This window comes from Viridibacillus sp. NPDC093762 (genome assembly GCF_050279675.1).
In the GTDB taxonomy this organism is placed as follows: Bacteria; Bacillota; Bacilli; order Bacillales_A; family Planococcaceae; genus Viridibacillus.
The window spans coordinates 115,344-230,686 of the sequence record NZ_JBNNUK010000004.1; the positions used below are offsets into that span (position 1 = coordinate 115,344).

Genomic DNA, 115,343 nt, shown 5'->3' on the forward strand with positions numbered 1-115,343 from the left:
GGTGCAAATTGCAAATAATCTTCATTGAAATAGCCAAGTGAGAATCCCTTTTCTTTTCGATTATCCAGCCATTCATCTGATAAGGTGCGCAATTCTTTCATCAGATCCTTTTGAAATGGCGGTTGTATAATTTCAAATGAATATCCTTCCTGCTCTAAACTATTTGTTAACTTACTAACGGACTTTGCATCATCGTTTGAATATACAAGTTTCTCTATATCAATATAGCCCTCTTCTCCTAATTTAAAGAAACTGTAGCCATAGCCATGTAGATAAGGAATAAACTGATCGCTTACCTCATAAAAGACTGGCGTGTAACCGTAATAATCCGCATGCGCAACAAACTCTTCAATTGCTTCAGCAAAGTCTGCCTTTTCTCCAACCAAGTCCCCAAGGACAACTAATTTATCGGCACTTTCCTGATAAGGGAATAAGACAGTTTTCTTCTTATTCCAAAAAATATATTTATCATGTAAAAAAATAAGGTGCGATAACTCTTTACCACCATATTTATTGAGATGTAAAAATATCTCTTTCTCATGCTGGAATGAAGATATTTTCTTAAATTGTGTCACTTTCCTTAACCAAACTTCTATTAATACAACAATGGTAACAACAATTAAAGCGATAAAAGCGCTCCGAAAAAGATCACCTGAATCCGTAATAAAGTATGGTCTCATGCTTTCCGGAATTGGATATCTTGCAGATGGCTTCGCCCAAATGCCAATACCAACATACAATGCTGTAATAATCAATATAATAGATATATTTATAATTGAACGACCCCACGTAACAATATAACTTTTACGATAGAAGCGGTCTCTAGATACAAAGAGTAGCCCAGCTACAAAAATCATAAATAGTGCCTGTTCGTATTGAATACCTTTTAAAATAAATAATGCCGCAGCAAACAATAATACAAATAATGTTAATTGATATGAACGTCGATCTTTGTATGAAATACCGTTCGATAACGCTAGCAATATAAATCCCGTCGCTACAGCTACCTGATGAGAAACATTGACTATCGGCAAAGATAAAACATCTTTTGCATACTTAATTCTTTCAATGGCTCCAGGAGCAGCGGAAGATAACAAAAGCAACAATCCTGACAAAAACACAAGAACAGTAGCGGTGATATGACTAGCACGTTCTAAAATAATATTAGGAACACTATTAAAACCGGCATTTAATTTACCCCATAGCTCTCGAAGGAACAAAGCAATCCCCGCAAAAAAAGGAATAATATAATAACCAACTCGGTAAAATAACAGCATTAATAATACAGACTCTTCAGGGACATTTAAACTTTGAGTTCCCCAGATGAACACTAAATCAAAAGATCCGAGACCACCAGGAATCATACTTACAATACCAGCACATGAAGCAACAATGAAAATCGGCAGTAAATTTTCAAATCCAATTGGAACTTCTAGCATATAACTGATTAAGTATATAAATGCAAATGCACCTAACCATTCTAAGACTGACACACATAGTAATCCCACATCACCTAATACATGGCGAGGTGTTGTTGTTTTTTTAGCTAATTGAACAATAGCTTTGATAATTAAAAATGGCACATATAAACCAATAATCGATACAGCAATAACCAAAATTTTCTTTTCACTAAATAATGGGAAATCCCAATAGAAGATTGGTAACACCCAAGCAAATAATGAAAGACCAGCTAAATAAAATAAAGTTACTGAAGCAATTGTTTTAAAAAATGCACCACTATCTACTTCTTTTTTCTTAAAATAATGGGTTCGTAACAACACACCAATTAAGCCGCCAAAACCAATTAGATTCGAGAAAGAGTTAATAATTAACGATTCTTTCATCAAACGTCTTAAAGGTCTTTTAAGCTTTAGTTTTTTCACAATAAAATAGTCATAAAAAAACATCGGAAATACAAGTACTAAAGGTACAGCTGCCATTAATACTAAAGTACGAACATCTAAATTCTCTAGCTCTCGAACAATTTCTTGCCCATTAACATTTCTAAGTATCTTACCTATTTCTTGGATAGCAAAAATCATTAATAGTACCGGCACAATGATTTTCAGCCATTGAAAAATGGTCGATCTGTTTAGTTTCATTCGCAACCACCCATTTACGTCAACTTCTTATACTACTACTATACAGTTGTGACGCAAAAAATGCTGAATTCGTTGCTTAAATTCTTATTTTTTTCACAAATCGACTATTTTTTAATAACTCCGCACCCTATTCTCTTACCAGAATTCCCTGATGGATCTGTTTTATAATCGTCTGATGATTCATGTATGACAAAAGCACTACCATCTCCATCTAGAATAGAACGACTATCTCCTTGCTTTAAAGTAAATGCTTTAGTCGAAAACTCCAAATCAACTGTACCATCTTTATCGATTTGTAAATTTGGCAAATCACCTAAATGGTACCCCTTTGGATTTAGATATCCATGTTGCTTATCTGTTGGATTAAAGTGCATACCTGCCGACTCGAATGTAGGTGCTTCACATTTTCCGACTGCATGAATATGAATCGCTTTTTCGCCAGGTTCTAACCCTTGTAAAGCAAGTCCGATGTTAACACCTTCTTCTGTTTCAGTTAAAACTGCTTCACCAATAGATTTACCTTCACTATTAATAAACATTGCATGTGCAGATTCAGCTGGAATTGCTGATACTTCTTTATAAGCTTCTTTATTAGACGAACAAGCACCAAGTAATAATGTCATGCTTAGTAACATCCATTGTGATTTTTTTACTCTCATTGAACACCACTCCTTTTATAAAAGGATGGCTAAAATGTTGAAAATTATGTATGAGGAATGCTAAAACACTCTCTTTTTAAAAAAGTAAATAAAAAATCCCTCCCACAACGAAATATTTTCGACATGAGAGGAACATTTTATATTGCAAATTAGTTTAATATTTTGATTGTGACATTACGTACGCCCCACTGATAAACTTTGTTATTATCTGGGATAAATACATCAATACGGTTCCCTTTAATAGCTCCACCCGTATCAGAAGCGATTGCTTCCCCATAACCTTCTACCCATACTCTTGAACCTAACGGAATAACAGAAGGGTCGACTGCAATAACTTTTGCTCCTGGATTTGCACGTAAATCATAACCAGTAGCTGTCACACCTGAACAGCCTGTACAATAGGCTGTATATGCTGTTGCACGGACAGTCATCGTTTTACCTTCTTGTTGAGGTGCTGATGTTGCTGTTTGTCCCGTTGTTGATTGGGCTTGTTTTGCTTGTGGCGCTTGTTTTTGAGCAGGTGTTTGTTGAACTTCTGTAATATCTGAAGCTGCCTTCGCGGATAATGCGAGTGTATCTCCTGCGAAGATTAGATCGCTTGATAAATTATTCCAACTCATCAAATCTGCTATAGTAACCTCATTTTCTTTGGCGATTTTTGTAAGTGTATCACCTTTTTTAATAGTATATGTGTCATCTGATTTTTCATCAGATTCAGATTCTAATTCTAGTTGTTGTGCTGGGAAGATTAAAGAAGAATCTAGCTCATTAGATGCTTGCAATTCTTCGACTGAAATTTTGTTGGCCTGTGCAATAGCCCAAAGTGTATCACCTTCTTCAACAGTATAGCTAACAGATGCAGCTTGCGCTGTCATAGTTGCAGATCCTAATATCAAAAAACCTGCTGCTAGTGCAATCAATTGTTTTCTCATCGTTAAAAACGACCTCCTTTTCACTAACATGGATAACTCTAACATCCCCATATGTCATGAATATTTCTAAATGATGTAGGGGGGGTATCAATCCTGTTACAATAGTTAGCAATATTCTGTCATTTTATACATTTTACTGTAAATTTTTTTAAAAAAGCGTTCGAGATGGTTGTCACGACTACTAAAACAGCCATTGGAATATAACTCCAATTCATTATTTCTAAAGCGCTTCATACTCAAAAAAAGCAATGGAATTGTCTCCATTCTTTTTATTTTCGTGATAAATGAGGTGATTTTGCTTAAATCGAGGTTAATAATAGAGGTTTTAGTGTTCAAATATTACAAAAATACACACTTATTTTTAGAAGAAACACACAATATAAGGATTATTTTTGATTTATTTTCAGGTAAAATATTCAATCAATTTGTACTTTATAAATAACAATTCATTTAAAATATATATTTTCTTAACAAAAAAAACACCTTCCATTATCATTTAGGAAGGTGTTGAGTATATTTAATCTGAATATAATAAATCACAAACATTTTATTATTTAAGAAGTAACTTCTTTTTGCATCGCCTTTAATTCAGCCAAAGTATAAAGTTCTAATAAGTCCTGTTTGTTCAGTTCAGGCAATAATAAATGAATATCTCTTAGTAATACTTTACGTTTTTTAAATTTGTCTTTATCTTCTTTTTGCTCAGCTGATTCATCCATTACATTCAATAGTAATTCATCGGCCGAAACTTGTAGTACCCCACTTAACTTCACAATCCAGCTTGCTGATGGAACACTCTCGCCCATCTCCCAACTTTTAATACGGCTTGCGGACGTGCCGATTTTTCTGCCTAATGACAACATTGAATAATCATTTAACTCTCGTAGTTCCTTCAATTTCATTCCAAAAGCTTGCGCGTCAAACATTTTTCTCACTCCTTTTAATGTATTTTCTTTTGTGGGTCTTGAGTTACTTCTATTATTACGTTTTCGTATTTGCACTATTGAAATTAAGTGTTGAAAACTAGCTCTGATGACTAATATTTATAGACATATAAAATTGTTATTTAACAAAACTAGCTGGCATATAAGCCGCTACTACTTCTCCATTAACTACATGCTCATCCCCAGCATATAATTTCACGTGAACTTTGTATTTCTTTGGGTGAATTTCTTCTACCTTGCCAACAGCTTTTAGCTGTACCCCTTGTGGCGTAGGTTTCAGGTAATCCACATGTAATGATGCAGTAACGAATCTTGGCGGTTCCACACTACCACCTGGCTCATGGCCATTTTTTCTATGGAGTGCCAATGCTGCTGATCCAGTACCATGACAATCAACAAGTGAAGCTAAAAAGCCACCATATACGAATCCTGGTATAGCAGTGAATTTATCTCCTGATTCATAATAAGTAACGGTTTCTTCACCTTCCCAAACCGTGCGAATATGATGACCTTCCGTGTTCAATCTTCCACAACCGTAGCACCAAGCAAATTCATCCGGATATTCATCTTGAATAGCTATTTTTTCTACCTTATTCATGCACATTCATCCCCCTTATTGCAAAATAATCCAACTACTATACAATTCGACACCCTCCTTCTTAAACCTTTTCTTTTTAACAACTTTTCCGCTTTAAAGAGAAAATTTTTATATTAATTAGAATATTAATTAGATTGCAATGTGGATTCACTTTAACTTAAAAACAAAAAAAGCCATTTCAACTACTCGATAAAATGGCGGCTTTTTAACCTAATATACTGTTACAAATATAACGCAAATAATAATTATGATAGTAATCCATTTGAAAAGCCAAAATAAATACATTGTAATACCTCTTCATTTCCTTCTATTATATTAATACGTTTAAACGGAAATTCTAAAAAAATTAAAAAGCTATCTATTCATCAAATTTGATGAATAAATAGCTTTCATATTTTTATTACCATAATGTCGGCTTTGCAACCATAAACCATAGCATAATTAACAACAGCACAATATAAATCCAAACAGATTTCACCAATTTATTGATAAACTGCTGCTGATCGAACTCTGGTGTATTAAATGTACGAATAGTTGGCTTAAAAGCACTAGCCAAAAAGACGATTGAGCTAATCATTATTGCAAATGTCATGACAATCCATGACGTCAGTAAATTCCAACCACCGAGCCACATAGCAAGTAATCCAGTAGTGACGAGAACATGGCCAGCATGCTTCACTATACGAATGGCTGTCGAAAATGTCCCCACATATGCCTCCAATGCATAGTGATTTTCCGTCGTACGCATCTTCTTCAGCATCGGTAACAATACAAAAAATGGTCCAATCGACAAAATAGCACTAATTACATGTATAAAAACGATTATTGAATATATCATTTGATCGAATCCTTTAAATGGAATTTATTTTTCGATATTCCTTCTATATTCACGATAATTGAAAAGGTAATAGAGTGCAATGTCTGAATTATGAACAAAAACTTATGATGTTTTTTCAACAGTCATAAGCAAAAAAGTAGCATTTCCACGGTTTAATCATATACACCTAAAGTAATGTTAACCTAATGTAAATTACTTATTAAAAAATCGTAAATTAGACTGGTTTATTAAATTTCTGTAGTACAATGCAGGTATAGGTGAAACCATCGCATAAAAGGTTGCACTTTAGCATATACTTAAAATAGAGGAGAGGATTTTTATAGGTATTCACAAATTTTTTACAAGCTTAAATGACTTAGAGCGAATTATTCGCTGTCCCGGACGCTTCAAATTCGAAGAGCACAATGTAGCAGCTCACTCTTGGAAAGTATCACAATACGCGATGTTCTTCGGTACCTTAGAGGAAATGAATGGCGCAACGATCGACTGGAAATCATTGTATGAAAAAACGATTAACCATGATTTCGCAGAAGTTTTCATTGGTGATATCAAGACACCAGTTAAACATGCATCTCCCGAGTTGAAACAAATGCTGGCTCATGTCGAAGAAAAAATGATGGAAAAATTCATCGTCTCAGAAATTCCAGAAGAATTCCAAGCCATCTTCTTTGACCGTATGAAAGAAGGAAAAGATACCACTACAGAAGGCCGTTTACTCGAATTTTCAGACAAACTCGACCAATTCTACGAAGCATTTGCAGAGCTAAAAAGAGGGAATACTGATTTAGAATTTGTTTATATGTATCAAACTGCTTTAGAAAAGTTGTTACGTATCCCATTGCCAACGAGTGTCGCATACTTCAAAGAAGTTATGTTAGCAGATGTCATAGCAGAAGAAACGCAAATCGATATTTACGAATTAACCCATGAAATTATCAATAAAGCCTAAGCCTTGGAAATAAAAAGGCGAAGAGCTTTTTTATTTTACTCTAATTTCATAAAAAAACTGCAAATCCCAAAACACTTTAGGAATTCACAGTTTGCCATTTACTTTGCTTCTATTTTATAAAACTCTTCAGGAATTGGCCCTACATTACGTCGATGATAGAGTAATGGCTCTTTCTCTGTATTTTTTATATTGATGACATGCCCGATTAAAATCGTATGATCACCCGCATCAACTTGCTGTACTGTTTCACACTCTAGCACGGATAATGTATCATTCAAAATAGGTAATTTTTGTACAGACTCTTGCCACTTACATTGACTAAAACGATTTTCAATTTTACTCGAAAATAGGTTACACAGTTCTTGTTGATCGCTTGCTAAAATATTGACGGCAAATTTTTTCGTTTTAATAAATTCATTATATGATTTTGATTTTTTATCGATTGACCATAAAATGAGTAACGGATCTAGAGAAACCGATGCAAATGAATTGACCGTTAATCCAAGAGGGTCATGGTTTTCATTGAATGTTGTCACCACTGTAACTCCTGTAGGATAGTTACCTAAAGCTTTTCTAAACGCTTGCTGTTGCTCTGACATATTATTCACTCCTATTTTTCAATTCCTTTTTTATTTTGATATCTCTATCATATGTTTATTTTTAACGAAAGGGTTCGGTCAAGAGTATGACGTAGAATTTCTTTGTTTATAGTTATTTTACAATAACAACTCTTTGATCGAGCGATTGTATTTCTTTCTCCTTTGGAGCAACAGTTGGCTTTCCAAATGGTAATTGTGCAATCAGTTTCCATCCTTTTTGAACTCCCCACTGCTTGCAGATTGCAGATGAAAACGTTGGAGTATAGTGCTGCAAACTAGCCCCAAACCCTTCGTACTCCAATGAAGCCCATACTAAGTATTGCAATATTCCTGACGCTTGATGCGACCATTCAGTAAATTGTTCATGAAATGATGGGAACTTATTCTGCATTGATGCAACTACTTCATAATCCTCAAAAAACAATACTGTCCCATAGCCACTTGCAAATGCGTTAAACTTTCTCTCGTTTTTTTCTATGTGTTCTTCCGCTAATCCTTCTTTGATTGATTCAAATACTACTTGCCAAAAGTCTTTATTGCTATTTCCAAGCAATACAACGAGTCGACCTGTTTGAGAATTAAAAGCCGTTGGAGTGTTTGCTACAGCTAATTGGACAATCTCCTCAATACGTTCGTCAGAAATAACAATTTCATCCGTAATGCCATAAATAGATCGTCTTTCTTCTATCGCTGAATAAAAATCACCTGACATTTTTAGAGCCTCCCTCCTACTCTGTTATATCAAATCTGTAACATTTCACTAATGTATCAAATTTATAAAACTCTTTGGTTTGATCTCTTTGAAAACCAAGCCATTCATACAATCTAATTGCATCTGACATTTTATCTGTAGTATGCAAATAAAGAGACTCAGCTCCTTTTTGTTTAGCATACTCTATACTTACTTTTAACAGTTCTTTTGCCACACCTTTTCCTCTAGCAGAAGGATGCACTGCCAACAAACGTACAATAGGAGTATCGATTTCTAACTCGGGCAAACCATATGCTTCTTTAGATGAAGAAAAAATTTGTAATGTTCCTAGAATTTCATCGTTGCTTTTCGCTACTAAAACGCGGTCTAAATTAGGGTTGTCTAATGAAGTTCTAATCTCCCCAATATACGTATTCCAAACTTCCTCATTTTCATAACTATCTTTATATTGTTCATAGCTTTTCACTAAAACTTCACGTGTTGCATCCTTTTCTTGTTCTAACAAGACATCTATCGCGATAATACTCCCCATCATTCCTGACCCCTTTCTAGTTACATTTAAATTGCACTATTAGTATAGGATTTCGCCTTTTTCTCCACAGCATAAGATACCCATTCTATAATTGCTGTAATAATCCAGTATAAAAGACCGGCTGCTATGAAAGCCTCCAAAAACTTTAGATTTTTGGAAGCGATTATATTTGCAGCACCTGTAATTTCTTTTTGAGATACTAGAAAAGCAATTGAAGTAGTATGTAAAAAGCCGATTATTAAGTTTGTAAAATTAGGAATAGACTGAGCTAATGCCTGAGGTAAAATAATTCTTTTCAGTACTTGAAATGTATTCATCCCTATTGCATACGCTGCCTCTATTTGCCCCTGAGATACACTAGATATCCCTGATCGAATAATCTCAGATAAGTAGGATCCCGCTGTTAAAGATAAAGCGGTTATGACAAACAAGACAATAGGAATAGAGTTAGATTGAATAGGTAAATGTAAATATTTAATTAATATATCCAGTAATAAAGGTACACCAAAATAAATTAACATAATGTGCATAATTGCAGGAGTTCCTCTAAAGAAAGAAACATAACCATTAGCTATTCGACCTAAAAACCTCAAATTATATGCTCTAATCATTGCAACAGATATTCCGATAAAAAACCCAATAATAATAGGTGTAAATGTAAGAATTAGAGTTAACGGGGCAGCTTTTAATAATTCTTTGAATGCAATCCAGATAAAAGGAAAGTCAATTGTCATATTACTTTACACCCCTTCTCAAATAGTAGCTGTTTCATGTGGTTGATAACGATTTAAATATCTCTCGGAAATTTTAAATACTTTCTCTAAAATCACCACAACAATGTAATAAACAATTGCTAACGAAATATACACTTCTAAAGCATGTGCAGTTGAAGCGATTAACGTCTCGCCCCTCCCCATCATATCCATTACACCAATTGTAAAAGCTAGAGAAGTATCCTTTAAAGAACCTATTATAGAATTTGAAATATTAGGAAATGCGATTCTAATTGCTTGTGGAAATATAATTCTATAGAAATTTTGAAAACGAGTCATTCCTATTGAATAGGCTGCTTCCGTTTGACCATAATTGATGGCTGAAATGGCACTGCGGAATATCTCTGCAAAAATTGCTCCATTGCTTAGTGAATAAGTAATAATAACGAAATAGAGTGCATCCATTCTTGTAATATCTATATTCCATATCATTAAAACTGCTGGTAGCCCATAGTAGACAAGGAATAACTGAATAAGTATAGGTGTACCTCTAATAAATGATATATATAAAGTAATCAATTGCTTTAATATTGGCATATGAAACAATTTTGGTATCGCCGCAACTATACCAATTAAAATGCCAAGTATTATAGAATAAATTAAAATTTCTAGAGTTATACCCAAGTATTTTATTAATGTAGGAATAAATTCAATAATTAATGCCGGATCAAATACTTTCCCCATCCACTCGCTTCCTTCCAAACTATTATTTAAAACTCAACAGAATAATCTGCTCCTAGCCATTTCTCGCTCAATTTGCTAACAACTCCCTCTTTCTTTAACTCTCTAAGTGCCTCATCCACTCTATTTGAAAGTGTTGTTTCATCCTTATTGAGTAAGAAATACACTTTAGAATTTAGTAATGTTTCCCCAACTACTTTTTGCTGTGCATCTGCTTGCTCATTATAAAATTCAGCTGCAAATGGTGTTGAAATAATAGCATCTATACGTTTTGTTTTAAGTTGATTGATAATATCAGTTGTGTTAGTTCCGTAATTGATCTTTGCTCCTAAATTATGTTTTTTATTGTATTCTTCAATGAAAACGGCTGAATTACTAGTTGGAGTAACACTAATTTTTTTTCCTGCTAAATCATTAATTGATTTAATATCATTATTGCCTTGATGAATAGTTACCTTTAACGGAAAAACATTATATGGTTCTTTATTAAACAAAAACTTTTCTTCTCTTTCTTTATTCACTTCCATTTGATGCGCGATAAGGTCAATTTTTTTAGTTTCTAAGCTTAATAACAGATTTGAAAACTCCATCGTCTTAAATTCGAATTCATATTCCGGTAACTTTTCATCTATCGCTTTTACAATTTCGATATCGTATCCCGTCAACTTTCCTTTATCATTTATAAAACAGATATTTGGAAACTGAGTACCCGTACCAACAATGATTTTCTGAACCTTTGTTGAACTTCCTTTATTATCATCCACTGACTCTGCCTTTGATGAGCAAGCACTCAATAAAGCTATTACAAATAATAGACCCCATAACCATAGTTTCTTCATAATTTTCCCTCCCACTTAAATAACTAAATGTCCATTTGTTTACTTGGTTTTAATCCAAAACTAATACTTCATCTAATGCTTCTTGTAAATGCTCTATTCCTACTTCCGTTACTCCACGATATACATTTCCTTGACCAATTTCTACAACAGGTACGTGACGTACACCATATTTTACATCTAAAATATCTCTTAATTGATCATTATTAGTGACATCCACTGTTTTATAAGCTAACTCTTTCTCAACTAAATATTTTTTTACATCATCACAATAGCTACAGCCTTGTTTTGACCAAATGATAATAGATATATTTTCAGTTTCAGACATGCTAACTCCCCCGGAATATAATATTTTTTTAATAGCTATTATATCGATACTTCTTTGCGTACCATTGTTGCTAAGGATTTTGGACTTAATAATTCAAAGGACTTTAAACGCTCTTCACTTTTAGGTATAGGTGTATGTAAAATAAACTCATCTATACTGTATAACTGATGCAGTTGGTCTAGCGCACTCTTTACTTCAGTAGCTGTGCCAGCAATGATATTCGCTGCATATTCCTTCACCTCATAATCCTGACCAGACTCTTGGCCGAATTTGTCTGCTGCTTCATACGAATTTAAAGTCAAACTACGTCCACTAGCTAAATGTACTTTTACAATCTTTTGGTTCTCAGCTAAAATTCTTGCTTCTTGTGAAGTAGGTGCTGCAATTGTTGCTACAGCTACAATGAATTTTCCATTCGTATTATTTTCCTTATAGACTTTTGATGCCTCAGCAATAATACTGTCGTCACTATTAATAAAGCGTGCAAATACAAATGTTATTCCTAATTCCCTAGCTAATTTTGCACTGTTTGAACTTGCACCTAACAAATATAATTCCTGTTTATTAGGTGGTATTGGAGTAGCTTGAATTCCTGCTAGTGGGTGCGTCGCGGGAATTTTGTTATCTATTAACTGCTGTAAGAATATTAAACGTTCCTCAAAATCTTCACCATTATTAACAGTGCCATATTGTAGAGCTTTCGTTGATAAAGGTAACCCACCTGGTGCTTTACCAATCCCTAAATCTACACGTCCCGGTTCTAGAGTAGATAATACATGAAAGTTTTCTACTACTTTATATGGACTATAATGCTGAAGCATCACACCTCCAGAACCAATTCTAATTCTTTTTGTTTTAGCTAATAAGTAAGATACCAATACTTCAGGGGATGAGCCTGCAACATCAACTGAATTATGATGTTCTGATACCCAAAATCGCTCATATCCCCAATCTTCTGCAAGTTGTGCTAGTTTTACTGACTGTTGCAAAACGTCATGATTAGAAGACCCTTCAATGACTGGACTTTGATCAAGAATTCCAATTTTATACGCCATCGTTCCAACTCTCCTCTTTTTTTCTCAAATGGAATAATCCAACTCTGGAGTCATCCTTTTTAAGAATTGTCTTGTACGTTCTTCTTTCTGCTCAACAAATATATTGTTTGGTGTCCCTTCTTCTACTACAACACCATTATCCATAAAAATAATTCTGTCAGATATTTCTCTAGCAAAATTCATTTCATGAGTCACGATAATCATCGTTTTTCCTTCTTTAGCAATTTTAGCGATTACTTCTAATACCTCTCCGACTAATTCTGGGTCTAAGGCCGATGTAGGCTCATCAAATAAAATAACATCGGGATTTAAAGCAAGTGCCCTAGCAATTCCCACACGTTGTTGCTGCCCTCCTGATAATTGACTAGGATAGGAATCTATTTTATTTTTTAGCCCTACTTTTTGTAGCACTTCTAATGCGATTTCTTTCGATTCCTTTGCGTTTCTTTTTTGTACTACAATTAAACCTTCCATTACATTTTGCAGTACTGTTTTATGTTGAAATAAGTTATAGCTTTGAAAAACCATCGCAGATTTTTTTCGCAAAGTATTAATTTCCTTTTTATTTACCTTACCAGAATTAATAGAAATATCACCGAGTGTTATAGTGCCGCCATCTGGCCTTTCTAAATAATTTAGACATCTTAAAAGTGTTGTCTTTCCAGATCCACTCGGTCCTAAAATCGAAATAATCTCTCCCTTATCGACCTTGATATTAATTCCTTTTAGCACTTCATTATGCCCAAAACTTTTACGTAACTCTTTAATATCAATCATCTAATACCTCCTCTCCATACTTTAATCAAAAATCATTATTATTCAAATTGAATAACTAGGTATTAATCTAAAAATTTTAAACAGTTTGCTTTATATAGCGGCTTTGTTTAAATGGCAATCCTAAATTCCCTCTTAAAGTATCAGCTTCATAGTCCTCTCGATAAATACCGCGTTGTTGTAAAATTGGTACAACTTTATCAACAAAATCATTCAATGCGTCTGGCAATGTAGCTGCTATAATAAAGCCATCTGCTCCGCGCTCCTCAAACCATAGCTGTACTAAATCCGCAATTTTGTCTGGTGTACCGATAAATTGTGTACGTGGTGTTGCTTCTCGTAACGCAATTTGACGTAAAGTTAATTTCTGCTCGATTGCTTCTTTTTTTATACGGTCTGTATGACTACGGAAGCTATTTGCACCTATATCTCCTAAATCAGGGAATGTTTTATCTAGTGGATATTGAGAAAAGTCGTGATGATCAAAGTAACGCCCCAAGTATGCTAGTGCTCGTTCAATAGACACTAAATTTGCTAATTCCTCATATTTTCTTTCTGCTTCCTCTTCAGTATCACCAATAATCGGAGAGATACCTGGCAAAATAACAACCTCATCAGGATTACGACCAAAAGTCTTAACTTGATCTTTAACGTCCTGGTAAAACCCTTGTGCTTCCTGCAAAGTTTTAGCCATTGTGAAAATCGCATCGGCATCTTTAGCTGCTAAACGTTTTCCTGCTTCCGAAGAACCTGCTTGGAAAATGACTGGCTGCCCTTGCTTTGTGCGACCTATATTCAATGGTCCTTGTACAGAGAAGAATTCTCCTTGATGATTAAGTTGGTGTAACTTAGATGGGTCAAAAAATTGGTCATTTTCTTTATCCCCAACAAATGCATCATCATCCCAAGAATCCCAAAGACCTGTTGTAACCTCTAAATACTCTTCCGCAATGCGATAACGTTTTGCATGGTCAGGGTGTTCATCGACAGTTTTATTGTAATTTAATGCTGTGTTCTCTAATGGGGTTGTTACGACATTCCAACCTGCACGACCATTGCTAATATGATCAAGTGAAGCAAATTGACGTGCAATAGTAAACGGTTCGCTATAAGAAGTCGAGACTGTACCAACAAGACCTATTTTTGAAGTAACCGCAGCTAACGCTGACAAAATAGTTATCGGCTCAAAACGATTCAAGAAATGTGGGATTGATTTCTCATTTATGAATAGACCATCTGCTATAAATACTAAATCAAATTTCCCTTTCTCTGCCTTCTGCGCCTGTTGCGTATAAAAATCCAAATTTATACTTGAATTTGTTAACACTTTTGGATGACGCCATCCTGAAATATTACCACCAACACCATGAATAATCGCACCGAATTTGATTTCTCGTTTTTCAGCCATACTAATACCTCCCATTTTCAATTCCGCATAATTTTTAATTACAAGTTAACTGATAAGAATTATACGTTTTCTAATTGTGGATAATACTAACATTTTTCTTATAGGGCTGACAAGAGTAATAATGATAGGAAAAATTAATAATTGATTAAAAATTTCTATCAATCTATTTTTCATTATAGAAATGCATTTATAGAGCGATTTATATCCTTACGCAGTAGTTCCACCGCTTCACTTTGAAAATATGTTAAATAGACATGTTGCTTAATCAACAACAAATGAGAAGTATCTATTTCTACTAATTCACCTCTTGCAAGCTCATCTTTCACACATAAATTAGGTAAGAACCCAATACAATGTTTATTTTTTATGAGTGATTTTGCTACTTCTAAGTGATCTACTTTAAATTCAATAAGAGGTTCTACCTGCTCTACCTCAAACAATTTATAAATCAAATTCCAATCAAAAGCACCACACTCAAAAAACACCATTGGTTCCTCTGCAAGTACTTTTGCGGTGATTATTTTCTTACCTAATAAAGCATGGCCAGGACTAACGATCAATCTCACTGAATTATCAAGCATACTATCTTGTTGAATACCTTCACTTGTTAACCGTTTCATAAAAGCCATATCAATTTGCTTATTCAACAACTTTTCTAATAGCACATCATTTGTAGCAGATACAAATTTAAAGCGTAACTCAGGATTTTGCGTTTTCCAAAAGGACAAAGCAAATGGAATAAAGTATTGAGAAGTTATAATATTTGCCCCAATTACAATTTCATGCTGATTCTCCCGATGTTTCATCTGCTGTTTTCCATCATTAAATGTTTGGATTATTTGCTGAGCATATGGAATAAAATCCTTCCCCTGCTGAGTTAGTATTACTCCTCTTCCTTGCCTTTCAAATAATTCAGTATTCAATTCACGTTCCAATGTTTTAATCCGTGCTGAAACTGTAGGCTGTGATAAGAATAACGCCTTCGATGCTTTATGAAAACTCTGCAAATGCACGACATACATAAAGGCTTCTAAATGATCAATATTCATCTATTTACCTCCCTTTATTATTCCATTTTTCAGTCTTAGTGTACTCGAAAAAGAAAGTAAATACTATGTAATCATCATTCTTGCAGTTACAGCAATTTTGCAGTATTATATGAATACAGGCTGCATTGTTCGTAATCATATTAAGTTTTAACCTTTAAGCTGTAAAAGGGAGTTTTAATTGAGGAAGGATTGGCATGCCGCATTCCATTGTTAATGCGGACAAACATGAAACCCTCTGCGAACACCCACTTTGAGGAGTGGTGGTTTAAAACTTTCAATATTAAAAAATTACGGCATACGCGGCTTATTAACTTTAAATTATCTAACCAGTTTCCTTTATGGAGGCTGGTTTTTTATATTTTATTACATCCTTCTAATACTTACTTTACGTCTAATTTTCATTAATAAAAAAACGTTCAAAAGTACCGTATCTGTACTTGTTTAAACGTTTTCATTGAATTTTTATTTAATTATATTATTCCTACGATGCTTTCCTTTTCGCATCAATCATATATTTATTACATATGCTGTTTTGCTTTGTCATACTTTTTCTTTTTTTATATTCCATCAAATAATTTCCGTGAAATTCTGCGCCTTTTCATCCAATGCTTCAGCAGAAGTTGATATTTCTGTAAAGTCTTGTATTGCTACATTGATTTGATCATGCGTCTGCTCCACACTTTGGGACACTCGATTTATACTTCCTGTTACTTTTTCAATTTCCAAAGTAATTCCTTCAACATTGTCTCTCACTTCGGAAATTGAATGAGCTACTTTTTCAGACAGTTTTCTTACTTCCTTTGCAACAACATCAAAACCTCGACCATGCTCTCCTGCCCTAGCAGCTTCAATTGCCGCATTTAATGCTAATAGATTTGTTTGGGAAGCAATTTCACGAATAGTTTTCACGATTCCTTTAATAGAATCAGCCTGACTTTGTAAACTCACTAAATTAACTGTATTTTCCTCTGATTCTCTTGCTATACGATTAATCGTCTCACGCAATTCATGACTTCTCATTATTCCGGCTTCGGATCGATTATGAAGCTGTTTGGACATGCCTTTTAAATCGTCGGCTACTTCCACAATCATGTTCTGACGTTCTGTTATATTAGTAGCTATTTTTGATACACCTACTATTTTATTACTATTTTCAGCAAATATAGGCATATACGTAGCTTCTAACCATATTCGATTACCCGATGCATCCATCCGCTCAATTTTATCTTGAAAGCTTCTCCCAGATAGTAGACTTTTCCAAAATCGTTCATAGGATCCACTGTTTACGAAGGATGGAAAGCAAAATTCTTTATGATTCTTTCCGTACATTTCTTCCACACTATAACCTAATGTTTGTGCAAAAAGATTATTTACGTATGCCACTTTTCGATTCAAATCAAAACGTATTATTGCTAAATTATTTTCAATGGCTTTCACTACAAGTTCGTCTGTCACCTGATTCTCCAACACATTCATATTATTCAACCCCTTATATTTGAATATTCATGTCATTATTACTCAATGTATTTCACTTTAATTTAACTATGAAAAGGCCATCTAAGTTGATTGAATATATTTTCCATCCTCGTTCCAACATACCAACTCTGCGATATATCTAACATTATTTAATGATTCTATTGCCTACTAAATAGTTCAATTATGTAAATCTTATATTCTATAAATATTTTAGAATTTCCCTTTCAAAACTATACGGCTTATCTTTTGAGCCAAAACGGTGAACAATTTCTCCATTTTGATTCACTAAAAATTTTGTAAAATTCCATTTTATGCTTTTCCCTAAGAAACCTTTTGAATGAGAAGTAACATGAATTGTGGACTAAATCCGCATTTTGTTGCTGTATTAACTATTAACATAACCTTTCCTTTATAACGATCCAAGCTATATTTCGTCCCATCATCCAATCTCACATCAATTTCTTAAATACTCACATTGATCCCTCATCTCATTTAATTGTGTTAATAACTCGTTTAATTCGTTTAACCGTGATTTCAATACCCCGTCTTGCACTATTAATGTTTCACATTCCGATACTTTATTGAGAATTTCTTCGGTTATTAAAGATTCTTGTATTTGTGCTTTTTCTGTAAGCGACACAATAATTGCTCGCTTATCTTGAGTAGAAATTTCCTTTGTCACCCATCCTTTATCAACTAACTTATTAATTATCGGATTTAGTGTCCCTATGCCTAAACACACCTTTTCACTAAGCTGTTTTACTAATAAGTGATCCTTCTCCCAAAGAGCTAAAAGTACCAAATATTGTGGATATGTTAAGTCAAAAGCCTCTAAAATTTGGCGATATAATTTTGTAAATTGATTTGCTGCTTTATAAACTTCAAAACAAAGCTGGTTGTCTAATTTAAATAATTTATTCACATTACTCTCTCCATAAATATATATCGTGTACGATATATATTTTATTTTATATTTGATGAAATGTAAATTTTTAGTCAAAACATCTTTTCCAATTCTATAATGAAGACTTTTTCTTTATGTAACTGTGGATGAAAACGGATGAGCAATAAAAACAATTTACCTTCGTCTAAATCCATCTGTTTCAAGTACAACAGAAACCCTTTGCCTCCACTTAGATTCTGGAAATAATGTATTAACCAATACCGTAGATTTAAACTAAACAATTGATAAGTTGGTCACCTTAGAAGCAATAAAATATTTATAGAACCAATTTGGGAGGGAAACCTTCACATAGGTTCTATTTATCTCTACTTTAATACTTGCAAATACTTTTCCATTCCTTCACTAAGCATGTAAAATAATTTATAGCATAATAATTCTATAGAGGAGGCCTTTCATGCTAAAACGTTTAGTCATTACTGGCTACAAGGCACATGAGCTAGGTATTTTTAATGATCAACACCCAGGTATACCGATTATAAAGAAGGCATTACATAATCAATTGATTTCCTTAATTAACGATGGATTGGAATGGGTTATTTTAAGCGGTCAACTTGGTGTAGAAATTTGGGCAGCAGAAGTTGTACAAGAACTGCAAATTGAATATCCAGATGTAAAATATGCAATTATCACACCATTTCTGGATCAACAAAAAAATTGGAATGAACAAAAACAAGAAAAATACGATATGATTGCTGCAAAAGCAAACTTTGTCACGAGTTTAACTAAGCGATCATATGAAGCCCCTTGGCAATTTATCGAGAAAAATAAATTTCTTATAAAAAATTCAGACGGTATTCTCATTATTTATGATGAAGAAAACGATGGTTCTCCTAAATATATAAAAAAGCTTGCCGAACTGTATGCCGAGAAGCATGATTACACGATTCTCAACATTAACGCCTATGATCTACAGGTTGTTGCAGAAGAAGAACAGATGAAAGAATGGGAGTAGTTTTTAGAGGAGAGTTTTTTAGTTCTCAATGAAATCGTAACTCCACACACAATCACAATTCCACCTAATAATTGAAATAATTCAATTGGCGTTCTCAGTACAATTAAACCAAAAATATTACTATAAAAAGTTATGACGCCAAGTGGCATCGATTTTGATAGTTGTTGAACAAAAATGAGGGAAATAGAAAAGGATAACATTATTACTGTTATTAATAGCTCACCTTTACCAAAATGGACTGTCACAAAGGAACCATTCGTTATGACTAACCAATCATCAAGTAGGGCAGCTAATGAGCCGAACCAAAATACTTTTTTCTTTCGCGCTAAAAAAAGGCTACAGATAAGATGGCCGTCAATATAGGGGATAACGATAAAATAAGAGCAGCTTTTACCGGTTCTGAATATTGTAAACTAGCATAAAAACTCCATTGATTGAGGGTAATACCAATAAGCCCTGCAATAGCTAATATTAGAAACCCCTTTTTAGATAGCCTAAAATTTCTTACTTCTCTAAAAGTAATGCTCCATAAAAATAGCACTATAAAAATTCCTCATAAATGCAATCACACTTGGAGCAAATACATTCACTAATATTGCACCAAAAATAAAATTACTGCCCCAAGCAATAACACAACAAAATAAAATGAAATACGTAACTAATTGATTTTTCATATAAATACATTTCTATAATTTTTCATCTTTTATGAAAAGCTAAGAGGATATCCTCTAGGAAAAGAAACAATCACCGTTTCCTTTCAGGCTATCCTCTCATTATTTATACAAATTGACCATTCACCATAACAGTTCGCTTAAGTGGCTTTCGAGCAACTACTTCTGCTGAAGAAGCGGCATCAAAGAAAACAAAGTCTGCATCATCCTGCACATTCGGCCAAACTTTTTGACCATTCTGATCTAAAGCTGTAATTCCTCCTGTAATCCATTTCAAAGCATTTCTAAGTGATTTCTCATCAATTTTACTCGTTAACTCACAAAAACGTGTAACTTTTTCTAGAACGTCCCCAGAGCCATAAGGACTCCAAGAATCAAAGAATCCATCACAACCAAAATTTACTTTTACTCCATATCGATCCAGTAAATCGATTGGTGGAATAACTCTCTTTAAGTTAATAGGAATGGTGGACATAATAGCAACATTATTTTCTGCTAAACGTGTTGCAATTTTCTCTTGTTCAGGAATAGATATATCACCTAAACAAAACGAATGGCTTAATGCTGTACGCCCATAATAATTTGCATCCTCAATAATGTCTACCCATTTATCCACTGTATAATAGCCTACATGTCCGCCATCATGAAGATGAATATCAACATCTGCATCAAATTCTGTAGCTATATTCATAGTTTCATATAAAGATTTTTCAATTGCATTATCAATTCCTGCTGGGTCTAATCCCCCAACCATTGTTGCTCCACTTCGCATCGCTTCTCTAATTAAAGCAGGAACATGATCTCGAAGTAAACCATGTTGTGGGAAAGCAATAATATCTGCAGTTACTTTACCTTTAAATGTATCAAGTGCTGCAATAACACCCTCTAAATTTTTTAGTCCTATATAAGGATCAATATTAACGTGTGTACGAATATGTGTCGCGCCATTTGCTAAGATTGTTTCAATCATTTTTGTCGCTCTCTGCTGTGTAGAATCAGCAAGTAAAGGTAGTTCGCTTGCCTCATGTGCTAATCGTTCTTTTAAGTTGGACACAGGTGTACAAGCTCTCCATCCTAAAGACATATATGTTTTATCAAGATGATTATGCATCTCTTTAAATGTTGGAACGGCTAGTTTTTCTTTCATATCGATACTACTTTCATTTAAAGGAATGTTCTCAGAAGTAGATATTAATTTTGCTATTTTACCCTCTGTTATTTGAATATGGAATAATGCTGTTTCAGTTTCAACTGTGCCATTTGGTAAGACTCTTTCTCCTACTTCTAATTTCACATTTGAAAGCCATTGTACGTTACTCATTATTACCCCTCCTGTCCTACTAGTTCTTCATTTGTGAAAATAAGTTGACCTTGTGAAATAACATGTGCAATTGGTCTTCTTCTTGCTACAGCCTGTGCTGAGCACTCTGCATCAAGTAATACTATATTCGCTAAATCTCCCACTTGTGGCCAAACTCTCATACCTACATCATTTAGTGGTGTAATTCCACCTGATGCATATTTCCAGCAACGACTAAGTGAGTATTCATCAATACATTTAAATCTTTCAGCAAATGTATTTAACTTTTCTACAGTATTCCCTGTCCCAAATGGTGACCAGTGATCTGTTAAACTATCGTGTCCAAGCGACACTTTCACCCCATTATCATATAAGTATGGAATTGGAATAGTTGTTCGACCAATTGGCACCGTTGAAGTTACATCGATTTGAGCATCTGCTAAAGTCGCCGTTAATGCTTCTAACTCTTTACCTTCTAGATCACCTAAAGCCATTGCATGACTAATTGTCACTTGTCCAACTTTGTTAGCTTCTTTCGTTAATTTCGCCAATTGATAGAATTCAAAAGCACCAAGTGTATTTGGATCATGAATATGCATATCGATACCAGTTCCTGCTTCCACTGCTATATCCATAGTTACTTGCAATGATTTATCTATATCACGGTCAATAACAGAAGGATCCAATCCACCAACTAATGTGGCACCCATTTTCATCGCTTCACGTATTAATGGTTCAACTCCCGAACGTAATAATCCATGCTGAGGAAACGCTACAATATCATAAGTAACTTGTCCTTCAAATTTTTGAAATGCTTCTTTCGTAATTTCTATATGCTTTGTACCAATTTGAGGATCAACATTGCAATGTGACCTTATGTGGGTATGACCTTGAGAGATGAGTAATTGAATCATATTTTCTGCACGATGAAGTGCAGTTGGAAGTTGAGCAGGAAGCAGTTCTTCCTCCTCTTCAATTCTCGTTAATATACCTTTAGTTATTGACTTGCATGCCTTCCATGGCCCGCTAAAATATGTTTTATCCACATGAATATGCATATCTCTAAATGCAGGCATTAATAAAGCTTCTTGTGCATCTAAAATTTCGATATTTGAAGCTTGTATATCTTTTCCTATTTCAATTACTTGTCCGTTCGTAATTAATACATCAAATAACTCTGTTTGTGTACTTACAATATGACCATTTATATAGCTAAAACCTGTTTCTAACTTAGCGTTTTTTATCAATAGATTCTGCATTACTTACTACCTCCTATATGAATAAAACCAAATTTGCTACAATGAGCAACGAATTGGACGCAAATTCCGCTCATTTTGTAAATCATATACTATTGTCGCTATATTCGCTATTTTCTGCAATTAATAGTTTCATAATTAATATAATATGGACGTAGGGCCTATCCTAATTTCAAAATTTTTTATAGGTTTTTATGATTTACAACTAGCTTGATACTAATATTAGTGATGGCAAAATTAAAAAGCTATTCCACAAGTGTTTAACACTTATGGAATAGCCTTAAATTGCTACTCTTTGTTTCCATCTAATACTTTTAACGTTTTTTTGTTAGCCTTCCAGCTCCAATACGTTGCGAGTAATGGACCCGAAATATTGTGCCATACACTGAAAATCGCACTCGGAACTGCAGCTAATGGACTGAAATGGGCAACTGCTGATGCTGCTCCTAGACCGGAATTTTGCATTCCTACTTCTATAGATATTGCTTTTTGATCTTCATAATTCAATTTCAGTGCTTTTGCAATTAAGAATCCAAATAGTAACCCTAAACCATTGTGTAAAATAACAACAGCGAATATTAATAGCCCTGTTTCTAAAATTTTATCACGACTACCACCTACAACAGCAGCTACAATCATTACTATCGCAATAACAGAAATGAAAGGCATAACACCAATTGCAGCATCTGTTTTATTTTTGAATATTAATTTTACAACAACGCCTAAAATAATTGGGATTAACACAATTTTAACAACAGAGATGAACATATCACTTGCTGATACTTTTAGCCACTCACTAGCTAGTAAAAATACAATAGTTGGTGTCAAAAGTGGCGCAAGTAGAGTCGTAATAGATGTGACAGTTACAGATAACGCTGTATTCCCTTTCGCTAAAAAAGTCATAACATTTGAAGCTGTCCCCCCTGGGCATGCTCCAACTAAGATGACGCCTATTGCGACTTCTGGAGATAAATTAAAACCTTTTGCTAGTATGTATGCTAATGATGGCATGACTATAAATTGCGATAAAACACCGACTATAACCCCTTTTGGCTGTTTCAATATCAATTTGAAGTCTCCTATAGATAATGTCATCCCCATACCAAACATGACAATCCCTAATAATAATGAGATATAAGGGCCAATCCACGTAAATTGCTCTGGAGCGTATAATGCTAGACCTGCAACTACCAAGACCCATATGGCGAAAGTATCGCCAACAAATTTCCCGGTCTTTTCTATCGTCTGTATGTTACTTACCTCCTTTACAATTTTATTAGATTATATGCTAGAGATTTTAATTTATCATACAAAATTAATGCTCTAGTTTATAATCCCTGTTTTTTAGTGATATATGAAAAAAAAAGATACACCACTATAAAGAAGTGATGTACCTTAAAATAATAGTAAACTTTCTAATCTACTAATTCTTCCTTTGATTCTTCTCTTCTCCATGGGATCATATTAAAAATAATATTTAATACGATAGCAGTTACACTTCCTGCAACAATACCGTTACTTGTTAGGATTTGAACGCTAGAAGGTAAGACTTTGAAGATATCTGGAACAACTGTAACACCAAGGCCCATGCCGATTGCACAAGCGATAATCATTGAATTACCTTCAGATTGATTGATCGTTGTACTTAACATTTTAATACCTTGAGCAATAACCATCCCGAACATTGCAATCATAGCTCCACCTAGTACAGGCGTTGGAATGATTGTCGTTAATGCTGCCACTTTAGGCAAAAAACCTAATGTCACTAAGAAACCACCTGTGACGAAAATAACATTACGTGTACGTACGCCTGTCATTTGTAGTAACCCAACATTTTGAGAAAATGCTGTGTATGGGAATGAGTTGAAAAGACCACCAATAATAGAAGCTAAACCTTCAGAACGATAACCACGAGCTAAATCCTTTTCTGTCACAGGTTGCTTACATATATCACTAAGTGCAAAGTAAGAACCTGTCGACTCTACTAAAGATACTAATGCTACAAGTGTCATCGTAACGATTGGTTCCCAATGGAATGTTGGTGTGCCAAAATAGAATGGCTGAACCATTTGCAAAAAGTCAGCTTCAATCACTGGAGTAAAGTCAACTTTACCCATGAAGATTGCTGCAATTGTTCCGAGTACTAATCCTATTAAAATAGAAATTGCACGAGCAAATCCCTTTGTGAATCGATAAATTAAAACAATAGTAATCAATGTTCCAAATGCTAACGCGATGTTAGGAGCAGAACCGAAATCCTTAGCTCCTTGGCCACCACCCATATTGTTAATAGCAACTGGTATTAAAGTGATTCCTATAATTGTTACAACTGAACCAGTGACAACTGGTGGGAAAAAACGTACTAACTTTCCAAAAAAACTTGCAATCAATACTACAATTAGTCCTGAAGCAATGACAGAACCATAAATTGCGGATAAGCCATATCCTTTACCAATTGCAATAATTGGCGCTACTGCCGTAAAGGTACAGCCTAGAACGATTGGTAAACCTATACCAAAAAACTTACCACGTACCACTTGTAATAGTGTTGCAATACCGCACATCATAATATCAATGGAAACTAAATACGTTAATTGCGTTGAATCAAACCCTAAAGATTTACCAATGATTAAAGGAACTAGAATAGCCCCTGCATACATTGCTAATAAATGCTGTATCCCAAGTGTCACTAATTTCAGGTTTTTCATCGAGCCAAGTCTCCTTCGGCAAATGTTACTTTACCGTCTTCCAAAGATGAAATGATTGCTAAAGAATCAATACGAATACCTTTTTCACGAAGTAGCTTACCACCATCTTGGAAACCTTTTTCTATGACAATACCTACGCCACTAGCAGTTGCACCTGCTTGTCCAACGATATCAAGTAAGCCTTTCACAGCTTCTCCATTCGCTAAGAAATCATCAATAATTAGTACAACATCATCTGATTTCAAGAAATCTTTTGATACAGAAATTTCATTTGTTTCATTCTTTGTAAATGAATGAACTTTTGAAGAATATAAATTTCCTGCTAAAGTTAAAGATTTACGTTTACGAGCAAAAACTACGGGTATACCTAAAATAAGACCGGCCATAGTAGCTGGTGCAATACCTGAAGATTCGATTGTAACGATTTTTGTTAAACCTGCATCTTTATAGCGATTCGCAAACTCTTGACCGATGTCTTGCATAAGTTTCGGATCAATTTGATGATTCAAGAAAGAATCAACTTTTAATACTGTGTCTGATAATACTTTACCGTCTTGTACAATTTTGTCCTGCAGTGCCTTCAAGTTTAGGCGCTCCCTTCTTTTCCTAGCGGTTTCTAAATTTTGTACTATATTAATCATTAATACTCGTTTGTATCAACTAGAATATAATAAAAAAACTCAGAAACCATGCATCCATTCTTACTACGAGTGGAGCAAAGTCCCTAGAGCTAAAAGTTCTTTGGGTATAGAAAAACAATATCATTAGATATTTGCTCTCTACATCAGTGCCTCTCATAGTCAGTTTGTTTACGGCAAACCGGTAGAAACTTGCGAGCCTTATTCTCGCTATTATATGAGTGAATGCTATTAAGATTTTCGTTATAGAATGTTCCTATTATAGCACTCAAATTTTGAATTTCAATCCTTACAAATAATGAAAGACTATTCAATCTTTTTCACGTTTTTAAAGCACTAAAACAAAAGGAACTATGTGGTATTTAACTAGTTCCATTTATTTAAATATTCTATTTATTACGGCTCAGTAAATTATAACTTATGCTATAATTCCATTTAAGATATTTTACAAAAAAATACAATTTCAAGGAGTTGGAGATGAGATATGGGCAAATGTCCTAAATGTGACGGAAACGAAATGAAAAAAGGGGTACTTCACAGTGGTGCTGTAATGCTTCAAATGGTACCAGCAAGCAATATTAGAGGCAAATCCTCACCTATATCTGCAGAATATTGTAGTGATTGTGGATACATTGAAACTCTTTATGTCACTGAACCTAAGAATTTGAAATAACTTTCCTTATTCCAATATTGATTTAAATGCCATTCAGATAATTTATTAATTTACTCCCCATAAACACATTCACGCTTGTTAATTATATTGTAAATGAGTGTGAATTAATAAAACAAAAAACTACGTAGCTTAGAGGCTACGTAGTTTTTTTAGGTTAACGGTGACTATCAAAGTCACAATCTTCTAGTTTGACGATTTTCGTTTTATGAACAATTTTATAGCCGAACCAAATGGCTAAGAAAATTGGTAACCCGATATATGAAACAAGGATACCGTACCAATCGATATGGTCGCCTGTAAATGCTGTATAGTTTTGGCCAACAACGACGATTGCACAAAGTACAAAGGCGAAGATCGGACCGAATGGGAACCATTTTGCTTTATAAGGTAATTCGTTCAAATCGCGACCTTGTACAATATAGGCTTTACGGAATCGGTAATGACTTACTGCAATCCCTAGCCAAGCTACAAACCCACACATACCTGATGCATTTAACAACCAAATGTAGACAACACCATCACCAAAGAATGATGCGATAAATGATACACAAGCAACTAAACAAGTTGCTACTAATGCAGCCATCGGAATACCGCGTTTGTTTAGTTTAGTAAACATTTTAGGTGCTTTACCATCTTTAGCAAGCTCCCAAAGCATACGTGATGACGCATATAAACCAGAGTTTCCTGAAGATAAAATAGCCGTTAAAATGATCGCATTCATAACTGAAGCTGCAAACGCGATACCTGCATTTTCAAATACTAATGTGAACGGACTTACTGTAATATCACTACTAGCTAAACGTTCATCAGTAAATGGAATTAATAAGCCAATTGCTAAAATCGCTAAAATGTAGAATAACAGAATACGCCAGAAAACTTGACGAACAGCTTTCGGAATACTTTTTCCTGGATCGTCTGTTTCTCCAGCAGTAATCCCTAGTAGTTCTGTTCCTTGAAATGAGAAACCTGCTGCTAAGAAAATACCAAACATTGCGAAGAAACCACCATGGAATGGACCATCTTCAATGAAGAAGTTTTTGAATCCAACTGGGTCTTGTCCACCCATTAAACCAAATACCATCAAGAAGCTGACGATGATAAAGACGACAATTGTAACGACTTTAATAAGTGAAAACCAATATTCACTTTCACCAAAGCTTTTAATCGACAAGACATTTAAAGTGAAGATGATTACTAAAAACCCTGCGGTCCAGACGAATGATGATACATCAGGGAACCAAAATTTCATAATTAATGATACAGCTGCAATTTCAGCTGCGATTGTAATTGCCCAGTTATACCAGTAGTTCCAACCAAGAGCAAAACCTAGTGCTGGGTCAACGAATTTAGATGCGTAAGTACTAAACGAACCAGATACAGGCATAAATGCTGCCATTTCCCCTAAGCTTGTCATTAAGAAGAACACCATAATACCAATTAAAGAATATGCTAATAACGCTCCACCTGGACCTGCTTCGTGGATAGCTGCACCACTTGCTAAGAACAACCCTGTACCGATTGTTCCTCCAAGTGAAATCATCGTCACATGACGACTTTTCAGTCCTCTATTAAGACCTTGCGTTTCTACGCTTTGGCCGTTATTTTTATTACTCATTAAGAATCCCCTCTTTCCATTTTTCATTGCAAAAAGGTTAACTTGATGTCATAAAAAATACCATCACAAGGAATATGCGATGGTATCTAAACATGCCCATCAACCTTGATAAAGATAGCTCAACACGCCCACTAAGACGTGACAGTTCTGCACCTTTCGGCAACAGCCCCAATGATTATAAGAAAAAGCTTATAAACACTTCGGCGATATTCCCTTTCAAATAGAATCACTGACGCTTTTCGCCTCATCCATTTTACTTTTTAATATCGCGACCTCTACCTCATCGAATGGATGAGGCATTGCAATATATTAATTTAATATGCCCCTATTATAATACAAGAGATTTCGATATTCAAGATGTAAGTTCTCTTGAATATTAAGGCAATTTAAGTTAATTTTTGTTAAGTCTTCAAAATATAACTTTTGCATCACTCGGTAGCGTTTGAATATGCTTTAAATAATTGAGCACTTTAACACCTTCTTCATAACTTTGGAATGAAAGCATGCTAGCAACATTTGTTGCTGTACTTTGAAATAAATCACACATAATAAATAGTACTTGCCCTGCTGAATCATAGCTAGCATTATTATATGTTGAGAGTAACTGCTCCCACACCTCTTTTGGTAATAAGTACTCTAGGTCCTTGCCGTTTTTTCCAACGCTTCTTGAAAAGTCTGTTTGCACTCCGACTTGCCAAGAAAGCATTTGAATCAGCATTTCACGCGTATTATGAAAATGTGCTTGTGCATAAAGCATTTCTTTTCTCCATAAACCTTTCGCAATATATGTAGCAACCCACCAAAACTCATTACAACAATCCTTATAATGTTCTTCTGTTGGGCATTGCACCCAGTAATTGACGTCCGTTGGTGGAGGGAGTTTAGGAAGTGAACCATTTTTATCTAACAAGATTGTAGTTAAACTATCTTCTTTACAATATATTTCTTGCTCTTCGACAGGGATAAGCATCAAATCAATCCGGTTCCCATCCGAAAATTGCATCAAGTATGTATAACGTCCACCAAGTTCAGGTGGAAACAACACCATGTCTTCTGGCGTTTGCATAATGACTCTCTCTCCAAAAATGTCTACCCAATGAGGATTATTAGTAAGTGATTTAATATCCGTCACAATATAAACGATATCAAAATCTTGAAAGGGATCCTTTTTCACATTATTATTTGTTCTTGAACCATTCATACAAACCGCGCGTACGCGTTCATCATTTTTCGCTACATCTAGGATTAAATCCATCATTTGCTGCGCTGTTCTCATCATCAATACCCCCGTATTAAATTGGTAATTATATTTTGAGCCATCTTATATAATTATCCATTTTCTTTGATATAATTAACCTTTGTCAATTAGTGGGTTAAAATATTATAAGATTCATAAATATATATAATAGGAGGCGTTACAATTGGCAACAAATCAAGCTGTTCAAAATGGCAACAAGCTAAAATGGAATCGTAATGTTTGGTTACTTGTAATTGGGATTATTTTCATCGCTTCTACATTACGTGCTCCTTTAACTTCTGTAGGTCCAATTATCTCATTCATTCGTGATGGTCTTCATATTTCAAATGTATTAGCAGGATTTATCACAACGTTTCCCTTACTTGCTTTTGCTGTTATTTCACCATTAGCGCCAAAATTTTCAAAGCGCTTTGGGGTAGAACGTACTTTACTATTCTCAACAGCAATACTTGCTGTAGGGATTCTCACTCGATCATTAGGTACGACCTTCACACTGTTATTAGGTACTACTCTAATCGGTGTAGCAATTGCTTTTGGCAATGTACTGTTACCAAGTTTGATTAAATTAAAATTCCCTTTACAAGTTGGGTTATTAACAGGAATTTTCACTGTTTCGATGAATCTATCTGCAAGCTTAGCAGCTGGGATTAGCTATCCGCTTGCTAGCGGAGATCTCGGTTGGAGAATTGCATTAGGCATCTGGTTTATTTTAGCAATAATCGCTATTATTGTTTGGCTTCCACAAATTCGTAAATCAAAGTCTGAATCCAATATTGGCTCGGAAACTAATAAAGAACACACCCCACTTTGGAAATCACCCCTAACTTGGACAATTACATTAGCAATGGGCTTCCAATCTCTAATTTTCTATACAACTGCAGCTTGGATTCCAGAAATGTTGCAGTCACAAGGAATGAGCGCTAATACTGCTGGTTGGATGTTCTCCTTTATGCAGTTTTCGCAATTACCTGCAACATTTATGATTCCCATTATTGCTGGCCGTAGAAAAGATCAACGCCCACTTGTTATTGTTTTCGGCGTTCTTTATCTAGTAGGATTCGGAGGTATTTTAGCTGGATGGACCTCTTTAACAGTGTTATGGATGATTTTACTTGGACTTGCAGGTGGTGCATCATTTAGTTTAGCTATGATGTATTTTTCGCTGCGCACACGTACCGCTCATGAAGCGGCAGAATTATCTGGTACTGCTCAATCACTTGGTTATCTATTAGCTGCTATCGGTCCTGTATTATTTGGCTATGTTCACGATATTACGAATAGCTGGACAACAGCTATCATTCTATTCATCATTACAGTTCTGCTATTAGTGACGGTTAGTATGCATGCTGCAAAAGAAGGCTATGTTACACCTGGAAAATAGAGTTGTATCCAAGCTTACAATGACTCGTATTTTTTGTATTACGAGAATCAAGTTATGCATATCCAACTTCACACTCCCAACAAAACAAGTCATAGAAAAAAGCTATTAAGTAGTTTTACCAATACTTAATAGCTTTTAATTTTTATTGTCTTTATACTTGCTAGCTTACTAATCCCCCTCCACTTTATGTCACACAAATACAATCTTTGCTATAAATTACTTCTCAAAATGATAGCGACCGTTAAACAATTCAAATGTAACAGGTTCTATAGCCCCTGAGAAATTAACTTGGAATGGACATTCTCCTCGTTCTGTTAATACTTTTGCAACAACTCCATCTCCAATAGGACTAGCAAAGTATAAGTCACCGCCAGCTAATGTCAGCACCTGTACAATAGCATTCAACTCCGGATCGACATACGCTTCCGCAACCTTTAACCCTAGATATCGAGACCATTCGTCAGCAGTTTTTTCAGCATCTATTACTGCAAAAGTAACTCCTGCAAAGTCCAACTTTTCTGGTTGCTTTCCAATGACTCCTTTTTCAACTTGCTCCTGTCTACGTTTATCATCATTGTCATCCCATTGAATAATAAATGGCAATTGAAGAGAGCCATTTTCTTCTCCAGCGTAAAGTAATTGCCAGCTAATAACGCTACCATCTGGTCGTTTTCTGTACATTGGTACTGGCCCATTTACTGATAGACCGTGCTTTTTTAAACTTCTTGCTACCTCTTCAATATCCGTTGTGCGAGCTGCAAATCTTACGAAACCTTCTTTGAATTTATTATTTACTACTGTTTCAATAAGGCTGTGATGTAAATGTTTTGCTCCTGCTACTAGCTCTCTGTCGTATGTACCAAGGTACTCTATATAACTTAAATCAAAGTAGCTAAGTGCATTGTACGTTCCGCGCCCTTCATGAACGCCACCATCAACAACGTGGATTCCTTGGTTTTGTAATGATTTTATTACTCCTTTTGGTTCATCTACAAAATGTACTAAGTGATCAAAAGATAATGTCATGTTCAAGTCCCCCTTATTTAAATAAATAATGTGAAACGATTTTCACAAATGCTTTCTCTATTGTTAATAACGCTCTTTCATCAAAATCGAATTTCGGATGATGATGTGCAAAATGAGTGCGTTCGTCGTCATTTCGTGAACCTGCTTTAAAATAAGTACCTGGTTTTTCATTTAAAAAATATGCAAAATCCTCTCCACCCATTGACGGTTCAAATTCAATCACCGATTCAGCACCAAATTCCCTTTCAAATAAACCTTTCACAAGAGCAGTCTCAGCCGGATGATTGTATAGAGCTGGATAGCCGTGTAAATAATCGATTTCATATGTGGCATGTGCTGATTTCGTTATGCCTTTGACGATTGAGTAGATTTCTTCTTTTACCTTATTGCGAACTTCATCCGTCATTGTGCGAACCGTTCCTTCAATAATTGCCGAATCAGCAATAATATTGAAAGCACTTCCTGCATGGAATACACCAACTGTCACTACCGCTGCATCAAATGGATTTAAGCGACGACTGACAATTTTCTGCAACGCTCCAACGATTTCACTACCCACAACAATTGAGTCAATGGATTGTTGTGGTTTCGCACCATGGCCACCTAGTCCTTGAATTTTAATCGTGAATTTATCAACTGCAGCCATTTTAAAACCATCCCCAACAGATACCTTTCCAACTGATGCACCTGCGTCTAAATGCGCACCAAATACATAATCGACATCTTTTAATATATCTTCAGCAATCATAAATTTCGCACCACCAGGAGGTTTTTCCTCCGCATGTTGGAAGATAAAAATGATGTTACCGTGTAGATGCTCTCTGTAATGGCTTAGTGTTTTCGCTGTCGCAAGTAATGCGGTCGTATGTCCATCATGACCACATGCATGCATGACACCATCTTTTTGAGATTTATATGCAACTTCTTTTAAATCTGTAATAGGTAATGCATCAAAATCGGCTCTCAAAGCGATTGTTTGACCAGCTTGATCTCCTTTCAAAATACCAATTAAACCATTTCCGCCTATCCCTTTTTTCACCTCTAAACCGAAGCTCTCAAGTTTTTCTGCAATAAATTTTGCAGTTTCATATTCTTCAAAAGATAACTCGGGATGCTCATGTAAATATCTCCTCCACCCAACAATTTCACCAAAACCTTGATCTATTTCTTCATAAATTGTAGTTAAAAGTTGTTTTTGCGTTATCGCACTCATTCAATACTCCTCCTTCAATTTATACTTTTAATTCAAATCGGTTTACTTTGAATTTGAGATAAATTTTTTTCTTAGGAAACTTTTCATTATATGCTCTGCAAATTTATTTCATGATAATAAAAAAGTCGATTTCTCTAAATGAAATAGAGAAATCGACTTGGTATGTAAGTCTCTCCTCATCTATCAAGTTTTTAATCAACTTGCTGGAAGTAGCACCTTGCTTTAATAGCGGTTGCTGAGATATCACAGGGCCAGTCCCTCCATCTCTCTCGATAAGAAAACCTATTGAATTAGTAGTAATTAAAATCATGTTACGCCAATCCATTGAAAATTGCAATAAATTTCCTGCAATTCTCTAAATCAATATGGCGCTTTCTGATAAAAATAATTTGGCGTTTTACGTTCATTGTCATATGGTTTATGGAATATATGCGTTGTAGCCGGTGATAATGGTGGAATAAGCCATGTCCAATTCCCCGTTACTTCACGCCCTGCAATTTGTTCATTGGATTCGAAGCGTTTGAATTGTTGTGCTGCTGTATGGTGATCAACAATGCTCACTTCATCTTCTTTATACGAGTATAAAACTGCCGCATTTAATTCAACTAATGCACGATCTTTCCATAAGGAAGAATTTGAAGCTGTATTTAAACCCATTTTTTCTGCGATTGTCGGTAACATATTATATCGATAGTCATCAGCTAAATTACGTGCACCAATTTCCGTACCCATATACCAACCATTAAAAGGAGCTGCTGCATATGTAATACCACCAACTTCTAATTTCATATTCGAAATCATCGGTACAGCATACCATTTCAAACCAAGGTCCTTAAACCATTCAAACTCAGGGTGTCGGATGGGGACTTCTAATATATACTCAGCTGGAATATCGAATAATTGCGGTTCTCTTTCTCCAACTTGAATAACTAGTGGCAAAATATCAAATCGACCACCTTGTCCTTGCCAGCCAAGTTGCTCACATTTCTTCGTAAACTCCACCGAATCTGGATCTCCCACAATGCCATCTGGCTTTTCATACCCAGCATAGCGGACTAATTGATGATTCCAAACACGTACATTACGTTGAGAGAAAATTGTAATGGTCGGGCGGATACGACCACCGTTTGTAGCGAAAGCAATATGCTCTAGAAGTCCTTGAAAAATATCTTGCTCACTTGTTAGTTCCCGCTTATCAAGCACTTGCAACGTTTGCCAAAACAAACGTCCAATACATTTATTGCTATTACGCCAACCTACTTGTGCCCCAAATTTCAGTTCATCTATTGTATGTTCATAAAATCCATTCTCTTGGATATCATGCTCTACTTCAGCTAAGCGTCTTACTAATTCCTCTTCAGATCGCTCTATTTCTGAATAATACAATTTTATAAAATCAATAGCCTCATTCAACATCGCCACAGTTCCTCCTGTCACCACTCGACTTCCTAACTACCATCATAGAAGAATTGATTTCCATTAGACAAGGCATAAGACTTAAATAATGTGGTGATTTTGTGGCAACTGTCAATTTTGGCATAAACTGATATTATTTATATTGTTATAAATTAACAGCTTATCCAAATATTTTATTATAGGTACTAAAAACCCTAACTTCTATAGAAGTTAGGGTTTTTAACAGTAGTTTACAGTGAATATTTTCATTTAGCAGTAAGAGCTAATTGGTGAATTTTCCCTGATTTATTTTCTTTATAATAAAGCACTTTACTTTTTACATACAAGTCTACGACATGGGTAGATTTTATTTTAGTTTTATTTTGACCATTTAGCTTCACTTTATATAAATAACCACTATCGGAATAATTACTATAGTAAATCCATTGGCCATATACGGCTAAGAAAGGTACTTTGTCGTTGACAACTTTTAATTGCTTATTACTTTTTTTATCCATCTTAAATAATTGATCATTTTTATTATTTGAAAAATAATATGTTCCACTTTTTTCAATCACGTTCCCCATATTGTGGAAATATCCGTATTTTTCACTATTTGCGTTTGGAAACTCTTTTTCTTTCCAGCTATGATCTTTTTTCAATTGTGCATCACATAGTAAAAAATAATGATAGTTAACAACTCCAGTTTTGTTTGGAATTGGATCATCCCAAGTCGTATCGATATGATAGTACTCACCATTAATCTTCACCATGTTCCAAGAGTGGCTCACGCCTTTACTACTTCCCGTAACAACTATCGTTTCCACTCCTACTTTATTTAAAAGTAGTTGCATTGACTTTGAATACCCATCACAAACGGCAACTTTATTCACTAAAGCACCATAAACTTCATAAGAATCTCGGGAAACCTTATCTTTTCCTTGGTTTTTGTAATCATATTTTACCGATAAAACTAGATAATCATGAATAGCCCTTATCTTTTCTATATCACTCATATTTTTTTTTATTTTTGCATTTATAATACGCTTTACTTCAGCATCAATTTTGTTCTTCTTTTTAAGAATACTTTGTTTACTGCCATCATATTTAAATTTGATTGTTCCAGTTGAGAATGTAGTTGCTCCATTATAATAAAAAATTTCCGGATGATCCTCAACTACCTTATTTACGATTGACCCAATTTTTTCAGGCCTTACTTCGCTAGAATTAAAATCTGTACTTGCTTCTACATTTTGCAAGCTTTTGAGAATATTATTATATGTCTTTTGTTCTTCGTTACTCAAAGATTTTGTTGAGATAGTGCTCCTTGCAAAGGTTTGCATAGGAAAGATGCTTGCTATTAAAATAATTCCTAGAATCACCTTCATTAACTGTTTCATCTATACCATTCCTAACCTTTTCTTTTCTCTAATTATATTAAATATAGTTCTAAATGAGTATCCGACATTAGTTATATTGACTATATCTGACGTAATTTGGCAGTGAATATATGTATCTATAATAGTAATATGAATGTTCAGGTTTTAGACTAAATACCTATATTAATTCCTTATTATCTATTTGTTTCCTAAAATAAAAAGAGGACTATTAGTGGCGAATTCCCACTAAATAGTCCTCTTTTTCTATGCCTTTGTACTTCTTCTGTTATATAAAACCCATAAACCAAACAGGATAGCTAAAATTCCTATAAATAGGGTACCTGCTGGATACTCTACACCTGTTTGTGGAAGTATTTTACTTTCTTTTACGCTACCCTGATTATTCGGCTTACCTGAATCACTCGGTTTTCCTGGTGTGTTAGGATTACCCGAATTGTTTGGTCCTCCCGGATTATTTGGATTTCCAGGTTTGCTTGGTTCACCCGGATTGCTCGGTTTTCCTGGTTCTCCTGGTTTACCTGGGTCAACTGGTTTTCCTGGTTCTCCTGGTTTACCTGGGTCAACTGGTTTGCCTGGGTCAACCGGTTTGCCTGGGTCAACTGGTTTGCCTGGGTCAACCGGTTTGCCTGGGTCAACCGGTTTGCCTGGATCAACCGGTTTGCCTGGATCAACTGGTTTGCCTGGATCAACTGGTTTGCCTGGATCAACTGGTTTGCCTGGATCAACTGGTTTGCCTGGATCAACTGGATGTTTGTATTCATTTGTTTTTGTTAAGTCCAGTATTTCAATTTGTTCTTTTTGGATAGCAAATTCTATCGGCTTGCTATCTAGTATATAACCAGCTGGAGCTTTTGTTTCAATAAGTTGATAGAATCCTTCATCAAGATTCTCTTCATAAATTTCACCATTTTTATCTGTTATTAGTTTCTCTTTCCCACTAACAACGGTATACTCATCTGTCTCTAGCTTTTTATACATCAATTTGAATTCTGCATCTTTTAATACGATTTTAGAATTATTTGCATCTACTTTTTTCAATTTAAATGCTCGGATAATTTTGTTGTTTTTAATTGTTATTTCTTTATCTGATTTGTCTAGAGTAACAACCACATTACTATCCTTCGAATCAATTGCGTAACCATTTGGAGCAGTGATTTCTTTTAATGTGTAATTATCATAAGGTAAGTTTTCAAATACTATCTTACCTTTTGCATTTGTTGTTTTTGTATCGACTAAAGAATTTTTACTGTCGTAAAGTTCAAAGATTGCACCTTCTAAAACTTTACTAGCATCTGCCGCGTCCACTTTAATGACTGATAGGTTTCCTTTGCCTCTAACATTTTCTTTTTTCACTACTTCTACTTTAGTTTGATCTTTTACAATCGTGAATTCAACTGGCTCTTCGTCTAGCAAATAATGTTCAGGTGCCTTTGTTTCAACAAATCGATACTCACCAGGTTCAAGATTATTTACAATAATTTTGCCATTTTCATCTGTTGTTAGTGCTGTTTTAATGGTCTTATATTCAGTACCTTGCTTTTGTTGAAGTTCAAATATCGCGCCTTGCAGTGTCGTAGCGGAATTTTCCTTATCAACTTTTATTAGCTCTACAGCTTGAATGATTCTATCATTGTAAATAATTTCTTCGTTAGCGCCACTAATCTTTATTTTTTTTGTATCATTAATACCTACAACATATCCTTTAGGGGCATGATCCTCTTTTAATAAATAGTTTCCGTAAAGCAATTTTTCAAACTTTACAGTACCATCTTCGCCTGTAGTCAACGTTTTGATGACCACACCACTTTCCTCATCGATTAGTGAGAATACAGCTCCTGGAAGAGGTTTTGTTTTATCATCAGCAGCAAATTTCTTTACTTCTAGACTTCCAACTTTACCTTCCCCTGTTCCTGAACCTGTTGTTTTTTTAACTTCAACAACGGCTTTAGATTCAGTTGTTTCCTCTGAAATTTGGTCGCCTGTCAATGTAATATCGTTATTAATCTTAGCTCCCACTTTATCTAAAATAAGTGACTGATATTCTAGAATATAAGGAGTGTCAATTGAATTCTTAAAGGTAAGCTCAAAGAAATCCTTATCGCCCTCTCCCTTTTTAAATTCAATTTTATATTGGTCGTGTTCTAATTCTTTTCCTTTTGTAACGTTCCCTTTTTCATCAACTGTAGTAGCGTATAGATGGAAGGAGTTTTCGAGTATAGATTGGTTACCACTTGGATTATCTGTTAATTTTACATTCGATACGCTTGATTGCCCGAAGTTAATATTAACTTTCCAATTAATAATCTTACCTTTCTGTACTCCTGATTTTTTAGTATATTCGCCTCCATGTTGTACGGATACACTTGCAGTAAGATCAGTTACTTTTTTCCCGTCATTATATAGTGTCGCAGTGTTACTATATTTATTTTTAATAAGTGAATCTTTCAAACTTGTTTTATATGAAATTAAATAAGGTTCATTAATTTCCTTATTAAAAATCACTTTAAAACCTGGTTTATCACCAGGATTCCACTCAACTGTATAATCTTTACCTTCTACTAACTCTTCTGTTTCTGTGCCGTTTGCTCCACCCGTTAAAGACATTTTATATACTTTTAATGAATCCTCAACAAGTTTTTGATTGTCTAAAATGAAATCTTCTACATAGGCATTTGATAGTGTTTTAAGGTTGTAATTTACACCGATATTCCATGTTATTTCTTTATCTACAGCATTGTACGAGCCGTTTTTAAAACCGTTAGATTGCGTATATTCATCTGGCGTAAATTTTGCCGTTGCTTCTTTTGATTTATCTTGACCATCTTTATCAGTCCATTTAAGACTGACGTTGTTTTCTAAATAATTTAAAGATTCTTTTTCACGATTTTCATAATTAAATTTTGTTTTATATTCAATTACATGTGGTGTATTAATTTCTTTTGTAAATTCAATTGTGAAGCCATTACCATCTGTATCTTCTTTTAATGTGTAATCTTCACCTTTTTCAAGTTCATTTCCAGGTGTTGTAATTTTAAGTGTGTCCGGAAGTAATGTTAGCCCTTTATTTGTAAATGAGTCTACAAGTTTAACGTTTTTCATTGAATGACTATCTTGGTTTATGGCAATCATCCATGTTGCTGTTTTGTCTTTATAATCTGAACTTACATAATATTTTTCTAGTATTTGTTGGTAAATGGTCTCTTTTCCTGTTCCTTGTCCACCATTACCAGATGTCACTTCATTTATGATTTCCTCGCCATCATAAACGCGATTATTCGCTTTTGTTTTATAGACAATTTTATATGCAGAATTTATTTCTTGATCAAACTTTAATTCAAACCCATTTTTACCTTCTGCTGATTTTGGAGTGAATGTATAACCAGTTGATACTGCTTCTGATCCATTTTCATTACCATTCTCACCAATTTTCACTTTTTCAACTTTAAGAGAATCATCTACAAACTCCTGTGTATTGTTAAAAAAGTCTGTTAGAATCGCTTTCTCTGCAGGAATTGTTTTTTCATTGTAATTGTATTTGATTTCCCACGTAATTGTTTGTTTTGCTGGATCGTACCCTATTGATTTTTTTTCTAACGTTTTCCCTCGTCCAACGCTTACTGTTGCACTAGCCGATTCCTCATTAAAGTCTGTACCTGATAATGTTGCTTTGTTTTCATAATGCGTTCCATCAGAATCTGTGATTTTCGTTGTGTATACTACACGATAAGCAGATTTGATGTCCCCTAAATTTATTTGGAAATCTTTATCTTCCGCTGTTTTTCCAAGGTTATATTCAGTGGTAACTTCTGCCCCTTGCTCAACACTTCCATCTAAATGCGTTATTAGTTTATATATCCTTACAGAATCAGCTTGCAATAATTGTCCTTTTTGGATAGGATCACTAAGCACAGCATTTTTAATAGAATCAAGACTTTTATTGAAGTCGATCGTCCAATCAATCGTATTTGCATTATATTTTTTATCTGGAGTACCCTTTTTATCAATAGTAGAACCTATTGGTTTGTAATCAATAGGGATATTAATAGAATCTTTACCAGTAATAGGTGTTACTGTAACTATTTTTTCATCAGTAACCACTACTTTTTCACTTATTTTCGATAAAACTTGTAGTGTCCCTTTAATATCTGAATGGTTTTCTATGAATTTATTAAAAGTAACAGTAGCTACCCCGTCCATACCAACTGAAAAGACCCCAATGTCTTCTCCATCGAACCTAAGTGGTGCATTTTTCACTTCTTCATAAACATTTAGTTCTTTTGGCAAATTAAATTTGAATATCGCACCCTCTGTGTAGCCATGATTATTTGGAAGTTCATATTCGTAATCTACTGTAATAATAGATTCACGATCGACACTTCCAATTTCCTCACCTTTCTTATTTTCAAAGGTCAATTTTGCACTCGTTAAGATATTCTCTTTTATATCTGTGTTTGGCGTTTTATTGTTTTCTTCTTCTCCTTTTGAATCATCCGTACCATTTTCTTCTGTTGTTGGTTTTTCATCTTCTTCAGAAGTGATTCCCTCAACTTCTTTAAGTAATTCTACCTTTTTTCCATTTTCAACTTTTGTATTCTCTACTGCCTCTTCTGTAGAATCGCCAGTAACTGTTGAATCGGCTTCAGGTTGGTTAACAGTGATTTCCTGTTCCCCAACGATTTCTATCGTACCAGAACCGCTTTTTGTCTGATCCTTTAAAATTTTCACTTGAATTTGGCTACCCGATACTGTGTACGAGCCGATTTCTATCCCATCAATTAGTAATTTATTTGTTTGAGTTGTACCTACCTTAACCCCTTCAGGTAATTGGAAATCGTATATTGCTGCCTCTTTCTTATCACCAGCATTAAAATGCCAATTATACTTAACCGTCGCTGCCGATTCTTCTTTCGAACCTTTGATTATTTCTGGGGTTCCTAAAATAAATAATTGCTCGTTATTACTATTTGCATTTGCAGCAATTGGAGTTAAAAAACTATTCACGAGTAATAGAATCATCATTGTTATAAAACCAATCTTTTTCATACTTACCTCCCTATTATTTAACCTCATCATTTTTCTGCACCATTTCAATTCTCCCGATATCACCTTATAATTAAAGGTTTCAACCAACTTTTTGCTCGGGTTTAACATTCCTCTTCCACCAATTTCTTCTATTCACACTATTCTTTATCCAAATAACTCATATTTCTCCTTTTCTATTTATTATTAACTACTTCATTTTGGGATTTATTTCGAAAAATTTTTCTAATTTAGGAATGCTCCATACCATTTTAACCGCTTCTTCTGAACAAATTCTGAACTAAATGAATTAGATGAGACTTAAGTTTCGCAAAGAAATATTTAATATAACATATTATTGAATAAATGAAAAATATATAGTTATATTTAACTAAGTAGAAAAAAAGTATATATTTAGTTATTAACACCGAATCCATAGTATTCTAACAAATTCGAAAATGAAAAAACTTCATAACTAATTCTTCGCAATATTAAAAGAGCTGCCCCCGAGTCAAAAAATGACTTGTGAGACAGCCCCTATTAATGAGAAAAACATTTATTATATAAATCTACAATTTCTTTAGGTATTTGAATGCCTAATTCATCTACGAGATTATTCGTAATTGTTTCGTAAAGCGCTTTTATCTTTTGCGTATTATTTAATTGTTGATAATGTTTCAACAACTGGTGCATAATCGTTTCATTATACATATCTAAAATCAGCATTTTTTCTAGACACTTCTCCACTAATGCGTTTTGATCTATTTTACTTTCTGTACTCGTGATAAATTTTTCGAGATATAGTAGAACGGCCTGTTTTATCCATTGTTGGTATTGAATCGACCATGGGTAAACGTCTCCTTCCAAATAATCTCCACTATAAAGTTCGAGTAACCTTTCTGCTTTTAAAGGATGCATGTCCTCTGTTTGTACAATTTGCATTAGTTCAAGGACATCACTTGTGAGGGGCACGGACAGTTTATAATGATCATTTACTAATGTAATGGAATTTTCCACACCAATATCTTTTATAGCTTTTCTCAATTGGTAGACAGTTGTATGTAATAATGTCACAGCTTTTGTAGCGTCCATTTCTGGCCATAACGCCTCAACAACATTCGCCTTATGAATCGGATTTTCTCTATTGTGCCATAAGAAAATGAATAATTCCTTTACTTTTCTTGTACGCCATTTTACTTCATTTTGTTGATAATCTTGTAGTGCAAAGCTACTCATGAAGCGAGCATACAAAACTTTGTGTGTTTGCTCAGAAAGACCTTTCCTAGATTTATATAAAGTAATTCTTTCTTCAACTTTTTTAATTGCCTTTCTTAACCGCGTCATACTTACAGGTTTCAACAAATAATCAGACGCGTTCACTTCAAATGCCTCTATTGCAAATTGAGGATGCGCCGTTACAAAAAGTACCTCTATATTACTGTACCTTTCCATTACTTTCTCAGCAAATTCAATTCCGTGCATTCCCGGCATTTCCATATCTATAAAAATAACATCCACCTGTATGTTAGCTAATTCTTGCAAGGCAAGAACCGGATTTGTATATTTCCCGACAATTTCAATTCCTTCTATATTACTAGTCATAATCTCAAGCACTTCTAAAGCAATTTCTTCATCATCGATTAATAGAACTCTCATCATTTTCACCCCCAGGTACAATTATAGTTATTTTCGTTCCTTCACTTTCTTTACTTTCTAATAAGAATGATGATTTTTCAATAAGTTTTAGCTTTCTATATGGGTTTAAAAAGCCTATTCGTGTACTCCGCTCATTCATTAACTCATTTTGCTTTTGAATAGGGATTCCTACGCCATCATCTTCAATCACTATTTTGACACCTACTGTTGTTTCCTCTATCGTTACTTTTACTGTCCCGCCATTAGACTTTTTGGCGATGCCGTGCTGAACTGCATTTTCAACAAGTGGCTGAATGGTCATTGAGGGGATAAGTGCTTCTATCGTTTCGTCGATCTCATATTCAATATTTAATCTATTACCAAAACGCATTTTTTCAATGGATAGATAAGCTTTCACTAATTCTATTTCATTTTCTAATGGGATTAAGCAATTTTGACCATTAAAATCTAATTTTGCACGGAAATACGTAGACAAATATTGTAGCGCCTCCCGCGTTTTCTCTTCATCCTTATAACTCAATCCAATAATCGTATTAAATGTATTGTATAAAAAATGTGGTGTAATTTGTGCAGATAAGAAATCTAATTCATTTTTCACTGCTTCCCTTGAAGATTCTTTCATTGATAACAATGATTCTATACGGACTTTTAATTCTTCTAGATTAATTGGCTTTTGTAAAAAGTCATTTGCCCCTCCTTGTAAGGAAATTATCAAATCTGATAATTGACCAGCTGCCGTTAAGATGACAATTGGAAGCTCGAGTAAACCATGTTCTTCCCTCACAATTTTACAAACTTCAAAACCTGACATATTTGGCATCATTAAATCTAATAACATTAAATCCACGGATTCATTCCCCATTATTTCAAGGGCGTCTACACCGCTTTCAACTGCAATCACGGTATAGTCCAAAGATCGTATAGAATTTACCAATATTCTCAAATTATCATGATCATCATCTACTACTAAAATGGTATAACCCTTTTTCCCTTCAATTTTCACCGGTACATCCAAGTATGCTTTTGAAACCTCTTTATCTTTTATTGCCAGAAGCATACTATTTTTTTCAGTTGGAAAATATGCTGGGTTCTCCACCGCTTTCAGCTGTGATTCGTTCGCTAAAGGAATCGTAAAAGTAAAACACGAGCCTTTTCCGATTTCTGAAGTAACCCAAATGCGCCCACCAGACACTTCCACTAGTTGCTTAGTAATACTTAACCCTAAACCAAGACCTTCAGATTCAATTCCTTTTACTTGATATAATGAGTCGAAAATTTGATTAATATGATCTTCCTCAATACCTATGCCTGTATCTGTAATTGAGATAAACATTTCTCCATTCTGCACTTTTGCAGAAAGTGTAATCTCGCCATATTTCGTGTACTTAATAGCATTGTAAATAAGATTAAAGAAAATCTGTTTTAACTTGTATTCATCTACATAGATTAATGGTAGATTAGCTGGAAACATATTAACTAATTTTAACCTGTTCGAAGTCGGTATTAGATAAAATACCTCAGCAATAATCTCTTCGACAATATGAACATTGACCGGAGTAGGTGAAATATTTACTTCCCCACGCTTGATTTTTCCAGCATATAATAAATCTTCTACTAATTTCGCTAACCGTTTACCAACTGTATGAATTAAAACAGCGACTTCTTGTTGTTCTTTTTTTAGTGCCCCTTTATTACCTTCCATTAATGATTTAGAGAGATTAATAATACCGTGTAATGGTGTCCGTAATTCGTGAGAGCTTTTCACTAAAAAATCATCCTTAACTTCATCATAACGAAGTAATTCCTTAGATAAACGATCTACTTCCGTAAAAGCACGCTGGTGACGGAAACCAATTAAAGAAGCTAAGCCAATTACCATTGTTAAAAACAGAAAAACGGGCTCATATTTAACTTTTATTTCAAATAAAAAGTTTAATGCAATTAAAATTCCATAACACGCAAATGATGTAACTATCATTAATATATACTCAGAACCTTCTTCTTTTTTCATTAAAGCCCTCAGTAATATATATACGATGTATCCATAGCTTAACCCTAAAATGAAAACCATTACTATTTTCTCGACCATAATAGAAGGAGCTAATAACAACAATATAGGATTTGGTATTCCCTCTATAAACACCTCAACAATTAATAAGCTACATAAAAATATGACAACTTTTTTATTTGTATATTGTTTAAAAAATTCATATATAAATAACAGAAAGAATAGAATAGCTAGATGAATAAATGTAAATTGGAAATATGACCTTTCATACCAAGATAAATTCGACATTTTAATAAAAAATAACTGCTCATTTAACGTAGTAATATAAAATCCCTGAAAGAAGCAAAATAAGCTAAAGTACAATTCATATAAATTTCTTTTTCGTTGCAAGTAGGTTACTAAATACATAATAAATAATAAGAAATAACCTGCAAAAAGAGACGTTTCTAACATCACATCCCCTGTTTTTGATATTTCAATGTCCTTTGCTGGCCCAAATTTCAGTGGAGAAATAATGCCAGCAACATGGTAATCTAGATTGGCTACTTGAATAACGACCTCTATTTCTAGGTCTTCACTAGTTCCATACACCACATACTTCTCATCACTATACTGATCTATTTCCATGTTTTTTGAAGGGTCGCCTTTTGCACCAGCCTCGACCCCATTTATAAACAATCGGCTAGAAGATCGGATTTTATCCATTTTGAATCCGTACTTCTCGTTATTTGGTAACTTGATAAGCAACCTATATGTACCATATTGTTCCGTATATTGTTTATTCCAATTTCCAGGAACATTAATAGTTGTCAGATTTTGAGTATATTCTTCATAAGTATGAGGTTTTTTGTCAGGCGTTATCAAATCACCTGCATAAAATTTCCATTCACCATTTAAATATACATTTCCATCTCTTTCAAAATCCCAATTACTCAAATCCAATACACCATTTTTGGCATCAGGTCCATTCGGTTGGAAAATATTAAAGTAGTTAAAACTACTTATAATTGTAAACAAAAAAATACCGATACAAACAGCGATGAATAGCTTTCTCTTCATAACACACCTCTTTGCTAGGTCAAATATGTAAAGTTCTTTTATTAATCAATTTCTATTTTCAATTCGTATAAACCTATTGTATAGGAATAATCCATAAGATGCTTAAATTGTTAAATCATTTCAAAGAATATTCACTTTAGATTACATTTGAATGTAAAAATGCTGTGCAAAGTTTAAACTCCAGACATGCCTTTCTTAAAGCCAATCTACTGATCATTAAAAAAGAAAACAAGATTCAAATATCATTAAAACATTATCAATTAATCTTATTTACACTATCAAAATGATAATAATAATTATTATTATCTACAATTTATTATCGAATTTAATTAATGAGTAAGTTGTTTAAAAGATCTTTATTTTATCTAATTCATATTCGCAATGATTTTTTAATACATTTAGCACTATCCATGCTATTTTGTTACCCTATTTGTTCCTTTTATAATTTATTTAGTAAGTGAATTGCACTTTTCGAAACACTATATATACATGACTTGATTACCTTTATTTATAGAATATACTTAGAGATATAAATTCCTTAAAGATAATCATTATAATTTACTTTTATCTATCAATCTGTTATATTAGTTTTGAAGAGTTCAATTGAGTTAAAAATAGGAGGCACAACATAATGACAAATGATAATAATAAAAAGTTAACAACTGCTGCCGGCGCACCAGTCGTTAGCAATACTAACTCTATGTCTGCAGGTAAACGTGGACCCCTTTTACTGCAAGATGTATGGTTAATCGAAAAATTAGCTAATTTTAACCGTGAAGTTATTCCGGAGCGTCGTATGCATGCTAAAGGTTCAGGTGCATTCGGTACTTTCACAGTAACTCACGATATTACTAAATATACAAAAGCTGCAATCTTCTCTGAAATAGGTAAAAAAACAGAAATGTTCGCTCGTTTTTCTACTGTCGCTGGTGAACGTGGTGCTGCTGATGCTGAACGTGATATCCGCGGTTTCGCATTAAAATTCTACACAGAACAAGGTAACTGGGATTTAGTTGGTAACAACACTCCAGTATTCTTCTTCCGTGATGCAATGCACTTCCCTGACTTAAACCATGCTGTTAAACGTGATCCGCATACTAACATGCGCTCAGCTAATAACAACTGGGACTTCTGGACAAACTTGCCTGAAGCATTGCACCAAGTAACTTATGTTATGGGTGACCGTGGTATCCCAACGGATTACCGTCATATGCACGGTTTCGGTTCACATACGTATTCAATGATTAACGCTGATAACGAACGTGTATATGTGAAATTCCACTTCACTTCACAACAAGGTATTAACAACTACACAGACCAAGAAGCTGCTGAAGTAGTTGCACACGATCGTGAATCTTCACAACGTGACCTATTTGAAACAATCAAAAAAGGCGACTTCCCTAAATGGAATATGTCTATCCAAGTGATGACAGAAGAACAAGCTCGTAACCACCGTTACAATCCATTTGATTTAACAAAAGTATGGTACAAATCAGAATTCCCATTAATTCCTGTTGGTGAATTCGAATTAAACCGTAACCCAGCTAACTACTTTGCAGATGTAGAACAAGCTTCATTCGCACCATCTAACGTAGTTCCTGGTATTAGCTTCTCACCAGACCGTATGTTACAAGCTCGTTTATTCGCTTATGCAGATGCTGCTCGTTACCGTTTAGGTGTAAACAATACAGCTATCCCTGTTAACGCACCAAAATGCCCAGTACACAACTTCCACCGCGATGGACAAATGCGTGTAGATGGAAACTTAGGAAGCACATTGCACTATGAGCCAAACAGCTATGGTGAATGGCAAGAACAACCATCATATAAAGACCCTGCATTAGCACTTGATGGACCAGCAGATATCTATGACTTCCGCGAAGATGATGACAATTACTTCGAACAACCAGGTAAATTGTTCAACATTATGAGCCCAGAAGAACAACAACGTTTATTCGAAAATACTGCTCGTAACATGGAAGGTGTTGAGTTCTTCATTAAAGAACGCCACATCATTCACTGCTACAAAGCAGATCCAGCTTATGGTACAGGTGTTGCCAAAGCAATGGGTATCGATATCGAAGATATGAATCTTAACAAAGAAATTCAATATCGTTAATATTACAAAGCCTCGTTTAGCTACTCATGCTAAGCGAGGCTTTTTTAGTTTTCAAACCACTTATCCACATTTTACTTAATTATTTTGAATATTCTATTCACTTATTAACAGAATTGGTGTATAACTTTATCTAAATTGTGGATAGTGTCATTCTTCCGCCAAAAAGTTATCCACAAAAAAACAACTCTCTTTTTTGAAGAGTTGCTTTTTTACTTTAAATAAACTATTTTGCTTCTAGTTTTGCCTGTATTACCTATGTATCAAGCAAGACCGATATGTATATTTCAATCGTTACTGTAATACAACTTACGAGTTAGTTACTAAAACAGTTTGACAATCTAATACAAAAATATATACGCAATTCCACACTCAACTTGAAGAATAATTGCATTTGTTATGTAACATAACAAAATAAAGACATCCACATATTACATGGATGCCTGATACTTAATTAGAGTGATTTTCTGCTAATATACGGGTAAATTCTTCTAACGCTGCTACTTTATTCATCGTACTAAACCAACGATATGATTCAGAGTCTAAAATTCGATAATGGTTGCTTAAAATATTTTGTTGCAAACGATATCCTTTATCCTCTTGTATTGTACGCCACCAGACATGTCCGCCCATAGTTTTTTCTTTAGAACGTGCAATCATGTCATGCGCTGTTAGCTCAACTACTTCCATCGGATCGCCACCCATCGAATTTTGCAAAATTGAGCTTTCTCTAAATAGGGCACAAAGGGCAACTGTTGTTGTCCAGCTACATGGTGTTCGTTGCTTTTCGATTTGAACAAGTGTTTTTTTTGAAATACCTAGTACCTCAGCCATTTTATCCTGAGTATAGTTATTTTCCGTACGTACTAACTTAAATTTCTCAGTAGCGATACTAATGATATTTTCCTTATCCATACTTATCACCCTTCTTTGTTTCTTTTAGTGTAATTTTATACTATTGAGTACAAAAAGGGAAATTTCTATTATAAAGTAAATTACAGAATAATTGATCTTTCTTTTGCCATTACAACACGATTTCTACCTTGTTCTTTCGCCTCATATAAGCATTGATCTGCTAATCCAATCATTTTTGTAGGCTCATTTGCCATTGAAGGATATTCTGCAATCCCCGCTGAAATTGTAATGTTTTTTCCAGCTGGACTTGTTGTTCTCTCTATATCTGTACGTAACTGCTCTGCTACTAGATAAGCTTCAGTTGCAGATGTATTTGGCAGTAAGATGATAAATTCTTCTCCACCATAACGGCAACATAAATCATCTACTCTTGTTACTTTTTTCATTTTCAAAGCTAAGAATTTTAATACTTCATCTCCAATACTGTGACCGTATGTATCGTTCACCGACTTGAAATGATCTATATCTATTAAAATAATTGAGTAAGGTGTATTTCCACTTGTCCATTTTTGCATTCGTTCATTTAATGTTCGTCGATTCGTCAATCCTGTAAGTGGATCTGTCGTTGATTGATCCATAAAGAAACTTACTTGCCCATGGAGAAAAGATAGGCTCTGAATTAATGCTTTTTTTAGTTGTATAACTTCATAATACCAGCCGGGTACTTGAGAAAGATTCTTTTCTTCATTTGCTTTCATACTACTTTCCGTTAATGTCGCTAGTTGCTGTAATGGACGTGCAATTTTAAGTGAAGCCCATAAAATGATAAGTAGTGAAACGAGTAATAGTGGTAATGCAACGTACAGCATCTGCTTTACCATATTTGTTGCTGGTTTCAAAGCAATCTCAGTTGGGCGTTGTGCCACAACCTCCCAATCGGCAATTGAAATATACGAATATCCTGCCAGCATGTCTTTACCTTTAGAATTGATCAAACGAGCTGCACCTGTACTATGGTTTTCAAGCATTTCGATTATAACTTTATTATCAGATATAACATCATTTATCCGTGATTTATCTTGATGATAAATTATGCGGCCATCGTTATCTACTACATACACGTAAGAACCGTCTTTATAAAAATGCTCACCGAGAACCTCGCTCAATACATTATCTTCTTTCAAATAAATAGTTCCACCAATTAGCCCTAAATATGAACCCTCTTCAGCAAAAATTGGAACTGAAATGAAGATGAGCAAACGATTTGTAATTCCTTTATAAGGCTTTGATATTAATGGTTTCTTTTGTGTTATCGCCTCTTTTATAGCATTAGAAGTAAGAGTCTTTCCTTTTAACTCTAGTGATTGAGGGGATGTTGCAAGTACTTCTCCCTGTGCGTCTACAATAGCCACAGAATTAAAAGTATTTGTTTGATTTTTTACCCGGTCTGCTTCATGTAACAATTTATCTTCATCATCAAAAATAGCTGTAATCTCTTCAGCACTTATATTAAGCGTTTGTAATGTCTCTTTCAAATAATCATTTGCTGTCGTTGCTAGTTTTTGTGCATACGCATGATTCGTTTTAAGAGTACTCTCTTGTAAAGTTTGCGTATTCGTACGATAGCTACTCAACAAACTACTCGCTATTGTTAAAAGGAATGCCAAAACAGCCACACTGATAATTAAATGGTGTAGTTTTAGATTAATTTTTTTCATATGCCCCTACCTATTTCCTAATATAACTCGATATAATACATCAAGTAAAATAGTAACATATCACAGTTGGTTAAAATACAAAAATTAACTATTTTTTAAGTAATTTATTCTCTTTTTAAAATAAAAAATCGCTATCAAGCCATTCAGCTTAAAGCGATTTATCCAAATTAATCAATTTTTAATGTTAATTACTTGTAAGGTAGTTTCCTTACTATTCTTTGTCTCTAGAGTGGTTGAAAATAGAATCTGCATTGTCGAAACAGTGTATAGTATCGTCAAAATCTTCATCTACATCATCTATTTTAATACCTAAAAACCTCAATAACCTGTCCAACATACGATCAACCCCTTAATCTTCGTACTGACATACTTGAAATTCTTATACTTATTTCGATGATTTTCTTTCGTTCCTACTATTATTATACATAAAAATTAGTAGAAATTCTAATAAGACGCTACCCATGCTCGATTACTGTCATATTAAGACTATTAAATCTATACAAAAGGGGTCCTTTAAATTCAGCCGTAAATAGAAACCTATTTATAAGAAAATTTATACTTGGATATAAAAAGCCCTCCTCAAAGTTATTACTATCTAACAATGAGGGGGCTTTCAATTATAATATTCATAAACGTAATAAGAACAACAAAATACTTATTCTCCAAAAGAAGTGAAAGGGGTCATTAAGTAGCAACTAAACCTACATCTAGTACTCATTAAATCTCTATGCTAACTTTTTTTGCAAAAATCCCACTACAAATGAGTTTTTTTATATAAAATAACCAGGATTCCTGTTTAACTCCCTCACCATTCGGAGTAGCAACACTGTGGAGAATAAATTTTAAAATAATCTCATTTGGCATTTCTTCATCCAGAAAATTCTCTTTTTTACCTTGTTCTATTATTGTTTGTATTATGCTATACATACCTATTTGTAATTGCTGTATTGAAGCTTTTTTATGTATAAGTACTTCAGAACCATTTTCCTGAATTTCTTTTGACTTCACTAAAATTTGTTGCAAATCTTTATATTTATAAATTTTCGTCACTAATTCATCTAACTGTGCTGTAAAGGGCAGTTGTTGATCAATTAACTTTAAGTCTATATGTATTTTCTGTAAGGCTGAAACTAAATAATCAAAAATAAGTTCCTCTTTATTATCATAATATTTATAAATTGCTGCTCTTGAAACATTCAAAGCATCAGCAAGAAGACTAAATGTATAACCTTCATACCCATACTTTAACAAAAGTATTTTGGTAGTATTAAATATTTCATCGGATGAAAATTTTCTCTCCCGTGCCATTTTAATCACCTCTATTTTTAAAGTAATGGTACTATCCTATAATATCAACAAGGTATATTATACCATTATCACCCAATAATAGCATTAACATAGTGCAAATTGTATATTCATAGCAATATATTTTTAATATTAATATCTGCCTTGTAAATATCGTGATTCCAATTACCCTCCCCGCTCTCTCTTCCATGTGCGCTGAACCAAATTAAAGAATAATTTCTGTTTAGCTTTTTTAGAAGATCAATACCATACCTATACTGACGGGCATCTTTTTCCTTATCTAACTTATTAACTTGATAATTTATCTTCCTAAGAGTTACTTCTATTATAACGAAGCATATAAAAACACAGTTTTTTTAGTGTTTTCAACTAAAAGCTAGGCTCTCATTTGCATTGGGGTTTCAACATGGTATACGATTTCTTAAAAGGCATAGCTTTCTAGTATGCCAATGATTTAAAAAGGAGAGATTGTTTATGTTCGTAGTAACTAACCGTATTAAAACGAAAAAAGGCTTTGCTGAAAAAATGGCTCCTAATTTCACTCGTCCAGGTGCACTTCAATCATTTGAAGGTTTTGTCAAAGTTGAAGTAGCTGTATGCAAAGATTTTGAAGAATACGATGAAATGAGCGTTAATATGTACTGGGAAACACTTGATGGCTTCAAAGCATGGCGCGAAAGTGATGCATTCAAAGCATCTCATAAACGTCCAGAAGCAAAACCAGGTGAAGCTCCAAAAGAATCTCCAATGCTTGGTAGTCAAATCGTTATAGCTGAAATTGTTTCACGCATTGAAGCTTCACAAGCTTAAACTTTTATTCAATAAGAAAGGCTCTAAACTGACGTTGTAATTCTCCAGCTAGAGCCTTTTTAAATTTATAATATTAATCTAATGATCCGTAGCTTACGATACGTGGTTCCCAGTAACTACCTTTTGCAACACTTTGATATTGTACTTTGTCTCCTGCTGCATGTAATACTTTATTGTTTCCTGCATATAAACCAACATGTGTAATCGTGCTACTTCCTGGTGTTGCAGTGAAAAAGATTAAATCGCCTACTTCTGGACTACTTACTTTTTTTGTAACAGCACGTTGAGAGCCACTATTATGTGGTAATGTTCCGTACCCAGCTTTTTTATATGCATAAGCTGTAAAGCCTGAGCAATCAAAACCTGATGGAGACATGCCACCCCATACATAAGGAACACCTAAATATTGACTACCTACACTTATAACTTTGTTACGAAGTGCTGAGTTTGAGCTAGAAACTGTTGTTGTTTTTTTGTATTTTTTTAAGTATGAGCTTGATACCCAACCTGTCTTACTACCATGTTTGACTTTATACCATGTTGTTCCGCTTACTGTCTTTTTATATGAAGCTGTAACGACAGCTCCCTTTTTTAGCGTAGTTATTTTCCCACTTTTCAATGATGCACTTTTACGCATATTCAATGCTGCTGTTGTTTTATATTTGCCGCTAATTTTTGTTGCTTTCGCAGTAGATGTTGTTGATTGTTTATATTTTTTTAAGTATGAACCAGATACCCAACCAGTTTTTCCACCGTGTTTTACTTTGTACCATGTTGTACCACTTACTTTCTTTTTATATGTAGCTGTTACGACTGCACCTTTTTTTAGTGTTGTAATTTTCTTGCTGCTTGTAGATGCACCTTTACGCATATTCAATGCTGCTGTTGTTTTATATTTACCTGAAATTTTAGTTACTTTTGAACTTGAAACCATCGTAATTTTGTTAGCAGAATCTTGTAAAACATTGGTTGCATTCGTTTGTGTTGGTTGTTGAGGTTGATTATTTACTAATGCTCCAAGTCCAAGTGTTAACGTCAAAGTAGTTGCTGTAATAGCTTTAAATACTGTTTGCTTGTTCATATGAATAATGTTCCTCCAATTTTTTCTTTTATAGTAGTTAATAATATTTCGATGTTTATGGGTGTATATAGCGTTTTTTTATTAATTCCACTATTAATACTAAGGAAAGTCGATTGGAGAAACAACGGCATTTCATTTACAATGTCATTACACTTTATTACAAATAACTCAAAATCCTTATACTATATCCAATTTTTAATACAATAGAAATATAAAAGGGTTAATTCCCCATTTAACATTACCCTTCATCATTACATTATTTAATTGGTGAATTCTAACTTAAAATAGTAATTACTTTTTAAAACCATGGATATTAAATGCAAAAAAACTCCCTTATGCTTTAAAAGCTAAGGGAGTTTATTATTTAATGATAGAACTAAGTTTCTTCTTGATAAATATTTAAATTGGGAGATGTCATTGAAATTCCTGAAGCGGCTCAATGTTTCTATAGAAGTCTTCTATATCCCCTCATCATCAATGTAAAATTCATGAAATTGCAGGTTTCCAAGATCAGAAGTTGGCTTAAGAGTAAATTCACAATGTAATTATTCCTTTATTTAACTAAACCGTTTAATAGTAAACGGCGTAATATCTAAATCTGTAAATCCTTTTGTAATCAGGTCGCTTAGTACTTCTCCAACAGCGCTAGCAAACTTGAACCCATGTCCTGAGAAACCAGCTGCGATGGCGATGTTATTGTATTTTGGATGGACATCTATGATGAAATCTTCATCTGGCGTCATTGTGTACATACATGTTTTGCCCAATTTCAACTCATGCTCACGTGGCATAAATTCATCTAAGAATCCACTTAGGTTTTCTACATCACCGGCAACATCACCAAATGCAAGTCTGACTTCATCTGGATTAATGGTGTCTCCTCCATCATGCCGACCAACTTTTAATCCAGCGCCATCAAAACTTGGAAAGCCGTAGTATATACTATCCTCAAGCTCGAATGTGAAAGCCGGAAAATCGGTTTGATTATAGTATCTTTCATCTACATCGTACCAAGCGAATGTTTTACGAATTGGATTTAGTGGGAGTTCTAAATCCAACTGTTTTAATAATTCCCCAGCCCAAGCACCTGCAGAAATAATCACCGAGTCTGCTGTAAATGTTGCACCATCTTCTGTATAAATTGTAACTTTGCCTGACTGTGGATGGACTTTAGTAACACGGCTATTTGTACGAATAGTTGCTCCTGCATTTATGGCTAACTCTCTATAAGCTTCAACGCATAATTCTACTTTTAACACGCCTGAAGTAGGTTCGAAACAACCAAGGAAGTTTTCTGGTAACTGCATACCTTCCCATTTTCCGTTCACCTCAGATGCCGTCATAATCTCTAATGGTAGATCAAATTTCTCTGCACTCTTAATCACATTTTTGATGAATGGAATATTTTTATCCCCAACATTTATGACACCCGTTTGAAGAAAAATGTCCTTACCTGTTTGTTGTGCAAGTTCTTCCCATAAATCACGTGCACGTAATGCAAGTGGAACATACTCTACACCTTCACCATATGCATATCGAATTATGCGTGTCTCACCATGGTGACTTCCTTTATCATGTGGTGGATTAAAGGCATCTAATAGTAAAGTCTTTTTTCCACTTTGTGAAAGGAAGTAGCCTGCAGCCATTCCCATTGAACCTGCTCCTATAACTATCACATCATAATGCATTTTCATTACCCCCTTGATAATCATAATTAATATTTTACTATGAATTTTTAGAATATTGGGGGAGTGATAGGGAATATTGCCGAAATGTACATGTTTGTTGTTAAACTTCGTAACTTGGAAAGGATTCCTCTAATTGCTGTATTTCATATATTCCACAATTTTATTATTGAATCAACATTAAACTTCCCCATTAGTTTCGCATTTTATGGCGAAAAATGCGATAATGAGGAAAACGAATATTAAGGATGACATGATGACAAAAATGATAACACTTAGAGTGGATCAAAGCTTTCTTGCAGATTTAAAAAGAGGCTATCCATTAATTTTAAAAGAGGCTGTAGTTAATACCGATATGCTACGTGAAGAAGGCGAACTTATTCGTCTTGTGGACCGTGCTAATCGCTATTTAGCAACTGGATATTATGGTAATCAAAATAAAGGAATTGGTTGGGTCCTTACGACAAAAGAACATGAAGAGATTGATGAGGCATTTTTCAAAACTAAATTGAAAACTGCACTAGATCATCGTGCTGACTTTTTCGAAGGTAGCCAAACAACGGCATTCCGTGTATTTAACGGAGAAGGGGACGGCATTGGCGGTCTAACAATTGATTATTTTGATGGTTATTATATGGTTAGTTGGTATAGTGATGGAATATATAGCTTCAAACAATATATCTACGACGCACTTGCTGAATTGGTTGAATTCAAAGCTATTTATGAGAAAAAACGTTTTGATACGAAGGGCCAATATATCGAGCAAGATGATTTCGTAATGGGTGAACCTGGAGATTTCCCTATCATTATTAAAGAAAATGGTATGAATTTTGCTGTTAACCTAAATGATGGTGCAATGACTGGAATCTTCCTTGATCAACGCGATGTACGTCGTACAATCCGTGACTATTATGCAGAAGATACGAATATGCTGAATACTTTCTCTTACACTGGTGCATTTTCAGTTGCTGCTGCTCTTGGCGGTGCAAAAGAAACAACAAGTGTAGATCTTGCAAAACGTAGCTTAGCGAAAACGATTGAACAATTTAGTGTCAATGGTATCGATTATGAAGCGCAAAATATTAAAGTAATGGATGTATTTGATTACTTCAAATATGCCGTTCGTCATAACATGAAATATGATTTAGTTGTACTTGATCCTCCTAGCTTTGCACGTTCGAAAAAAATGACATTTAGTACTGCAAAAGATTATCCGAAATTGCTAATGGACGCAATTGCTATTACGGAGAAGAACGGTATTATTGTTGCTTCTACAAACAATGCAAGCTTCGGTATGAAAAAGTTCAAGACATTCATTGATAAGGCATTTAAAGATTCAAACACTCGCTACAAAATTGTTGAACAATCTTCTCTACCAAAGGATTTCCGCGCAAACCGCGACTTCCCTGAGTTTAACTATTTAAAAGTTGTGTTTATAAAAAAACTAAATAAATAATATTTATAACCGCAGTCATCAGACTGCGGTTTTATTTTTCACTAAGAACTTTCCCTAGGTTTAATTAACCTTCTAATTCTAAAGTATTTTGTTTAATTCACTGAAATACTTTCCCCTAAATTTGTCCTTTCATTATAAAGAGTTAGGTGTGAATCGGAAAGAATGGAAAACTCAGAAAAAAGATAAACTAGATGATCGGAGTGTAGGCGGCGACTCCTTGGGGAACTAGCTAACATCTTGAGACCCCGCAGGAGCGTTTGCTACGAGGAGGCTCGCCCCCAGGAAAGCGTCCGCCAAACGGAAATTAACGGCATCGAAGAAAAAGCCATGGTGGGAACGATTAATCGTTCCCACCATGGCTAAAATTCATTTTATGGACTTTTTCAGTGATCTAAATATAGCGGCCCTTTCTCTTATTTTCACTTCACTTTAAACTGTTTGATCAATGCCATCATTTCATCAGCATTACTAGCCAAATATTCACTAATATTGCTTAACCCCTCGATGATTTGTACTTGCTGATCTGATGCACTTGCGACTCTTGTAGCACGTTTTGCATTGTTTACTACTATGCCATTCATTTGCTCAGTAGAAGCAAGAACTTCCTCTGAGCTTGCAGACATTTGTTCCACGACAGCGGAATCTTCTTGAATTTCTTCATTCACATGCTGTACGGATTGTAAAATAGCATGTAATTTTTTGCCTATTGAGCTGACTGCTACGCTACCCTCTTTCACTTCATGTGAGCTCTCATTCATTTCTTTTACTACACTTTCTGCCGTGCTACTAAAGTTTTGGAGATGTTCACGAATATCCTCAGCAGAATTGCGAGACATTTCAGCAAGTTTACGCACTTCATCTGCTACAACTGCAAAGCCTTTACCTGACTCGCCTGCTCTTGCTGCTTCAATTGCAGCATTTAAAGCTAGTAAATTTGTTTGATCAGCGATACTTGTAATCACTTCTACCATTTCTTCAATTGAGCGGAATTTTTCGGCCATTTCTGTGACATGGTCTGCTGTTCCTAATACCGACTGCTCTACATTTTTGATTTGTTCAACAACCATTTCTGATTCCTTCACTCCTGATTCAACTAGAGTGGTCATGTCAATGGATGCTTGTGAAATATTTGATGTGGAATCAGCCATTCTTTGAATCCCGACAACCATTTCTTCCATTGCATTCATCACTTCACCATTATTGACCTTTTGCTGTTCACTTCCAGATGCAATATGTAAAATGCTATCAGCAATTTCGTTATTTGACGTATGTACCGTTTGTGTAGATGCACTAATTTGATCAATAACATTTTTCAATTCTTCGGATGTATGCAGCACCTCTGTAAAAGTACCCTTTAACTTTGTCAATGATTCTGAAAACGCTATTTCAAAACGAGTAATTTCATTGTTTCCTTTAAATTTTACAGATTCTAGTTTCTGCTCAGCGCCAACAATATCACCATCAGCAAACTGGACAGCTGCCTCCTGTAAAACAGTCAATGGCTGAAGAGTAAGATTTGTAAAACGGCGAATAAGGAATATTGAAACCACTCCGATTATTAAAGTAATACCTATTACAATTGGCAAAATCGATCGTAATATCTGCGACTTTACTTCTTTTACATCACCGGCATCAACATCAACACCAATAAGTCCGATTATCTTACCATCGGCATTCTTCATAGGAACAATTGCAGATAGTAAATCACCATAGCCCTCAAAATTTTCTATTCCCGAATGATAATAACCATCCTTATTAATAGCCTTCATAATGTCATCATTAATTGTTGATGCTTCTGAACCAATCGGCGAATCATCTACCTCTTTAGGCGAACCGTCAACTAACATTTTCGCTGTTCCGCCTTTTTCTACCACTGTCATAGTATATAAATACTGGACACCATTCTTTACACGAATATCATTTAATTCATCACGTAGTTTCCAATACAATTCTGATTCTTCTGGATGATCTAGTATATCTTTAAATTTCTCAGCATCTAACTGGGTCGCAACATTTTCACCAATGTGTACAGTCTGATTCCCTATCGTCTCTTCAACAGATTTATTTGTATTTGAATACAGAGTTATTGAAAAAGCTGCAATTATTAATACGACAGAAATAACAACAAACACAAAAACTTTATTGCTTAACTTAGACATTCCTTTCATTCCTAACTTCCTCCTCTGTTCTTAAAACGGAAAATTTTTAAACCCTAAAATATATCCTTTGCATTATTTATAATATACTATAAAAAGTTATCTTTGAACTATATACACTAAAACTCCATAAGGATCTTTAGTCCTATCGGCTAGATTTCGAAGGAATTAAGTAAAATTTCAAATTTATCAAAAATAAAAAGAGCCACAACTGTAGCTCTTTAAACACCTCGTTATTTCCTATAAATTTAGAACGTTTGTAACGCTTTTTCCAAAGCCTGCATCTTATCCTCACTCAACGTACGACCAATCACGTAAATCATACTTCGACGCACGCCCATTTCAGTTAATCAAATATACCTCTCACCAATATTTTTCATTTTTTAAATAATGACTATATATGCGATTTCGTATTTTAATTCTGACATGATTTAAATTCCTTTCAATGTCTAATTCATAATTCATTCTAGCCCTAGGTATTACAACCTTCATATTCATGATAAAGAATTCTGAGGAACGAATAAAAAAAGAAGTGCCAGCTACAGTTTAATGAGCTAGTACTTCTTTTTTACAAATAGCTACCTTTACGTTTACCTACTTTTTCATGCAAGTTGTTAATGGCTGTTCTAGTATGATCTAAATACTCTATCGTATCATTATATGTACTCGTTGCCACGCACATAAATAATATATCTAAGACATGTAGCTGAGCTAAACGTGAGGAAGTAGCACCACTTCTTAATGTGGCTTCCACTTTTGGTGAAGTATATAAACAAATATCTGCCAAACTAGAGACGAGTGAATTTCCGTATCTTGTTAGACTAATTGTTGTAGCATTTACATTATTCGCAATCTCTAACACTTTAGCTACCTCATGTGTTTCTCCTGAAAATGAAATGCCTACAACAACATCTCCCTCATCAGCATTAACAACCGCTGTAGCTCCCAAATGTAAATCCGTTAAAAACATACAGTATTTATTGATACGTAAAAACTTTTGATACGCATCCATTGCGGCAATTGCTGATGCTCCAACACCAAAAAAGAAAATTCTCTTAGCATTTAACATTGCTTCTGCAGCATGCATTAGCTCTTTTTGGTCGATTAAATCCGCAGTCTCATGCAAGATTTGCATACTATGCTTTGTAATTTTATCGATTGTTAACTCTAACGGTTCATTCGGTTCAATATCACGAATGTCTATTTTTTCACGTTGTAAATCACCTGCAATTCTTAGTTTCAATTCTTGTATGCCACTTAGATTCAATGATTTACAAAGGCGAATGACAGCCGCACTGCTTGTATGGCTTTGCTTGCCAATGTCGATTGCTGTCATTTTAATTGCTTCAGCAGGGTGTTTTAAAATATATTGAGCAATTTTCCGCTCAGAAGGCGGCAAGCTAGCTTCCATTTCAGCAAGTATAAGCAATCCCGAATTCATCTTTTCTATACTCATAACCCCCTGCTTCCTTGTTTAATATTGAAGAAAGATTTCTATATTCTCTTCCTTAACTAGATATTTTTAAGTTGAATTGCTGCACGAACGTGACCTTTTGAATTTGCTAAAAGTTGTTTTGACTCATCCAAAGTTGATTGTGTTAAAAGCATAACTATCGCTGGTTTCACTTCGTAACCTGTTTTAGCTAACACTTGCTCTGCTTGTTCGTAAGTAACTTCTGTTGCCTCACAAACAATTCTTTTTGCACGTTCTTTTAATTTGTTATTACTCGCGTGTACATCAACCATTAAATTTTTATATACTTTACCTAATTGAACCATAGTAGCTGTAGAGATCATGTTTAATACCATTTTATGTGCTGAAGCCGCCTTTAATCGTGTAGATCCTGTTAAGATTTCTGGACCAGTATCTACCTCAATTGCAATATCAGTACATTCGCTAATAATTGAGTTTGAATTACTTGTTAAACTCATTGTTTTAGCACCGACAGAACGAGCATACACTAAAGCCCCTTTTACGAAAGGGGTACTACCGCTTGCCGCAATACCAATCACCACATCACGTTCTGTTAAACCATGTTCTTTTAAGCTGGATTGCCCCCACTGTTCATCGTCTTCAGCTCCTTCTACGGCTAAGACAACAGCATCGATTCCACCTGCTAATATTGCCTGGACTACTTCTGGTGATGTACTAAAAGTAGGAGGACATTCCACTGCGTCTAACAAACCAATTCTCCCGCTTGTTCCAGCACCTACATAGAATAATCGCCCCCCTGTTTCAAGAGAATGATATACAACCTTAATAGTTTTTTCGATTTTTGGTAGTACCTTTTCAATAGCTAGAGGAATTTTGAGGTCATCCTGATTCATTAATTTAATTATTTCAGCTACAGACATTAAATCTAAATTGCTCGTTTCCCTATGATGCGCTTCTGTTTGCAGTTTAGGCTCTTGCTTCATAGATTTTCAATTCCTCCTAATCTTATTTTCAAGATCAACTTTCATCCATGTTTGTAACAGCTCGACTTGCATTTTCTTTGTGATAGGAATGCTCATATCAAGAAGTGCTAAAGTAAATGCACCAACTACTGGTGATACATATGGTTTAATTAATTCATTTTCACCTGAGACTAGGCTTAGAGACTGCTCAAATTGACTAAAAAAATACTCATTTTCAAATAACCCACCACATACAACAATTGGTAATGACTTAGCACTTTCTTCTCTTGAGTATATAATTCCCAATAAGTGCACTAGTTGCGCTACAGCATCAAATACGAATCGACATGCTACATCGTTACCTCGTTCTGCCAATTTCAAAACAGTCTTTGCAATAGATGACACTATCAAACGCGGCTGTTCCTGTTCATAAATTTTCGTAATGATGTCTACGGTATTATTCAGTTGAAGATATTTGAGAACCTCTTCTGAAAATTCATCAAGCTCTTCATTTAAATCATAGAGTTGTGAGATATGACTTAATGCTTGTGTTCCAATATAATAACCACTACCTTCATCGCCAAATAAATAGCCCCATCCCCCTGCTCGGCGGATTTTGCGACCATCTTCTTGTACCAAATAAGCAATAGAACCGGTACCCGCTATTAAAACTAATCCATCCAATTTAAATGTGCCGCTTACCAAGGCAGCTACTGCATCATTAGTGACTTGAATTGTACAATGATACGATTGAAAATACTCTTGTATCCATTCATTCCAGCAGACGGAATCTTCCTCACGATCACCACCCGCTGCACATACAAATACAGCTTTGACCTCTGCTTTTTGAATAGCGGATTTTTCTAACAACTTATCTAATAGAAGGCCTATTTGGATTTTCACTTTTTCTTTTGGAGTAGCTTTTATATTCGAGCTTTCACCAGTTACGAGAGCTAGAATCTCGCCATCGCTATTGCCAATCACCACTTGAGTTTTAGTACCGCCACCATCTATTCCAATAAAATAATGTTTATTTAACTGCACCTGCCGTCAGTCCTTCCATAAACTGCTTTGAAGCGATGAAAAATAGTAAAATCATTGGTAATGAAGCCAAAGTTAAGCCTGCAAATAGCGAACCCCAATCTGCAGAATGTTCACCAAATAATGACATCATTCCTACAGGGATCGTCATTTTCGCCTTTTCCGTAATAAAAATTAATGGGAAGAAAAAATCATTCCATGCAGATATAAAATTAATAATAACTACAGTTCCTAAAGCAGGTCGCATAATTGGCAAGAGCACATGCCAGAGTATGCGTATATTTCCTGCACCATCCATTCGAGCTGCTTCCTCCAATTCGACAGGCATTGTACGGAAAAAGCCTGTCAAAATAAGCATCGTTAACGGGATCCCTGTTGCAACATTCATAAAAATTAATGACCAAAGTGAATTAATTAAGCCTAAATCTCGCATCAAAATAAATAATGGTACAATCCCTAACTTAATCGGTATCATCATTCCTAATAAGAAAATAAAGAAAATGGCATTAGTCCACGAAAATTTAAAACGCGCAATATAATAAGCTGCTAAAGAGCACACAATGATAATTAAAGATACTGATACAACGCTTACTATGACACTATTCATAAAGTAAGTAGTAAAAGGAACTTTTGATAATAACGTCCGATAAGTATCTAAGTTAAGACTTGTCGGTAGACCTAAAGGATTTTTAAAAATTTCTGCACTCGTTTTGAATGAAGAAAGAATCATTAACAAAATCGGATACAAACTAATTGTCGCTGCAACAAAAACAACAATATAATAGAAAGGTTTAGTCCAAATAGTGCCTTGCTTCATATCTTCACCTCTCACATTTCAACGTCTTTTTTGTTCATCATGCGTAAGAAAACCGAAGTACATATTAAAATAAAGCAGAATAAGCATGTCGCTAAAGCCGATCCTAATCCTATAGAGGTGCTTCCCGAAGCAGTCGAACTGCCAAATGCTAACCTATAGAAAAACACTGCTAATGTATCTGTAGAATAATAGGGTTCACCCATCGATCCCTGCATAGCATATATAAGTTCGAAAGCTTCAAACGATTGAATGAACGTCAATACGCCCATAATCATAATGGAGGGAATCATTAATGGTAAATAGATTCTAGACAACATTTTAAAGCCCTTTGCTCCATCTAATCTGGCTGCTTCAATAAGTTCACTTGAAATCCCTTGAAAACCGGCCAAAAAAATAAGAACACCAAATCCAATACCAAACCAACAATTCACTAGAATAATAACAATAAGAGCTGTATCCGGGTCACCTAACCATGCTCTTTGCAAACTTTCTAGGCCTAGCTTTTCAAGTAAAACATTCACTGTACCATAGTTTGGATTTAAGATGAGTTTCCATAAAAAGCCGACTACAATAACAGAGAGTACCCTTGGTAAAAAGAAAGCAGCTTTGAAAAACTCTGAACCTCGGATTCTTTTATAGATGATAAAGGCTAAAAAGAAAGCCAGACCATTCATCACAACCATCTGTATAATAAAATAAATTCCATTATGCTTAAAAGCATTCCAAAACATAGACCCATAAGGTTCTTTTGTAAAGAGCGTAATGAAGTTTTGAAGCCCTACAAAATTGCCTCTGTTCATCCCATTAAATTCAAAAAAACTATAGGATAGGGCAGCCATTATTGGATATAACACGAACATTCCATAAATGATTAATGCCGGTATAGGAAATAAGTGAATTGTCCACTTTGACCAACTCCGTTTCTTTTTTATCGATGGAGCTGTCCCATTTGTCATATACCATAGCCTCCTTTATGTAAATTGAAACAATTGGCCCTCACCTCTTTTCAGTGAGGGCAATTATTATTTATTGAAACGGCTTAAACCATGTTTCGGCATTTTCTTGCACTTTTTTTGCTACACCATCAACTTTCACATCACCCAAATACATTCCTTGCAGTTCAGTTTCAAGTACTGTTTTCGTTGTTGGGTCTCCACCTGTAAAATTAGTAACCCACATATAAGGTGTCGCGTTAGATTCTACTGCTTTACTAAGATCACTTAATAGAGCCTGATCAGAAGAAATGCCAGGCATTGCACTAATCATTGAGAACTCTTTTACAAATAGTTCACCAAATTCTTTTGTAGTTAAAAATTCTAAAAACACCTTTGCAGCCTCTTTATTTTTTGAGTTGGCATTCATAGCAAATGAGCCATCAACCCATGTTGTAACAGTTTTATTGCCTGCTTTAGATGGCATGGGGAAAAAGCCAAAATCTAAATCTGGATTCATTTCCGAAACAACGGGGATTTCCCAACTACCTAAAGGGAACATGGCTGCTTTTTCTAATGCAAACTCAGTTCGAATATCATCCATTCCTAGACCCTCTGAGTTTTTAGGGAAGTATTTCTTCAAATCATTCATCACTTGAATTGATTCTTTAAACTTTGCATCTGTGAAATCTTTTTCACCAGCTAAAACTGACTTGTAGAAATCATTACCCTCATAAACACCTGGCCCCACAATGCCGTGAAGCAAAGATAATAGCCAACTTTCCTTTGTACCCATAGCGATAGGTGTGATACCTTTTGCCAGAAGTTTGTCATTTAATTGAATGAATTCATCCCATGTATTTGGAACATCTAAACCTTGCTCTTTGAAAATCTTCTTATTATAGAAGAATTGAGTAGAGCTCAAATTAATTGGTACCCCATACTGATTACCTTCTGCATCTCGAGAAGCTTGTAGCGCTTCTTCCGAGAATACATTTAACCCATTTAAATCGTTAATTTTTTCTATGAATCCTGATTCTGCTAGTTTTAAACCAGCAGCATATGGACGTAAATGAATAATATCTGGACCTTCTCCCGCTTGTAATGCTGTGTTTAATACCGTATTATATTCTGTGTTTTTTGTAGGACTGAAAGTGACTTTAATATCTGGATGTTCCTCGTTGAATAATGCGATTACTTTTTCATATTTTGCTACATCTTCTGTACGCCAGCTACCAATTGTCAGTGACACTTCCTTTGAAGATTCGGATTCTTTATCTCCCTTGCTCGTGTCATCAGATTTGTCTTTTGAGCCACAGCCAGCTAATACGATTGTCAACAAAAGTACAAACAAAAAGAACCACCTATTCAATACTTTCATGTCTGTTCCTCCACCCCAAAATTAGTTAAGCAATTCCTCATACACCAGGTCGTGAATCTGCCTTCTGATTTCTCGAATCGAATTGTTTCTTCCAAAATGCACGGCATTCGTTAATAATATGATAGAAGATTTTTTTACAGGATCCATGCAAATACTAGTTCCTGTAAATCCTGTATGCCCAAAAGCTCCTACGCTCACCTTCTTTCCAAAGGATACTGATGGTTCTTCACCAGTCAGCACTTCAAACCCAAGACCCCTTCCTAAAAACGTATTCATATATGCTGACTCCATCCAATTGAATGGAATAACCGACTGTTGTCGAATACCTAACCAATACTCTGAAAACAAGAGTAAATCCTTTGCGCTTGAAAATAAGCCAGCGCTACCAGATACACCGCCTAGTAAAAGCGACTTCTCATCATGTACATCTCCTTGGACATATTGTCCTTTAACTAGTTCCGTAGAAGCCACCTTATATTTTTGGTTATCCAGCAATAAAAATTGTGTATTATGCATATTCCACGGATTAAAAAAATGTCGTTTCACAAATTGATCTAACAATTCCCCTGTCACTTTTTCTACTATCTTGCCTAATAAGATCATCCCTAAATCGCTATACTCGACAAATCGACCTGGGTTATTGACTAAATTACATGCTAATATCTCACTCATTATATCTCTGTTATGATGTCTCTCTACTTTAGGCACTAACCCTGCTGGCAATCCTGAACTGTGTTGTAACAAATGTCGAATCGTCACCTTTGGAAATCGAAATGCTGGTATAATTTCCGACACACTTCTATCAAGTTGAAGCTCATTTCTGCTTAGTAAATATAAGGTGGCTGGTAATGTAGCCACGACCTTTGTTAAAGAAGCCAAATCAAAAAGGGTATTCTCTGTGATTGCATGCAATTGCAAATCCTTTCCCTTGAAATGCCCGTAGCTCTTGGTTATTAAATACTTCGAATTCTGTTGCACACTAATAACTGCACCCGGAAGCAATTTTTGTTGAATTATTTGTTTGATATACTCATCTATCATGACAACACCCTTGTTATTTTTTAGATTTTCCATGTTATTACGATATGAAATTAAATAACAAAAAATAAGCGGATTTCTGAAATTTTTTTTTAAACCATATACACATAGAAAAAGAGCTATCCGTCATATTAGCGGATAACTCTTTTTCTATGTGTTCTATTGAATACATTAGTCAATCTTTACAAAAAACTGCACTTGATTATAATGTCAATTCTTGCAACGCCTTTTTCAATTCCTGAACCTCTTCCAAACTTAACGTTACGCCCTTACCCATCTTCGTATGATCCTCAGACCAATCTCTTAGATCATACTTAGGGGCACGATCATTCCAGCTGATTAAATTTAATTCTTTCTGCCAACCTTTAGCACCTTCAGAAAGTACTGCAATGTTTTCTACGATTTCGTATTTTAGTTCTGCCATTTACTCTTACTCCTTTGTTCTTTAATAACTTCATCATTTGGACTAACTAGCTTAAATACATGATGTTACAATACTATTTTCCTTAAGCACCATCAGCCTCGTAATAATCCATTATATCAGAACTTTTCTAGTTCTTATTTGCAAAGCGAATTGCTCTACTCATGACTGTAGGCACGACAGATGCATGATTTTCTTCTGGAGCACAGTAAAATTCACATTCCACATACTTTTGTTGATCTGCGCTTAATCGGCTGAACACTTGTTTTGCATCGTCAACCATAAAGCCCTCACACTCACCTACTGCAATGTAAAGGTTCTTCTTCTCATCCACTTCCGATTGTCTCAGAAATCCATCCATGTATGTTAAAATTTCATAATCATTCCACCAGATTGATGGACTTAAAGCTAGATAAGTTTGAAAGGCTTTTGGTTTTGTAAAAAGTGTCCATAATGTAAAAAGACCGCTGAGAGAATGTCCGAACAGAGCTTGTTTTCCCTTATTAATAGAATAGCGTCTTTCTATTTTCGGTTTTAACTCTAACTCAATAAAATCAAGAAATTTCTGTGCTCCTCCGTGGACACCAACATCAAAACCCTTTAGCCGATCTGGATAAACATACTTACTTGCAGGTGCAGTAAAATCATAGAATCTTCTTTTGGAAGTATCCTTCCCTTCACCTTGATGCCCTATCCCTACAATAATCGCCTCATTCACCAATGTTTTCGGTGCATTTCTAGATTGCAAACTTACGATACCTTGAGCAAATTGAAAGTATGAATTTCCATCTAATATATAAATAACAGGATAGCCATCTACAGGTGGGGGTGAACTAGGTATTGATACTTTTATATCATATGAATAATCCATTTCATCAGAATAGTATAGCCATTGTTCTGTATTGTCTTGAGTGACTTTATTTATTGCTTTCACTACTTTTCCCCCGATTCATGCTCTAGGAAAGTATCATATCCAAAACACACTGGTGCCCCATTTTCGGGGTCTATCATTATGCGTGCATCGATATTGAACACTTGCTTTAGAGTGCCTTTTTCTAAAATTTCATTTGGTGTACCGACAGTAATAATTTCTCCTTCTTTCATTGCAATGATTTCATGCGAAAAACGAGCAGCATGGTTGATATCATGTAATACCATTATTATTGTGCAGTGATGCTCTTTATTTAGACGCTCTACAATCTTCAGCACTTCAAGTTGGTGAGCAAGATCTAAATAAGTCGTCGGTTCATCCAACAGTAATATACTTGTCTCTTGTGCAAGAGCCATTGCTAACCATACTTTTTGGCGCTGACCACCTGAAAGTTGGGCGATTTCTCGATCACGAAAAGCAGTCGTTTTCGTTATATCCATAGCCCATTCAATCACTTCAATATCTTTATTTGATAAAGTACCTACATTTTTTCGATGCGGGAAGCGACCGTAAGAAATAAGCTCCTCTACTTTTAATTGTAACGGTGCTTCTGGATTTTGAGATAAGAGTGCTAGTTGCTTTGCAATCTCTTTCGTCGAAATCTTCTTCATATCTTGTTCCTGTAAAAGTACATTCCCACTTTGTTGTTTTAAGATTCGTCCAATTGTTTTTAATAAGGTTGATTTACCACATCCATTTGGACCGATAATTGTTGTTATTTGTCCTTCTTTAATTGTCGTATTCAAATCTGAAAAAACCGTGACTTTTTCATATCCTGCCGTCAATTGTTTCGCTCTAATAACACTTGTCACCATTTATCGGTTCTCCTTTTACGCTTTTGATTTAACTAATAAATATAGAAAATAAGGCACACCTAAAATTGCTACTATGATGCCTACAGGAATTTCTGCAGGGGCGAATACTGTTTTTGCAATATAATCAGAGAAGATGACTAACAGCATTCCTACTGCAGCACTCATAGGAATGACATACCGATGTTGTATACCTACAAGTTGTCTTGCGATATGAGGAGCCATTAATCCAATGAAGGATATACTACCTGATACTGCTACACATGCACTTATTACACCGATGCTACATAAAAGCAGTATCGATTTCTCTTTTTCAATTTCAATTCCAAGACTTTTAACACTTGCCTCTTCAAGCTGTAAATAATCTAATAAATAAGCTTTTCTGTAGATTATAGGTATCAAAATCAAAAGCCAAGGTAACATGGCAACGATGAACATCCAGTTTGCATTATAGATACTTCCAGTCATCCAAACAGTCGCCATCTCAAAGTCACTTTCACGCATTTTAAGAGAAATAAACATTGAAAGCGCACCAAATCCTGAACTAATGGCAATACCTGTTAAAATCAGACGCTGCGTATCTAGTTTGCCATTACGCCAGGAAAAGCTATATATAATAATTGCAGCAGCTAATCCACCTATAAATCCAAATAAAGGCATGATTAATATCGAAATCCAGTTAGAGCTACCAGATGCAACTAACTGCATCTGAAAAAGAAACATGAATACTACAATAGAAGTACCTGCACCAGCATTGATACCTAATATTCCTGGATCAGCTAAGCCATTTCTTGTGATTCCTTGAATAACCGTACCCGCTATACCTAGTCCTAGACCTACAAGAGCCGCAATAACAATTCTCGGAAGGCGGAATTGAAAGATAACTAGATCAAAATCATCATTTGGATTAATTCGTAACAACGTTGTGACGACATCTTTAATCGACATATCGAAAGTGCCATTGGTGATATGAATGTACATAGCTATAAAAACAAGCAAAAAAGCGGCTGTAATTTTCATCATAAAATGTTGTTTATGCACGTCGTTCTCCCCCTCTCGTACGAATTAAATAGAGGAAGAAAGGTACACCAATTAACGATGTAACTACACCAACTGGCGTTTCAAACGGAAAGTTAATAAATCGACTACCAACGTCACATAGTGCTAAAAAGACCCCACCAATAATCGCTGAACAAGGGATGACAAAGCGGTAATCGACTCCTACAAGAAATCTCGTGATGTGAGGAATAATTAATCCTACGAAACCGATTTTCCCTACAAGAGCCACAGCAGTACCGGTTAAACAAACGACTATTAATATACTTATAGCCTTAACCCATTTTGTACGTTGACCAAGACTAATCGAAATATCCTCGCCAATTGATAAAATAGTAATGGATTTAGCAATGTATAAAGCAAGTAAAAGACCAACTAAACCAAATGGTAAAGCAAGTAAAAGAATTTCGGGATCAACCTTATGAATTTTAGCGTTATACCAAAAACTCATGTCTTGTGAAATTTGAAAGTATGTAGAAAGTGCTGCTGATATACTGCTTAAAAAAGTTCCAATAACTGTGCCGATAATGGCTAATCTTACAGGAGATAGGCCATTTCTCATTAATGAACCAAAACCAAATACAATCCCAGCCCCAAAAGCTGAACCAACCATAGAGCAAATGATTAGATTAAAGTTAGACATGCCAGGGTATAAAATCATACAAATCGTGATTACAAATGCTGAACCATCGGTTACCCCCATAATAGAAGGGGAAGCAAGATAATTTCTTGTCATCCCCTGCATTATAGCGCCTGATATTGCAAGAAATGCTCCTACAAGCAGAGCAGCTAACACACGTGGCAAACGAGATTGCATGATAATATTATGATCAACATTTCCTGAATCGAATTGTGTAATCGCTAGCCAAATTGTAGTTACATCAATATCCTTTGTGCCGTATAAGATTGATAACGCAATTGTAAATACGATGAAGAGAGGTGCAGTACCCATAATTAGGATTGGTACAAATTTAGGTTTCTTCATTTTATTTATCATAGGCTCACACATTATTTCGATAGATTTTCAACAGCTGCATTTAAGAACTTTTCTTTACTCCAAGCTGTACCACCTTGTGCCATAGGTTCTACTACGTTCACAAACACTTTGTCGTTTTTAGCAGCGTTAATGCTTTTGAAGATAGGATTTTTTAATACATCATCTAATGCAGCAGTTTTCTTATCATTCTCGCTTTCCTCGAATTGCAAGAAAATAATATCTGGATTTACTTCTGCCAAAGTTTCAATTGAGATCTCTTCTTGAGCAGCAGTTTTAGTAATTAATTCAGGAACTTTTATTCCCAGATCCTCATAGATAACAGGATTTAAATACACACCCTCTGGATACACGAACATGCTATTGGCACGAATACGTATTACAAACACATTTTTGTCTTTCACTTTTTCAGCTACTTTAGATTTTGCAGCTTCTGCTTCTGTTTTGTAATCATTAATAATTTTTTCCGCTTCAGATTCTTTACCTGTCAACTTACCCATTAAAAGTAGATTATCTTCCCAATCCGTAGAAATATGTGATACCGGAATCATCGTTCCGATCTTATTTAATTGCTTAGCCACTTCATCTGGATATTTTGACGAACCTAAAATAACATCTGGCTTTAATTTTAAAATAGTTTCATAGTTCGGTTGCATTTTTTCACCGATAGAAGTTGCACCTTCCAAATCACTAGCAAGGTATTCTGGTAGTTTACCAGCAGTTGTTACGGCTCCGAGTGGTTTTACATTAAGCATTGCTGCGTCTTCCATAGATTCTAAACTTGCAGCGATAATATTATTTACTTTAGATGGTAAAGTATATGATTTATCTAGATATGTGATTGTTTGTTCTTTTGAAGCTGTTTCTTCGGTTTCTGCAGCTTTATTGTCCTCTTTTTTTGGAGTTGTTTCATTCCCTCCACAAGCTACTAAAAATACCGCTAATCCAAATATCCAAAATCTATTCATTTTCATCTGTTAAGTCTCCTTTATGTATTAGTAAATATAAGCAGGCCTACTTATTTGCTGTTAATCAATTGATAATGATTATCAATATCAATAACTTTTACCAATATAACCCTTAATATACAAAGTGTCAACAGCAATTGTAAGTTCTATTAAATTTCGTTTAACACGCTCAAATTATTGAACATTATTATGTTAAATGCTGATTTAGTTTGTTTAAATTCCCTACATTATAGAATTCCGCACTAACAGATACTAAATGCCAAATCTACATTTCTGCGTTATTTTGTATAGTAAAGGAAAAATTTGTTTCTATTCAAGCAGGATTTTTAACTTATTTTATTGAATTATTAAGAACTGTTATTACTTTTACATAAATGAGGGATCAACCACGATGAAAGTGAAGAAGGTTCATATAGAAAAAGAAAAGCGATGTATTATTGTTTCAGATATTCATGCAAGTTTGGATTTATTTAAAAGATTGCTTCATAAAGTTACATATACAACAAATGATTATTTAATCATTAATGGTGATATGTGTGAGAAAGGTGAGAATAGTTTAGAAGTCGTAGAATACATTAGAACACTTTGTAATCACTCAAGTAATGTGTATGTCACTAAAGGTAATTGTGATGTATTGTTCCGATATGTAGAAAACGGTGACCAAAGTATTCTCTCCTATATTGAAAAAAGGAAGAATTCCATTTTAAATGACATGCTAGCTGCCAATCATGCATACTTAAATGATTTTGAAAATTTAGAACAACTGACTCAATATTATCGTCAACATTTTGGAGAAATATTAACTTGGCTTGAACAATTACCACATGCAATCGAAACAGATGAATTCATAGTGATTCATGCAGGAATTGAAAATAAAGAAGATTGGCAACAGACAGAGGAGACATTTGCTTTGCAAGTAAATGCTTTTTACGAAAAAAATCATCAAGCTGACAAAATGGTGATCGTTGGACATTGGCCAGTGGTAAATTACAGATTTAATCAACCAACTTCACATCTACCATTAATCGATTTGGATAAGAAAATAACGGCAATTGATGGAGGAAATCAAATCAAAGCAGACGGTCAATTAAATGCTTTAATCATTCAGGATAATCAATATACGTCATATTATGTTGACGATTTAACAAATGAAGTCATTATAAAAAAAGACCATCTTGATACAACAAATCGAGTAGGCACAGTTACTTATCCATATTATGAAATGCAAATCATTCAACAAGAACAATATTTCACGCTTTGTGAAAATATAAATCTCCAGCAACAACAATGGATCAAAAACGAATATTTACAAATTGTTGATGGAAAAGCAACATGTACCCTAGGGATTAGTACGACATTTCTTTCAGTGCAAGAATCAGAAAGAGTATGGCTCTTAAATGATTCTACAGATGGATATATCTTGATTAAAAATTCCATTGGTGAGATTGGATGGATACCTAAAGAGTGTTTATTCTAAGATAACTTCCTATTATAGAAATATAGTAAACACAAATACCCTGTCGTAATAATCTACGACAGGGTATTTTTCAATTAACTTTTAATTCACGTTGTAAAGGCTCCAAATCCACTTCAAACCCTAAATCTTCAAGCATTTGGCGATCTTTTTCTCCTGCTTGTCCTTCCGTTGTTAAGTAGTCACCTAGGAAAATAGAGTTTGCCGGGTATAAGCTAAGTGGTTGAAGTGTACCAAGATTTACTTCACGACCTCCAGATACTCGAATTTCTTTAGATGGATTGATAAAACGGAATAGGCATAATACTTTTAGGCAATAACGAGGGTTGAGTTCATGTGTACCTTCTAGCGGTGTACCATCTACTGCATTTAAAAAGTTTACTGGAATAGAATCTGCATCCAATGCATGTAGACTACGCGCCATTGTAATCACATCTTGTTGTGTCTCTCTCATACCAACGATAACACCTGAGCAAGGTGAAATCCCCGCTTCTTTAGCTAGTTCAACAGTTCTTACTCGATCATCATATGTATGTGATGTCGTAATGTTTTCGTGATGATTAGCAGACGTATTGATATTATGATTATAACGATCTACGCCCGCTTCCTTTAACTTCTGTGCTTGTTCTGGCTTTAGAATACCTAAGCATGCGCAAATGGTCATATCACTATGTTTTTCTTTTATAGCCTTTACAGAATCTATGACAATATCAATTTCTCGATTTACAGGCCCACGTCCGCTTGCAACGATACAGTATGTTCCTACATTTAGTGATGCTGCTCGTTCTGCTCCTGCGACGATTTCATCTTGTTTCATCATCGCATATTTTTCAATCGGGGCTTTTGAAACAATGGACTGTGAACAGTATCCGCAATTTTCTGGGCATAGACCTGATTTCGTATTAATTATCATATTTAATTTCACTTTATTACCATAATAATGATTTCGAATTTTATAAGCTGCGTGTAATAATAATAATAATTCTTCATCAGGGCTTTTTAATATTGCTAATGCTTCAGTATCTGTCAATTGATAACCGTCTAGGACTTGCTGTGCTAACATTTCATAATTCATTGTGATTACCTCACCTTCAACACTTTTTGTAATCGATGACCAAATACACCTGCAAATACAGCTAATATTAAATCTTTTGGTAAAGGTGGCATCATCCAAAGCCATGCCATTTTATAAGTGAAGCCTTCAGGTGCGCTAAACCATAACATATATGCAGCATACATCCAGTTAGTACCGATCAAATAGCTCACGATTACCCCTATGATCGCTGCTGTGATATACATTCTTTTCGAACGATGATTTTCTACAATTTTACCAACAATAAAAGCAACTAGTATAAATGCAACAATAAAACCAAATGTTGGACTTAATATTTGGGAAAAGCCTCCTCCGAAACGTGCGAAAACAGGCGCACCAGCTAAACCGATTAACATATACACCGTAATTGAAAGAGCACCTAGTCGGCTTCCCAATACAAGGCCAGCCAATATAGCAAAGAATGCCTGCAATGTAATCGGTACGCCACCGACTACCATAAACGGTGCGAAAGAAGTAATATTCGCCCCAATCATCATAAGTGTTGCAAATAATGAACAATAGACTAAATCGACTGTTCTCAATTTACTTTTAGAATTCACTGTACTTGTTGTCATATTACACCCCTTTATGTTTTTGTATTTATAAATATAGTAAAAAAAAACACCCCTTGTGTCAACCTACCAAAATATATAGGTTAACACAAATCTCGATAACATATTACAATGCATTGCATTGTCAACTAATGTACTTCGTTGTGTTACAATAGATATATTAGCAGCTACTTTCAATTGCTTCTACTAACTAAGGGGGCTTTACATTATGTCAAATGTCAACGTTGTAACTCCAGAGGTCGGTTTACCGGAGCGTAAAATCATTACAAATCGTCTTTTCGAATTTCTTTATTTAAAAGAAAGACAGGTACCTATTCAAGATGTATACACAGCCATGGCCAATGTTTTTCAACTGACTACTGCACAACAAAAACTAACCTTAAAAAGCGGGGCAAGCCTTTTCGAAAATGAAGTAAGAAATGCTCATACTGAATTAAAGAAAAAGGAATATACTACGAGTACTGCAAAACGAGGATTTTGGAGCATTAGCGAAAAAGGTAAAAAAGTTTATCTCCATTCTCGTCTAAAAAAATTTAATTAATAAATCGATATAATCGGCTTCCAGGGGGATAACATATGTCAAAGGAGCAATATCATGCCGGAAACTCATTAACTTTGCGATTACGAAAAAGTGATGAGGGCATTATGAGATGGGCCGGTGCTCAATCTGAAATCGGAGATTCTATACGGTTCCTAATCGAGCAAGAGATACAGAGAAACGGGTTTAAGGATTTGTCTTTGGAGATTAAAAACAAACGCCCTATCCTTCCTACCTCTACAGACATAGAGCCAAATTTACTAGCTTATTTATACAATCGCAATGAACCCGTAGCAATTAATGATGCATATGAGGAAATGCGTGAGATGTTTGAAATCACTGAGGATGAAGCACGTATTACAGTGCGTGATGGTCAAGAACCTCAATGGAAAAACAATGTTCGTTGGGCTAGCCAACAGCTGAATATTAAAAACTTTATCCGCAAAGACTCTCAGTATGGTTATTGGGAGATTTCAGAAGATGGCAAAGTTTATTACGAAAAAACTCAAAATAATATGACTATGCAAAAAGAGGTTGCTCATAAGCCAATATAATTGGCTATGAGCAACCTCTTTTTTATAAAAATCTTATTAGTTTTTAGCAGATTCAAATGCTTGATACATTTCACGAGCTGCTACTGTAATTTCAGCTACAGTGTTGAATTGATAAATAGTACTCCCTACACCTACGCAAATTGCTCCATTTTTGAAATACAACAAAGCGTTGGGATAGCTCTTCTAACTCCTCAGAAAATCCTGGTACAATGCGATCAGTGTAGTATGTGAATGATCGACCCATCTTTTTGTACCAAAACACTATTATTATCAGTAAATAACACCTAACAACTTCGAGTTTATAATTAAAATTTAGTATATTTTTTATCCTTTATCTAAATAATATAGACAGTTCGTTTTTAGGAGGAAGTACATGAAACCAATTATTAAAGTTCTAGATGTCACATTAAACAACCTAAAAAACGTCAAATACGGAACATTTCATATCGATACAAACTTTGACAAATTAGAAGAGGCTAATGTTATTGGATTCTATGGTCAAAATGGTTCAGGTAAGACTGCTGTTGTTCAGGCATTTCAAATTTTATCGGCACTCTTAGATGGTGGGATTTATAAAAAACTTCCTCATGTTCATCATCTACATATATACTACGGTGAATCATCCTTACAACTAAATTTCCAATTCATCATCAAAAATAAATTTGGCGAGTACTTCTTAAAATACGCTGTAACACTTGTGGTTGGTGAAGAACGACTAAATGTAATGACAGAAAACTTAAGTTATCGAGAAAATAAACGTGGGAAACGCTTTAAAAATATACTCTCAAAAGACGGAGAGGAAGTTACTATCCGCACTACCAATCTCCCCTCTCTAAACCAAAATGATCGAGTTAAAGTATTAGTAGCAAACCATCTTTCTAAAGAAAATCATTCTTCCTTCATTTTCAGAAAAGAAGTTAGAAATATTCTTCCCAATCATTTAGGTGAAGTGGAAATGGCACTCATTCAAAATATTATTTTTGACTTCAAGAGAGACTTGCATATCATTGATAATACGCAGTTTGGTAACTTAATCTCTAATATTACGATGCCTTTTAATATACATCTTGAAAATAAACGTGGCGTTATTCCTTCTAAATTAGAAGATACTACTTTACTACCAAAAGACATGTTCAATGCAATGAAAGAATTAATAGAACAAACGAACATCGTTCTCAAAATGCTTATTCCAGGTCTACAGATTAAAATCCATGTTCTTCATACACAAAAATTGAATGATGGATCTGATGGTGTGCTCGTTGAGTTTCTCTCACGAAAAGGGGACATTGAGCTACCTTTGAAATGTGAATCCGAGGGTACGTTGAAGATAATCTCTATCTTAAGTACAATAATTGCTGTTTATAACAATCCCAATGCCTGCGTTATTATTGATGAATTAGACGCGGGTGTATTTGAGTACTTATTAGGTGAACTACTTGAAATTATCCATGAGAATGGAGCAGGCCAATTGATATTCACCTCCCATAACTTACGTATACTTGAAGTACTACCAATTCATAATTTATGGTTCACTACAGCGAATGAAGAGAATCGCTATATGCAATTAAAGGGTGTTAAAAAACTTAATAATCCTAGAGATGTCTATTTGCGTGCAATTCAGTTAGGTGGTCAAGACGAATCAATTTACAAAGAAACGAATGCCTATGATATGAAAAGAGCATTTAGAAAAGCGGCTATCATAAATGAGTAATAAAGCTAAAAAAGTTGTCTTGTTACTAGTAGAAGGTGCCTGTGAAGAAGCTTTATTATACGATCGAATACGTACTTTATTTAATAATAATGAAATTAGATTCGATATTATTAAAGGTGATATTATGGGGGATTTAAACCAAAAGAGCTCCAATATCAAAAACCTAGTTGGAGATCGCGTTAAAAGCTATATTAATAAAATGAAATTAGGCACTACAGATTTATTGGCAATTATCCAAATAGCCGATACAGACGGCTGCTTCATTGATGAATCTGCTGTTATAATTGATGAAAATCAAGGTAGATTAACGCTCTATAACGCTAAAAATATCAGTGTTCCAAATAGCAATCAACAAAACAAAATTATTGAAAGAAACAAATTAAAAAGCAAAAACATTCATACCATGCGGACGCTCAATTCGATTTTATCTGGCAAAGTAAATTACCAAATTTATTATTTCTCTAGAGCACTTGAACATATTTTGTTTAACGAAGCCAATCCCGAAACACGTTATAAAGTACGTGAGGTTGAGGAGTTTTTAGAAAATGAACAAAAGCCAATAGAAGAGTTTCTTTCTAATTTTTTACCCATTTCAACTAGTATGACATTAGAAGAAAAGTATTTGGAAAGTTGGCAAAGCATCTCTGCTGACCTTGCCTCTTTGGAAAGATATACAAATGTACCACTAATGTTCGATTACATGAAAATGATTAACGAGTAACAATAAAAGCCTTGATACCAAGTCATTTTGGTTTCAAGGCTTTTATATTACTCATTCAAGCTTTGGACTGTTGGGTGTCGCTAAATTTTTTTGACGTTTTACTGGATCCAGTTTACGCTCTATGAAACCAAGTATCAAATCTGTTATGACAGCCATCAGTGCTGTTGGAATGGCACCTGCTAGAATAATCGCTGTACCATCCGTAGCATTTGTACCACGGATGATAATTTCCCCGAGTCCACTGCTCCAATGAAAGCACCAATTGCTGTAATACCGATAGCAACCACAAGAGCTATACGAATTCCTGCAATAATTACAGAGAGTGAGAGCGGTAACTCAATCATATACAGCACTTGAATGCGTGTCATTCCCATCCCTCTGCCGAAATCTGTAAGATCCTTATTAATATTATTAATACCTGTATATGTGTTTTTAATAATCGGCAGTAATGCATATAAACCTAAGTTCTTTTACCCCTATCGATTAGGCTCTTTTCTATAACTTTTAATCCCTACAAAAATACTTTGTTTTTCATATTGACTTTCATCTTTAGAAAAAGTAAGATAATTGAAACAATAGAATATTACTTATCATGAGAAGCTAAGGGACTGGTCCGATGAAGCTTCAGCAACCACTGTATAACAGAATGGTGCTACTTCCAGCAAGAGAAATCTTGACAGATAAGGGTGCATACACAACATTTAAGCTCCCTCTTTTATAAATGGGAGATTTTTTATACCTTCAATACATAGTAATTCTATAAGAATTATAAACTTAGAGAAGACGAGGGGATTTATTATGAAAGAGATATTTATAAGAACAGAGCTACAACGACAATGGTTAGATAAACTAGCATTCCTTAAAGACCAAATTACAGGTAGCGCCGCAACTGTAGATGAATTATCTATTTTTCCTAAAGAGAGCTTTAGCCTGCTCCGCAAAATTGGCTATCCTGCAATTACTTTACCGAAAGAATTTGGTGGCGAAGGATTTTCAGTTTACGATATGGTCCTTCTACAAGAAACACTTGCAAGCTACGATGAGAATACTTCACTTTCGATGGGCTGGACTTTAGGGGTTGTAGGCGAATTGTATCAGGAGAAATTGTGGTCAGATGACAAGCTTAATTTCTTTGCAAATGAAGTACAAAATGGTGCTATTGTGAATCGTTCTGTAAGTGAGGCCCGCACTGGCAGTCCCACTCGAGGCGGGCGTCCTGGAACAACTGCAGTTCGTTCTGAAAAAGGGTGGCTTATACATGGACGCAAAATTTTCACTACGGCTTCCCCTGTCTTAGATTATTTTTTAACTTCTGCTTGGATTGAAGAAAAACAACAAGTTGGGTTCTTTTTAATTCATAAAGATACTGCAGGACTATCTATTGAAGAAACATGGGATGTAATGTCCATGCGCGGCACATCAAGTCACGACTTATTATTACAAAATGTTAAAGTAAGTGACTCAGATTTAGTCGAATTACCAAATCATCCAAGCGGAGGTAAAATCAACGGCTGGTCATTGCATATTCCTGCAACTTATTTAGGTATAGCACAAGCAGCTCGTGATTATGCAGTTCACTTCGCAAATCATCATCAACCAAATAGCTTAAATGCACCGATCAGCTCATTACCAAATGTGCAGCATCTATTAGGTGACATTGAGTTAAAACTTCAGCAATCTAGATTTGTCTTATATGGTACAGCTGAAGCTTATGACGACCCAAAACGAAGAGACTCATTGACCAATGAAATTGCCGTCGCCAAACATACAGTGACTAATGCGGCCATTGATATCGTTGATAAAGCAATGAGAGTCGTGGGTGCAAAAAGTTTACAAAACGCTAATCCATTACAACGATATTACCGCAATGTCCGTGCAGGTCTACACAATCCTCCAATGGATGATATGACTATAACAAAATTAGCATTAACAGCTATTGAAGAACAAAAAAGAACGAATTCGATTGTGAATTAATAATAAAAAAAGAAACTTAAAAAGGGGTTATAAAATATGTTCAGTAAAAAACTATTAAAATTTGCCGCAGTCGGTATTACTTCAATTGCAATTTTAGCTGGTTGCTCTACAAGTGAAGCATCTGATTCTAAAGATAAAGGAGATTCATCAAAAGTACGTACGGTGAAAGTCGCCTTTGACCAAGCAAGTAAGCCGATTTCATATATTGACGACCAAGGTAATCCAACTGGATACGATGTAGAAGTGATGAAGCTAGTGGATGAATTATTACCAGACTATAAATTTGAATATGTAGGCACGACTAGTGACGACTTATTAATTGGTGTCGAACAAGGTAAATACCAAGTCGGTGTAAAAAATGCCTTCTTCACAGAAGAGCGTACAGAAAAGTTCATCTACCCTAAAGAATTCCTTGGCTTAAGTAGTGCAGGTTTGGTATTACGTAAAGAAGATGAAAATATTAAATCACTAAAAGACTTTGCATCAGCAGGCTACTCTCTAGCACCAATTGCCGCAAATAATGCTCAATATACAATCATCGATGAATACAACAAAAAAAATCCAGATAACAAAGTAAAACTAAAAGCTGGAGATGCTTTCACTATCGATATTGTTCAATGGGTCAACGAAGGCCGAGTAGATGGTGGTGTAATGATTGAAGGTCCTTTTAATCAGCAAGTTACAGCCAAAGACGGCGCTTATCACAAATTAGCAAATGACATTGTGTACAATGAATTTGCTGTAATTAAAACATGGCCGCTATACAACAAAAAAGAACAGAAATTTGCAGACGCATATGACAAAGCTATAAAACAAATTAAAGAACAACAAAAAACAAATGAATTGAGCAAAAAATTCTACGATCGTGATTTATTTGAAGTACTTGAGCAAGTGGAACGTTAATTGCTTATGCATAAGTAGCGTCCTTAGGCTGTTGAGTAATAAAACTCAACAGCCTTTCCAATACAAAACGAAAATGGTGAGCATATGGAAAAATATTTTGATGCATCTTATATCTGGGAGTCACTCCCTATTTTACTCCCCTTTCTAAAGGTGACATTTATGATAGCAGGACTGTCCATTTTACTAGGTTCCTTTTTTGGTTTATTACTTGCGATAGCCAAATTGGGCAGCAGTAGAATTGCTCAAAAACTTGCAAATGGCTATACAACTATCATGCGTTGTACACCTTCGATCGTGTTACTATTTCTCGTTTATTATGGTGTACCTGCACTAGCTGAAAACTTCGGCCTCAATTTACACGATATTGATACGGCCATATTCGTTATCGTAACTTTCACACTACAATTTGCAGCCATTATGTCCGAAGTAATTCGTTCTTCTTATGATTCAATTGACAAGGGCCAATACGAAGCCGCTGTTAGTGTCGGCCTAACACCTTTTCAAGCCTATCGTCGTATTATTTTTCCACAAGCTTTAGTTGTAGCGTTACCCAATCTCGGTAACGGTATGATTGCCTTATTACAAGAAGGTGCACTTGCTTATACTATCGGGCTTATTGATGTCGTTGGAAAAGCCAATCTCATTATCGCCAGCAACATAAATGCACATGCTCTCGAAATTTTTATCGCTTTAGCAATCATCTACTGGGTATTGTCATTGATCATCGAAAAAATCTTCTCAATTCTTGAAAAATTCTTTAGTAAAGGTAAAAAAACGTTGGAGACAACATAAGGAGGTACGCACATGTCTGAAGGATTAAATTATAAATTTTTGATTGATACATTTTTTGTCGCATTGTCTGGCGTACCAGTGGCCCTACTTGTGACTTTTGTTTCTTTGCTAATTGCTATACCTCTTGCATTTTCACTCGCTTTAACACGTATTTATCGAATACCTTTTATACAACGTTTAGCTCAAGTGTACGTATCATTTGTACGAGGTACGCCTATTATTATTCAAATTTTTATCGTCTATAGTAGCGTTCCATTAGTTTTAACAGCATTATTTAAAAAATATGATATTGCTATGGATGTCTATAAAATCCATCCAATTTGGTATGCCTTTATCGTCTTTTCATTTAGCACTACTGCCATTTTAATTGAGGTATTCCGATCTGCACTGAGCACAGTCAACAAAGGGCAGATAGAAGCTGCACATTCGGTTGGTTTAACGACTTATCAAGCATACCGACGTATCATCATTCCACAAGCACTTGTGGTAGCACTGCCAAATATTTGTACAGCAACCGTCAACCTCATCAAAGCTACTTCCCTTGGTTACGCAATGTCTTTACAGGAAATCACATTGAAAGCTAAGGTTGCTGCAAACGTAGGTTACAACTATGTTGAAGCTTATATAGATATATTCATCGTGTACTTAATCTTATGTAGTGTTGTCGAATACGGCTTCAAATTGTATGAAAAACACTTACGAAAATATAAATTAGCAAATGCTTAAAACTGGGGTGTGATGATATGTTAAATATTAAAAATGTGCATAAATCATTTGGCAATAATGAAATATTAAAAGGTGTCGACTTATCCATTGATAAGGGGGATGTTGTCGTCATCTTAGGTCCTAGTGGTTCCGGTAAAACGACTTTACTTCGTTGCCTTAACTTTTTAGAAAAGGCCGATCAAGGTCATGCTACTTTCGGAGAAATCGATGTAAATTTACATGATGCAAAGAAAAAAGACATTCATGCTATTCGCCAGAAAATTGCATTTGTCTTTCAAAATTACAACTTATTTAACAATAAAACTGCACTTGAAAACGTCATAGAAGGCCTTATTATTGGACGTAAAGTGCCAAAAAATGAAGCTATTGAAATCGGTAAAAAAGCATTAAGTAAAGTGGGTCTTACCGACAAATATGATGCTTATCCAAGCCAACTGTCAGGTGGACAACAACAACGAGTTGGTATTGCACGTGCAGTTGCTTTGAATCCTGATATTATTCTTTTTGATGAACCTACATCTGCTCTAGATCCAGAGCTTGTTGGTGAAGTACTAGCTGTTATGAAGAATATTGCCAATGAAGGCACAACAATGCTTGTAGTTACTCATGAGATGTCCTTTGCTAAAGATGTAGCTAACCGCGTTATCTTTATGGATGGTGGCGTTGTCGTTGAGGAAGGTAATCCTCATGAAATTTTCGTCAACCCTAAAGAAGAACGTACAAAGAAATTTTTAAGACGTGTGCTACCTGAAGATTATTCATTCTTTATTTAAATTCAAAAACGCCCACCTCTAAGTTTTATAAGAGGTGGGCATTTTCTATTTCATTTATTTACGTTTCCATAGTACTAACATCGAAATTGTAATCAATGTAAAACCGATAAAAGATAAAAATGGAATCGTTACAAAGCCAAACCAATTAATATATTGCCCTGAGCAAGGTACTCCATTTGTGCATGTACTGAACTCATGCATGGATGGTATCTTTTGTAATGCATAATGATAGCCAGAAAGAAGCATCCCAAAAGCCGACATCGGAAGCACATATTTATAAATCGCTTTATCATTCCTATAAAATGCCATCCCTAAGAAAAAGACAAGTGGGTACATTAATATACGCTGATACCAACAAAGTGTACATGGGATAAAACCCATTTGTTCACTAAAAAACAAACTACCCATCATGGCTATAATCGACGTTATCCAGCCAAAAAGGAGCGCCTTATTTACCATTAGCAGTCGCCTCTTCTACCTTTTTCACAAAATCATCGTATGTGTTTCCAGTGAATTGTTTGCCATCAATATAGATACTTGGTGTTGATTGGACACCGAGATTTTTTGCCATTTGCATATCTTTATCCCATGCTTCTTGTCCCGCATTTTCACCAAAAGCTTTCATTACCTTTTTAGTTTCTTTCTCAGTGGCTATTTCAGATAATGCTTCTTCTAAAAAGTCCTCAGTATATAAATCTACTTTTTCATAAGATAAATCTGTTGGTTGTTTACTGAACAGTAGCTCATGGAAAGCCCAAAACTTCTCATTTCCCAACTCTTTATAGACTGTTTCAGCAAATTGAGCAGATCGATTTGAATCAATATTAATAAAAGAATAATTTATAAAGTAAAACTTAGCTTTCCCTGTTTCAACAAAGTCTTTATAAATAACAGGGACCATTTGATCATTAAAATCTTTACAGTTTGGACATTTATAATCGCCGAATTCAATAATATCTACGGGTGCTGATGCTTCACCTAAAAACGGTTGCCCTTTATAATCAATTTCTGCCGATTTTTCAGCAGAATTCGTTAAAACAATAATACCTACGATACAAACTACTACTACACCTACAAACCAAAATATTTTCTTAGACATTAATAAGCACTCCTAATCAAGACTACATTACGTAGTGTATTGGGGTAAAAAATTTACGCCAAGGCGTAAATAAATAAAGAACAAATAAAACTAAAAATCGCTAAAGAGATTACTAACATTTTCACTGGTAAATTCCATTGAATTTCTCTTAACGGATCTAAAATAAAGCCAATTCGATAGTTAACAGATGTATCCGCAAATGATGCATAAGAAAAAGGCATTTTTTCATACTTACTTACTTTTAACATCTTCAACAAGGCACTACCCAAGTGCACAGATGTCTGCTGTTTTTCAATAGCATATTCATCTGCAAGCAATTCCTTCATGATCTTATATTTCTGATTACACCAATCTAAAATCGGAATATACCACATTGTAGATGAACAGAGTTCCATTAAAAAGATTTTAAGTGGATCTCGATTTACCTTATGGTACATCTCATGTGAAATAACAGCTTCTAACTCTTCGTCAGATATAAGATTCATCAAACCTGTTGATAAGACGATCTTGGGTTTTATAAATCCCATCGTAAGTGCTAATGGTGTAGGATGCGAAATGACAAGAAGTACCTCTTTACCTTGGCTATAATTACAATTCATATTGAGCGTAAGCATATTCTCTCTATATTGCTTAAATCTCTTTTTCATACGAATAGCATGATAGAATTGAGATCCTATTTTCCATATAGTCAAAATTAGTGTATAGCTGACAAGTGCATCAAGTATATAGTCCAGTGAAGACAATCCGATTATTCTCAACCAGCTATGACATGCGACTACAAGATTGTATTGAACAGTCCAATCAGCTATCTTTGCGACAAAATATAAACCCATTTCTAAAAAAATTGTTCCCGAAATAATGAGTGATACGATGAGGATGATGGACGAGTGACGTTTGTACATACGTTACGTGCCCTTTTTTAGTTCTTTAATTTTTTTCTCAAGCATAGCTACGAGATCATCATCGACATCTTCTAGTGCATCAAGCATATGGCTAACTACAACATTACCAAACTCGTCCATTAGCTCATTAGTCATCTCTTTAGATTGTGTATTCAAAAAGTCATCTCTCGAGAGTACTGGCTTATATAAAGAGGATCTACCTTCAGTTCTCTTTTGAAGAATTCCCTTGTCAACTAATCGATTCATGACTGTCATAACTGTGTTAAAATTCGTCAACTTTTCTTGATCAAGTATTTGTTGAACATCTTTGATGGTCATTTCTACATCGTTCCATAAAATGTCCATGATCTTTGCTTCTAGAGGGCCAAAAAAACGATTCAACCCACTTTCGTTCATTTTGAACTTTCGAATTCTCACGACTTGATCACCTCACATTACTCATTGTAGTGTTACGTCCATTTCCAGTCAAGAATTGTTCCCCAAATACTATTAATTTAAAGATTATATGATCTTGGAATTATTAAAATACATTATGAATTTTAAATTCGAAGGTTCAAATAACATTCTTTTATTAGAAAACTGTTAAGATATGCGTATAGATTTTCTATCATGGGCATCTTATGATTGGAGGTATCATCATGACTAAACAAAATAACGCAGCTATATGCGCCATCAAATATCATTTAGTAGAACGGATTACAGGTTGGTTTGAACAAACAACACAACGTACTACTCACCACATACACTTGTATGCCGATTCAGTTTCAACTGCCAAAAACGTCTTTAAATTAGAACATATTCATGATATGTCATATAAACCTTTCTCTAGTGGGTCCGGATTATTTTATTTGCATACAAACCAAGGGGTATTCATGTTTGAAATCGAAGTAGATCCAACTCATTTTATTCAAACGTATAAACGAATACGAGAATGAAGTTTTTTTAAAATAAGTAGCTAATAGTTCTTTTACCTCTTTGCTCTTCCATCGTTCACTAGCCACTTTCCATTATCTTCTAATACTCTGATGTAGCATTCAGGTGCATTGTGAGCATTCCTGATTTATAATGAAAAGTATGACTTGAATAGAGAGTATTAATTTGGGGTTAAAGAGAGACGCATAAATTGCGTCATGAGTAGGTGAAGAAAGGTTTTATGTTTAAAAATAAAAAAATAAAAATCCGTGTATCTGGATGGTCAGCACTTCTGATTTTGATAATGATATTAATTCTGGGACTTTTTTTAGTAGTGACTGTACCGCTCTTCGGATTTTTTGGTTTGTATAATTTATTGGCTAAGTATGATTTAGCATCTATACAAATTTTCGAACAGTGGTATAGAAATGGATTATATTACGGATGGTTTATATTATTGATTGCCGCAATGATGTTCTTGGTGGACTTCATAAATTTATTTGTTGTTGCGAGTTTTAACCTACTTTGGTCAAAACCGGTAGCAGTAATTAGTTATGCCATACAAACTGCTGTTTGTGTTATCCTTTTTAAAAGTTTACTAGTAATGAGTTTTAGTCGAATTGATGTAACATGGACGGGTTCTATTATTATGTTTGTACTTTTATATATTATTGTCGCCGTTTTTAGTTATGAAAAACCAGAGCAAGCTAAAAAAAATGAGTAAATGTAGTTAGAGCTTCTTTATATAGAAGCTCTTTTCTTTTCGGAAAATATAACATATCCAAAGGTTGACTCAATCACTAAAATTTGATAAGATTTCAATCGTTCGGTAATTTTATCGTTTTTAATTCGGTAAAATTCGAACTTCATGTGAGTAAAAACTTGTTTTTGAGCTTCTAACACTCGGTTAGGTGCTCTTTTTTTGCATTCATTTAAATAATTCACTAACTATAAACTGATTCACTGTGAACAATAATTTTATGAATTAAAACAGGCACTTCTAAATTAGCTGTTTAATCTAAAAATTATTAACCAATTTTGAGTAGATTTTGTCACCACCAAAAAGTTGGATATCTTCTTGTGCTTCTCATGTTATTTATTATAAGTGCGAAAATAACAATTATTAGTGAACCTATTAATACCGGAGTAATGATATAATGCCAGCTGTAGTTACCCAGCATTATTATAACTGGATTGGCTCCTGCTGGTGGATGTGTTGTCTTAGTAATCATAATAAGTGCTATAGCTAAGGCTACTGCTAAAGCAATTGCCCAAGGTTCGTTACCAAAAAGGTTTAGTATAATGATACCAACTGCACTTGTTAATACATGACTTCCAATAATATTACGTGGCTGTGATAGTGGTCCGTTCCAAAAAGCAAAGGCTAGTAAACAACTTGAACCAAAAGGGGCCATAAACCATAGCGTATTAGTCATTTTCGTTAGTTCAAGGAGAACAAAGATCGTGATATAACAACCAATTAAAGCTGTCAGTATATCTTTCCAATTTGTTTTCAGCGGTGAATTGCCTTTACCTCTCATTTTAGCGATGTATGATAGCGTTTTTGATTTTTGTTTTGGTGATGCATTTTGTGACACGTTGTTTCCCTCCTGATTTATTTACTTTACTACAACTAAGCAAATAATAAAGGAGTTTTAATATTTAAATTATACTGCTAGAAAGGCTCTTACTAGTCTATAAAAAAAGAAGTTATCCACTAAAGTGGATAACTTCTTTTTTTTAGTGATTAATATATAACTCAAATACTTCTCTATAATCTTCTTTTACATATTGCTTTTTGTTTTGCAGAACCCAATCGTTAGCGAAGCGAGCAATTTGTTCAAATGATTGGGCTGGTGTTACTACATTACTCTCTACTTTGCCGATTGACTCTGCTGCATACGTTAAGCTATTTTGAGCAATTTCAAAGTATTGTGTGTTGTTTTTCATTTCTACTGAAATCGCATGAAGTGCTTTATATAAATCTTTAATTTCTGCGTCGAATTTTTTGTGAATATCGATGGACATTGGAATATTGTTAATAGTGAATTTAATTTCGATATCTAGATCGATTGTGCCTGCAGTTTCTAACATAACATCTGTGATTGTGCTATGTTGATAGTCATAGCGCTTTAATAGACGCTTTTTACTAATCGCATTTTCGCCGTCTACGTGGATCAGTGCTTTATTTGTGAAACAATATTCGTCTGTTTTCGCTTTGATTAGGAAGTAAACAACTTCACCTGATTCGTGTAGAACGAAATCGTCAGCTTCTGTTTTGTCGAAATTTTCTTTTGGTACGACAATCCCAATATCAGAAAGACCTAGTGCATCTGAGGCAAATTTTTTAAGCATATTATGTTCCTCCACTAATGTTAAGATTTTATTCTATCTTCTCTATATACGAAGTAACATCAGTACAAGTTCCATTTCTGATCAAAAATTACTTAGAACGTTTCTTACGGCGATAAGATGGCCACTCATTCTCACTTGCTTTAAAGTTATAAACAGGCTTAATGATCGTTTTAATATCTACAGTATTTCGGACATTTTCAAGAATTTCTTCTATTGGTTTATAAGCCATTGGCGCTTCATCAAGCGTTTCCTTATTAACTGATGATGTCCAAATACCAGTCATTGTTTTTTGATAATCCTCAAGATTTATATTTTCATTTGCTTGAGTACGGCTCATAATACGCCCTGCACCGTGTGGGGCTGAATAGTTCCAATCTTCATTTCCCTGCCCATAGGCGATAATGGAGCCGTCACGCATATTAATAGGTATAATGAGCTGTTCCCCCTTTTGCGCAGAAATGGCACCTTTTCTTAAGATCATATTGTCGGTATCGATATAGTTGTGAATAGAATCAAATTCTTCAACTAAATATTTTTCAAGATCTAAATGTTCAATAATAGAACGCGCAATTTGTCGACGATTTTCTTTTGCATATTGCTGTGCAATTTTCATATCATGGATGTAATTTTGAAAATCTTCACCTTGTACATAAGCAAGTTCCTTTGGAATAAGCGGTGTTTCTTTTTGGTATTTCTTAAGGGCAGGTTGAATTTCTTGAAAGCGCCCTTGCTCTTTTAAAGCAGCTACTATTCCTGATACATCGCGGTGTTGTATTTTTTCATATGCTAACTTTTGATAGTAAGTTGCAATTTTAGCACCTACTGAGCGGCTCCCTGTGTGAATGCATAAATACAAATAGCCATCCTCATCTTGAGACACTTCGATAAAATGATTACCTCCTCTTATATGAATATCTAAATATGCACTATAGCATAAACCATTTAAATTTTTTAAAATAGGCAAAACAACATAAAACTATATAAGACACTCATTTCTTAACTTCTTTTGTAATTTTAGATTTAAATTGTTTTTCAATGATATTTTTTTGACATCTACTATACTTTACATACATAAAGGAAAGAGTGATAACTATGAAAAAACGCACTAAATTAAAAATCGAAAAAATAAAAATTACAATGGAAATGAATCTTTCACTTGAAACAATTGAGCATCATTTACCCATTAAATCAAAAGTATTCGGAAACAATTATTATGTAGGTTCATACGAACCCAACATGTATGTACATTTCATTTTAAAAGATTTACCTGAATGGAAATTTGGAATTTGGACAGATAAAGAAATTACACATAACCAATACTTTGGCGAATATTCACCCTTAATTAACAGTGGCTTTTCACCATACAATACTTACATATCCGAAAAAAATATTAACGATTTTATACAAAAAATTATCGAAATCAAAAAGAATGAAAGACTATACGTTGTAGATTCATATACAGCACATATTGCTTTAATCGATGACAACGTAGTAGAACCAATTCATACTTATCAAGACATACTTTACATTAATGATAAAGGTGAATATGACTTTAAACGAGATACCACAGTTACTAAAGAATCATATGTAGAAGAAATGTGGAGTAAACTTCAAAAAGAAATCCAACAGAAAAAAATTGACGAACAGCTTCATCGCAAAGAATCATTTAATTACTTTAAAACTTTGTTAGAAATTGAAGATGTAGCAGCTGTAGGTATAGACGATATGATTCGTTGGAATAGTCCCCAAAGATACCACATCACACTTTTAGTACCTACTTGGCTAGAATTAAATAAAGATGATTTTCAAAATAAGTTCGAATCTCTTTGCAAGGAAATTAAGAATAAGAACGAAGAAATATGGGAAAAGCACAAAAGTAAGCACACTTTCGATTTAACCATCCTCACAAGCGATAATGAATCAATAAAACATCGCGACTATGTTTTAAAGTAGACACTTACATTAGTACATCTATACACAGCAAAAGAAATTAAATTCTTTTGCTGTTTTTTGTATCAAATAAAAATTTTATTATTTTTAAAATCTTAATCCTGATACTCTGGATGATTATGACGAACACATCCAAATAAGTAGCAATCCTCTTGCACTTCAATGTCAAACTCCATAGCTGGCACTACACCATCCGTCATGTTTTCTAGTACTTGCTCATATGCTTTCTTTTCGTTCATTAATTCAATAATTTTCTCTTGCTTCTCACTCTCAGTCCAAACATCATCTTCATTGTCACGTACTTCTTTAATATCCGCTATTTTAATTTCGTTAACTTCCTTTAACACTTCATGGACCGTTGTCAAATCACCTAGTTCAAGCAATGAATACACATACCTACTTACCCAACTGATTTCTTCCCAAGCACTTACCCAGCCTTTTTTAAACCACTCCATAGCCTCTTTATAGCAACCCAACTCTACATATAAATCAGCCACCTCTATCTCCCCTACAAAGTCCTCATCATCCTCAGAAAATGTATCAAGCCTGTTTTTTGCTTCATCCACTTTTCCTAATTCAATTAAACACTTTACATAACCGTACATCGAACAGTCAGAATCCCCTGACGCTAAAAGAAAATGCTTTGCAGCTGATTCAAAGTCCCTGAAATGGTAATTCACAATCGCTAAATTATGATAAGTGGTCTTAGTAGGTTGAATATTGATTGCTGCTTCCAACATTTCTTTAGCTTCATCCCATTTTTTAATTCTTATATAAATCTCACCTAACAAACTATATGGAAAATGCGAAGTTGGATTCAGTTTCATAGCTTCTTCTAACAATATAGTAGCCTTCATATATTTATGTTCTTCATTGGAATACATCCAAGCGAGATTGTTTAGCGATTGCACATCTCTGCTTTCTTCTACAGCTTCTTGAAATAAGTCAAGCGCATCTTCATACTCATTCTCTTCTAACGATTCAATAGCTCTTTGATTGATATTCAATTTCTTTTCCCCGCTTCTTTTACAATTCACACATACATCTTATAAGTTTCGTACAAGATTTTTTCATATCTACACTTCATTTTAGACTGGTTATTAATAATTTTTTAAATTCTTTTAAAAAAATTTCAAATCTAAACATCAGTTATAATAGGTGAAATTTGTATGCAAACCCTTTACTTCAATCAAATTAATCATCTCCTTGTAATTTTTTCTCATGTGTATTTCGGGCTTTTTTAACATAATAGGTGAGTGATTGAAATTTTTATATACAGTAAAAAATGAAGACATATACTATACTTACGATACGGAAATTTTATGTGGAGGGATGCTTTCTAATGAACACACAATGTATTTTATTAATAGATGATGAAGAGGATTTGGCAAATTTGCTACAAACGGTATTACATAAGGAAGGCCTTTCAAATGTGATAACGGCTGGAACAATTCAGGATGGCTGGGCTAAATTCCAGGAAGTAAAACCCGAACTAGTGCTACTAGATATTATGCTTCCTGACGGTGAAGGGTATGATTTGTGCAAACAAATTCGTGAAATCTCAAATGTACCTATCTTATTTATGTCTGCAAAGGATGAAGAAATAGATAAGCTCTTAGGTCTTGCAATTGGTGGGGATGATTATATTACAAAACCATTTAGCACTAAAGAAGTAGCTTATCGAGTGAAGGCACAACTTAGACGAGCTAGCTTTTCGGAGGAAAAAACAGTTTTAAACAATATTACTGTTGGCCCTTTTGAAATAAATATGGACGGTACTGAATTGAAGAAAAATGGCACAATAATCGAGCTTACAGCTAAGGAGATTGGCTTGATGAATTGTTTTATCCATCATCCCAATCAAATCTTAAGTAAAGAAACACTTTTTGAAAGAGTTTGGGGTGAGGACTTTTTTGGTTCAGATAATACAGTCATGGTGCATATACGTCGATTACGTGAAAAGATTGAGGATACTCCATCTAATCCAACTTTTTTGATCACTGTTAAAGGTCTTGGCTATAAATTGAACAGTAAGGGATGAGGATAAAATGAGGTGGAGAATAACTGGGCGTTTCTTATGGTCTGTTGTAATGATTGTTATTATTGTCGGTATCATCAATACTATGCTATTAGTTGGACTACTCCTTTATCAAACAAGTCATCCTGCTTTAAGCACTTCTGAAACCTCTGCTGAGGAATTCACACGTTCCTTCTCTAAATATGTCGAGATTAAAAATGGTTTACCTATTGTAAATGATGAAGGTGTAAAAGCATTGCAAGATAAGCATGCATGGGTTCAATTTTTAGATTCTAAAGGGAACCAAGTTGCTGCTTATGAGACACCAGATAATCTTGCAACGAGCTACTCCCCTGCTGAAGTCGTGCAAATGTATAAATATAAAGAAGTTGATGCCAATACTACCGTTTATATTAGTACACTGGACAATTTAGATTATTTTGTTGGTGTGAAGAATTACGGGGTTGGACGTTATGTTTTGACTTATGATTTTGATCAATTTTTCAAATTTATTAACCTACTTCTGATAGCATTTTTAATAGTTGATGTGTTAATCGCTTTGGTCATCGGTTTGTTGTTTACACGACATTTAACGAAACCACTTCACATATTAATTGATTTCATCGGACAGCTACGTAACCGCCAATTCAAAAAAATAAACGTACCAAATGGTGTGTATAAAGACGTTTTTCTCAATGTAAATGAGCTTTCAATAAAATTAAGTGAACATGAGAAAGAACGGAATCGCCTAGATAAAATGCGTGAAGAGTGGATTAGTAATGTATCACATGATATGAAAACTCCCCTTGCATCAATTCAAGGATATGCTGAACTGATGAAGGATGATGCTGATAATCTCACTGCTAACGAAGTACAAGAATTCTCAACTATTATTGAAAAAAAATCTATTTATATGAAAGATTTACTTGATGACTTAAATTTAACGACCCGTTTACGTAATCAACAGCTACCCATGCACTTTGAAGATATTAATATAGTAAGCTTTATACGTGAACTGACGATTGAATTGTTAAATGACCCTCAATTTGGGGAACGTCAGGTAGAGTTTGTTAGTAATGTGAATAAAATCGTGCATAAAGTGGATAAAAAATTATTAAAAAGGGCAATTTTGAACTTTATCTACAATGCACTTGTGCATAACGATGAAAATGTGTGTGTAACTATAAAAATTGATGATATGTATCCACAATGTGGACAAGTAGAAGGTTCACAACCTACTCTTTATAAGACACGAATAATGATATCTGATAATGGTAGAGGTATATTGCCTGAAGATATGAAACAAGTATTCGATCGTTATTATCGTGGTTCAAATACGAAAAACACACACGGTACCGGACTTGGAATGGCAATTGCTCGTGATATTATTTTCGCTCACAACGGCGATCTTCAATTATCTAGTGTATTAAATGAAGGTACGACAATTATAATATTACTTTAGAACCAGCGTATGCTGGTTCTTTATTTTTCCCTATTTTTCACATATACAATTTATCATTTTTTAAATAGTAAGTGGCGACTTAGTAACATTGGAGCAATACTCGGATAATTATTTAATGAAATAATATCTTGCCAATATTAAATGAAAAAGACTATTGTAAGCTTTCTTAAAATTTCACCTCATATTTATTCATTAGTTATTAGAATCTATAAATCTAAATTACAATCTCAAATTAATGATAATACTTCCCTTCTTTTTGTCGAAAAATATTCTATCTAACAATTCAAAAAAATATTGCTATTTTATTAAAACTATCGTTTAATTAGTTCTGCTTGAAAAAAAATTATTGTAAAGGAATGTGGTTAATTGAACAGATTTTTTCGTGGTGCAATAGCAACAATTCTAATTGCATCATCACTTGCGGCTTGTACACCAGCAGACAAAAAGACAGAGGTAAAAGAAAACAATGATTTAGCAGCAGTAAAACAATACTCCGATAATTATTTATCAAAGGTAAGTGCTGATTATTCATTTGATTTCGCCAAAAGTCTTGAAGAATTTAAAACAAATGAAAAGCTAGGATATCGTTCGGCAGGATCTGAAGCAGAATTAAAAACTGGCGAAAAAATTGCAGATGAAATGAAGAAAATTGGGCTTACCGACGTATCAAAAGATGAATTTACAGTTGATAGCTGGACATTCGAAAAAGCAGATATGACATTTAATACAGTTGATGGTAAAGAGAAGTTAGCTGTTTTAGGGGCATATCAAACTAATTTTGATACAAAGGGAACAAAAGAATTTGATGTTGTTTATGCAAATCGCGGTACATCAGATGATTTGAAAAACCTTGATATAAAAGGCAAGCTCGTACTTATAGATGTAAACCAGCGAGAAGATTGGTGGGTTAACTATCCTGCCTATCAAGCTCATTTAAAAGGGGCAGCTGCGGTTATAGCCGTACAAAGTGAAGGTTATAGCGAAGTTGATGACGACGCTTTAAATGCACAGGATATTTGTGGACCCGATGATGCGCCTGCATTTTCTATGTCCCAAAATGATGCTAAAGAGTTAAAAAAATCACTAAAAGCAAATGACAATAAACTTACTGTTAACTTTGATGCCAAATCTACAGTTAAATTCGATCAACCAACATACAATTACTATGGAAAAATCGAAGGTAAGGACCCAGAATCATATATCATCCTTTCAGCACATTATGATTCTTACTTTGATGGATTCCAAGATGATAATGCTGCGATTGCCCTAATGATGGGCGTAGCGAAAGGTTTAGTAGACAGTGGCTATAAACCTGAGAAAACAATTATCTTTAATGCATTAGCTGCCGAAGAATGGGGCGTTTCAAATACGCGTTATGACTGGTCTACTGGTGCTTACAATCAAATTTTCCGCATCCATCCAGAATGGGTTGGAAAAGCATTTGCAGACATGAACTTCGAGCTTCCAGCTTATGAGCACACTACAACAAATGAAATTCGTGCAGATTATGAGTTGAAAAACTTCTTAACTAAGTTCACAAAGTCTGTACCATCAGTTGATGGTGTATATAAAGACGGTATTTCTGTTGTATCACCATTACGCACTTGGTCGGATGATTTTTCATTCTCTATTGCAGGTGTTCCATCATTACGAAATGATTTCCAAGATAGCGAATTCATGCATTCACATTATCATACACAGTACGATAATGAAGATACTTATAACGGTCAAGCTTTAGAATTCCATTTGAATTTATATGGTCTACTAGCTATGCATTATGACCAAACAGCTGTAACACCTCTTGATTTCACAACACGATTAGATGCGTTAGCTAAATCTGTTAAATCTGATATCTTTAAATCTGCAAGCGTTTCTTCAAATGAATTAACAGCAGCAATTGAAGAAACGGCTAAAACAGCGAAAGAGATAAATGCTCAAGTTGAAAAAATTAATGCTGATTATACAAAAGCATTAGTAGCTGGTGACAGAAAAGAAGTGAAAAAGCTTTATGATGACAGTCGCTCTTTAAATAGTAGTTTGTTAGCTACTTATAAATATGCTCAAGATCAATTCGTACGTTTAACTTGGGAAGACGAACCAATTTTCCCTCATGAACATGCACAAAATAATATCCCTAACTTACAAGGAGCAATCAAGGCACTTGAAAAAGGTGATGCGGGTAAAGCACTAGATGATTATTTATGGTTAATTGATAACAACTGGTACACTTATGATTTTGACAAAGAAGTATTCGATTACTTCACAGATTATGTACTAGATCAACCTGCAGATCGTTTAATGTGGGGTGCAGGTCGTATTATGGGTCACGAAGACTTATATGACACAGTAGCATCATTGAAAAAGAAACGTGACCAAAAGAATGCTGATGTTTCTAAAGAATTATCAACTTTAAAAGTAGCTCTTGAAAGACAAGAAAAATTACTAAAAACATCTGTTCAAGATGAAGTAAAAAGTGTTCAAGAGTTAAATGCACAACTTGAAAAAATGAAATAGTTCTATCGACATATGATCCTTCAACAATAGGTTCTGGTTGAATGTAGCTGAAAATGAGTCAACTTTAAAACACCTTCCAGTTAGTTTGGTATATCTAAACCAAACTTCTAACTAGAAGGTGTTTTATTTTGCCCGTTGCGGCTATTTATAAATAACACTTGTTTTGTTATCCACATTACCTTGAAATTTATAAAAGTGTAGATACCATCCCATATATCAATGCAATACAAATAACAAAAGCCGGATGAATTTTAATCTTTTCAAGTAACAAGTAAGAGCCAATCATTATTATTAATGTTGATATCCAACCTATACTTAACCAAGCATTTTTTGCGAAATCGAAAGTCATCACTAATAATAATACGGCTATGATCGGGCGAATATATTTCGTTAAATTTTTTACGTATGGTGATTCTTTGTATTTCATTAAGACACTTAACAACGCTATCATAAGAATCAAAGAAGGTGCAACTGTAGCAAAAACTGCAACAATAATGCCTAAAATGCCCCCTTGGTCATATCCAACAAAGCCGGCCATTTTTGTTGCTATTGGCCCTGGTAATGCATTGCCCGCTGCGACCATTTCTGAAAATTCTTGATTGGTCATCCATCCATAGTGCTCAACTACCTCTTGCTGAACCAGGGGAATAGAAGAAGGACCCCCTCCATAACCTAAAATACCAGGAATAAAAAATGCCATAAAAATATTCCAATAAATCATTTATTATTCCTCCTTTTTACTAGAGGAGCAAAGACGATTATAAAAACCGACAAGATGACAAAAGCCGGGTGTATATTTAATATAGACATTGCAATGAATGAAAGCAAAAGAATAATGAGTGTTTTCTTCCACCCCATAGATTCTCCAGACTTTTTAACGAAATCTAGAGCCAATATACCAAGCATTACAGCTACTACTGGTACAACCGCCGAAGCCATTGCCTGAACGGCAGGTATATCTTTATTCGTTTGTAATAAAAATAGCAATATAATCATTAATACAATTGTTGGGACTACGCTGACTAAAATTGCATTAATTGCACCTACCACTCCAGCTATTCTATAGCCTATATAGCCAGCCATTTTTGTACCAATTGGACCCGGCATAGTGTTAGCAAGTGCTACTACGTCACTAAACTCATCATCTTCCATCCACTTATACTTTTTCACCACTTCTTGATGAACAAGAGGAATAGCAGATGGTCCACCGCCAAATCCTAGCATACCTACTCTAAAAAATGCGGATGCAATCTCTCCATGTAGTCGCAAAATAGGGCGTTCACTTTGGGACTTCACTACATTTTTTTTTACCAAGTAGCAATAGCTCCATCTGTGCGTGATTCTGTTCCACCCTGTAATACGCCCGTTTCAGGATCCCGCCAAATAATTTGTCCACGGCCAAAACTTCCACCGTCTGACATCACTTGCACATTATGACCTTTTCGTATAAGTGATTGAGCAATGTAATTTGGGAACTCTGGTTCAACATGCACAGTTTTCCCTCCAACCCACTGCCAACGTGGCATATCTAATGTGGCTTGTGGATTTAATTGATGATCCACTGTGTTAGCTACGACTTGGAAATGGCCTTGTGGTTGCATATATCCTCCCATTACGCCAAATGGTCCGATTGCTTGCCCTTCTTTCGTTAAAAATCCCGGAATAATTGTATGATATGTACGTTTTCCTGGCTTAAGAATATTTGGATGTTCCTTATCCAACGAAAAATCATGCCCGCGATTTTGTAATGCAATTCCCGTATCGGGAATCACAATTCCTGAACCAAAACCCATATAGTTACTTTGAATATATGAAATCATGTTTCCTTCTTCATCAGCTGCAGCTAGATAAACAGTTCCACCTTTAGGTAATTCATAAGGTTCGGGATTGATGGCTTGCTTACCTATTAACGCCGCACGTTTTGTAGCATATTCATCTGACAATAAATGCGGTACATCTATTGGCATGTCATCAAGTTCCGTCACAAATGCCTTTCCATCAGTAAATGCTAGTTTCATAGCTTCAATTTGGCGATGAATCGTTTCAGCATCTTGCCACTTAGAATCTCCAGTCTGTTTGAAAATGTTTAAAGCCATTAATGCAACTAACCCTTGACCATTCGGGGGTATTTCCCACACATCATATCCATTATAAGTAGTAGAAATTGGATCTACCCATTCCACTTTATAATCAGCTAAATCTTCTTTCGATAAATAGCCACCATGTTGTTTCATAAATGCATCCATTTTCTCTGCTAATTCTCCATGGTAAAAAGCATGTCCATCGGTTTCTGCTATTTTTCTTAACGTTGAAGCATGTCCAGGGGATGACCACATCTCGCCGATATGCGGTGCACGATCATTCGGTGCAAATGTATCAAACCAACTAGTAAACTCCTCTGATGTACATGTTTCCTTGAATTTACGATATGCAGAATCCCAAAACTTCCCTAATACTGGCGAAACAGGATATCCTTCTTCAGCGTATCGGATAGCAGGTTCAAGTACATCTTTAAAAGGTAGCTTACCAAATTTTTTAGAGAGCTCTACCCAACCAGCTGGTACCCCTGGAACTGTAATTGGTAATACCCCATATGCAGGGATCTTTTCATACCCTTTTTCTCGTAATTCCTCAACTGATATTGACTTTGGAGCAGGACCAGATGCATTTAGACCATGTAGTTGATCCTTAGTCCAAACTAATGCGAAGGCATCTCCACCAATACCATTTGAAGTTGGTTCTACAACTGTTAATGCAGCCGCTGTTGCAATGGCAGCATCAATTGCATTCCCGCCTTTTTGTAAGATTTCTAGTCCTGCTTGAGCAGCTAATGGTTGTGAAGTTGCCACCATACCTTTTCTTCCAAATACGGTATGGCGCTTTCCCGTAAACGGGTGAAATAAATGATCCATTTTTATACCTCTCCTGACACAATACTAGTCCCAGCATAATGACATGCTACAAAGTGACCGCTTGTATTTTCTTCTCACTGTGTTTTTTCTGTTTTCAAATACCTTTTACTGCCGAACATCTTGTATGGAATGGACAACCTGTTGATAGATTTGCTTGATTTGGCAAATCTCCTTGAAGTCTTACACGCTGAACTTTATTGTTTTTAATTTTTTTATCTTTACTAGTCAATAGCTCCATTCTCATCACCTTTTAATATCCAACATTATATTATTTTTAACTAGTATTTAATTAATATAACTAAAACCTATTCCTAGATTAACAATAAACGAAAAGATATGAATATTCAGATATTTATACTCATTAATAACTCATTCCATATACTAAATGTACAATAATTTCCTATCAACATAAAAGGTTTTTTTCTAAGTTATATAAATCTACAACTTAGTACTCCTTCTTTTTAAAGCACTCTATTTGTATCAAAAGAGCTTAATATGTCCCGGGAAATTATTTTCATATAAATTATTTAAACCAATTTCATATTAAGGATTTATCTATTTCCCTTCACTTTGACCATATGAAAAGGTTGCCACCAATTCTGTGAGTTAGAATTTGGTGACAACCTATTTAAATAGTTATTTTAATTTCGCTTGTGTTTCTTTTGGAATATCCGAAACCTTAACTTCATCGTATGAAGAAACGCCTTTTTCGTCTTTTACATAAAGCATTAAATATGCATCATTACGTAAGTTTTTACTTGCTGTGAATTCAAATGTTTTTGCCTCACCTTTCGCATTTACACCTTCTAGGTTATAAACATAAGTTACAAATATTTTCCCATCAGATTGCTTCTCTTCTTTTTTCAAACCATCTTCTGTTATATGCACATAATAGTTATCTGCATTCATACGATTAAAATCAATTTTCCCTAATACTACAATGCCTATAACACCAATTAGGATCAGTACGCCAATTGTAATTAAAATTTTTTTCATTATTATCATCCTTCTCTTTTATTATTTTGAGTAATAATTCGATTATATGAAGAAACCGTTAATACATAATAGATTCCATAAATAGCTGTGTAAGCGACCATCCATATGATAACTGGCTTAGTGAAATCCATTGAAAATAATTTTGAAAATGCTGTTAATGCGACCGCACTATGTGCAAGACCAATGACAAGTGGTACAGCAAAAATAACAAATACTTGAGATGCCACTGTTTTTCTCATTTCTCTTGCACCAACACCCATTTTATAAAGCATATTGTATTGTGACTTATCTTCCTCTGCTTCTGTCAGTACTTTGAAGTAGATAATACTACCTGTGGCTGCTAGGAAGACAAGCCCTAAGAAACTACCAATGAATAATAATGAACCCATTCCTTCAATACCGTTTTGATAATCCTCAGGTGCGCTTGAAAATTGTGCTTCATCAGGCAATACACTAGCAATTTTCTTAGATAGATCCGTTGTTGCGTCATCTACTCCAATAGCACGGAATTGCACACTCTCACCTTGTTTTTCAAGCTCTTTATACTGCTCATTTGTGACTATGAGTGTCATACCTGCCATTAGGTTTAAGACTGGAACTTCATGATATCCTTCCAATGTAATTGCTGTTCCTTTTTCCGCTGTAATCGTCTTACCCGCATATTTCGGCGATAGACTTTCATGATATTGAACATCAATCATAGTCGCTTTATTGCCTTTTAAATTAAGTTCTTCTTTTTGTTGAAGTTTCGCTAACTTGTTGTATGTTGTTTCATTGATTACTGTGTAGATACGTTTGTCTCCGTCTGTTCCCATTGCCGAATCAAGTTGCTTCGCCTCAAATGTAACGAATAATGCTGAGATATTTTCATCATATATTGTAGTTGGTAGTAATGATGTTACTTTTTCGTTATCGACATTTGCTGTTTGCTCGTACATAAATGTGTTTGGATCAGTGAGCTTTACATTGTCATTAATATTGTAATATAGACTGTAAACCGCACCTCCAGCCGTTACAGTGGTTGCACTCAAAATCGCGATAACAGTTAATGTACGGGCGTTACCACGAACCCGATAAAGCAATTGTGAAATGGTCATTACGTGTAGACCTTTCCAAAGCCACTTTTCACGACGCTTGAATAAAGTTAGAACAAAACCTGTAACACTATGGAACAAAAGGAATGTTCCTATAATAACTGTTGCTAATATAATAAGTGGTGTAAACATTCCTAAAACACGCCATGCCTCGGATGTTAATAAGTTCTGTAAAGCTAACCAATAACCCGTTCCGATGCTTATTACGCCTAAGATAGCGACAATCCATGAAGGCTTGGGTGCTACTTCACCTTTCTTCGATGCATGGAATAGATCGATTAATTTAAATTGATAGATTAAACGATATCCTTGGAATGAAGTGATGAAGAAGATAATTAGGAAAACAGATGCTGTATTTATAACCGCTTCCGTTGAGAACGTAAATGGAGCGACAACATCATAACCCATTAAACGGATTAATAAGGTAACGAACAATTTTGAACTAAGAAATCCTAGAAAAACACCTATCACTAATGAAAATAACCCCAGTAATAAGTTTTCAAAAAATAACATGAAACCAATTTGACGTTTTCTAACGCCTAATAATGCATAAAGAGCTACTTCCTTTTTTCTCTTTTTCATGAAAAACGAATTTGAATATGCGATGAAAATAGCAACAAAGAAGAGTAGTACTACGGCGGCTCCACTCATAAGGGACTCCATCTTCTGTGAAGACTTCGTCATATCAGAGACAATATCGCTATATTTTAAAGTAACAAAGGTAAAGTAAATGACGATACTGAATACCATCGATGCGATATACAAAAAATATTGCGAGAAATTTCGTGCAATATTTTTTCTAGCTAAACTAAATAACGTCATCAACCTCACCCCCAATTGCAGATAAAGTATCTAAAATTTCTTGGAAAAACTCTTTCCGCGTTTGATCGCGACGGTAGATTTCCGTTGAAAACTTGCCATCCTTAATGAATATAATGCGGCGGCAAAAACTTGCGGCGAAAGCATCATGCGTAACCATCATAATCGTTGATTCGTTGTTCTCATTAAGTGAACTTAAGCTTTCTAGTAGGTCTGTTGCAGATTTTGAATCTAGTGCACCTGTTGGCTCGTCAGCTAAAACGAGCGCAGGCTCTGTCACGATTGCTCTCGCAGCAGCTGTACGTTGCTTTTGACCCCCTGAAATTTGATATGGATATTGACTAAGCAATGATTCAATTCCAAAAATTTCAGCTATTTTTTGGACGCGTTGTTCAATTTCTTTTGCAGGTACTTTTGCAATTGCTAACGGTAATAGAATATTTTCTTTTACGGTTAGTGAATCTAGCAAGTTGTAATCCTGAAAGATAAAGCCAAGATTATCGCGTCTAAAATCTGAGAGCTCAGCTTCCTTCATATCATGTATACCCTTATCATTCATAAAGATTTTACCTTCTGTTGGCGAATCAATTGTTGCAAGAAGATTTAATAATGTAGATTTACCTGCTCCTGATGGACCCATAATCCCAACGAATTCTCCATGTTCAATTTGTAATGATATATTTTCTAACGCTGTGTAGGCATTCGATGTTTTGCCATATATTTTTTTGACGTTTTCTATTTTTAATAATGATTCCATTTGCGTCACCTCTACTGTCATTTGTTGATATACATACTATATCGCCTCATCCTTACAGCATAATTGTCGTAACCTTACAGGAACCTTAAATCTTATTCGAGTACTATTAATTGTTATTTTCGCAAATAAAAAAAGACTTCCCGAATTACAGAAAGTCCTTTTCTATCTTTATTTTCTCGTTGTGTGTAAGTCTGATGCTTCATCAAAGTAAAATCGTCGTTTGCCTTTTCCAAATGCAACGAGCAATACATGGAAGAACAGAACAACTATTAATACTAATTCAAGTAAGTTTGTACCCAGTGCTAAAAATACTTTTAATTTATAATACGGTGAACCAATTTGTAAGTTCATTTGAGCGAAAATACTTAGTACAAAGAATGCAAAATAAGTAAGATAGATTGCACCAAAACGTTTGAACAATCGCTTATTTGTATCTATAGTACTTACTTTACTATCATAGCGGAAACGCATAATTTTCGAACCAATTGTATGTCCATTCCACAAGATTGGAATGACAAAAAATGCAATGAAAATGACAATAGATTTAATTAGGAAATTGATAATTAAATTTGATTCTGTAAATGTAGTGCTTAATTGCCCAAGCAGATCAATAATGAAAATATCAATAAGTAATGCGATTAATACAGACATTGCACGAACATCATCAAGTGCAATCAATCTTTCTGCTTTTGCATTAATGCTTTCTTTTGACGGGAACAATGCCAAAATAGCTGGTGCGATGAAGAAGCCAAGTATTCCACCTAATGTATTAAGCATCAAATCATCCACATCAAAAATGCGATACGCACAGTTATAAATACCATAAATACCAGTCACTTGTGTGATTTCATAAAATAATGTTAATGCAAAAGTTAAGCCAAGTGCCCTTTTCCAGTACTTTCTTTGTTGAAAGAAATAACGTAAGTATACGCCAAACGGTAATAGTAATAAGAAATTAAAAAAGGCTTGATAAAAGGCAGACTGTTTAACTAATAATGCATATGTACTTGGCTGAGATAAAACCACACCACTATTTGTAAACATGTCTGAGATAAAGGTAAACGGCATCAATGAATAATGCTGTGTACCTGGCTGTTGTGTAATACACGTATTAAGTGATTCTGGTAATGGAAGTAGAACTAAAAATAATGCGCTAATAAAATAAAAAATAAATGAAAATGCGATTAGCGTCGTTGATAATGGCAAGTATCCATATTTACGATATGTGTAAATAACCCACGGCACAAAAATAATAACGGCCAAAAGGATAAATACTATCATTGCAACGTAAATTGGCTGTGTATAAGCTGACATGCTTCAACCTCTTTCGTCATTAATTCATAAAATAATTACCATCATACCAAAAAAGGCATTCAGATTAAAAGTATTTAAACTAAAATCGAATGCCTCCTGTTACCTAATCAATTTGTTATTCGCCAGCTATAATGCGCTCTTTACAAAAACTCAAAATCAATTCTTCTTCATCTTCTTCTAGACCAAATTCGAGCATTTTTTCAGTACCTTTATCGATGATGAAGTAATTCGCAAGCTTAAAGTCGTCCTCTTTTTTCCCTACGATTGCGCGAATCTCAAGACCACCTTCTACAAATAGTTCGTCTTCTTCATCTACTTCAATATCTAATAAGAATTCAAAGCGTTGTCCTTCAATAATATTTGTGGGATCTAAAATTTCATCCATTGTATATGCTAAAATGTCCATAAAGAATCGCTCCTCTTTTGCATGTTTCAATCATTAATATTAAAGCAAAAATGCGATTAGTAAAGTTTTTAGCTGATTTACCTGTACTTTTCGATAAAAAAATTAGGAGTGATGACGTTGCAGACATTATTTTACTATCAAAATGCGATGATGAAAGAGTTTCCAGCAAAAATTATTAGAAAAGGGATTGAAGATGACGGACGCGAATTTATCGTGCTTGATAATACAGCATTTTACCCTACTGGTGGCGGTCAGCCTCATGATACAGGTACATTAAATGGTATTCCTGTAATCGATGTCGAAAAAGTTGACGAGGAAATTCGTCATTATATTGCAGAACCTTTACCTTACGACGAAGAAATGGTAATGGGCGTACTCGATTGGGAACGACGATTCGATCATATGCAGCAACATGCAGGACAGCATATTTTGACCGCTGCTTTTGTTGAGCTATTCGGCTACCAAACTATTAGCTTCCATCTAGGGCGAGGAACTGTAACAATTGATTTGGATATTGAAAACATTAGTGAAGATGAGCTTATAGCAGTAGAGGCTCTAGCTAACAAAATTATTTTAGAAAATCGACCAATTGAAACAAAATGGGTGACAGAAGACGAATTAGAACACTATCACTTACGTAAAGAACTTAGTGTGACAGAGGAAATTCGTCTAGTTATCATTCCAAATTACGATTATAATGGCTGTGGTGGTATTCATCCCACTTCAACTGGACAAGTTAGCGCCATTAAAATTATGCATACTGAAAAGCAAAAAAGGAAAATACGCGTGCATTTCGTTTGCGGAGGGCGCGTACTAAGTGAACTACACTGGCGCAAAAATGAACTAAGTAAAGTGGCTAAACTAGCAAGTACGCCTGAAAATGAAGTGGCTGATACAGTTTCAAAACTATTAACTGTCCAAAAAGGATTAGAGAAAGCTTTAGACGCAGCCAAAGAACAGTTACTATCCTATGAAGCATTAGAACTTGCATCAGCCACTAACAATGGTGTAACTGGCGCCGTTTATGCAGAGCGTTCCATTCAAGAATTGCAAAAGTTAGCTCGACTAGTAATTGCCGAAAATGAAAATATCGTGGTGCTTCTCGTTGCTGAGCAAGGAGAGAAATTACAGTTTGTCGCTGCTCGTGGTACAAATGCAGTTGATATGAGTATGAAAGATATATCTTCAGCTGTACTACCATTATTAAATGGCAAAGGTGGCGGTAGCGATGCCTTTGTACAGGGTGGTGGCGACCATACGATGACGGGTGCTGAATTACTAGAGAAGATGAGAAATATTAAATAAACAAGTAATCAGTTAGCTCACTGTTTTACAATTAAAATAATCCACCTCTGTCTATAAAGAGGTGGATTTTATATTATAAATTAAATTAATAGATTAATGCCGTAATAGCCACTCCGCAAATTAGAAAGAACTTCTGTGTTCAGCAATTACTTAAAATAATTAACAACAATTTGCACGATTAATAATAGCGTAATACCCCGTAATAACGGATTAACATACTTCACATTCATTTTACGCGCCACTTTAATGCCTACTTGTGCGCCAATTATACCGCCAAACATTAAAGCAATTGTCAGCGGCCATTCGATTTTCCCTGTCGAAATATATGTGATAGAACTACCAAAGCACCCTGCAAAAACACCTACCCTATTTAAGCCTACTGCACGGATATAAGCGATTTTCTGACTTGCATATAAATACATCTGTAATGTACCACTGCCAGGTCCAAACATTCCGTCATACATACCAATTCCAAATAACGATGAACCTGTTTTAATATTCAGCTTAAATTGTTCTTCCCCTTCAAAATTGCTTTTCTTTAATAATGAAGTTACAAATGCAAAGCCTAATAAAAAAATTGCTACTATGGTCAATGTATCTCCGCTCATTAACGACGCAACCAGTCCTCCTGTTGCCCCGCCTATTAAACAAGTGACTAATACGATGCCTGCTTCCTTTAAAGTAATTTCCTTTTCTTTAAAGATTACTAGAAAGCTAGTAAAAGAACTAACTGTATTCGCTACTTTATTTGCTCCAATAGCAGAATGCACAGGTAAACCATAAAGAAGCATCGTAGGTAAAGAAATCAACCCACCTCCCCCGCTTAGTGTGCCAATAAAGTTTCCAGCAAAGCCAATTACAATGAAGATAAAAAATGACACTAGACCCCTTCTTCCATCTTATCAACCTACTTCCATTTTATACGAAGTCGCCATAACAATAAATGTAAATATCAAATGGTCACCCATAGGATGGCCAAGTGGCACTACAAGCATTTTAATAAGACTCAAAAAGATGGTACCTAATGGGCTGAAGAAGTATTGATCGACCTTAGGAAAGATATCCTCCGCCCACATATTCACCCCTATACCAACTAACGCACCTAATATGAGTGCAATAATAATATTACGAGCTAGCTTCATCTTTTTCCATCCTCCTTCAATGGAATCCAAACTTCTAAATAATAAATTATAGAAAATGCCCGCAGTGAAATAGAGTTGACTATTTTCACATGCGGGCATTTTAATTAACTATTTACTTAAAACTTAACGATTAGTAAAAGGAATTTAATGTTGTATAAAAAATACATCATCAATAAACCAAATATTAACTACAATGAGTATTTTTTAAATGAGTAATTCACAAATACCCTATAGTTCAAATTCTTAAACCTTTTTCAAATCAAAAACGACTATTTTCAAATTCTATCTTTAATAAAAAGCATCTTTTGATCGACGATTATTTCACATATAAATTTATTCCAATCGGCTATTAATGCGTTATAGGTGAATGCATCCGGTAGCTCAACTTGATAATTATTCGTTGGCGATTCCTCATAAAACGTATTCCAATCATTTTGCTCTTGGTAGCGTTCTAATTTACTCACTTGTTGCACTTTCGTTTGAAATACATTGTAGGCTGATAAGATTGTTGCTTCAAATACTTGTTGAGGATTTTCTTCTTGTAAGCTATTACGTAAACGTTTTGCCCAATCCTCAACCGTTTCACGATTCAAATCGCTAAATGCTTCTCGATTTCTAGTATATGGATTATTTTTCGTCTCTTCTTGACGTTGATTTATATCTTCTATTTTGTAGTTAAAAAATGATAAATACGCAGTCTCCATTTTACTAGCTAATTCAGGCGATACACCCTCTTTTTGAATCAGACGCTCTAATTTCATACCTAAAAACCCAAGCTCTACTCCAAGCTGCTCCTCACTAACGGAAGTTGATTTTTGGTTAGCTAATCTACGTTGTACTGCTTGGTAAAAAGCTGCTACTGCATTTAACTCTAATGTTGTATACGGATTTTCTTTAATTTTAATACGATTCTCATCTATTTTTGCTATCACTAAGCGTAGAATATCTCCCATAAAATATGAATCTCTTTCCAACCACTCATCCGGTGTACTTTTAATAAAAGCGTAATCCGGATTTGCTACAACAAAATTTCCATATTTAGAAAGTTTATATTGATAAATCCCTTTAATCGATAGCTCCATTAAAGCTGATTCTTCTACTACTTCATTTTTTTCAAAAAAGGTTCCGACAGAATCAATAAAAGCATTCGACGTTCTTTTTAACCCACGGCCAAAAATTTCATCTAGTTTAGCAAGCTGTGCTACTTGGTCTTCACTTTCAAAATCACGTTCGATACGCATTTTATATGTGATATATTCTGAAGCTAAATAATCGAGATGCTCGCCAATAGCAGGTAGTCGTTCAAAAGAAATCCCACCTTTTGTACTCACATTAAATTCGACCATTTTCCAGAAAATTTCTTTTGGCAACCCTTGTTGTTGAAATTGCTCTTCTGTAAGCGATTGCATTTTCATTCGTTTATCCGCGGAAAAATACATCGGTAAACGCTCCTGTACTTCAGCAATATATTTTTTCTTTAAGTGTTTTACCGTTTCCACATCTAAAAAAGGCTCTAATATATTATTTTCACCGGCTTGATTTGGTTGTTGTTCAGGCAGGGACACTCTATTTTGTACATAATAACTGTTCACTTTATATGTCACCCTCCTTTTAGTAGTAATTATCGGTTATGTGAACATATAGCTACCGACTCCATCTGTATGAATATTTTAACAATTTAATGTAGATGCGACTAGTCCTATTTATGAAACGTAAGCATAATAGGTACAACTGTCTCTGTTATAACCTATAATCATAGTAAATAATTCTTTTCTGAAAGGTCTGAGAATAGTTGAAAATTGCAATAATTGGTGGCGGCATCGGTGGTTTATGTGCTGCAGTTGGTCTTCAAAAAAGAAAAATTGAAGTTGAAGTTTTCGAAGCCGCTTCTTCTTTCCAACCAATCGGTGCCGGTATTGGCATTGGTTCAAATGCCATGCAGGCACTAATGCAAATGGGTGTTGGAGAAAAGGTCTATACAAATGGGACGACTTTGACAACTCAAGTGTTTCAAAGTAGAACTGGAAAAACATTGAACACAATCGATTTTGGTGCTATTAAACGACTTTACGGACAGGAAAACATTACGATTCAACGGTCTGATCTACATAGTACTTTATTAGAAGCTTTAGTTGAAGGCACGGTAAAATATAGTAAGAAATGTGTAGACATTGTGTCTGAAGGTGCGCAAGTAACGGCTTTTTTTGAAGATGGGACATATGTGACAGCTGATTTGCTCATTGCGGCAGATGGCATTCACTCACCTATTCGGCAAAAACTTGTACCTGACTCTGCTCCGCGTTATGCCGGTTATATGTGCTGGCGTGGTGTAGCTGAAAACAAGGGGCGTGTTGATGAACATACATCTTGTGAAATATGGGCAACTTCTGGACGTTTTGGCTATGCCCCCTTGAAGAACGGACAAGTTTACTGGTTTGCCTGCGTCAATGCACACGAAAATGATGCTTTTTATCACACCTTAGGTCGGAAAGAAATCGCTCGTTTGTTTGAAAAATTCCCTGCTCACATTGCTGACCTCATACTAAATACAAAGCCAGATGATATTTTACACCATGATATAAAAGATATCCGTCCTCTAAAGAAGTTCGCATATGGACGTATCGTTTTGTTAGGAGATGCTGCACATGCTACAACGCCAAATATGGGCCAAGGTGCTGGGCAATCGATTGAGGATGCACTTGTTTTAACGACGGCTCTTGCTGAATTCACTGATTTTCAAGACGCTCTTCAACACTATGAAAATGAACGAGTAGCTCGTACAGCAAAAGTTATCTCACTTTCGCGCCAAATTGGTTGGAGCGCTCAACTTGGTTCCCCGATTTTAGCAAAGGCACGAGATATCGCCTTTCCATTTATACCGTCAAAGGCTTTACTGGGGAGATTAAAATTCCTATTTGATGTGAAGTTTAAATAATAAAATCGCTAAGTACTGAAATACTTTTCAGCACCTAGCGACCTTTTTTATTATTATATCGAATGTAATTCCACCACGACAATTTCAGGTAAATTTAATAAGCGAACAGGCATTAGACTATTACCAAGCCCCCGACTTATAACTTGAGTCATATGATTGACCTTAAATGTACCAGCTGTATATTTTGGAAAGAATCCTTGCTCTGGTGCGATGAGACCACCGACACCGGGCAAACGGAATTGTCCGCCATGTGCATGACCAGAAAATGTTATATCAATATCATTTTCAGCATATACTGTCATGTATTCAGGACGATGAGCTAGTAAAAGCTTAAAACTAGCCTCTGATTGATGGAGAAGTGCAGTATCTAGCATTGCTTGTGTATCTGTTCCAGCAAGTGGATCTTCAATACCTACAATTTGAATTACTTCTCCACCTTTTTCAAATGGCAAAGTCTTATTGGATAATACTTCGACGCCCAGTTCAGTGAGTGCTGCTTTAATTTCGGTTACTTTATTTACTGCAATTTCATGATTGCCTGTGACATAATAAACCGGTGCAATTTTCACAAAACCAGCGACTGCCTGCATGCTACCCTCTAAATCATAGCGGTTTCGGTCAATGACATCTCCTGTTAAAAAAATAGCATCTGGCTTTGCATCTAGAACCTTTTTAATAAGGCGACCCTGTTTATTGCCAAATGTAGTATCATGTAAATCAGAAACTTGAACGATGCGCATTCCATCGAAAGATTTTGGTAATTTCTTAGACTCTATTTTATACGTCGTTGTGACTAGCCATTTGTTGTTTACTATACAAAAAATCACAACAAGTACTAATCCGATAATAATACGTAAAATCCTCTTCAATGGGCATCGCTCGTTTCTTTAAGCTCTTTTTTCTTCATTACAATCATTACCATAACACTATCAACTGATTCACTAGACATCAATATTCAACTGGTGGGTACATTCTCAAACCATTTTCATCTATTACATTGATATATTTCGGAACTTTCAGAATGACATAAGTAGAGCCATCAGCACCGATATTTTCATCAAAATCAAATTCTTTAAAACCTCTGTTAGCAAATGGGAAAAGACCAATTTCATCTCTGAAAAGATTACCTTCATATTCATATGAATCAGGTTTTTTAAAATTTAATGTATGCTGATCTGACCAACTAATCACAGTTGGTTTTACTTTCTCTGAAAGGTCCATATTGTACAGGATACTACGTGTTTTATAAACTTTACCCTCAATTTGCTGTTTTCTTTCATCAGTCCAATGAACAATTACTTGTTCATTGATATATTCGTCAGGAGACACCTGTTTTAAGTACAGTTCTTTCCCCTTTATAGTATATGTCCATTTATCTACTAAATATTTTTCGTCTTCCTCTGTTAGCTTATTCGCTAAAGCATTTTGTTCGAAAACTTTATTTGTCTTGAGCTGTTTTTGTACATTTTCATTTGATAAATATAAAGAATTTGATGATGTAAGAGCTGGATATAAAGCTACAGATACAACGAGCAATGCAATATACATAACTATAATTAATTTCGTAAGACGTTTGGTTGACTGGAAATGTTTCGCTTTTTTAAAAATAAAACGAACTACTATAATCGTAATTAAAGAATAGATAACAAACGGCATAATTGTTATAAACCATAAACTCATGCTCCCTTCACCTCCATACGAGACCTGATGACATTTGCTACGAATAAGCAAAAAGTGATGATAACAATATTAAAAATGGCAAATGGCAAAAAGTTTGGATTTTGCTGGTAAAAATAATTAACGATGAACAAACTAAGTTTCGAACTATTATAACCAATAAAAAACGCGATAAATACTAAGATAAGAAGTCTCGAAATTTGTATTAGTGTTCCGATTAAATATCCGATAGATGCAATAACCATACTTACTATAAAAACAGCAACTGTATTGATGAAGAACACTTTCGGCTCATTAAAGATAGTTATACCTTCAACAAATTCTTTCTTAGTAAATACAATTAATATGGCGTATAAAAGATAATTCGATAACATAATTGTAAAAGTTAAAAATGCGTTCATATATATTAAAATAATAATGTCCGTTATGCTATCGATCTTCGGAGTTCTCATATAAGGCAATATTTCACGACGTGTTCCCTTTCGTGTTAATGTAACCGCCACATAGAATATCCAAAGTACAGAAAGCATAAAAATCCCATCAGGTGAATAAATGGTGAATTTTAACGAGAAGTTTTCTGAGCCCTTTCCCATCTGGCCAGAACCACTAAATGAGAAAAGTACCATTCCTATTATCTGTAATACAATTAAATAGACAAGCATGTCAGCATGAACATTTAGCTTCAACTTTAATTGATTCTTTATAGCCTTCGTCGTCAAAGACATTACAATTCCCCCTTCTTACAAGCTTATTTATAGATGCGTAGTCCTCGTCCGACCACACTTTTACATTTTTAGGGACAGTAATAAGTAAATAGTACGGACCTGCATATTCCCACTCATTTATCTTTACTGTTGATTTACTTTCCCAAATTCCATCTTTATTATTAAACGGGATTATGTCAGTCACATCACTCAATGCGACATACGACAACTTTTTGTTAGGTGGGTTTTTTACAACCAATGTTGTTGCATCTTCCCATGTTATTATTGGTTTGTTTAATATATCTACAATATTGATATTTACTGAATCAATATTTCTTAAATGTATTTCTTCGACAACATAATTTTTCCGGTATAATTTTCCGGTTATTTGATTACTTAATGCATCAGATTGTTGTACTATGATACCTACTTGAGAGCCTTCATCTGGATTCATCATCTTCAAATATATTTCTTTTTCTTTAATCTCATGGGACCATTCATTAACTAAAAATTTCTCATCAAATTCTGTAGCCCTATTCTCGAATAGTGCATTATACAGCAATTGATTTTCTAAACTTAACTTTTGTTGCATTTTATCTGTTAGTATTGTCACCTCTGTTTTTGGCAAAACAAGATAAATGATTGGTGCAATAATAAGAACAGTAGTATAAAACGCGATAAAAATTTTAAGTGGTCTTTGATTTAATCTCATATGTTTAGATATAGATTTTAAAAATACCACCCCTATAAAAATAATGAGAATTAGAAATAGGATTGGAAGTATGAACAAACTAAAGTTAGTCATCCCTTCACCTCCAAATTCCCCGCCAAAAATGTTGCTACTATAAAGCAAATAGAACTCAATATAATCATCACACCCATAAATGAGAACAGGCCAGATTCGGCAATCTTAAAAGTACCTTGTAGAATCTCTTGACCAAATGATGTAAACAACATTGAGAAGAATACAGCTACAATTAAAAACAACACTTTTTTAGACTTCTGAGCTACCATACCTAAAAAGTAGCCTACTGCAGCGAAACATAAAATGTAGAATATAAAGGCCACTAAATTTTCTATAAATACTTCTGGTGCATTGAACATATTTTCATCAGATAGCATATGATTATTCGATTTCAACAAGATTATTATTCTTACAACATAATTAGATAGCATTGCCGTAATACCCGCGTAAACTGCTAATACTCCTAATACAACCACGTCGCCTATACTGCTCATAATACGTGTCGTAATAAATGGCATTATATCTGCACGTTGATCATGGCGTGTCATAAGTGATCCTACATAAAACGCCCATAAATTAGATAAAAACAACAAAACAATTGGTGTATACATCTCAACATCGATATCAACAAAACCCGAGCCAGACGACATGCCAGATGGAGCTATAAGTGACATTAGTATGCCTACAATTTGCAACATGATTAAATATACAACCATCCCTAAATAAGCATGGAGTTTATATTTCACTTGAACCTGTAGCGTCTCTGCAATTGTTTTATTCGTTAAAGACATCGTCAATATCCCCCGTTCGTGAGATTGTTAAATACAAGCAAAGATCATTTGCAGATACAGGCGTAAATGAAATTCCTTCTTGCAGTAATTGCTGTTCATTGAACGTGCAATCCTGTGCTTTTAGAACGGTGTACATCTGATTGCCAACTACTTGCTTTTCATGTAACACTTCAACTCCAGCCGTCCACCTCTTTATTGCATCTGTTGGTCCTAGCAAACCTACTGCATACTCACGCAGCTCATCTAAAGATTTATGCAAAGCCACTTTTCCTTCATCAAGAAGTAAAATATCTTCAAGTAAATGCTCCATCTCATCAAGGAAGTGACTAGAAATAATTATCGTTCTTGGGTATGCCAGATAATCTTTTAATAATGCACGATAAACGTCCTTTCGTACCGCTTCATCCATACCATTGATCGGCTCATCGAACAATGTCACATCACATCGTGTTGCTAAACCAAATATAAAATTGAATGTATTTTTCATCCCTTTAGATAAATCAGAATGATAGGATTGTGGGTTTAAACTAAAGTATTGTAGTAAACGTGCTGCTAGCTCTGCATCCCACTTTCCATAAAATTCGGGTGCAAAGTTCAGAATATCTTGTAAATTAAATGAACCAGGGAATTGCATTTGATCATTGATGAGAATGCTATTTGCTGATACAAAGAGGTTATTGAATGGTGTTTTATCAAAGACTGTAACTGTGCCCGAAGTTTGCTTCGTAAAGCCAGCTAAAATACGCAACAATGTTGTTTTCCCCGTCCCATTGCGGCCAATTAGTCCGGTAATCTTCTCTCCTTCAATTTGGAAAGTAATATTTTGTAAGGCCATCTTTTTACGGAATTTCTTTTCTAAATTTTCGCATTGAATAACCGACATTATTTTCCCTCCTCTTTACAACTCGCCAGTTTTATTAAGGTGATTAACTCATCCTCTGATACCATGAGGCGCTTCGCTTCTAACACAATCTCTTGGATCATTAATATTAGTCGTTCATTACGTCGTTTTTCTAAAATCATTTTCTTCGCTTCTGCTGTTACAAACATGCCAAGCCCTCTCTTCTTGTACACTATTTGTTCTTCCAAAAGTAAGGTTAAGCCTTTACCAGCGGTTGCTGGATTGATGTTGAATAGTTCTGCCAACTGGTATTGAGAGTACACTTTATCATCCGTCTTTAAATGGTCCGCAATAATTTCATTTTCAAGCCACTCAGCAATTTGTACATAAATCGGCTTTGTGCCATCACTATTTAATTGCAAATCGAAGCCCTCCTTCCTTCAATGTTCATCAGTA

Annotated in this window: 109 protein-coding genes, 1 other RNA gene, 2 pseudogenes and 4 riboswitches (1 of these 116 only partly in view); of the genes and pseudogenes, 26 read left to right on the forward strand and 86 right to left on the reverse strand. The window is 34.8% G+C overall.

Features of this window, described 5'->3' with window-relative positions:
* The 6 genes from mprF to ACQKM9_RS07540 all read right to left on the reverse strand — a co-directional run.
* Nucleotides 1–2,102, reverse strand: partial view of a bifunctional lysylphosphatidylglycerol flippase/synthetase MprF gene (mprF, locus tag ACQKM9_RS07515; protein ID WP_427733764.1) — the 5' portion only. Its footprint begins 478 nt before the window's first position; the window shows 2,102 of its 2,580 coding nt (coding positions 1–2,102); its start codon is at nucleotides 2,100–2,102; the stop codon falls past the left edge of the window.
* A gap of 104 nt (nucleotides 2,103–2,206) precedes the next feature.
* The gene (locus ACQKM9_RS07520; RefSeq protein ID WP_427733765.1) at nucleotides 2,207–2,761 is read right to left on the reverse strand and encodes a superoxide dismutase family protein; all 555 of its coding nucleotides are present in this window, start codon (nucleotides 2,759–2,761) and stop codon (nucleotides 2,207–2,209) included.
* Between the two features lie 149 nt (nucleotides 2,762–2,910).
* Nucleotides 2,911–3,693: a LysM peptidoglycan-binding domain-containing protein gene (locus ACQKM9_RS07525; RefSeq protein WP_427733766.1), complete on the reverse strand. Its 783-nt coding sequence runs from the start codon at nucleotides 3,691–3,693 to the stop codon at nucleotides 2,911–2,913.
* Between the two features lie 554 nt (nucleotides 3,694–4,247).
* Nucleotides 4,248–4,619: a helix-turn-helix domain-containing protein gene (locus ACQKM9_RS07530; RefSeq protein WP_038180486.1), complete on the reverse strand. Its 372-nt coding sequence runs from the start codon at nucleotides 4,617–4,619 to the stop codon at nucleotides 4,248–4,250.
* Between the two features lie 136 nt (nucleotides 4,620–4,755).
* Nucleotides 4,756–5,235 carry a PaaI family thioesterase gene (locus ACQKM9_RS07535; RefSeq protein ID WP_427733767.1) on the reverse strand — a complete coding sequence of 160 codons (480 nt, stop codon included), beginning with the start codon at nucleotides 5,233–5,235 and terminating at the stop codon, nucleotides 4,756–4,758.
* 400 nt (nucleotides 5,236–5,635) lie between these two features.
* Nucleotides 5,636–6,073 (reverse strand): hypothetical protein, encoded by a 438-nt coding sequence (locus ACQKM9_RS07540; RefSeq protein WP_427733768.1) that lies wholly within the window; start codon nucleotides 6,071–6,073, stop codon nucleotides 5,636–5,638.
* 319 nt (nucleotides 6,074–6,392) lie between these two features.
* Between ACQKM9_RS07540 and ACQKM9_RS07545 the strand changes: the two genes are divergently transcribed.
* Nucleotides 6,393–7,022 carry a YfbR-like 5'-deoxynucleotidase gene (locus tag ACQKM9_RS07545; protein ID WP_427733903.1) on the forward strand — a complete coding sequence of 210 codons (630 nt, stop codon included), beginning with the start codon at nucleotides 6,393–6,395 and terminating at the stop codon, nucleotides 7,020–7,022.
* A gap of 98 nt (nucleotides 7,023–7,120) precedes the next feature.
* On the opposite strand, the gene ACQKM9_RS07550 is transcribed toward ACQKM9_RS07545, so the two are convergent.
* From ACQKM9_RS07550 to ACQKM9_RS07600, 11 genes are all read right to left on the reverse strand, one after another.
* Nucleotides 7,121–7,621, reverse strand: coding sequence for a flavin reductase family protein (locus tag ACQKM9_RS07550; RefSeq protein WP_427733769.1), 501 nt, complete (start codon nucleotides 7,619–7,621; stop codon nucleotides 7,121–7,123).
* Nucleotides 7,622–7,733: 112 nt separating this feature from the next.
* Nucleotides 7,734–8,333 carry a nitroreductase family protein gene (locus ACQKM9_RS07555; RefSeq protein WP_427733770.1) on the reverse strand — a complete coding sequence of 200 codons (600 nt, stop codon included), beginning with the start codon at nucleotides 8,331–8,333 and terminating at the stop codon, nucleotides 7,734–7,736.
* Nucleotides 8,334–8,349: 16 nt separating this feature from the next.
* Nucleotides 8,350–8,865 carry a GNAT family N-acetyltransferase gene (locus ACQKM9_RS07560; protein WP_427733771.1) on the reverse strand — a complete coding sequence of 172 codons (516 nt, stop codon included), beginning with the start codon at nucleotides 8,863–8,865 and terminating at the stop codon, nucleotides 8,350–8,352.
* Nucleotides 8,866–8,891: 26 nt separating this feature from the next.
* Nucleotides 8,892–9,599 (reverse strand): amino acid ABC transporter permease, encoded by a 708-nt coding sequence (locus ACQKM9_RS07565; protein ID WP_427733772.1) that lies wholly within the window; start codon nucleotides 9,597–9,599, stop codon nucleotides 8,892–8,894.
* 18 nt (nucleotides 9,600–9,617) lie between these two features.
* Nucleotides 9,618–10,322: an amino acid ABC transporter permease gene (locus tag ACQKM9_RS07570; protein WP_427733773.1), complete on the reverse strand. Its 705-nt coding sequence runs from the start codon at nucleotides 10,320–10,322 to the stop codon at nucleotides 9,618–9,620.
* A gap of 26 nt (nucleotides 10,323–10,348) precedes the next feature.
* Nucleotides 10,349–11,158 (reverse strand): transporter substrate-binding domain-containing protein, encoded by an 810-nt coding sequence (locus ACQKM9_RS07575; protein WP_427733774.1) that lies wholly within the window; start codon nucleotides 11,156–11,158, stop codon nucleotides 10,349–10,351.
* Nucleotides 11,159–11,207: 49 nt separating this feature from the next.
* The gene (locus ACQKM9_RS07580) at nucleotides 11,208–11,483 is read right to left on the reverse strand and encodes a glutaredoxin family protein (RefSeq protein ID WP_427733775.1); all 276 of its coding nucleotides are present in this window, start codon (nucleotides 11,481–11,483) and stop codon (nucleotides 11,208–11,210) included.
* Nucleotides 11,484–11,521: 38 nt separating this feature from the next.
* The gene (locus ACQKM9_RS07585; RefSeq protein WP_427733776.1) at nucleotides 11,522–12,538 is read right to left on the reverse strand and encodes an LLM class flavin-dependent oxidoreductase; all 1,017 of its coding nucleotides are present in this window, start codon (nucleotides 12,536–12,538) and stop codon (nucleotides 11,522–11,524) included.
* A gap of 24 nt (nucleotides 12,539–12,562) precedes the next feature.
* Entirely contained in the window at nucleotides 12,563–13,315 is a 753-nt protein-coding gene (locus ACQKM9_RS07590) for an amino acid ABC transporter ATP-binding protein (protein WP_427733777.1), read from the reverse strand.
* 76 nt (nucleotides 13,316–13,391) lie between these two features.
* Nucleotides 13,392–14,720, reverse strand: a complete 1,329-nt coding sequence (locus ACQKM9_RS07595) for an LLM class flavin-dependent oxidoreductase (RefSeq protein ID WP_427733778.1) — start codon at nucleotides 14,718–14,720, stop codon at nucleotides 13,392–13,394.
* Nucleotides 14,721–14,893: 173 nt separating this feature from the next.
* Nucleotides 14,894–15,769, reverse strand: a complete 876-nt coding sequence (locus tag ACQKM9_RS07600) for a LysR family transcriptional regulator (protein WP_427733779.1) — start codon at nucleotides 15,767–15,769, stop codon at nucleotides 14,894–14,896.
* 114 nt (nucleotides 15,770–15,883) lie between these two features.
* Between ACQKM9_RS07600 and ssrS the strand changes: the two genes are divergently transcribed.
* Nucleotides 15,884–16,079, forward strand: a non-coding RNA gene (gene ssrS / locus ACQKM9_RS07605) — 6S RNA.
* A gap of 257 nt (nucleotides 16,080–16,336) precedes the next feature.
* Here ssrS and ACQKM9_RS07610 read toward each other — a convergent pair.
* The 3 genes and pseudogenes from ACQKM9_RS07610 to ACQKM9_RS07620 all read right to left on the reverse strand — a co-directional run bounded on the left by ACQKM9_RS07610 (nucleotide 16,337) and on the right by ACQKM9_RS07620 (nucleotide 18,167).
* Entirely contained in the window at nucleotides 16,337–17,245 is a 909-nt protein-coding gene (locus ACQKM9_RS07610; RefSeq protein WP_427733780.1) for a methyl-accepting chemotaxis protein, read from the reverse strand.
* Between the two features lie 199 nt (nucleotides 17,246–17,444).
* Nucleotides 17,445–17,698, reverse strand: a pseudogene (locus ACQKM9_RS07615) (hypothetical protein).
* 1 nt (nucleotide 17,699) lies between these two features.
* On the reverse strand, nucleotides 17,700–18,167 hold the full coding sequence (locus ACQKM9_RS07620; RefSeq protein ID WP_427733781.1) for a MarR family winged helix-turn-helix transcriptional regulator: 468 nt from the start codon (nucleotides 18,165–18,167) through the stop codon (nucleotides 17,700–17,702).
* A gap of 436 nt (nucleotides 18,168–18,603) precedes the next feature.
* On the opposite strand from ACQKM9_RS07620, the gene ACQKM9_RS07625 reads away from it, so the two are divergent.
* Nucleotides 18,604–19,161 (forward strand): SLOG family protein, encoded by a 558-nt coding sequence (locus ACQKM9_RS07625; RefSeq protein ID WP_427733782.1) that lies wholly within the window; start codon nucleotides 18,604–18,606, stop codon nucleotides 19,159–19,161.
* 325 nt (nucleotides 19,162–19,486) lie between these two features.
* Here ACQKM9_RS07625 and ACQKM9_RS07630 read toward each other — a convergent pair whose 3' ends face one another.
* The 6 genes from ACQKM9_RS07630 to ACQKM9_RS07655 all read right to left on the reverse strand — a co-directional run bounded on the left by ACQKM9_RS07630 (nucleotide 19,487) and on the right by ACQKM9_RS07655 (nucleotide 25,680).
* Entirely contained in the window at nucleotides 19,487–19,702 is a 216-nt protein-coding gene (locus ACQKM9_RS07630; RefSeq protein WP_427733783.1) for an EamA family transporter, read from the reverse strand.
* A 236-nt stretch (nucleotides 19,703–19,938) separates the two neighbouring features.
* On the reverse strand, nucleotides 19,939–21,153 hold the full coding sequence (locus ACQKM9_RS07635; RefSeq protein ID WP_427733784.1) for an amidohydrolase: 1,215 nt from the start codon (nucleotides 21,151–21,153) through the stop codon (nucleotides 19,939–19,941).
* Nucleotides 21,154–21,155: 2 nt separating this feature from the next.
* The gene (locus tag ACQKM9_RS07640) at nucleotides 21,156–22,391 is read right to left on the reverse strand and encodes an amidohydrolase (RefSeq protein WP_427733785.1); all 1,236 of its coding nucleotides are present in this window, start codon (nucleotides 22,389–22,391) and stop codon (nucleotides 21,156–21,158) included.
* A gap of 285 nt (nucleotides 22,392–22,676) precedes the next feature.
* A complete protein-coding gene (locus ACQKM9_RS07645; protein WP_427733904.1) occupies nucleotides 22,677–23,639 on the reverse strand; it encodes a bile acid:sodium symporter family protein in 963 nt (320 codons plus the stop codon).
* Nucleotides 23,640–23,803: 164 nt separating this feature from the next.
* Nucleotides 23,804–25,096 (reverse strand): nucleobase:cation symporter-2 family protein, encoded by a 1,293-nt coding sequence (locus ACQKM9_RS07650; protein WP_427733786.1) that lies wholly within the window; start codon nucleotides 25,094–25,096, stop codon nucleotides 23,804–23,806.
* Nucleotides 25,093–25,680 carry a xanthine phosphoribosyltransferase gene (locus tag ACQKM9_RS07655; protein WP_427733787.1) on the reverse strand — a complete coding sequence of 196 codons (588 nt, stop codon included), beginning with the start codon at nucleotides 25,678–25,680 and terminating at the stop codon, nucleotides 25,093–25,095. The genes ACQKM9_RS07650 and ACQKM9_RS07655 overlap by 4 nt, the downstream gene beginning before the upstream one ends.
* A gap of 193 nt (nucleotides 25,681–25,873) precedes the next feature.
* Nucleotides 25,874–25,975, reverse strand: a riboswitch (purine riboswitch).
* Between the two features lie 243 nt (nucleotides 25,976–26,218).
* Between ACQKM9_RS07655 and ACQKM9_RS07660 the strand changes: the two genes are divergently transcribed.
* On the forward strand, nucleotides 26,219–26,407 hold the full coding sequence (locus ACQKM9_RS07660; RefSeq protein WP_427733788.1) for an acetyltransferase: 189 nt from the start codon (nucleotides 26,219–26,221) through the stop codon (nucleotides 26,405–26,407).
* A 154-nt stretch (nucleotides 26,408–26,561) separates the two neighbouring features.
* Here the strand turns inward: ACQKM9_RS07660 and ACQKM9_RS07665 are convergent, their stop codons facing one another.
* Nucleotides 26,562–28,022, reverse strand: a complete 1,461-nt coding sequence (locus tag ACQKM9_RS07665) for an amino acid permease (RefSeq protein ID WP_427733789.1) — start codon at nucleotides 28,020–28,022, stop codon at nucleotides 26,562–26,564.
* Nucleotides 28,023–28,129: 107 nt separating this feature from the next.
* Nucleotides 28,130–28,308, reverse strand: a riboswitch (Lysine riboswitch).
* 123 nt (nucleotides 28,309–28,431) lie between these two features.
* Complete coding sequence (locus ACQKM9_RS07670; protein WP_427733905.1) at nucleotides 28,432–29,298, reverse strand: aminoglycoside 6-adenylyltransferase; 867 nt, start codon at nucleotides 29,296–29,298, stop codon at nucleotides 28,432–28,434.
* 145 nt (nucleotides 29,299–29,443) lie between these two features.
* Here ACQKM9_RS07670 and ACQKM9_RS07675 point away from each other — a divergent pair, with 145 nt between their 5' ends.
* The gene (locus ACQKM9_RS07675; RefSeq protein ID WP_427733790.1) at nucleotides 29,444–30,661 is read left to right on the forward strand and encodes a CynX/NimT family MFS transporter; all 1,218 of its coding nucleotides are present in this window, start codon (nucleotides 29,444–29,446) and stop codon (nucleotides 30,659–30,661) included.
* A 216-nt stretch (nucleotides 30,662–30,877) separates the two neighbouring features.
* On the opposite strand, the gene ACQKM9_RS07680 is transcribed toward ACQKM9_RS07675, so the two are convergent.
* The 7 genes from ACQKM9_RS07680 to ACQKM9_RS07710 form a co-directional block, all read right to left on the reverse strand.
* Nucleotides 30,878–31,687: a VOC family protein gene (locus ACQKM9_RS07680; protein WP_427733791.1), complete on the reverse strand. Its 810-nt coding sequence runs from the start codon at nucleotides 31,685–31,687 to the stop codon at nucleotides 30,878–30,880.
* A 13-nt stretch (nucleotides 31,688–31,700) separates the two neighbouring features.
* Complete coding sequence (locus tag ACQKM9_RS07685; RefSeq protein ID WP_427733792.1) at nucleotides 31,701–32,900, reverse strand: M20 metallopeptidase family protein; 1,200 nt, start codon at nucleotides 32,898–32,900, stop codon at nucleotides 31,701–31,703.
* A gap of 173 nt (nucleotides 32,901–33,073) precedes the next feature.
* Nucleotides 33,074–33,179: riboswitch (SAM riboswitch) on the reverse strand.
* 81 nt (nucleotides 33,180–33,260) lie between these two features.
* On the reverse strand, nucleotides 33,261–34,316 hold the full coding sequence (locus ACQKM9_RS07690; RefSeq protein WP_427733906.1) for a nitric oxide synthase oxygenase: 1,056 nt from the start codon (nucleotides 34,314–34,316) through the stop codon (nucleotides 33,261–33,263).
* Nucleotides 34,317–34,561: 245 nt separating this feature from the next.
* Nucleotides 34,562–35,695 carry a DUF5050 domain-containing protein gene (locus ACQKM9_RS07695; RefSeq protein ID WP_427733793.1) on the reverse strand — a complete coding sequence of 378 codons (1,134 nt, stop codon included), beginning with the start codon at nucleotides 35,693–35,695 and terminating at the stop codon, nucleotides 34,562–34,564.
* A 243-nt stretch (nucleotides 35,696–35,938) separates the two neighbouring features.
* A complete protein-coding gene (locus tag ACQKM9_RS07700; RefSeq protein WP_427733794.1) occupies nucleotides 35,939–40,738 on the reverse strand; it encodes a collagen binding domain-containing protein in 4,800 nt (1,599 codons plus the stop codon).
* A 516-nt stretch (nucleotides 40,739–41,254) separates the two neighbouring features.
* Nucleotides 41,255–42,373 carry a response regulator gene (locus ACQKM9_RS07705; RefSeq protein WP_427733795.1) on the reverse strand — a complete coding sequence of 373 codons (1,119 nt, stop codon included), beginning with the start codon at nucleotides 42,371–42,373 and terminating at the stop codon, nucleotides 41,255–41,257.
* Nucleotides 42,348–45,437, reverse strand: a complete 3,090-nt coding sequence (locus ACQKM9_RS07710; protein ID WP_427733796.1) for an ATP-binding protein — start codon at nucleotides 45,435–45,437, stop codon at nucleotides 42,348–42,350. Before ACQKM9_RS07710 ends, ACQKM9_RS07705 begins: the two co-directional genes overlap by 26 nt.
* 631 nt (nucleotides 45,438–46,068) lie before the next feature.
* Between ACQKM9_RS07710 and ACQKM9_RS07715 the strand changes: the two genes are divergently transcribed.
* Nucleotides 46,069–47,556, forward strand: coding sequence for a catalase (locus ACQKM9_RS07715; protein ID WP_427733797.1), 1,488 nt, complete (start codon nucleotides 46,069–46,071; stop codon nucleotides 47,554–47,556).
* A 447-nt stretch (nucleotides 47,557–48,003) separates the two neighbouring features.
* On the opposite strand, the gene ACQKM9_RS07720 is transcribed toward ACQKM9_RS07715, so the two are convergent.
* From ACQKM9_RS07720 to ACQKM9_RS07735, 4 genes are all read right to left on the reverse strand, one after another.
* On the reverse strand, nucleotides 48,004–48,468 hold the full coding sequence (locus ACQKM9_RS07720) for a helix-turn-helix transcriptional regulator (RefSeq protein ID WP_427733798.1): 465 nt from the start codon (nucleotides 48,466–48,468) through the stop codon (nucleotides 48,004–48,006).
* Between the two features lie 80 nt (nucleotides 48,469–48,548).
* Nucleotides 48,549–50,126, reverse strand: coding sequence for a sensor domain-containing diguanylate cyclase (locus ACQKM9_RS07725; protein ID WP_427733799.1), 1,578 nt, complete (start codon nucleotides 50,124–50,126; stop codon nucleotides 48,549–48,551).
* A gap of 211 nt (nucleotides 50,127–50,337) precedes the next feature.
* Nucleotides 50,338–50,463 carry a hypothetical protein gene (locus ACQKM9_RS07730; protein WP_281173079.1) on the reverse strand — a complete coding sequence of 42 codons (126 nt, stop codon included), beginning with the start codon at nucleotides 50,461–50,463 and terminating at the stop codon, nucleotides 50,338–50,340.
* A gap of 380 nt (nucleotides 50,464–50,843) precedes the next feature.
* On the reverse strand, nucleotides 50,844–51,434 hold the full coding sequence (locus ACQKM9_RS07735) for a TetR/AcrR family transcriptional regulator (protein WP_427733800.1): 591 nt from the start codon (nucleotides 51,432–51,434) through the stop codon (nucleotides 50,844–50,846).
* Nucleotides 51,435–51,905: 471 nt separating this feature from the next.
* Between ACQKM9_RS07735 and ACQKM9_RS07740 the strand changes: the two genes are divergently transcribed.
* Nucleotides 51,906–52,241, forward strand: a complete 336-nt coding sequence (locus tag ACQKM9_RS07740; RefSeq protein ID WP_427733801.1) for a heme oxygenase — start codon at nucleotides 51,906–51,908, stop codon at nucleotides 52,239–52,241.
* 73 nt (nucleotides 52,242–52,314) lie between these two features.
* Here ACQKM9_RS07740 and ACQKM9_RS07745 read toward each other — a convergent pair whose 3' ends face one another.
* Both ACQKM9_RS07745 and solA read right to left on the reverse strand, forming a co-directional pair.
* A complete protein-coding gene (locus ACQKM9_RS07745; protein ID WP_427733802.1) occupies nucleotides 52,315–53,322 on the reverse strand; it encodes an SH3 domain-containing protein in 1,008 nt (335 codons plus the stop codon).
* 557 nt (nucleotides 53,323–53,879) lie between these two features.
* Nucleotides 53,880–55,010, reverse strand: coding sequence for an N-methyl-L-tryptophan oxidase (gene solA / locus ACQKM9_RS07750; protein WP_427733803.1), 1,131 nt, complete (start codon nucleotides 55,008–55,010; stop codon nucleotides 53,880–53,882).
* Between the two features lie 253 nt (nucleotides 55,011–55,263).
* Here solA and ACQKM9_RS07755 point away from each other — a divergent pair, with 253 nt between their 5' ends.
* Nucleotides 55,264–56,463, forward strand: coding sequence for a class I SAM-dependent rRNA methyltransferase (locus ACQKM9_RS07755; protein ID WP_427733907.1), 1,200 nt, complete (start codon nucleotides 55,264–55,266; stop codon nucleotides 56,461–56,463).
* Between the two features lie 419 nt (nucleotides 56,464–56,882).
* On the opposite strand, the gene ACQKM9_RS07760 is transcribed toward ACQKM9_RS07755, so the two are convergent.
* From ACQKM9_RS07760 to ACQKM9_RS07825, 14 genes are all read right to left on the reverse strand, one after another.
* A complete protein-coding gene (locus tag ACQKM9_RS07760) occupies nucleotides 56,883–58,631 on the reverse strand; it encodes a methyl-accepting chemotaxis protein (protein WP_427733804.1) in 1,749 nt (582 codons plus the stop codon).
* Between the two features lie 556 nt (nucleotides 58,632–59,187).
* Entirely contained in the window at nucleotides 59,188–60,069 is an 882-nt protein-coding gene (locus ACQKM9_RS07765) for a MurR/RpiR family transcriptional regulator (RefSeq protein WP_427733908.1), read from the reverse strand.
* Nucleotides 60,070–60,131: 62 nt separating this feature from the next.
* Entirely contained in the window at nucleotides 60,132–61,037 is a 906-nt protein-coding gene (gene murQ, locus ACQKM9_RS07770) for an N-acetylmuramic acid 6-phosphate etherase (RefSeq protein WP_427733805.1), read from the reverse strand.
* A 6-nt stretch (nucleotides 61,038–61,043) separates the two neighbouring features.
* A complete protein-coding gene (locus ACQKM9_RS07775) occupies nucleotides 61,044–62,060 on the reverse strand; it encodes an N-acetylglucosamine kinase (protein ID WP_427733806.1) in 1,017 nt (338 codons plus the stop codon).
* A complete protein-coding gene (locus ACQKM9_RS07780; protein ID WP_427733807.1) occupies nucleotides 62,047–62,874 on the reverse strand; it encodes a carbohydrate ABC transporter permease in 828 nt (275 codons plus the stop codon). Before ACQKM9_RS07780 ends, ACQKM9_RS07775 begins: the two co-directional genes overlap by 14 nt.
* Before the next feature lie 11 nt (nucleotides 62,875–62,885).
* Nucleotides 62,886–63,830 carry a carbohydrate ABC transporter permease gene (locus ACQKM9_RS07785; RefSeq protein WP_427733808.1) on the reverse strand — a complete coding sequence of 315 codons (945 nt, stop codon included), beginning with the start codon at nucleotides 63,828–63,830 and terminating at the stop codon, nucleotides 62,886–62,888.
* 70 nt (nucleotides 63,831–63,900) lie between these two features.
* Complete coding sequence (locus ACQKM9_RS07790) at nucleotides 63,901–65,187, reverse strand: ABC transporter substrate-binding protein (protein ID WP_427733809.1); 1,287 nt, start codon at nucleotides 65,185–65,187, stop codon at nucleotides 63,901–63,903.
* A gap of 21 nt (nucleotides 65,188–65,208) precedes the next feature.
* Nucleotides 65,209–66,228, reverse strand: coding sequence for a serine hydrolase domain-containing protein (locus ACQKM9_RS07795; protein WP_427733810.1), 1,020 nt, complete (start codon nucleotides 66,226–66,228; stop codon nucleotides 65,209–65,211).
* A 199-nt stretch (nucleotides 66,229–66,427) separates the two neighbouring features.
* Entirely contained in the window at nucleotides 66,428–66,649 is a 222-nt protein-coding gene (locus ACQKM9_RS07800; protein WP_427733811.1) for a YdbC family protein, read from the reverse strand.
* A gap of 127 nt (nucleotides 66,650–66,776) precedes the next feature.
* Nucleotides 66,777–67,580, reverse strand: a complete 804-nt coding sequence (locus ACQKM9_RS07805) for an alpha/beta hydrolase (RefSeq protein WP_427733812.1) — start codon at nucleotides 67,578–67,580, stop codon at nucleotides 66,777–66,779.
* Complete coding sequence (locus tag ACQKM9_RS07810) at nucleotides 67,580–68,392, reverse strand: ABC transporter ATP-binding protein (protein WP_427733813.1); 813 nt, start codon at nucleotides 68,390–68,392, stop codon at nucleotides 67,580–67,582. The genes ACQKM9_RS07805 and ACQKM9_RS07810 overlap by 1 nt, the downstream gene beginning before the upstream one ends.
* A 15-nt stretch (nucleotides 68,393–68,407) precedes the next feature.
* The gene (locus ACQKM9_RS07815; RefSeq protein WP_427733909.1) at nucleotides 68,408–69,412 is read right to left on the reverse strand and encodes a FecCD family ABC transporter permease; all 1,005 of its coding nucleotides are present in this window, start codon (nucleotides 69,410–69,412) and stop codon (nucleotides 68,408–68,410) included.
* A gap of 10 nt (nucleotides 69,413–69,422) precedes the next feature.
* On the reverse strand, nucleotides 69,423–70,430 hold the full coding sequence (locus ACQKM9_RS07820; RefSeq protein ID WP_427733910.1) for a FecCD family ABC transporter permease: 1,008 nt from the start codon (nucleotides 70,428–70,430) through the stop codon (nucleotides 69,423–69,425).
* A 23-nt stretch (nucleotides 70,431–70,453) separates the two neighbouring features.
* On the reverse strand, nucleotides 70,454–71,413 hold the full coding sequence (locus tag ACQKM9_RS07825) for an ABC transporter substrate-binding protein (protein ID WP_427733814.1): 960 nt from the start codon (nucleotides 71,411–71,413) through the stop codon (nucleotides 70,454–70,456).
* A gap of 385 nt (nucleotides 71,414–71,798) precedes the next feature.
* On the opposite strand from ACQKM9_RS07825, the gene ACQKM9_RS07830 reads away from it, so the two are divergent.
* Nucleotides 71,799–72,884 carry a metallophosphoesterase gene (locus tag ACQKM9_RS07830; RefSeq protein WP_427733815.1) on the forward strand — a complete coding sequence of 362 codons (1,086 nt, stop codon included), beginning with the start codon at nucleotides 71,799–71,801 and terminating at the stop codon, nucleotides 72,882–72,884.
* A 70-nt stretch (nucleotides 72,885–72,954) separates the two neighbouring features.
* On the opposite strand, the gene bioB is transcribed toward ACQKM9_RS07830, so the two are convergent.
* Entirely contained in the window at nucleotides 72,955–73,956 is a 1,002-nt protein-coding gene (bioB, locus tag ACQKM9_RS07835; RefSeq protein ID WP_427733816.1) for a biotin synthase BioB, read from the reverse strand.
* 5 nt (nucleotides 73,957–73,961) lie between these two features.
* Nucleotides 73,962–74,549, reverse strand: a complete 588-nt coding sequence (locus ACQKM9_RS07840; protein WP_427733817.1) for a biotin transporter BioY — start codon at nucleotides 74,547–74,549, stop codon at nucleotides 73,962–73,964.
* Between the two features lie 205 nt (nucleotides 74,550–74,754).
* Between ACQKM9_RS07840 and ACQKM9_RS07845 the strand changes: the two genes are divergently transcribed.
* Nucleotides 74,755–75,087 carry a winged helix-turn-helix domain-containing protein gene (locus ACQKM9_RS07845; RefSeq protein ID WP_053418161.1) on the forward strand — a complete coding sequence of 111 codons (333 nt, stop codon included), beginning with the start codon at nucleotides 74,755–74,757 and terminating at the stop codon, nucleotides 75,085–75,087.
* A gap of 35 nt (nucleotides 75,088–75,122) precedes the next feature.
* Nucleotides 75,123–75,638, forward strand: a complete 516-nt coding sequence (locus ACQKM9_RS07850) for a winged helix-turn-helix domain-containing protein (protein ID WP_427733818.1) — start codon at nucleotides 75,123–75,125, stop codon at nucleotides 75,636–75,638.
* 36 nt (nucleotides 75,639–75,674) lie between these two features.
* Here ACQKM9_RS07850 and ACQKM9_RS07855 read toward each other — a convergent pair whose 3' ends face one another.
* Nucleotides 75,675–75,800 carry a hypothetical protein gene (locus ACQKM9_RS07855; RefSeq protein WP_427733819.1) on the reverse strand — a complete coding sequence of 42 codons (126 nt, stop codon included), beginning with the start codon at nucleotides 75,798–75,800 and terminating at the stop codon, nucleotides 75,675–75,677.
* A 211-nt stretch (nucleotides 75,801–76,011) separates the two neighbouring features.
* Here ACQKM9_RS07855 and ACQKM9_RS07860 point away from each other — a divergent pair, with 211 nt between their 5' ends.
* Together ACQKM9_RS07860 and ACQKM9_RS07865 are read left to right on the forward strand one after the other, a co-directional pair.
* On the forward strand, nucleotides 76,012–77,349 hold the full coding sequence (locus ACQKM9_RS07860) for an AAA family ATPase (protein WP_427733820.1): 1,338 nt from the start codon (nucleotides 76,012–76,014) through the stop codon (nucleotides 77,347–77,349).
* Entirely contained in the window at nucleotides 77,342–78,070 is a 729-nt protein-coding gene (locus ACQKM9_RS07865; protein WP_427733821.1) for a hypothetical protein, read from the forward strand. Before ACQKM9_RS07860 ends, ACQKM9_RS07865 begins: the two co-directional genes overlap by 8 nt.
* A 51-nt stretch (nucleotides 78,071–78,121) precedes the next feature.
* Here ACQKM9_RS07865 and ACQKM9_RS07870 read toward each other — a convergent pair.
* Nucleotides 78,122–78,528, reverse strand: a pseudogene (locus tag ACQKM9_RS07870) (ABC transporter permease); the annotation flags it as partial.
* Between the two features lie 126 nt (nucleotides 78,529–78,654).
* Nucleotides 78,655–78,757, forward strand: a riboswitch (SAM riboswitch).
* Nucleotides 78,758–78,868: 111 nt separating this feature from the next.
* Between ACQKM9_RS07870 and ACQKM9_RS07875 the strand changes: the two are divergent.
* The 5 genes from ACQKM9_RS07875 (at nucleotide 78,869) to ACQKM9_RS07895 (ending at nucleotide 83,238) form a co-directional block, all read left to right on the forward strand.
* Nucleotides 78,869–80,044, forward strand: a complete 1,176-nt coding sequence (locus ACQKM9_RS07875; RefSeq protein ID WP_427733822.1) for an acyl-CoA dehydrogenase family protein — start codon at nucleotides 78,869–78,871, stop codon at nucleotides 80,042–80,044.
* 36 nt (nucleotides 80,045–80,080) lie between these two features.
* Nucleotides 80,081–80,947, forward strand: coding sequence for a transporter substrate-binding domain-containing protein (locus ACQKM9_RS07880; protein ID WP_427733823.1), 867 nt, complete (start codon nucleotides 80,081–80,083; stop codon nucleotides 80,945–80,947).
* Between the two features lie 84 nt (nucleotides 80,948–81,031).
* Entirely contained in the window at nucleotides 81,032–81,739 is a 708-nt protein-coding gene (locus tag ACQKM9_RS07885) for an amino acid ABC transporter permease (protein WP_427733824.1), read from the forward strand.
* A gap of 12 nt (nucleotides 81,740–81,751) precedes the next feature.
* Nucleotides 81,752–82,465: an amino acid ABC transporter permease gene (locus tag ACQKM9_RS07890; protein ID WP_427733825.1), complete on the forward strand. Its 714-nt coding sequence runs from the start codon at nucleotides 81,752–81,754 to the stop codon at nucleotides 82,463–82,465.
* 17 nt (nucleotides 82,466–82,482) lie between these two features.
* A complete protein-coding gene (locus tag ACQKM9_RS07895; protein WP_427733826.1) occupies nucleotides 82,483–83,238 on the forward strand; it encodes an amino acid ABC transporter ATP-binding protein in 756 nt (251 codons plus the stop codon).
* 54 nt (nucleotides 83,239–83,292) lie between these two features.
* Here the strand turns inward: ACQKM9_RS07895 and ACQKM9_RS07900 are convergent, their stop codons facing one another.
* From ACQKM9_RS07900 to ACQKM9_RS07915, 4 genes are read right to left on the reverse strand one after another with little or no spacing between them, the layout of a single operon-like run.
* Complete coding sequence (locus ACQKM9_RS07900) at nucleotides 83,293–83,697, reverse strand: disulfide oxidoreductase (RefSeq protein ID WP_427733827.1); 405 nt, start codon at nucleotides 83,695–83,697, stop codon at nucleotides 83,293–83,295.
* Nucleotides 83,687–84,337 (reverse strand): DsbA family protein, encoded by a 651-nt coding sequence (locus ACQKM9_RS07905; protein ID WP_427733828.1) that lies wholly within the window; start codon nucleotides 84,335–84,337, stop codon nucleotides 83,687–83,689. Before ACQKM9_RS07905 ends, ACQKM9_RS07900 begins: the two co-directional genes overlap by 11 nt.
* Nucleotides 84,338–84,390: 53 nt before the next feature.
* A complete protein-coding gene (locus ACQKM9_RS07910; RefSeq protein WP_427733829.1) occupies nucleotides 84,391–85,239 on the reverse strand; it encodes a M56 family metallopeptidase in 849 nt (282 codons plus the stop codon).
* 3 nt (nucleotides 85,240–85,242) lie between these two features.
* The gene (locus ACQKM9_RS07915; RefSeq protein ID WP_427733830.1) at nucleotides 85,243–85,656 is read right to left on the reverse strand and encodes a BlaI/MecI/CopY family transcriptional regulator; all 414 of its coding nucleotides are present in this window, start codon (nucleotides 85,654–85,656) and stop codon (nucleotides 85,243–85,245) included.
* Between the two features lie 221 nt (nucleotides 85,657–85,877).
* Between ACQKM9_RS07915 and ACQKM9_RS07920 the strand changes: the two genes are divergently transcribed.
* Entirely contained in the window at nucleotides 85,878–86,174 is a 297-nt protein-coding gene (locus ACQKM9_RS07920) for a hypothetical protein (protein ID WP_427733832.1), read from the forward strand.
* A gap of 218 nt (nucleotides 86,175–86,392) precedes the next feature.
* Complete coding sequence (locus ACQKM9_RS07925) at nucleotides 86,393–86,875, forward strand: hypothetical protein (RefSeq protein ID WP_427733834.1); 483 nt, start codon at nucleotides 86,393–86,395, stop codon at nucleotides 86,873–86,875.
* A 328-nt stretch (nucleotides 86,876–87,203) separates the two neighbouring features.
* Here ACQKM9_RS07925 and ACQKM9_RS07930 read toward each other — a convergent pair whose 3' ends face one another.
* The 3 genes from ACQKM9_RS07930 to ACQKM9_RS07940 form a co-directional block, all read right to left on the reverse strand.
* Entirely contained in the window at nucleotides 87,204–87,749 is a 546-nt protein-coding gene (locus ACQKM9_RS07930; protein ID WP_038180684.1) for an HPP family protein, read from the reverse strand.
* 142 nt (nucleotides 87,750–87,891) lie between these two features.
* Complete coding sequence (locus ACQKM9_RS07935; RefSeq protein WP_427733835.1) at nucleotides 87,892–88,506, reverse strand: PH domain-containing protein; 615 nt, start codon at nucleotides 88,504–88,506, stop codon at nucleotides 87,892–87,894.
* Between the two features lie 88 nt (nucleotides 88,507–88,594).
* Nucleotides 88,595–89,470, reverse strand: coding sequence for an RtcB family protein (locus tag ACQKM9_RS07940; protein ID WP_427733836.1), 876 nt, complete (start codon nucleotides 89,468–89,470; stop codon nucleotides 88,595–88,597).
* 128 nt (nucleotides 89,471–89,598) lie between these two features.
* Here ACQKM9_RS07940 and ACQKM9_RS07945 point away from each other — a divergent pair, with 128 nt between their 5' ends.
* A complete protein-coding gene (locus ACQKM9_RS07945) occupies nucleotides 89,599–90,459 on the forward strand; it encodes a hypothetical protein (protein WP_427733837.1) in 861 nt (286 codons plus the stop codon).
* Between the two features lie 92 nt (nucleotides 90,460–90,551).
* Here ACQKM9_RS07945 and ACQKM9_RS07950 read toward each other — a convergent pair whose 3' ends face one another.
* Nucleotides 90,552–91,463 (reverse strand): tetratricopeptide repeat protein, encoded by a 912-nt coding sequence (locus ACQKM9_RS07950; protein ID WP_427733838.1) that lies wholly within the window; start codon nucleotides 91,461–91,463, stop codon nucleotides 90,552–90,554.
* A gap of 335 nt (nucleotides 91,464–91,798) precedes the next feature.
* Between ACQKM9_RS07950 and ACQKM9_RS07955 the strand changes: the two genes are divergently transcribed.
* From ACQKM9_RS07955 to ACQKM9_RS07965, 3 genes are all read left to right on the forward strand, one after another.
* On the forward strand, nucleotides 91,799–92,497 hold the full coding sequence (locus ACQKM9_RS07955; RefSeq protein ID WP_427733839.1) for a response regulator transcription factor: 699 nt from the start codon (nucleotides 91,799–91,801) through the stop codon (nucleotides 92,495–92,497).
* Nucleotides 92,498–92,504: 7 nt separating this feature from the next.
* Entirely contained in the window at nucleotides 92,505–93,935 is a 1,431-nt protein-coding gene (locus tag ACQKM9_RS07960; RefSeq protein WP_427733840.1) for a sensor histidine kinase, read from the forward strand.
* 366 nt (nucleotides 93,936–94,301) lie between these two features.
* A complete protein-coding gene (locus ACQKM9_RS07965; protein ID WP_427733841.1) occupies nucleotides 94,302–96,449 on the forward strand; it encodes a M28 family peptidase in 2,148 nt (715 codons plus the stop codon).
* A 187-nt stretch (nucleotides 96,450–96,636) separates the two neighbouring features.
* Here the strand turns inward: ACQKM9_RS07965 and ACQKM9_RS07970 are convergent, their stop codons facing one another.
* The 9 genes from ACQKM9_RS07970 to ACQKM9_RS08010 all read right to left on the reverse strand — a co-directional run bounded on the left by ACQKM9_RS07970 (nucleotide 96,637) and on the right by ACQKM9_RS08010 (nucleotide 104,747).
* Entirely contained in the window at nucleotides 96,637–97,170 is a 534-nt protein-coding gene (locus ACQKM9_RS07970) for a chromate transporter (protein ID WP_427733843.1), read from the reverse strand.
* Nucleotides 97,167–97,763 carry a chromate transporter gene (locus ACQKM9_RS07975; RefSeq protein ID WP_427733844.1) on the reverse strand — a complete coding sequence of 199 codons (597 nt, stop codon included), beginning with the start codon at nucleotides 97,761–97,763 and terminating at the stop codon, nucleotides 97,167–97,169. The genes ACQKM9_RS07970 and ACQKM9_RS07975 overlap by 4 nt, the downstream gene beginning before the upstream one ends.
* On the reverse strand, nucleotides 97,757–99,361 hold the full coding sequence (locus ACQKM9_RS07980; protein ID WP_427733845.1) for a gamma-glutamyltransferase family protein: 1,605 nt from the start codon (nucleotides 99,359–99,361) through the stop codon (nucleotides 97,757–97,759). Before ACQKM9_RS07980 ends, ACQKM9_RS07975 begins: the two co-directional genes overlap by 7 nt.
* Nucleotides 99,362–99,455: 94 nt before the next feature.
* Nucleotides 99,456–99,599 carry a hypothetical protein gene (locus tag ACQKM9_RS07985; RefSeq protein ID WP_427733846.1) on the reverse strand — a complete coding sequence of 48 codons (144 nt, stop codon included), beginning with the start codon at nucleotides 99,597–99,599 and terminating at the stop codon, nucleotides 99,456–99,458.
* 398 nt (nucleotides 99,600–99,997) lie between these two features.
* Nucleotides 99,998–100,357 (reverse strand): YxeA family protein, encoded by a 360-nt coding sequence (locus tag ACQKM9_RS07990; protein ID WP_427733847.1) that lies wholly within the window; start codon nucleotides 100,355–100,357, stop codon nucleotides 99,998–100,000.
* 5 nt (nucleotides 100,358–100,362) lie between these two features.
* On the reverse strand, nucleotides 100,363–102,273 hold the full coding sequence (locus tag ACQKM9_RS07995; protein WP_427733848.1) for an ABC transporter permease: 1,911 nt from the start codon (nucleotides 102,271–102,273) through the stop codon (nucleotides 100,363–100,365).
* Nucleotides 102,260–103,027: an ABC transporter ATP-binding protein gene (locus ACQKM9_RS08000; RefSeq protein ID WP_427733849.1), complete on the reverse strand. Its 768-nt coding sequence runs from the start codon at nucleotides 103,025–103,027 to the stop codon at nucleotides 102,260–102,262. Before ACQKM9_RS08000 ends, ACQKM9_RS07995 begins: the two co-directional genes overlap by 14 nt.
* A gap of 168 nt (nucleotides 103,028–103,195) precedes the next feature.
* Nucleotides 103,196–104,341: a VanZ family protein gene (locus ACQKM9_RS08005; RefSeq protein WP_427733850.1), complete on the reverse strand. Its 1,146-nt coding sequence runs from the start codon at nucleotides 104,339–104,341 to the stop codon at nucleotides 103,196–103,198.
* Nucleotides 104,342–104,456: 115 nt separating this feature from the next.
* A complete protein-coding gene (locus ACQKM9_RS08010; protein ID WP_038180735.1) occupies nucleotides 104,457–104,747 on the reverse strand; it encodes a DUF6509 family protein in 291 nt (96 codons plus the stop codon).
* A 117-nt stretch (nucleotides 104,748–104,864) separates the two neighbouring features.
* On the opposite strand from ACQKM9_RS08010, the gene ACQKM9_RS08015 reads away from it, so the two are divergent.
* Nucleotides 104,865–106,052, forward strand: coding sequence for an alanyl-tRNA editing protein (locus tag ACQKM9_RS08015; protein ID WP_427733852.1), 1,188 nt, complete (start codon nucleotides 104,865–104,867; stop codon nucleotides 106,050–106,052).
* 146 nt (nucleotides 106,053–106,198) lie between these two features.
* On the opposite strand, the gene ACQKM9_RS08020 is transcribed toward ACQKM9_RS08015, so the two are convergent.
* From ACQKM9_RS08020 to ACQKM9_RS08030, 3 genes are all read right to left on the reverse strand, one after another.
* Complete coding sequence (locus ACQKM9_RS08020; RefSeq protein WP_427733854.1) at nucleotides 106,199–106,933, reverse strand: sulfite exporter TauE/SafE family protein; 735 nt, start codon at nucleotides 106,931–106,933, stop codon at nucleotides 106,199–106,201.
* Between the two features lie 21 nt (nucleotides 106,934–106,954).
* Nucleotides 106,955–107,194 (reverse strand): cation:dicarboxylate symporter family transporter, encoded by a 240-nt coding sequence (locus ACQKM9_RS08025; protein WP_427733855.1) that lies wholly within the window; start codon nucleotides 107,192–107,194, stop codon nucleotides 106,955–106,957.
* 275 nt (nucleotides 107,195–107,469) lie between these two features.
* Complete coding sequence (locus tag ACQKM9_RS08030) at nucleotides 107,470–108,786, reverse strand: hypothetical protein (RefSeq protein ID WP_427733856.1); 1,317 nt, start codon at nucleotides 108,784–108,786, stop codon at nucleotides 107,470–107,472.
* A 200-nt stretch (nucleotides 108,787–108,986) separates the two neighbouring features.
* On the opposite strand from ACQKM9_RS08030, the gene ACQKM9_RS08035 reads away from it, so the two are divergent.
* A complete protein-coding gene (locus tag ACQKM9_RS08035; protein ID WP_427733857.1) occupies nucleotides 108,987–110,129 on the forward strand; it encodes an FAD-dependent monooxygenase in 1,143 nt (380 codons plus the stop codon).
* 53 nt (nucleotides 110,130–110,182) lie between these two features.
* Here the strand turns inward: ACQKM9_RS08035 and ACQKM9_RS08040 are convergent, their stop codons facing one another.
* From ACQKM9_RS08040 to ACQKM9_RS08070, 7 genes are all read right to left on the reverse strand, one after another.
* Nucleotides 110,183–110,998: a metallophosphoesterase gene (locus ACQKM9_RS08040; protein WP_427733858.1), complete on the reverse strand. Its 816-nt coding sequence runs from the start codon at nucleotides 110,996–110,998 to the stop codon at nucleotides 110,183–110,185.
* Between the two features lie 79 nt (nucleotides 110,999–111,077).
* A complete protein-coding gene (locus ACQKM9_RS08045) occupies nucleotides 111,078–111,809 on the reverse strand; it encodes a hypothetical protein (RefSeq protein ID WP_427733859.1) in 732 nt (243 codons plus the stop codon).
* Complete coding sequence (locus tag ACQKM9_RS08050; RefSeq protein WP_427733860.1) at nucleotides 111,806–112,531, reverse strand: hypothetical protein; 726 nt, start codon at nucleotides 112,529–112,531, stop codon at nucleotides 111,806–111,808. The genes ACQKM9_RS08045 and ACQKM9_RS08050 overlap by 4 nt, the downstream gene beginning before the upstream one ends.
* Nucleotides 112,470–113,222, reverse strand: coding sequence for a hypothetical protein (locus ACQKM9_RS08055; protein WP_427733861.1), 753 nt, complete (start codon nucleotides 113,220–113,222; stop codon nucleotides 112,470–112,472). Before ACQKM9_RS08055 ends, ACQKM9_RS08050 begins: the two co-directional genes overlap by 62 nt.
* 89 nt (nucleotides 113,223–113,311) lie before the next feature.
* Complete coding sequence (locus ACQKM9_RS08060) at nucleotides 113,312–114,046, reverse strand: hypothetical protein (protein WP_427733862.1); 735 nt, start codon at nucleotides 114,044–114,046, stop codon at nucleotides 113,312–113,314.
* Nucleotides 114,030–114,929 (reverse strand): ATP-binding cassette domain-containing protein, encoded by a 900-nt coding sequence (locus tag ACQKM9_RS08065; protein ID WP_427733863.1) that lies wholly within the window; start codon nucleotides 114,927–114,929, stop codon nucleotides 114,030–114,032. Before ACQKM9_RS08065 ends, ACQKM9_RS08060 begins: the two co-directional genes overlap by 17 nt.
* Entirely contained in the window at nucleotides 114,929–115,309 is a 381-nt protein-coding gene (locus ACQKM9_RS08070) for a GntR family transcriptional regulator (RefSeq protein ID WP_427733864.1), read from the reverse strand. The genes ACQKM9_RS08065 and ACQKM9_RS08070 overlap by 1 nt, the downstream gene beginning before the upstream one ends.
* Nucleotides 115,310–115,343 lie beyond the last annotated feature (34 nt).

What these genes read in the sequence shown, in the direction of transcription:
- ACQKM9_RS07925 (WP_427733834.1), top strand. Translation starts at nt 86,393, where the DNA reads ATGTTTAAAAATAAAAAAATAAAAATCCGTGTATCTGGATGGTCAGCA.
- ACQKM9_RS07970 (WP_427733843.1), bottom strand. Translation starts at nt 97,170, where the DNA reads ATGATTTATTGGAATATTTTTATGGCATTTTTTATTCCTGGTATTTTA.
- ACQKM9_RS07785 (WP_427733808.1), bottom strand. Translation starts at nt 63,830, where the DNA reads ATGACAAATGGGACAGCTCCATCGATAAAAAAGAAACGGAGTTGGTCA.
- ACQKM9_RS07755 (WP_427733907.1), top strand. Translation starts at nt 55,264, where the DNA reads ATGACAAAAATGATAACACTTAGAGTGGATCAAAGCTTTCTTGCAGAT.
- ACQKM9_RS08050 (WP_427733860.1), bottom strand. Translation starts at nt 112,531, where the DNA reads ATGTCTTTGACGACGAAGGCTATAAAGAATCAATTAAAGTTGAAGCTA.
- ACQKM9_RS07525 (WP_427733766.1), bottom strand. Translation starts at nt 3,693, where the DNA reads ATGAGAAAACAATTGATTGCACTAGCAGCAGGTTTTTTGATATTAGGA.
- ACQKM9_RS07960 (WP_427733840.1), top strand. Translation starts at nt 92,505, where the DNA reads ATGAGGTGGAGAATAACTGGGCGTTTCTTATGGTCTGTTGTAATGATT.
- solA (WP_427733803.1), bottom strand. Translation starts at nt 55,010, where the DNA reads ATGCATTATGATGTGATAGTTATAGGAGCAGGTTCAATGGGAATGGCT.
- ACQKM9_RS07730 (WP_281173079.1), bottom strand. Translation starts at nt 50,463, where the DNA reads ATGTTGGACAGGTTATTGAGGTTTTTAGGTATTAAAATAGATGATGTA.
- ACQKM9_RS07860 (WP_427733820.1), top strand. Translation starts at nt 76,012, where the DNA reads ATGAAACCAATTATTAAAGTTCTAGATGTCACATTAAACAACCTAAAA.
- ACQKM9_RS07885 (WP_427733824.1), top strand. Translation starts at nt 81,032, where the DNA reads ATGGAAAAATATTTTGATGCATCTTATATCTGGGAGTCACTCCCTATT.
- ACQKM9_RS07530 (WP_038180486.1), bottom strand. Translation starts at nt 4,619, where the DNA reads ATGTTTGACGCGCAAGCTTTTGGAATGAAATTGAAGGAACTACGAGAG.
- ACQKM9_RS07625 (WP_427733782.1), top strand. Translation starts at nt 18,604, where the DNA reads ATGCTAAAACGTTTAGTCATTACTGGCTACAAGGCACATGAGCTAGGT.
- ACQKM9_RS07520 (WP_427733765.1), bottom strand. Translation starts at nt 2,761, where the DNA reads ATGAGAGTAAAAAAATCACAATGGATGTTACTAAGCATGACATTATTA.
- ACQKM9_RS07850 (WP_427733818.1), top strand. Translation starts at nt 75,123, where the DNA reads ATGTCAAAGGAGCAATATCATGCCGGAAACTCATTAACTTTGCGATTA.
- ACQKM9_RS07895 (WP_427733826.1), top strand. Translation starts at nt 82,483, where the DNA reads ATGTTAAATATTAAAAATGTGCATAAATCATTTGGCAATAATGAAATA.
- ACQKM9_RS07815 (WP_427733909.1), bottom strand. Translation starts at nt 69,412, where the DNA reads ATGATGAAAATTACAGCCGCTTTTTTGCTTGTTTTTATAGCTATGTAC.
- ACQKM9_RS07840 (WP_427733817.1), bottom strand. Translation starts at nt 74,549, where the DNA reads ATGACAACAAGTACAGTGAATTCTAAAAGTAAATTGAGAACAGTCGAT.
- ACQKM9_RS07555 (WP_427733770.1), bottom strand. Translation starts at nt 8,333, where the DNA reads ATGTCAGGTGATTTTTATTCAGCGATAGAAGAAAGACGATCTATTTAT.
- ACQKM9_RS07595 (WP_427733778.1), bottom strand. Translation starts at nt 14,720, where the DNA reads ATGGCTGAAAAACGAGAAATCAAATTCGGTGCGATTATTCATGGTGTT.
- ACQKM9_RS07535 (WP_427733767.1), bottom strand. Translation starts at nt 5,235, where the DNA reads ATGAATAAGGTAGAAAAAATAGCTATTCAAGATGAATATCCGGATGAA.
- ACQKM9_RS08005 (WP_427733850.1), bottom strand. Translation starts at nt 104,341, where the DNA reads ATGTCAGCTTATACACAGCCAATTTACGTTGCAATGATAGTATTTATC.
- ACQKM9_RS07935 (WP_427733835.1), bottom strand. Translation starts at nt 88,506, where the DNA reads ATGCTTAAAAAATTTGCCTCAGATGCACTAGGTCTTTCTGATATTGGG.
- ACQKM9_RS07635 (WP_427733784.1), bottom strand. Translation starts at nt 21,153, where the DNA reads ATGAGTAACGTACAATGGCTTTCAAATGTGAAATTAGAAGTAGGAGAA.
- ACQKM9_RS07610 (WP_427733780.1), bottom strand. Translation starts at nt 17,245, where the DNA reads ATGAATGTGTTGGAGAATCAGGTGACAGACGAACTTGTAGTGAAAGCC.
- ACQKM9_RS08065 (WP_427733863.1), bottom strand. Translation starts at nt 114,929, where the DNA reads ATGTCGGTTATTCAATGCGAAAATTTAGAAAAGAAATTCCGTAAAAAG.
- ACQKM9_RS07890 (WP_427733825.1), top strand. Translation starts at nt 81,752, where the DNA reads ATGTCTGAAGGATTAAATTATAAATTTTTGATTGATACATTTTTTGTC.
- ACQKM9_RS07760 (WP_427733804.1), bottom strand. Translation starts at nt 58,631, where the DNA reads ATGAAAGGAATGTCTAAGTTAAGCAATAAAGTTTTTGTGTTTGTTGTT.
- ACQKM9_RS07745 (WP_427733802.1), bottom strand. Translation starts at nt 53,322, where the DNA reads ATGAACAAGCAAACAGTATTTAAAGCTATTACAGCAACTACTTTGACG.
- ACQKM9_RS07795 (WP_427733810.1), bottom strand. Translation starts at nt 66,228, where the DNA reads ATGATAGATGAGTATATCAAACAAATAATTCAACAAAAATTGCTTCCG.
- ACQKM9_RS08055 (WP_427733861.1), bottom strand. Translation starts at nt 113,222, where the DNA reads ATGAGATTAAATCAAAGACCACTTAAAATTTTTATCGCGTTTTATACT.
- ACQKM9_RS07900 (WP_427733827.1), bottom strand. Translation starts at nt 83,697, where the DNA reads ATGGTAAATAAGGCGCTCCTTTTTGGCTGGATAACGTCGATTATAGCC.
- ACQKM9_RS07600 (WP_427733779.1), bottom strand. Translation starts at nt 15,769, where the DNA reads ATGAATATTGATCATTTAGAAGCCTTTATGTATGTCGTGCATTTGCAG.
- ACQKM9_RS07725 (WP_427733799.1), bottom strand. Translation starts at nt 50,126, where the DNA reads ATGAAAAAAATTAATCTAAAACTACACCATTTAATTATCAGTGTGGCT.
- ACQKM9_RS07565 (WP_427733772.1), bottom strand. Translation starts at nt 9,599, where the DNA reads ATGACAATTGACTTTCCTTTTATCTGGATTGCATTCAAAGAATTATTA.
- ACQKM9_RS07590 (WP_427733777.1), bottom strand. Translation starts at nt 13,315, where the DNA reads ATGATTGATATTAAAGAGTTACGTAAAAGTTTTGGGCATAATGAAGTG.
- ACQKM9_RS07560 (WP_427733771.1), bottom strand. Translation starts at nt 8,865, where the DNA reads ATGGGGAGTATTATCGCGATAGATGTCTTGTTAGAACAAGAAAAGGAT.
- ACQKM9_RS07800 (WP_427733811.1), bottom strand. Translation starts at nt 66,649, where the DNA reads ATGGCAGAACTAAAATACGAAATCGTAGAAAACATTGCAGTACTTTCT.
- ACQKM9_RS07790 (WP_427733809.1), bottom strand. Translation starts at nt 65,187, where the DNA reads ATGAAAGTATTGAATAGGTGGTTCTTTTTGTTTGTACTTTTGTTGACA.
- ACQKM9_RS08045 (WP_427733859.1), bottom strand. Translation starts at nt 111,809, where the DNA reads ATGAGTTTATGGTTTATAACAATTATGCCGTTTGTTATCTATTCTTTA.
- ACQKM9_RS07660 (WP_427733788.1), top strand. Translation starts at nt 26,219, where the DNA reads ATGGGCAAATGTCCTAAATGTGACGGAAACGAAATGAAAAAAGGGGTA.
- ACQKM9_RS07985 (WP_427733846.1), bottom strand. Translation starts at nt 99,599, where the DNA reads ATGGAGCTATTGACTAGTAAAGATAAAAAAATTAAAAACAATAAAGTT.
- ACQKM9_RS07740 (WP_427733801.1), top strand. Translation starts at nt 51,906, where the DNA reads ATGTTCGTAGTAACTAACCGTATTAAAACGAAAAAAGGCTTTGCTGAA.
- ACQKM9_RS07685 (WP_427733792.1), bottom strand. Translation starts at nt 32,900, where the DNA reads ATGAGTGCGATAACGCAAAAACAACTTTTAACTACAATTTATGAAGAA.
- ACQKM9_RS07540 (WP_427733768.1), bottom strand. Translation starts at nt 6,073, where the DNA reads ATGATATATTCAATAATCGTTTTTATACATGTAATTAGTGCTATTTTG.
- ACQKM9_RS07735 (WP_427733800.1), bottom strand. Translation starts at nt 51,434, where the DNA reads ATGGCACGGGAGAGAAAATTTTCATCCGATGAAATATTTAATACTACC.
- ACQKM9_RS07880 (WP_427733823.1), top strand. Translation starts at nt 80,081, where the DNA reads ATGTTCAGTAAAAAACTATTAAAATTTGCCGCAGTCGGTATTACTTCA.
- ACQKM9_RS07650 (WP_427733786.1), bottom strand. Translation starts at nt 25,096, where the DNA reads ATGAAAAACCTGAAATTAGTGACACTTGGGATACAGCATTTATTAGCA.
- ACQKM9_RS07865 (WP_427733821.1), top strand. Translation starts at nt 77,342, where the DNA reads ATGAGTAATAAAGCTAAAAAAGTTGTCTTGTTACTAGTAGAAGGTGCC.
- ACQKM9_RS07575 (WP_427733774.1), bottom strand. Translation starts at nt 11,158, where the DNA reads ATGAAGAAACTATGGTTATGGGGTCTATTATTTGTAATAGCTTTATTG.
- ACQKM9_RS07715 (WP_427733797.1), top strand. Translation starts at nt 46,069, where the DNA reads ATGACAAATGATAATAATAAAAAGTTAACAACTGCTGCCGGCGCACCA.
- ACQKM9_RS07665 (WP_427733789.1), bottom strand. Translation starts at nt 28,022, where the DNA reads ATGAGTAATAAAAATAACGGCCAAAGCGTAGAAACGCAAGGTCTTAAT.
- ACQKM9_RS07700 (WP_427733794.1), bottom strand. Translation starts at nt 40,738, where the DNA reads ATGAAAAAGATTGGTTTTATAACAATGATGATTCTATTACTCGTGAAT.
- ACQKM9_RS07710 (WP_427733796.1), bottom strand. Translation starts at nt 45,437, where the DNA reads ATGAAGAGAAAGCTATTCATCGCTGTTTGTATCGGTATTTTTTTGTTT.
- ACQKM9_RS07670 (WP_427733905.1), bottom strand. Translation starts at nt 29,298, where the DNA reads ATGAGAACAGCGCAGCAAATGATGGATTTAATCCTAGATGTAGCGAAA.
- ACQKM9_RS07820 (WP_427733910.1), bottom strand. Translation starts at nt 70,430, where the DNA reads ATGAAGAAACCTAAATTTGTACCAATCCTAATTATGGGTACTGCACCT.
- bioB (WP_427733816.1), bottom strand. Translation starts at nt 73,956, where the DNA reads ATGAATTATGAAATGTTAGCACAGCAAGTCCTAGACGGTTATCAATTG.
- ACQKM9_RS07720 (WP_427733798.1), bottom strand. Translation starts at nt 48,468, where the DNA reads ATGGATAAGGAAAATATCATTAGTATCGCTACTGAGAAATTTAAGTTA.
- ACQKM9_RS07570 (WP_427733773.1), bottom strand. Translation starts at nt 10,322, where the DNA reads ATGGGGAAAGTATTTGATCCGGCATTAATTATTGAATTTATTCCTACA.
- ACQKM9_RS07955 (WP_427733839.1), top strand. Translation starts at nt 91,799, where the DNA reads ATGAACACACAATGTATTTTATTAATAGATGATGAAGAGGATTTGGCA.
- ACQKM9_RS07780 (WP_427733807.1), bottom strand. Translation starts at nt 62,874, where the DNA reads ATGAAGCAAGGCACTATTTGGACTAAACCTTTCTATTATATTGTTGTT.
- ACQKM9_RS08010 (WP_038180735.1), bottom strand. Translation starts at nt 104,747, where the DNA reads ATGGACATTTTAGCATATACAATGGATGAAATTTTAGATCCCACAAAT.
- ACQKM9_RS08000 (WP_427733849.1), bottom strand. Translation starts at nt 103,027, where the DNA reads ATGGAATCATTATTAAAAATAGAAAACGTCAAAAAAATATATGGCAAA.
- ACQKM9_RS08060 (WP_427733862.1), bottom strand. Translation starts at nt 114,046, where the DNA reads ATGTCTTTAACGAATAAAACAATTGCAGAGACGCTACAGGTTCAAGTG.
- ACQKM9_RS07995 (WP_427733848.1), bottom strand. Translation starts at nt 102,273, where the DNA reads ATGACGTTATTTAGTTTAGCTAGAAAAAATATTGCACGAAATTTCTCG.
- ACQKM9_RS07875 (WP_427733822.1), top strand. Translation starts at nt 78,869, where the DNA reads ATGAAAGAGATATTTATAAGAACAGAGCTACAACGACAATGGTTAGAT.
- ACQKM9_RS07980 (WP_427733845.1), bottom strand. Translation starts at nt 99,361, where the DNA reads ATGGATCATTTATTTCACCCGTTTACGGGAAAGCGCCATACCGTATTT.
- ACQKM9_RS07585 (WP_427733776.1), bottom strand. Translation starts at nt 12,538, where the DNA reads ATGGCGTATAAAATTGGAATTCTTGATCAAAGTCCAGTCATTGAAGGG.
- ACQKM9_RS08025 (WP_427733855.1), bottom strand. Translation starts at nt 107,194, where the DNA reads ATGAAGCTAGCTCGTAATATTATTATTGCACTCATATTAGGTGCGTTA.
- ACQKM9_RS07990 (WP_427733847.1), bottom strand. Translation starts at nt 100,357, where the DNA reads ATGAAAAAAATTTTAATTACAATTGGCGTACTGATCCTAATTGGTGTT.
- ACQKM9_RS07550 (WP_427733769.1), bottom strand. Translation starts at nt 7,621, where the DNA reads ATGTCAGAGCAACAGCAAGCGTTTAGAAAAGCTTTAGGTAACTATCCT.
- ACQKM9_RS07945 (WP_427733837.1), top strand. Translation starts at nt 89,599, where the DNA reads ATGAAAAAACGCACTAAATTAAAAATCGAAAAAATAAAAATTACAATG.
- ACQKM9_RS07690 (WP_427733906.1), bottom strand. Translation starts at nt 34,316, where the DNA reads ATGTTGAATGAGGCTATTGATTTTATAAAATTGTATTATTCAGAAATA.
- ACQKM9_RS07905 (WP_427733828.1), bottom strand. Translation starts at nt 84,337, where the DNA reads ATGTCTAAGAAAATATTTTGGTTTGTAGGTGTAGTAGTAGTTTGTATC.
- murQ (WP_427733805.1), bottom strand. Translation starts at nt 61,037, where the DNA reads ATGAAGCAAGAGCCTAAACTGCAAACAGAAGCGCATCATAGGGAAACG.
- ACQKM9_RS07810 (WP_427733813.1), bottom strand. Translation starts at nt 68,392, where the DNA reads ATGGTGACAAGTGTTATTAGAGCGAAACAATTGACGGCAGGATATGAA.
- ACQKM9_RS07680 (WP_427733791.1), bottom strand. Translation starts at nt 31,687, where the DNA reads ATGACATTATCTTTTGATCACTTAGTACATTTTGTAGATGAACCAAAA.
- ACQKM9_RS07705 (WP_427733795.1), bottom strand. Translation starts at nt 42,373, where the DNA reads ATGATGAGAGTTCTATTAATCGATGATGAAGAAATTGCTTTAGAAGTG.
- ACQKM9_RS07695 (WP_427733793.1), bottom strand. Translation starts at nt 35,695, where the DNA reads ATGAAACAGTTAATGAAGGTGATTCTAGGAATTATTTTAATAGCAAGC.
- ACQKM9_RS07845 (WP_053418161.1), top strand. Translation starts at nt 74,755, where the DNA reads ATGTCAAATGTCAACGTTGTAACTCCAGAGGTCGGTTTACCGGAGCGT.
- ACQKM9_RS07910 (WP_427733829.1), bottom strand. Translation starts at nt 85,239, where the DNA reads ATGTACAAACGTCACTCGTCCATCATCCTCATCGTATCACTCATTATT.
- ACQKM9_RS07825 (WP_427733814.1), bottom strand. Translation starts at nt 71,413, where the DNA reads ATGAAAATGAATAGATTTTGGATATTTGGATTAGCGGTATTTTTAGTA.
- ACQKM9_RS07640 (WP_427733785.1), bottom strand. Translation starts at nt 22,391, where the DNA reads ATGCAGAATCTATTGATAAAAAACGCTAAGTTAGAAACAGGTTTTAGC.
- ACQKM9_RS07580 (WP_427733775.1), bottom strand. Translation starts at nt 11,483, where the DNA reads ATGTCTGAAACTGAAAATATATCTATTATCATTTGGTCAAAACAAGGC.
- ACQKM9_RS07920 (WP_427733832.1), top strand. Translation starts at nt 85,878, where the DNA reads ATGACTAAACAAAATAACGCAGCTATATGCGCCATCAAATATCATTTA.
- ACQKM9_RS07830 (WP_427733815.1), top strand. Translation starts at nt 71,799, where the DNA reads ATGAAAGTGAAGAAGGTTCATATAGAAAAAGAAAAGCGATGTATTATT.